We start from the raw sequence: 100,484 nt of genomic DNA on the forward strand, positions 1-100,484 counted from the left end.
GCGGGGCCTTCGCCGAGAAAGTCGTCGTCAGCCACCGGCAGATCGTTCGGATCCCAGAAACCCTGCCCAAAGACCTCGCCAGCCTGTTGTCCTGTGGTGTGATCACCGGGGTCGGCGCAGCTGTGAACGCCGCAGGTTTGCGCCCCGGGCAAGACGTGGTGGTGATCGGCGCAGGCGGAGTAGGCCTTAACGCAATCCAAGGCGCTCGGATCGCTGGCGCGCGCCGTATCGTTGCGGTCGACATGACCGAAGAGAAGATTGAAATCGCCAAAGAGTTCGGTGCCACCCACGGCGTCCTCGCCAGTCTGAAAGAACCTTGGAAAGCAGCCTACAAAGCATTGGGCGGGCGCGGCGCGGATGCAGTTTTGATCACTGTCGGCGCGATCCCCGCCTATGATCAGGCCCCACGCTATCTGGGTTTGGGCGGCAAAGCCGTGATGATCGGCATGCCCCATTCCGGGGACGAAGCCAGCTATGAGCCGGTGATCCTCGCCGCGCTTGGTCAGGGTCTGGTGGGGTCAAAGATGGGCGACGTGGTTATCCAGCGAGACATCCCCTGGATGATCGACCTCTATGAGCAGGGGCGGCTGAAGCTGGATGAACTGGTCTCGGGCCGCTGGTCTCTGGATCAGATCAACGAGGCGATTGCCGATACCAAAACCGGATCCGCCAAGCGCAATGTGATCCTGTTTGACAGGTAGGCCGATGCTGCGTTTCCTGACCGATCTCTTCAAACCCGAGGCGGCGAAACCTGCGCCGTCCACCTCAGAGACGTCGATGAATTTCGATCTGGCAGAGGTACCGCCTTTCCTGACCGGCCTCGCCAACAATCCCCGGTTTGGGCTGCCCGAAGCTCTGGTCACCCAGATCGCGGAGAACCTGTCGGATTTGCCCGTGGACCAAAGCAGCCGCTGGCAGATCGAGGGCAGTTTCGACGGCAAACCAGCGCTGATCGAAATTCAGGCCTTTATGGACGATGTCGACGCCCCTGACTTGGCGTTCTTCGGCAGCGCCGAGGTGGTGGCCGAGATTGATCGCGAACTCATTGCCTTTGACCAAGCACGAGAGGGCTAGGATGAAACTGCAAGACCTCGATATTATCGTCACGGCCCCGCCAGCCCCCGGTTGGGGCGGGCGCTATTGGATTTTGGTCAAGCTGACCACGGATACCGGCATCACCGGCTGGGGCGAGTGCTATGCCTCGTCCATCGGACCCGACGCTATACGCCACGTGATCCGGGATGTGTTCGACCGCCACATGCAGGGCGAGAATCCGGAAAACATCGAGTTGATGTTCCGCCGCGCCTATTCCTCGGGCTTTACACAGCGCCCGGACCTGACCGTGATGGGGGCCTTTTCGGGGCTCGAGATCGCATGCTGGGACATTCTGGGCAAAGACCGCGACCGACCGGTCTATGCGCTGTTGGGCGGCAAGATGAATGACCGTATTCGCGCCTATACCTACCTCTACCCCCTGCCCCTGCACAACCTGACCGACTTCTGGACATCGCCCGAACAGGCAGCTGAGGCCGCGGCGGATGCGGTCCGTCGCGGCTATACCGCCGTCAAGTTCGACCCCGCCGGGCCCTATACGATGCGGGGCGGACACATGCCTGCGATGTCCGATATCTCAATGTCCGTTGCGTTTTGCAAAGCGATCCGCGAGGCGGTGGGCGACAAGGCTGATTTGCTGTTTGGCACCCATGGCCAGTTCAACACCGCAGGCGCTATCCGCTTGGGTCAGGCGCTGGAACCATACTCTCCGCTTTGGTTCGAAGAACCCACTCCGCCCGACAATATCGAGGACATGGCCCGCGTCGCCCGCAACGTCCGCATACCTGTCGCGACCGGAGAACGCATGACCACCAAAGCCGAATTTGGCGCGGTTCTGCGCGCAGGCGCGGCGGAGATTTTGCAACCGGCTTTGGGGCGTGCAGGCGGTATTTGGGAAATGAAGAAAGTCGCTGCGATGGCCGAAGTGTTCAACGCGCAAATGGCCCCGCATCTTTATGCCGGGCCGGTTGAGTGGGCTGCGAATATCCATCTGGCGGCCTCTATCCCGAACCTGTTGCTACTGGAAACCATTGAAACGCCATTCCATGACCAGTTGATCAAGGGCTCAATCCGGGTTGAGCACGGGTTCGTGCCCCCTCCAACCACCGCCGGACTTGGGATTGAAGTGGACGAAAATCTGGCTCGCGCGCATCCTTACAAAGGCGACGGGCTTCACCTTCAGATGCAGGAAGAACCGTGCGACTATGCCAATGGTAACGCCTTTCAGGGTGGGGCTCCCGTATCTGAGGGGTGACATTATAACGTTTCTTAGGGCATAGTGTCAGAAGACTTAGTTGAAGAACGGTTGACCGGTGACACTGAAAGACAGCACCACTCAAGCCCCGGCATCGGACGGATTGGCGGAAATGAAAGACAACGCAGCCCGTGCCGCCGCGTTTCTGAAAACGCTGGCGCATGAGGGCCGCCTGATGATCCTGTGTCACCTCGGAGACGGCGAGAAGTCGGTGGGAGAGCTGGAGGCGCTTTTGCAAATTCGGCAAGCCGCCGTCAGCCAGATGCTGGCCCGTCTGCGTGAGGACGGTTTGGTCTCGACCCGACGCGCGGGGAAAACGGTGTTTTATTCTCTTGAGGATGGCAACACAAAACAAGTGATCGAACTGCTCTATCAACTGTTCTGCAAGCCGAAAGACTGACAGAGGAGCGTTCCGGGGTTAACTCGAAACGGCCCTAGTTCGAGACATATCCCGCAACCACCTGCAGCAACTTGAACGCCGTCGCCGCGTCGTTTTCGACCACGGCCAGGAATTCCTCTTCCCCGATGCGCAAGCAGGAAAGATCGGTTTCGGCCACCATGCTCAACGCGCGGGGCTCCTTACGGATCAGGCCCAGCTCTCCTACCAATGCCCCGGGGCCGACGCGTAGGATCAGCTCATCCGGCGTGCCCGTTTTAGGCAGATACAACCCCGCTTCGCCTTCGAGGACGACGTATGCACCATCCGTGGGTTGGTCATCTTTGAGGAAGATCACCTGCCCGGCAGAGGCATCAAACCACCGCGCACCAAAGGCCAGCAGGCGCAACTGTCGCCGATCAAGGCCCGAAAACAGCGGCGTCTGCTCTAGGGCGCGCAGCTTGCGGGCCAAGTCGGCCGAGGCGGCACTATCCTCTTCCACATCCCCCGGTCCTTCGTCCGTGACAACCCGACCTTGCCGGATCTCGACATACATGTCGAAGACATCCGGGTTTTGGAATTGGTCGTTCAGATAGATGACAGTGGTCTCGGGCAGCAGCGCGCGCAGGTTTTTGTAGACCGCGACCTGCGTCTGCATGTCATAGCTGGCCAGCGCGTTTTCTAGGATCAGGATGTCGGGTTTCTTGATCGTCGCACGGGTGAACGCCAGGGGTTCGGCAAAGACTGCGGGCAGGTTCTGGCCGCCCAGCGCGACCGGCACATCATAGATCAGCTCAACCACCAACGGACGCGCGCCGTGTTCGGCCAGAACATCAACAATCAGCTTGCGCACCTCGTCCGAGCGCGCGCCACCGATCTCGCTGACCTTGCCAAACAGCGCGTTCTCCATCACGGTCAGACCTGGCGCGATGGCCTCCGGGTCCAGCGGCACGAACACGTCCATCAACGGCCGCATCAGTTTTTCCGAGTGGCTGTGGCGCAGTTCCAGAATGCGATCCTTCAACTCATCCGAAAAGGCCGGGCCAATCTGTTCGGCCGAGACGACCAGAGGCACTGCCAGCAAGGTGGCCAGTTGTTCGTCGTCCAACCCCTCAGCGCCTTCCTTTCGGGTGCGCTCGACCAGTTCGACGGCTGTTTCATAGGTCTGCGCCTCAAGTCCCAACTTGCGGAACAGCGGGTGATCTGTTCCGTCCAGACCGAAGATCTGGCGCAACATGTCGATCACATCACGGGTCAGGGCGATCAGAGTCTCGTCCAACCCCAGTTCGCGTAACTGACCCAGAAAAACCCTCTGTTGTGCCAACAGAGCTTGCGTAACTGGTACGCGGGGCGTGGCAAACAACAGGTTCTCGGCCACGGGCAAGGCCGTGTTATAGGTGGACTTGTCGAAGATCAGCGCCTGCTGCTCAAGCCCTGCCTTCTTCACCGCCTGCTGCACCAACGGTCGCAGCTTGACCAGTTTCTGCGCAAGTTCCGGATGCAGTGCAGCGTCGAAAACCTGCTCGGCCCCGCGCTGGAACAAGGCCGCGCCTGAACCCATTCCATCAATCAGTTGCAGCCACCAATCTCGCAGGGCATCCGCCGATTCCAGCCCAGCGAGAGACGGGTCCAGCCATTCGGCCTTGAAGGGGTCGGCGCTGTTGCCCGCCCGCAAGGTTTCGGCAAATCCGGGATCGTCGCCCCCCTCCGACAGGGGCTTGTAGCGCATCGGCATCATCACATTATCGCCCAGCGTTCCCTGAAACATCACCGGCCGTGATGACGCATAGCCGATCCGCGCGGCGACGACGCCCTGATGCAGTTCGGCCAGATTCTGCTCGCCAATGCGGACACGCCCAGCGCTCGGCAGGATTTCACGGGTCAGCAGCTCGGCAATGGCGCGGCGGTCTTCTTCGCTAGGCGCGGCGATGCCGATTGTCTTTCCATGCGGGAAGGTCAGGTTAAGATCGTCCAGGATCTGGTTTCCGTCCATATCGCGCACCGACACCCGATCCAGAGCGATGTCGCCATCAAGATGCGGGCGGGTCTTTGGCTCACCCTCAAACAGCGCCTCATCCTGCATTCCAGCCGGCGCAAACCGTTCGATCACCACATCCCAACGCAACGACATATCCTGCGTCTGGTTGTAGTAGGTCAGCAGTTCCTTCCACGGAGAGCTGAGATCTTTATACGCAGCCAACGCCGCCACCAGCGCGCCCAGCGAGACCGAGCCTTGGAGGACCAGCAGGCCGCCCACCAGATAAAACATGAACGGTGTCAGCTGTGAGATGAAGTTGTTTATGAACTTCATAAAGAACTTCTTCTGGTAGATCTCGAACCGGATCCCGAAGAGCCGCCCCAATTGATCCGAGATCATGGCCCTGCGATACCGCCAGCCCCCATTTGCGCGCAGGGTCGAGGCCCCAGCCGCGTTCTCGCCGATCTGGGCGGCAAGGATACGCACCTCCTGGATGCGCTTTTTGTTGAGAAGGTTGATCTGGCGCTGCAGCTTGGGAATCAGCCAGGCCTGCACGGGGATCAGCGCCACTGCCGCAAGGCCGAACCAGACGCTTTGCAGAAACAGAAACGACAGGATGGTGATCATCTGCCCCGCCTGCAGAACTGGCTGGCTGATCGCATCCCCCATCAACCCGCCCATCGGCTCGCTTTCAGCGGTGATCATCGAGACCATCTCACCCTGGCTGACCCGCTCGAAATAGGGTTGGGGAAAACGCAGGGCGCGGCTGATCAACTGATAGCGAAACCGGCGCAACATACGCTCGCTCAGGACACCTTTCATTGTGTTGATGCGCATTTTCATCAGGCCGTGGGCCAGCACCGCCGCCAAAAACGCAAAGCACAGAATGATCAGAAAATTCGTCTGCTGCAGGCTATAGCCCCAAATCTGAACCACGCTGCTCGAGGCACCGATCGCGTCATTAATAATGCGTTTGGGCAGCTCAAGCGTCAGGTAAAGCAGCGGAAACAACGTCGAGGTCACGGCCAGCAGGATCAACTGGTCGCGCTTGGAGTATTTCCAGATGAAGCGGAAAATCGTGCGTTCTATGGAACCTGTCCCTGCTTTTGATCAATGATCCGGTTTCGAAACGATGCACGGAAAATTAACAGTCTGAATTTACAGTAATCTTGCTTTGCTAGGCAAATAGTTTCCGACAAAGTGCCAATCTTTGCGCATGTGTGAACTAGTTCATTTGCCTACTCGCATTTTAGCGCCTAGAGTTCCCTTTAGGACGATATCGGGAGGATACGTTTGCCCGAAAGCTATGGTGCCGTGTTGCTGTTGCTCTGCTTGTTGCAGATCAAACATATGTTCGCGGACTTCTATCTACAGACGCCCAAGATGCTGACCGGGCGTGGCGAGTATTTTCATTTGGGACGCGCGCAACATGCAGGGGTGCATGTTGTGGGCTCGGCCCTTATTTTTTTGCTGTTTGGCGCGCCGATCAGCTTTATCCTGATCATCTCGGCCCTGGAATGGATCATCCATTTCAACATAGATTTTGCCAAGGCCAGCTATTCCGACAAGAAAAAGCTACAGCCCAATCAGGCCGCATTCTGGCGGGCAACTGGTCTGGACCAGCTGATGCACAGCCTGACCTATATTGCGATGGTTTGGGCCTGGATCACTTTCGCCGTCTAAACCCTTAGGCAACGCGGTCCATTTGCGCGATCTGGTAGGCGGACACCCAAAGGCGGTCGACTGCATCCAACTCGTCCGGATCAAACTGTTGCTCAGACTCCCAATACCGCCCGGATGGCACATAGTAGCCGAGGCGCGCTTCGGCCTCTAACGCGTCCTGCGCGCCAACGGTCGACGGCATCGGTGCGTCTTCGATCCGTGACGCGCGAAGCGATGGATAGACCAGCCTGCTTTCACTCTCCGACAAACGCACCATGCGACAGCCCTGCGCGGCGGCAAACACGCCCAATCTGGCCGATTTCGCCTCAAGCGACCGCAATGATATGTCGGCACGCAGCGGATCAGCGGTTCCGTTGCCATAAAAGTGCGTCTTACCCGATCCGGGATAGACCATATCGCAGCCGAAATAGGCAATCACGGACGGAGCGAGGGCAGACAGCGCCCAATAACCAGCGGTAAACGCCATGGTACCGCCCGCATAGACAAAACCACCATAAGCGTTTTGCCGAGGCACATAGTCTTCGGCTGTCACGATCCTTTGGTCTTTTGTTAGGGCTGTGGGTCGGTTTTCCGGCGGAAAATCCTCAGGGTGGATCAGGATGTCCCAATCCGGACGAATGCGCCATGCGTTGTTGATGGCCACGATATGCGTGAACGGTGTCCGGTCCCAATCCCGGGCGGCTACCGCTGACGGCGCACTGCCAAGGATCAGGACTTTGTTTGGCGTCTGAGGCATCACATATCCGCTCCTTTTCGAATTTACGTGATGTTAGGGCCAATTGTCGGGCTGACTACCCCAGGACCGAAAAACTGCTTTCTTCGTTGATCGGGCGGTTGCGCGAATAGAATCCCACATCAATCACGCGTTTGATGTAAGGCAGTTCGAACTGCAGCGGTTCGGCATCGTGGTCTGCACCGCCCTCGCAATAGTCGATCAGAGCAGTCATCATCTTGCCCGCAATCGGCGCGTTCTTGTATTGGTTCCCGCTGGTGCCGCAGGCCATGTAGAATCCCGGCAGGCTGGATTTATCGTAGATCGGAATCCAGTCAGTCGACGCATCATAGAGGTCAACCACACCCCGCGTTTTGGACGGAATACCAAGGCTTGGCACCCGCTGCGCATAGCGCATCGCCTGCGTCGTCCACTGGTCTGTGAAATCGCGGTTATATGTCTTGTCATCCTCGCACCATTGATGCGGATCGCATTCGGGATCCTCGGACCCCACGAGTATATGATTCCCATGCTCAGGGCGGCAGTAGCAGGCGATGTCACTATCCGAAACGATGGTACCGTTGTTTTCGAAATCGAACCCCTCAGGCGCGGGAACATGGACCACTTCCTGCCGCAGAGGACGGGTTTCGATGGTCATGTCGTCCAGAACGCCAGCCATGCCGTTGACAATGGCCGATCCCGGCCCGGCCACGTTTACCACGACCTTGGCACGAATTTCTTCGCCCGTAGCCAGTTTGACACCCGCCACGCGCCCGTCCTCAATGAGGATCTCAACAACCTCGGCCCCGGTGCGCAGCTCAGCCCCGTTCTGGATTGCCGCATCCATCAGGTTCTGCGCCGAAAGCGCCGGGTCTGTGACATAGCCTGCCTGAGGCCAGAACACACCGCCCTGCATCTTGCGCCCATTCGGTTGTCCGAACTCCGGGTCGTCCATTCGGCGCGCAGGGGCGAAGCTTTCCAAAGAATAGACCGGTAGGCGTTCCGTGACAGTCTCAGGCGACCATTCCTCGAAGGGGCAGTCCAGATCCGCGCTGTTTTGCATATGCTTTTCCAGCATCCCATTGGCGTCTGTTTTCATCACCAGGCAACCGGTCTCGCGGAACTGCGCCAGATTGGCATCTGCGGGCAGGCCCAGATACGCGGCCCAATCGCGCCAATAATGGTAGCCCTCCCACGCGAAAGCCGTGCCATCGAACGTTGAATAGTGCATGCGGATGATCGCGCAGGACCCCGCGGTCGAGCCATGGCCGACCTGCGTATTGCGGTCCAGAGAAAGGGTTTTCCATCCGGCCTTGGACATCTCGAACGCGATGGCCGCGCCAATGACGCCTGTCCCGATTATGATTGCATCTGGTTGGCTCATTCTGTCTTTCCTTCCCAATAGCGCTTGGAATAAGCGCGAAATTCTTCAATTTCCTCGGCCCGAGGCTGAACCCCTGTGAAAGCATGCAGGTAGTGGGGCACCAACGAAAGCCGCGTTTCCATCGGCTCGTTTAGCTGCGCCAGATCATACCCGATTTGCATGTAGTAAAGGACGCGCGCCCGGGTTTCGGCTTCAATGTCCGAATAGCCAAAACGCGCAAACATCGCGTGCAGCGCCTTGAGGCGCCGCGCGTCGGACTGATCCAGCGCATTGCGCACCTTGCCCGATTTGCGGGCCCAGTCCCGGATGGCAAAATCAAGCGCCGTGTCGAACAGATCCGTGTTCACGACGCATCGCTGCACGTTGCAGACCGCACTGGTAATTGTTTCGGCTGGGGCCTCGGACTGCGCGATCAACGCCGCCGTATTGGTCGCCTGCCACCGCGCCAGCAAAGCATCAAGAAGTTCCTGCCGCGATTTGAAGTACCAATAGAAAGACGAGCGGGACACGGCCATGCGCTCGGCCAGGTTCATGACCTTAATCTGATCCACCCCGTCCGAGATCAGCACGTCCATCGCCACATTCAGCCAGTCATCTCGCGTGACTTTGATATTGCCGACCAGAGGCTCGGCCTTGGGGTCATCGCGGTGCAAGATCGGTTTGGTGCTCATTCAACTCTCCGGCGGCGCGCCGCCTTCGGCAGTTCGCTTAGCGATGAAATCGTGCAAGGCGCCCAGACGATCACTATCACCTACGGGCGGTTTGAAATCATTCAGGATGCCTTTCCAAACACCCGTTGCACGTTGATTGGCGTCGACAGATCCACGCTCGGCCCAGGTGCCGAAATTGGCGTAGTCATGGACATGCGGCTGGTAGAATTCGGTATTGTAGCGCTCCATTGTCTGGGACGAGGCAAAGAAATGCCCGCTGGGGTCAACCTCACTCAGCGCGGTGTCAAAGCCGATTTCAGCCTGTCCGGCCTGCGCACCGGCACACAGTTCAGCTACCATGTTTAACACTTCGGCGTCGCAGATCATTTTCTCAAACGACACGCTCAGCCCGCCTTCGAGCCAGCCTGCCGAGTGGATGATCACCGTAGCCCCGGCCATCAAACAGCCCCAAAGGCCAAACTGGTTCTCATTCGCGGCCTGTACATCGTTGATGTTCGAGGCCGACCCGGCCGCCGACCGCCATGGCAGGCCCAGGAACCGTGCCAGTTGGCCCGCAGCCAAAGACGCCTGGAAATGCGAGGGCGTCCCAAAGGCCGGAGCGCCGGATTTCATATCGACATTGCTGGTGAAGGTTCCATAGCAGACCGGCGCGCCCGGGTTCGTCAATTGCGTCAGGGTCACGGCCGCCAGAGCCTCGGCATGGGAAAGCGTGATGGCCCCCGCGACCGTGATCGGGGCCATCGCCCCCATCAGGGTGAATGGCGTGACGATCGACATCTGACCATGGCGCGCAAAATCGATCAGCCCTTGCGCCATCGGGATATCCAGTGTTCGCGGACTGTTGGTGTTGATGATCGTATAGCAATGCGCGTCACCTCGGAATTCATCATCTGAAAGCCCTCGTGCGATAGAAAGCATCTCAAAGCTGTCCAACACCTGAGGGGTGCCGCGCGAGAAGAAGAAGGGGAACTTGTCCGTCAACTCCATCTGCGCCTGCGTTGTGAAATAGTGGCGCAGATGGGTCGGCACATCCTGTGGCTCGACCTGAGGCGAAATCATCTGGAAGACATTGAAGTGATGCGTCAGCTTCAGAAACTCGATGTAGTCCTGACCCGACGCCGGTCGCCTGCCCCGTTCCAGATCGGTTGCGTTCGGCGCACCTGCACCCGGTTGAAATACAAGCGAACCCAGTTCCAGCGTAAAATCGCGGTCCCGCGCCCCGGCATGACACGCGATGGATTTGGGGGCCGAGGCCACGGCGGCCTCAACCAAATCACGCCCGATAAAGACCATTTGAGTGTCCTCATCCACACGCGCACCTGCCTTGGCAAAGATGCGGCGGGCTTCGGGCAGCAGGACTTTCACCCCAAGTTCCTGCAACACACGCAGCGCCGTTTCGTGCATGTCCGCGATCTGATCTTTGGGGAAAACCTCCATCTGCGGGAACGGGTTGCGCAGCTGGCGGTAGTTCACATCGCGCGAAGGCGGTGGGGCGGCATCTGCACCCCGCCCGCGCCGTCGCCGACCACGCTCGGATGTCTGCGAGATAACCATCAGCCCCTCATCGCCTTGCCCTGCGGATCGTAGGGAGAGGGCGGAACCACGCGCGCAGGCCGTTCCACACCAACCACATGCACGGTCAGTTCCGTCCCCGGCTCGGCCTTGTCACGATTGATCAGTGCCATCGCCAGAGACTTGCCCGTGTAGTGGCCGTAGCCGCCCGAGGTGACAAAGCCGACGCGTTCGCCATTGGACCAGATCGGCTCATACCCGCTGGCGTCGGCATCCACGGCATCGACCTCAAGCGTCACCTGAAGCTGCGCCGGGCCATTGCCGTCACGTTCGGCCAAGGCGGCGTCTTTCCCGACGAAATCCTTGTCCCAGTCGATCCAACGATCCATTCCGGTCATGCCCGGCGTGTAGGCTTGGGTGAATTCAGCGGACCAAATGCCGAAACTCTTCTCCAACCGGGTTGAGAGCATGGCGTTGAACCCGCATTCGCGGATGCCTTCGTCAGCCCCGGCGTCCAACAGCATCCGGCGCAGTTTGATGTGATCGCCGTAACGGCAGTTGATCTCATACCCCTTTTCACCGGTCACCGACATGCGGGCGACGCGGGCGCGGACCAGACCGATATCGAAATCTCCACAACCCATGAATCTCAGGTCCGAGATATCCTGTTCCGCCAGCTTCTCGATCACGGCCTGCGATTTCGGGCCGACCACGGCAAAGCCGCAATACTCCTCGCCCAGATCACGGACAGTCACACCCTCCATCATGTGATCGTCGAACCAGCGCATGTGCCACGCACGAAGGTAGTAACTGCCCATGATCCACCATGTTCCGTCACCCCAGTTCAGCACGGTCAAGTCCCCTTTGAGCCGCCCCGTCTCACCCAGCATCGGCGCCAGCTTGGCGCGCCCCGGTCCCGGCAGTTTCGAGGCCATGACCTTGTCCAGCCAGGCCTGCGCATTCGGACCCGCCACCTCGAACCGGGAGAAACCCGAGATGTCCAACAGGCCAACACCTTCGCGGAGCGTCTTACATTCCTCCGCCACGATGTCATGGGCGTTCGACCGCTTGAGCGTCGGCGTTTCCTCGAACCCTTTCGGCGCGAAATAGAGCGGCACCTCCAGATCCCAGCTGACGCCCCATTTGCACCCGGCCTCAGTCATCGCATCATGCGCCGGGGCCATCTTCAGCGGACGACCGGCGGGCAATTGCTCATTCGGGTAAGTCATCACGAAACGGCGCGAGTAGAACTGACCGGTCGTTTCGCGAATGTAGCGTTTGTTCTGCGCGAAATCGCCATAGCGGGCGACGTCCATCGGCCACGCGTCGGCCTCGGGCTCGCCATGGATCATCCACTCGGCCAGAGTTTTGCCAACGCCGCCGCCCTGCAGGAACCCGGCCATCACGGCGCAGGCCGACCAGTAGCCGCGTTTGCCCGGAACCGGACCCACCAGAGGATTGCCGTCGGGTGAGAAGGTAAAGGCGCCATTGACCCATGTCTTGATGCCGACATTCTGGATCGAGGGGTAGCGCTCAAAGCCCAGCGTCAGCTCGTTCTCGATGCGGTCGAGCTGTTCCTGAAACAGTTCCTCACCATAGTTCCAGGGCGCCCCATCCATGGCCCAGTGTTCATGGTCGACCTCGTAGATCCCGACCAGAACGCCCTTCTGATCCTGCCGCATGTAAGTGAAGCCTTCGAGGTCGACAGTCATCGGCATCTCAAATTCGGCCTCGGCAACTTCGGGGACCGTGTCGGTGATCAGGTAATGGTGTTTTAGCGGAGAGACCGGCAGTTCCACTCCGGCCATACGCCCCACCTGCTTGGCCCAAAGGCCCGCCGCGTTCACCACATGCTCGCAAGTGATCGTACCCTTGTCGGTCACGACCTGCCAACCATCTGCGGTCTGCATCAGGCTTTCGACCTTGGTTTCCTCATAATATTCCGCGCCACGCTTTTTTGCCGCCGTCGCGTAGGCCTGCACAGTGCCGGTTGTGTCGATATAGCCTTCGCGATCCGCCCACATCGCGCCCAAAACGCCATCGGTGGACATGATCGGACAACGTCTCTGTGCCTCTTCCGGGGACAGAAGTTCGCAATCATCGATGCCGATGGATTGGAAGATGCGGTAGTTTGCCTGCAGCCATTCCCAGCGTTCCGGGGTGCCAGCCAGCGTCAAGCCACCGGTCATGTGCAGGCCGATATTCTGGCCGGATTCCTTTTCGATCTCGCTCAGCAAGTCGATGGTGTAGGCCTGCAAGGACGCCATATTCGGGTCTGCGTTCAGCGCGTGAATACCACCTGCTGCGTGCCAGGATGACCCCGAGGCCAGCCTCCGCCGCTCCAACATGACGACGTCCGACCAGCCGAACTTGGCCAGATGATACAGGACCGAGGCCCCAACGACACCGCCCCCGATGACCACAACGCGATACTGAGATTTCATCCTGCCCTCCGCTGCACGACTCGGGTGAAACGCTAGAGGCACTGTTCACTTCTGTCTAGACATTTCTGTACAGTGTCGAGCGCAAGCTGAAGCCGGCCAAATCAGGCGCGTTTTAGAGGCTGGCGCTGGGCCGGGATTTAATCCTGTCGAACCAGGCTTGAGTCGCGGTATTTGCTTCCGGGATACGCATTTTGATCACGCGGGCGAAATCGACAAAGACGAACCCGGTTATATCGGCGAGGGTAAAGTCCTCGCCCGCCATAAACGGGCTGTCCTGCAAATGGTCTTCGAGCAAAGCGAAGAACGCCCCCACCCTGTCGCGACCCCGTTGCGCAAGCTCGGGGATCTGCGGATAGTTCTCAGGTCCCGGAATGGGGCGGTCCTTGAAGGCTGGGTGACCGTTGCGTAGGGCCTCAGCAATCGGCATGCCGCCTTGCTGCTCGGCGATTGCGTTCCACATCAGAACACGGCCCTTTTCATCCGGCGTCTTGCCCATCAACGGGGGTTCCGGGCTCTGCGCCTCGAGATAGGCAGCAATCCCAAGGTTCTCGGTCAGAACCGTGCCTTCATCAGTCACCAGCACAGGGATCGTGGCCCGAGGGTTAACGGCGCGAAAAGCATCGCTCAACTGCTCTCCCTCCGCGATCGAGATTTGCCGAGTTTCGATCTCCAAGCCTTTTTCGGCAATGAACATACGCGCGCGGCGCGGGTTCGGAGCGGTGGCGCAGTCGTAAAAGATCATCCGTTTTCCCTCTGTCGTGTTTAGCTCAAAGCCTTGCCGACCGCCCGCGCGATCACCCGTTCTTCGTCGGTCGGGATCACGAGCACGGGTATACCGCCATCTGATATCACCGTCGCATTTTGGGCGTTGGCCTCGGCGTCCAGATGGATGTTGAGAAATCCCATCCCATCCAGCACGCTCTGGCGAATAGGCGCAGCGTTCTCACCAATGCCGCCGCAGAACACCACCGCATCCACGCCACCCAAAACAGCCGCCATCGCACCCAGCTCCCGCCTGATCCGGAAGACATAATAGTTTATCGCCTCACGCGCGCGGGGATCATCGCTTTCCAGCAATGTGCGCATATCGTGGCTGATCTCGCTGAGGCCTAGCAGGCCACTTTTCTTGTAGAGGATATGCGTTATCGCCTCGGCAGAGTGACCTTGCTCCATCAGATAGAGCAACACGCCGGGATCAAGCTGACCGCAACGGGTCCCCATAGGCAGCCCGTCAAGCGCGGAAAAACCCATGGTTGAGCCGATACTCTTTCCGTTGGCCACAGCGCACATCGACGCCCCGTTGCCCAGATGCGCGATAACCACCCGGCCTACGGCCAGATCCGGGAAATCCTCAGCCATCTTGCCGGTAATGTAGTCGTAGGACAGGCCGTGGAACCCATAGCGCCGAACGCCTTTCTCATAAAAGCGGCGCGGAATGGCAAAGGCATCGTTTACAAACGGATGGCCTACGTGAAAGGAGGTGTCAAAACACCCAATCTGTTGCGCACCCGGGAAAGCCGTTCGTGCAGCGCGGACGGCCGCCAGATTGTGGGGCTGATGCAACGGGGCCAGTGACGAGAGCGTTTCAAGTTGGGCCAGCACGTGATCATCCAGAACCGTTGGCCCTTCGAAGGTTTGTCCGCCGTGGACAATGCGGTGGCCTACACCGACGATTAGATCCGATTGAAGCAAAGGCTCGATGTTCTGCAAGATCGCCGCGACCCCGGCCACGTGGTCAGCAGGCCCGATCTCACGTGTCTCATGAAACCCGTCGCCGTTGATTTGCAATTGGGCGACCGGCCCCAGATTGTCCACCTGCCCGTGCCACAGCAATTCGGGTTCAGCGTCGGCGCGGTAAACTCCGAATTTGATGGTCGAACTTCCCGCGTTCAGCGTCAGGATGGCCTGCATTGCGTTCCTCCGGTTTGCTTAGCCTTTTGGTGGATCCGGACGCGCCTAAGGCGTCACCGCCGGTAGATAAAACAGCGCCCCTCGACCGCGCCCTCGGGCAAAGGCAATTCAGTCAGCGCATTGAAATACATTCGATCACTGGAAACCACCAGGCCACCCGGCGCCAGAAGCGGTTCAATCAAAGGCGAAACAAACCGCGCGAAGGCGTCGTTCTTTTCGCGGTTGTGCCCACCCAGATCCGCATGAATCAGGCTGGCCGTCGCGCCGAACCGGTCCACCGAGGCTGGCAGAGTGTCCCGCACATCGCCCAAAATCACCCGATCCTCGGGCGGGGTGGAATCGGGATGTGAAGCCACAGCGCGTTCGAAAACAAAAACCGAGCGGTTCTGAATGTACTGGATCATGTGGTGGTAGGTTCGACCGTTGCCCAAGCCCAGCTCGAACACTGGCCCGGACATGCCTTTTGTCTGCTCGATTGCAAAATCAAGGCAGGCGCGTTGCGACACCATGCGGTCAATAAACAGATCCAGTCGGCTTTGGTTTTCGGACACGGGAGATTCTCTCTTTGATACTCAACACCAGCTTAAATGGTGCTGGTCACGAACTTGATGGCAAAAACTCAACTGTTTGTGTAGTTGTAGAGGCGAAAGTTTCACATTCCCGCGACATTTCAGCCTAAGAACGGGTTTGACGAGTCGGGTGAAACCGCGCGACAGTAAGTCAAAAAACGGGGAGAATAAAAAGCCGATGCTCATCTACGGCCAAACGGGTGGAAAACCCGAATGACTGCGTTGTTGTCTGTCAGAGATCTCAGCATCGGTTTCGGCACGGCGGATTCAGTCGTGCGAGACGTGAATTTCGATGTGGAGGCTGGACAGACACTTGCATTGGTGGGTGAGTCTGGCTCGGGCAAAACAATCTCCTGCCGTGCCGTGTTGCGTATCTTGCCGCGCGTGGCGCAGATTCGCAGCGGCTCGATTATTCTGAACGATTCCAAGGGCAAGGCCGACCTGACGCGAATCAACGAGCGGGAGATGCGCAGCATTCGCGGCAACCGCGTCTCGATGATCTTTCAGGAGCCGATGCGATCTTTGTCGCCACTTCACAAGATCGGCAATCAGGTCAGCGAGGTCCTCTGGCTGCATCGCGGCGCGTCCGAGGCGCAGGCCCGCAAAGAAGTCCTGACCCAGTTTGAACGCGTGGGCTTTCCAGACCCTCAGCGGGCTTATGACTCCTATCCGTTCGAGCTGTCGGGCGGTATGCGCCAGCGCGCCATGATCGCCATGGCGATGGTCTCCAAGCCCGAGCTGCTTATTGCAGACGAGCCTACTACTGCGCTGGATGTGACCACGCAGGCTCAGGTTCTGGGGCTGATCAAGGAACTTCAGCGCGAAACCGGGATGGCGCTGATCCTTGTTACGCACGATCTAGGCGTAGTGGCGAATATGGCTGAACAAGTCGTCGTCATGCACAAGGGCCGCGTGATGGAGGCAGGCCCCGCCGCCCCCATCCTCACCGCCCCCGCGCATCCCTATACCAAGCAGCTGTTCGACGCGGCCCCGGCCATTCCGGATCAGGACGCCGTCGGCATTCCGATGCCCGACGAGGACCTGATCCTGCATATGAAAGGCGTTTCAAAGACCTACACGATGCGCTCCAGCAAGGGTTGGCAGGCCGATAAACAGATCCATGCCTGTCGCGGCGTCGACCTGAAGCTTGCACGTGGCAAGACACTGGCGATTGTCGGCGAAAGCGGCTCTGGCAAGACCACCGCTGCCCGGATTGCCCTTGGCGCCGAACTGCCCGATCCTGGCGGAGAGGTTCTGTTCTGCACCGCCCGAGGCGAAGACCCCATCCCGGTCCACCATATGACCCGCGCCCAACGCACTGCGTTTCAACGCAAGGCCCAGATGGTTTTTCAGGACCCTTATAGCTCACTTAGTCCACGGATGCGCATTCAGGATGCGATGACCGAACCGCTGGAAATCCACCGCATCGGTTCGATCTCGGAACAACGCGACAAGGCGGCCGAGATGTTGCAGCGCGTAGGGCTGAACTCGGACATGCTGAAACGCTATCCGCATGCGTTTTCCGGCGGGCAGAGGCAGCGCCTTTCTATCGCGCGCGCCATGATGCTGGATCCACAGTTGATTGTCTGTGATGAGCCAACCTCAGCGCTGGATGTCTCGGTTCAGGAACAAATCCTGACTTTGTTGGAGAACCTGCAGGACAGTCTGAATCTGTCCTATTTCTTCATCTCTCACGACTTGGCCGTAGTCGCCCGCATCGCTGACGAAGTCGCCGTGATGCGTCGGGGGCTGATTGTCGAACAAGCCCCGCCCGAAACACTCTTCTACAATCCGCGCCACCCTTACACCAAGGCGTTGATTGCCGCTCAACCAGAACCCGACATCAACCGCCCGATTGACCTGCAAATGGTCTCTCTGGGTGCCGGCGCGCCGGACAGTTGGGATGAGGCCTTTCGTTTCTCGGACACCGTGATACCTTCGCTGGTGGAATTGGAACCGGGCCATAAGGTACGTTGCCATGTTTAAGACCACTCGCCCTCTGATCCTGGCCGCCACTCTGGCCTTTGGCTGGACGCTGCCTGCACTTGCCGATGTGCCGGTTCCGCAAGAGAGCAGCTTTTGGTCGGCTGAGGTGAATGCCGGCGATCTGCCGCCGGTTTCGGACCGCCTCCCCAAAGACCCTCTGGTAGTGGATCTGGCCGCGAAGGGCCGTGAATTCGGCACCCCCGGCGGCACAATGCGGACCATGGTGACTCGGTCCAAGGATATCCGCCAGATGGTCGTCTACGGTTACGCCCGGTTGGTTGGGTTTGACGGAAATTACAATATCGTGCCCGACATTTTGGCCTCGTTCGAAAATGACGGGAACCGCAAGTTCACGCTGCATTTACGCGAAGGACATAAGTGGTCAGATGGCTCACCGTTTACGTCCGAAGATTTCCGGTACTGGTGGGAAGATGTCGCTAACAACGAATTGCTCAGCCCCTCCGGACCACCTGATTTTCTGATCGTCGAGGGCAAGGCCCCAACCGTCTCTTTTCCGGATGAGACGACCGTGATCTACGAATGGGATGATCCGAACCCGGATTTCCTGCAGACGCTGGCACAGGCCCGCCCGCCCTTCATATACCGCCCATCCGCTTTTCTGAAACAGTATCACGAAAACTACGTCGATCCTGAGGATCTGGCCGCGCAGGTCGATGATGCGCGCGTCAAAAGCTGGGCGGCCCTGCACAACAAACTCGACAACCTCTACAAGTTCGACAACCACAAGCTGCCCACGCTTCAGCCCTGGCTGAACGCAAGCTCGGGCAAGAAAATCCGCCACAACTTCGTCCGCAATCCGTACTACCACCGTATCGACTCCAAAGGGGTGCAACTGCCCTATATCGACGTGGTCGAGATGGAGATTGTGGCACCGGGACTGGTGGCCGCAAAGACCAATGCGGGTGAGACCGACCTGCAGGGGCGTGGTCTGGCCTTCCGGGATGCCTCGATCCTGAAAAAGGGTGAGGCGGTTGGTAACTATAAGACATTGCTCTGGAAAACCGGCGTGGCCTCGCAGATCGCGATCTATCCGAACCTGAACTACGCGGATGAGGTTTGGCGGGATGTGATGCGAGACGTGCGCGTGCGCCGCGCCCTGTCTTTGGGGATTGATCGCAAGACGATCAACCAGGCGCTCTATTTCAAACTGGCAAAACCGGGCGCGATGGCGGTTCTACCGGCCTCACCCTTCTACAGCGAAGAAAACGCCCAGGCCTGGGCTCAGTACGATCCCGATCTGGCGAACGCCCTGCTGGACGAGGCTGGGCTGAACGAGCGCGACAAGAACGGCATTCGGCTGCTGCCCGACGGCCGCCCGATGGAGTTGATCATCGAAACCGCTGGTGAGCGGCAGGAGGTTGAAAACGCCCTGCAGATCGTCACCGACACATGGCGCGAGATTGGCGTCGATCTGGTTATGCGCCCGCTGGATCGCGATATCCTGCGCAACCGGGTTTTTGCAGGCAACACGATGGCTTCGGTCTGGTTCGGCTGGGATGACGGGCTGCCCCAAATCCACACCTCGCCTGCCTATCTTGCGCCGACGGATCAGGTGTTTCTCGCCTGGCCGAAATGGGGACAGTATTATCAGACCGGCGGCGAAGTGGGTGAGGCCCCCGACATGCCCGAGGCTGAGCGCCTGATGACTTTGGTTCATGACTGGGAGACCGCCACAACGGATGAACAGCGCGCTGCCGTCTGGACCGAGATGTTGGAAATCCACGCCGACCAGCTATACGCGATCGGCATTCTCAACGGCGCGCCGCAGCCCATTGTCGTGTCGAACCGTTTGCGCAATGTCCCCGAGCAGGCCATGTGGGCGTGGGAACCCGGCGCGCACTTCGGCGTCCATCGCCCGGATGAGTTCTTTTTGGTCGACTGAGCAGGAGCAGCTAAATGATCATGCTGCGCTATGCGGTCTATCGCTTCTTCACGATGCTGCTGACACTGTTGGTGGTCTCGGTTCTGATATTCGTCATCATCAACCTGCCGCCCGGAGACTATCTGAGCAATCAGATCGCCGAGCTTCAGGCCTCAGGCCAATCCGCCGGTGTCGCCAAGGCCGAGTTTCTGCGGACAGAATACGCCTTGGATCGTCCCATGTGGGAGCAATACCTGATCTGGATGGGCTTCTGGCCCGGCCCCCACGGCTTCGAAGGTCTGCTGCAAGGTAATTACGGCTGGTCGTTTGAGTTCGACCGACCCGTCTCTGACATCGTGGGCGATACGCTTTGGCTGACGGTTGTTGTCAATCTTGCCGCGATCTTGTTCGTCTACGCCGTCGCCCTACCCTTGGGTGTGATCGCTGCCGCGCGATCGCGCACGTGGATCGATTATACCTCGGCGTTTGTCGGCTATCTGGGTCTGGCCACGCCGAACTTTTTGCTGGCGTTGATCCTGTTCTACTACGGTCATCAGTATTTCAACCTGCCCATCGGCGGCTTGATGGATCCCAAATTCGAAGGCGAACCGATGAGTTGGGACAAGCTGAAATCCATCCTTGTCCACCTGATCGTGCCGACCTTTGTCATCGGCACCTCGGGCGCGTCGGCGATGATGCAGCGCCTGCGCGCGAACATGCTGGACGAGCTGGGCAAGCCCTATGTTGAGACAGCCGTTGCCAAGGGCATGGCCCCATCGCGGATGCTGACCAAATATCCGTTGCGTGTGGCCTTCAACCCGTTCGTCGCCGACATCGGGAACCTGCTGCCCTCGATGGTGTCCGGCTCAGTTCTCGTATCGGTCGTGTTGGGCCTGCAAACCATTGGCCCGACCTTGCTGACGGCGCTGAAAACGCAGGACCAGTTCCTGTCGGCGTTCATCTTGATGTTCGTGGCCCTGCTGACCCTGATCGGCACCATGATCTCGGACATCCTGCTGGTCATGCTCGACCCGCGCATTCGGTATGAGGGGCGCGACGCATGACCCAACGACCCGATGACCGCTATGTCGATGACGCACCGTTCGACCCGCAGGCCTCGGTCCAACAGCTCGAGCGCGCCGATCTGGACGCTCCAAATTGGGTGCTGGTGTGGCGAAAGTTCCGCACGCACAAGCTGGGCCTGATCTCGGGCGTCTTTCTGCTGCTGTGTTACCTGATGCTGCCCTTTGCAGGCTTCATCGCCCCCTACGGCCCCAATGACCGGAACGGAGAGCACCTCTACGCCCCGCCCCAGTCGATCAACTGGTTCCACGAGGGCGAGTTCATCGGGCCCTATGTTTACCCTATCACAGCTGAAGCGGATCTTGAGACCTTCCAGTGGAAGTTCATTCCAGACACCGAGGATCCTCGTCCGATCAAGTTCTTCTGTGAAGGGTCCGAGTATCGCTTGGCCGGGTTCATCCCTTCTGACACGCATCTGTTCTGTGCCCCTGATGGCGCGACGCTGTTCCTATGGGGCTCGGACCGGCTCGGCCGCGATATCTTCAGCCGCATTCTCTATGGCGCACAGCTGTCGCTGACCGTCGGCCTGATCGGCATTTCGGTGTCGTTCTTCCTTGGTATCCTTTTCGGGTCGATGGCCGGGTATTTCGGAGGGCGCATCGACTGGACAATTAACCGTGTGATCGAAGTCCTGCGGTCCCTACCCGAACTGCCGCTATGGCTCGCCTTGTCCGCCGCCGTGCCCTCGAACTGGAGCCCCGTTGCAGTCTTCTTCATCATCTCGATCATCCTCGGCATTCTCGATTGGCCCGGCCTCGCCCGATCCGTTCGCGCCAAGTTCCTGTCCCTGAGAGAGGAAGAATACGTCCGCGCGGCAGAGATGATGGGCGCAAGTTCTGGCCGGGTGATCCGCAAGCACCTGTTGCCGAACTTCATGTCTCACCTGATCGCGTCGGCCACACTGTCGATTCCCGCAATGATCCTGGGTGAAACCGCACTGTCCTTCCTCGGCCTCGGCCTGCGTGCGCCTGCGGTCAGTTGGGGCGTGATGTTGAACGACGCGCAGAACCTCGCCTCGATCGAGATATACCCGTGGACGGCCATTCCGATGCTGCCCATCATCGTCGTCGTTCTGGCCTTCAACTTCCTTGGAGACGGGTTGCGCGACAGTCTGGACCCCTATCAGCAATGAGCCTGCTGTCCTCTCTTCCGGCGGCCAACAGCTATCGCACCACCGGCGAGGGAACCCTGCCCAGCGCCTTCGCCGTCTCCGAACTGGCAACCGCCAGCTTCGCAGCGGTCGGTCAGGAGCTAGCCCGGTACATGGCCGCCGCAAACTTGTCACCAACCGCGCCAGAGATCACGGTAGATCACCGCCTCGCTTCGCTCTGGTATCGCTATTCCTTCAAACCCGATAGTTGGGAGATGCCCAGCCTGTGGGACGCCATCGCAGGCGACTACCGCGCTTCTGACGGCTGGATCAGGCTGCACACCAACCTGCCCCACCACCGCGCTGCCGCCCTGAAAGTTCTGGGCACACAAGCCGACCGGGAAGCGGTGTCACAGGTCCTGCGTAGCTGGGCTATCGCTGACCTCGAAAGCGCTATTGTGGCCGAGGGCGGCGTCGCCGCCGCCATGCGCAGCCGCGCCGAATGGTTGGACCATCCCCAAGGCCGCGCCGTCAGCCGTGACCCACTGATCAGTTGGCAGAATCCACGTCGGATCACTCTGCGAGATCGTCCGGCTGCAACAGCCGAACACCCGCTTGCGGACCTACGCGTCCTAGACCTGACCCGCGTTCTGGCGGGTCCCGTCTCAACCCGCACATTGGCCGGGTTCGGCGCGGATGTGCTGCGCGTCGACCCTCCGGGCTGGGATGAGCCGGGCGTTATTCCCGACATCTCACTGGGCAAACGCTGCGCCTATCTGGACTTGAAGTCGACCGAGGGCCTGACCCACCTGCAAGACCTGTTGTCACAGGCAGATGTACTCATCCACGGGTACCGCCCTGGCGCGCTTGAGGCTCTGGGGCTTAGTAAAGCAAAGCGTGACGAACTGGCCCCCAACCGGGTCGAGGTCACTCTGGACGCCTATGGCTGGCAGGGCCCTTGGGCCACACGCAGAGGGTTCGACAGCCTGGTTCAGATGAGCGCAGGTATTGCCCATGCCGGGATGGAATGGGCGAATGCTGACAAACCCACCCCGCTGCCAGTTCAGGCCCTGGACCATGCGACCGGATACCTGATGGCAGCCGCAGTTCTTTCTGCACTGGCCGAGGCAGCCTCGGGAAATTCAATCATGCACGCCCATCTATCTTTGGCGCGCACCGCCGAGTTGCTGGCCATTCTTGGCAAAACCGATACAGGGCAAGACGCGATCACGGCCAACCAATCCGACTATTGCGAAGTAACCGAACAGTCCGGATGGGGCCCCGGCCACCGGCTAAAACCCGCACTGACCATTGGTCGGACGGTGATGAGGTGGGACCTGCCCGCCCCACAACTAGGCACCTCCAACCCAACCTGGCCTTGATGCGTCAAACGCCGCGCGGCACGCGCGGCCTGGCCCAACGCTTTGGACGGCGTCTCGTCAGAGACGCAGCCCAAAGGGGCGGGAGGACCGTCTTAGCGGTCGTCACCGCCCGGTCCGATGTCGTCCAAATAGTCCTCGTCAATCGCGGCCTGCACGGCTCCAGTAACTGCATCGCGCTGTTTCGGGGTCAGATCTTCCGCCTCTTTGCCATCAGCCAGACGAACGGTCACCTCACGATGCGCAAACTTGATGCCTTCGCGCGCAAACAGCTCTCGGATGTCCTGATACACTTTCTTGCGCACCAGCCACTGATCGCCCGGCTTGGTCATGAACTTGACCCGGATGATCATCGCCGAATCCTGCATCTCGATCACGCCCTGCGACTTCAAGGGCTGGATGAAGTTGTCGCCGATCACCGGGTCGCTCAGCAACTCCTGACCCAGTTTCTTGATCAGTTTCCGCACCTTCTCGACATCCGTGTCATAGGTCACGCGCAGAGGCAGCTTCATGATCACCCAATCACGCGAATAGTTGGTCAGAACCTTGATCTCCCCAAAGGGAATAGTGTTCAGCGCCCCCAGATGGTGGCGCAGTTGGAACGAGCGGACCGAGATTTTCTCGACCGTTCCCTTCACATCCCCAATGTCGATGTATTCCCCTTTGCGGAACGCATCGTCCAACAGAAAGAACGCGCCCGAAAAGATATCGCGCACCAAGGTCTGCGATCCGAACCCGACGGCCAGACCCACCACACCAGCACCAGCGAACAGAGGGCTGACGTTGATGCCAAGCTCCATCAAAACGATCAACACAATCGTCACGACAACGACCGCCAGGATCGCCCCGCGGAACAAGGGCAGCAAGGTGGCCAAGCGGCTCTGACCGCCTTCACCGCCTTCATCGCCCAGCTCGGCCTCGGAGCCGTCATCGGATTCCTCGGCGATCTTGCTGTCGATCCAGATGCGGAAGAAATTGAACAGGATGTAGCCGATAAACAGGATCACCATAACGTCCAACGCGCGCCCGATCGGCAGATCCTCGCTCCAGCTGGCGTCAGGGTTCCAGATCACCACCAGCGCGTAGCTGCCCACGACAAAGGCCAGAATGCCCGCTACTCGGCGGGCCAGATCCTCATAGGTCAGAATGGCGTGTTTGCGCTGTACAGCCTCGGGCGAGGGCGCCTCTGCCTCGATCTCTGCCTCGGCGTTGATCTGTTCGATCTTGCGGTTGCGATCGAAATAGCGCTCCAGCAGGTAGTTCATCGCGCCATAGGCCACTACAACCGACATGAAGATCGCATAGCTGCTGGCAACAATCGGGACCGAGTTTTCATTCTCAAGCACCAGATCCACGGCCAGCTTCGACCAGCTGAACACGATGTACAGGATCAGCACCGGAGCCCAAGCAAATGAGATGAAGCGCAGAATCCACGAGACTTGAGACGGTGCCCGCCCGCCCCGGATCGCATTTGAAATGGCCCCGGCGTTGAACAGGATCATCAGAATATTCAAGAAGGCCCCGAACAGGGTCAGGCACCCATAGACCAAAGCGTAGACGTTATAGTTCAGACCAAAATCCGCCACCCAGGTCGAAAACAGAACGACCGACACGTCATACGTCGCCACCGCCGATGCCCAGATATACAGCCGCTTTGCGTGGCGGTCGGAAAAGGGCGGCAAGCGATACTGGCTCAGGTAAGGTGACAGCACCATTCGCCACAGGTCCGAGATCGTGCGGGACAGGAAAAAGGCCGTGAAGATCGCGGTCACGGTAAACTGGATCGAGATATCTTCGGCCTCGCCAAAAAACAGATAGCCCACGATCAATGCCATCAACATGGCAAAGATCGTGCCGCCGATCCCCATCACGAAGCGGTACACGAGAAACGGCATCTTCTCGCGATAGCCCTGCGGGTTCTCCTTGATCCGCGCCACGACCCAGCGCTTGGCGATCCGTTTGCCATAGATCTCGGTTGAGAGCCACCGCCCCAACAGCAGGAAGAGGATGTTCCAGCCCAGAACCTCGACATAGGTCTGGATACGGCCATCTGGGCTGGTCTGACGCAGGATATACTCCACTTCGAACACCGAATAGGGCAGTGCCTCAAGGCGTGATTGGACCGATTCACGGAACTTGGTGAATCGCGCCTGTGTCCGCATCAGTTGCGAGGCCTCCGCCATGGGGTCAGCCTCAGCCGATTCCGCTTCGGGCTGCTCACCCGCGGTGGAGACCAGATTGCCCGAACTATCGATGACGATGACGCTGGCACCTGCCTCGGTGGCGGTACGGATCGCGTCGGCGAGATCACTCTCGTTGGTTGCAGTCTCTTCCGTTGCGGAACCCGAGCCATAGCCCGGTATCAGCGCGGTCTGCGCTGCCACACTGGCTGGAAACGCCAACAACAAAGCCCAAAATGCAAAAAGCGTCGCGGCCAGAAAGTTCGGTTTCATAGGGTCTTGCATCCAATTTCTTCACTGGCGCACACCGTACAGAACCTGTTGGACGTGTTCAAATCCTCCCGCCCGCCTGTTTTCGCGCTTTGATCGAAACGGCAACGACTGGTGCAAATTGAACCCATATCCTCAATATCCTGTTGCCAAATCGCCATGTTTGGCACATTTGCAGGCGGGCGATTTCCCCTTTGGCAAGCGCAGCATAAGGATATACGGTAACGCTTGCATACGCGCGGATGTAGTACCCAGACCAATAAGACGGGCGACCCTATGAGCCTAGGCAAAAAACAAGACAATCCGGACCGCGCGCCGCGCCTGCTATTTTACAGCCACGATACCTTTGGGTTAGGCCACTTGCGCCGTTCGCGTGCGCTGGCGGCAGCGATGACCGAAGCCGACCCAAGCGCATCCGCGCTGATCCTGACCGGATCGCCTGTGGCCGGGCGTTTCACCTTTCCCCGCCGCGTCGACCATGTGCGCTTGCCGGGGGTCACCAAACGCTCGGACGGATCTTACGCGGCCCGCACGATTGGCATGGGCATTGATGAGGTGACCGAACTTCGCTCGAGCCTGATCAAGACAGCCGTTCAGCAATTCGACCCCGACGTCCTGATCGTTGACAAGGAACCCACGGGCTTTCGCGGCGAGCTGCTGCCAACGCTGGAATTCCTCGAACAGTCCTGCGACACCAAGCTGGTTTTGGGCCTGCGCGATGTTCTTGACGAGCCGGAGGTTCTGGCCGCCGAATGGGATCGCAAGGACGCGATCGCTGCTACCGAGCGGTTCTATCATGAAATCTGGGTCTATGGGTTGCATTCGATCTACGACCCGACCGAGGGCCTACCGCTCAGCGCCGCGGCCCGGTCACGCCTGCACTGGACCGGCTATCTGCGCCGCGACCTCGGCCCGGTCGGAGAGCCCCCGGAACAGCCTTATATCCTGATCACGCCCGGTGGCGGCGGCGATGGTAAGGCGATGGTCAACCTGGTCCTCTCGGCCTACGAACAGGACCCGACCCTGTCGCCCCGCGCGGTGCTGGTCTATGGGCCCTTCCTGTCGGGCGAGTCGCGCGATGAGTTTGAAACCCGCGTGGCCGCGCTGAACGGGCGCGTGACGGCTGTCGGGTTCGAATCCCAGATCGAAACGCTTTTTGCCGGGGCCGCGGGCGTTGTCTGCATGGGTGGCTACAACACGTTTTGTGAGGTGCTATCTTTCGACAAACGCGCCGTCATCGTGCCGCGCACCACGCCTCGATTGGAACAATGGATACGCGCCTCGCGCGCCGAAAACCTTGGCCTTGTCCGGATGCTGGACGAACAACGCGACGGCTTGACGACCGACGCGATGATCCGCGCCATCCGCGAGCTACCGCGCCAGCCACTACCCTCGCAGGCGATCAGCGACGGCTTGTTGGACGGGCTGGACTACGTAACAGGCCGCATCGATGCGCTGCTGCACCGGGAACAGGAACGAGCGACCGGATGACATCCCAAAACCCGAAACTCGCGGTGCTGGTCAAAGGATGGCCGCGCCTGTCCGAGACGTTTATTGCTCAAGAACTGGTCGCCTTGCAGGAGGCCGGGCATCAGTTTGACATCTGGTCCCTACGTCACCCGACCGACACCAAACGCCACCCCTTGCATGACCGGTTCAAGGGGCAGGTGCACTATCTGCCTGAATACCTCTATCAGGAACCACAGCGCGTCTGGGCCGCACGGGCCATCGCCAAGCGCCTGCCGGGCTATGCCGAGGCCTACCGCGTTTGGCGGCAGGATCTGCGCCGCGACCCGACCCACAACCGTATTCGCCGCTTTGGACAGGCCTGCGTTTTGGTGGCTGAGCTACCGGATGCAACGCAGGCGCTCTATGCCCATTTCATGCACACGCCCTCATCCGTGGCGCGCTATGCCGCTATCATGCGCGGTGTACCGTGGAGTTTTTCTGCCCACGCCAAGGATATCTGGACATCGCCCGATTGGGAAAAGCGCGAAAAGCTGCAAGCGGTGACCCATGGGGCCGCTTTTGGGGCTACCTGCACCGCTATAGGCGCCGCCCATCTGCGGGAGCTGGCCGATGACCCCGCACGCGTTGACCTGATTTACCACGGGTTGGACCTTGCCCGCTTCCCAAGCCCGCCAAATCGGAAACTACGTACAGCGAATGGGCCGTTTCACATGATCTCGGTCGGGCGCCTGGTTGAGAAAAAGGGCTTCGATCGGCTGATTGATGCCTTGGCCTTGCTGCCCGAGACGCTGGACTGGCATTGGACCCATATCGGCGGCGGCGCTTTGGGGGACGTACTGCGCGACCGCGCCACGGCAGCCGGCATCGCCGACCGGATCAGCTGGAAAGGCGCTTGTGATCAGCCCGAAGTGATTGAGGCCATGCGCTCTGCCGACCTCTTCGTCCTGCCCAGCCGCATTGCCGAGGATGGTGACCGCGATGGGTTGCCAAATGTGTTGATGGAGGCTGCCTCGCAACTCCTGCCGATCCTGTCGACGCCGGTGTCCGCGATTCCTGAGTTTATCTCCTCAGGCACACACGGCATCTTGACGGATGACGACCCAAAGGCGCTGGCCGACGCGATGCTAGCACTGGCGAGCGATCCCACCGCCACCGCCGAAATGGCCCGGGCCGCCTATGACCGTTTGCTGGCCGAATTCCAGATGGACCCCGGCATTGCGCGGCTTTCGGATCGGCTGAACGCTTTGTGCGTGGAAACGGTCTGATGACTCGCGTGGCTTTTTACGCCCCCATGAAGTCGCCACATAGCCCGACCCCTTCGGGCGACCGCGAAATGGCGCGAAACCTGATCACCGCTATTGCCGCCGAAGGAGACCAAGTAGATCTAGTCTCCGAGCTGCGGATCTATGACAAGCACGGAGATACCGCCAAACAACACGTCTTGCGCGCGGCGGCCGAAGCCGAAACCCATCGCCTGATCGCCGCGTTGCCGCAAGACACTCAGCTTTGGGTGACCTACCATAACTACTACAAAGCCCCGGATCTGATTGGCCCGCAGGTCTGCGCGGCGCGGCGAATCCCCTATGTTCAAATGGAAAGCACACGGGCCGGCAGCCGCCTGAAGGGGCCTTGGGCAGGATTCGCGCAATCCGCCCACGAGGCCTGCGATGCGGCCGAGGTGATTTTCTACCACACCGCAAATGACCTGATCACGTTGGAGCGCGACCGCTTTGGCACTCAGGCTCTGGTCGAGTTGCCACCGTTTCTGCCGATCAGGGATTTGCCACCTCAGGCCGCTGCCGAAGGTCCGATGCTGGCCGTCGGCATGATGCGATACGGGGACAAGCTGGCCTCATATAAGCTGCTGGCCGAAGCTCTGACATATCTCACCGGCGATTGGCAGTTGCAGATCGCGGGCGACGGACCGGCCCGAGGCGAAGTTGAAGCACTCATGGCCCCGTTCGGCGAAAAGGTCACGTTCCTTGGCCAACTGGACCAAGAGAACTTGGGCCAACTCTATCAGAACTCGGGGTTTCTAGTCTGGCCCGGCGTCAACGAAGCCTACGGTATGATCTATCTTGAGGCTCAGGCCGCAGGCCTGCCTGTGGTCGCGCAAAACCGCCCAGGTGTGCGTGACGTGCTTTCGCCTTCGGACTACCCCAGTGTCGAACAAGCGGCGCAAGGCCTGGCCCAACGCATGCAGACCCTGTTGCAGATGGGCGAAGAGCGGCAACGCTTGGGGATCGAGGCCCGCCGATACGTCGCCGAACGCCACATGATGCCCGGTGCAACGCGACGGTTCTGGCATACCATCCGCCCCATGCTGGAGGTTTCCGCATGACCAGATTGGCCTTGCTGCGACACGGACATACGCCGTGGAACCGCGCCGGACGCATTCAGGGGCGTAGCGACATCGCGCTCGACCCTGAGGCACGTGCTGAACTGTCTGGATACGCCTTGCCCGCCTCTTGGGAGCATGCCCAGATCTGGGCCAGCCCGTTGCAGCGCGCGTTTGAGACAGCGCAGATCGTTTCGGGCCGCGTCCCGATGACCAGCGATGCGCTGATCGAGATGAATTGGGGCGATTGGGAAGGCTTGCGCGGTGTAGACCTGATTGCAGCCTCTTCCAGCGGCTACAGGCATATCGAGGATTGGGGTTGGGACTATCGCCCGCCAAATGGCGAAAGCCCGTCTGAGGTTGCAGATCGTCTCGCGCCTTGGCTGGCAGAACTCCGGCAAGACGCGCTTGCTGTGTGCCACATCGGCATCATGCGGGTCATTCTGGCGCGCGCCTGGGGATGGGATTTTGAAGGCCCCGCCCCTTTCAAAATCAAGCGCAACAGGCTCTACGTCATCGACATGAAAACGATGACGCCCGAAGCGGAGCCGGTCCGCCTGATCAAGCGCGAGGCCACGACATGAAAGTAATGCTTGTCGTCACCCACCTGTTGGGAACCGGGCACCTAAGCCGAGCCTTGACGCTGGGGCGTGCCTTTGCGGGTGCAGGCCATGAGGTGATGGTTGTTTCTGGTGGCATGCCTGCGCCCCAACTCGACAGCACGTGCCTGACGCTGTTTGGCCTGCCGCCGCTGCGCTCGGATGGGACTAATTTTACCCGGTTGTTGGCTGAGGACGGCAAAGAGGCCGATGAAACCTATCGCAACGGGCGGACCGTGGCGTTGGTTGAGGCTGTCCGCTCGTTCCAGCCGGACGTACTGATCACCGAGCTTTTCCCGTTTGGCCGCCGCGTATTGGCTGATGAGTTCGAGGCTGCTCTGACCGTCGCGCGGGCACTGCCGCACCGCCCCGTCATCCTCAGCTCAATCCGCGATATTCTGGCACCGCCGTCCAAACCCTCCAAGGCCGATCGGGCCGACGAGACTATTGACGCATTTTATGACGGTGTTCTGGTTCACGCAGATAAGCGTATCACGCCGCTGACTGTCAGCTGGCCCGTCTCGGAGCGGCTGGCCGGGTATTTGCACTATACCGGCTTTGTCGCGCCGGTTGCGCCGCAGCCCCATCCGGACGGTGTTGGTGAGGGAGAGATTCTGGTCAGCGCGGGCGGTGGATCGGTGGGCCAACCGATCTTTCACGCGGCCATCGAGGCCGCCCGAAAGATGCCCAACAGGCGCTGGCGCCTGTTGGTGGGTGGGCGTGATGCCAAGGCGCGCATTTCTGAACTGTCCCAACTGGCCGAAGGCGCACCTGTTGTCATCGAACCCGTGCGCCCCGATTTTCGACAAATGCTCCCCCATGCGGCAGCGTCGGTGAGTATGTGCGGCTACAACACCGCGATGGACCTGTTACAATCGGGGACTCCGGCGGTGATGGTGCCGTTTGATGACGGGAATGAAGTGGAACAAAGCCTGCGCGGGCAAAGCCTGTCTGCGCTTTCGGCGATGGAGGTTCTGCCTAGCAAAGACCTTGAAGCGGCCCACCTTTGCGAGGCCCTGGAGCGGGTCATTTCTGACGTACCCCGTTCGACGCAGGGCTTTGGCTTCGACGGAGCGCAGCGCAGCGTTGAGATCGCTCAGAGGCTCTGGGACGCGCGCAGATGATGGTAGACTGGCACATATTGGACGAAGAACTGGCCATTTGGCGCGAACAAGGGCTGTCTTTTCCGCTGTGGTGGCGGGACGACGATGCGATTGCCCCAACCCCTCAGCTGAACCAACTCTCCGCCTTGTCGGAACGGCTTGGGATTTCGGTTCACCTGGCGATCATCCCGCGTGAAGCAACGAGCGAACTGGCGTCTTACATGGCGCAACGGCCGAACCTGATACCGGTTGTCCACGGCTGGGCGCATGAAAACCACGCTCCGCCAGAGGAAAAGAAATCCGAATTTCGCCTGCACCGTCCCATGGAGACGATCTTGCAGGACGCCGAGGCCGGTATGACGCGCCTGCGGTATCTGTTTCAGGATAGTTTGCGTCCCATGTTCGTTCCCCCGTGGAACCGTATCGCGCCGGAGATTGCCGCGCGTCTGCCTGAACTCGGGTATGAAATCCACTCGACCGCAACCCCTCGGGCATCGGCACAGGCAGCGCCGGGGTTGGAGCAGGTGAACACCCATATCGACCCGATCGACTGGCGCGGCAGCCGGAGCTTGGTGGATCCTGACACGCTTGTCCAGAAAACCACCGCGCTGCTGCGTGACCGCCGGGAGGGGCGCGCCGACAACAGCGAACCGCTTGGCGTATTGACCCATCATCTGGTCCATGATCAAGACATCTGGGCCTTTACCGAAGCTTTGCTGAAACACCTGCTGGACGGGCCGTCGACCCTCTGGACCGCCCCCAGACACGGAAACGGAGACCCCGAATGAGCCGACTGGATTCCATGCTGCGCCGCCTGACCGCGCAACGCGACGGGCTGAACTGGGCCGCTGCGAAGATCGCTGATCAGAAAGGCGATGTGCTGGACATGGGGCTCGGCAATGGGCGCACCTATGACCACCTGCGTGAAATCCTGCCCGAGCGTCGCATCTGGGTGATGGATCGCGTTCTGCAATGCCACCCCGACAGCACTCCGCCAGAACAGGACTTCCTGCAAGGCGAGGCCGAACCTATGCTGCAAAAGCTTGCCAGCGAAGGCCACAAGATGGCGATGGCGCATTATGATTTTGGACGAGGGATCAAGGCGAATGACGTGGCCGAGGCGGCGCGCCTCAGCCCTCTGATCGCGCAGGTGATGCAGCCCGGAGGGTTGCTGATCTCGGGCCAGCCGCTAGTCGGGTTCGATCAGATCGAGGGGCCCGAAACCATCGCTCCGGACCGCTACCTGTTCTACATGGCCTGATCAGGCGACCCGCCGCCCACGCGACCAGACCGCATTCAGGGCGGGAACGCCTGCCCGCATGCGGAATCGGATCAGGTCAGCACGGGCGCCGGTGCGCAACACGCCTCGGTCGTCTAGCCCCACGGCCTGTGCCGGGGTCTGGGTCACAGTCCTCAGCCCACGCGCCATGTCGCCCCACATCAGCCCCAGCCTCACAGCCGACAGCAGCAGCGCTGAGGGCACGTAGTCGGACGAGATGATGTCCAGATGGCCCAGTTCGGCCAGTTCCTGCGCTGCGACATTACCCGAATGCGACCCGCCCCGGATGATGTTCGGCGCGCCCATCATCACCTTGATCTCGTGCGTGTGGCAGGCTCGAGCAGCTTCGACCGTAGTCGGGAACTCGGCCAGACGAATACCGTGGCCTGCGGAGACCTGAACCTGCTCTTCCGTCGTATCATCGTGGCTGGCCAAAACCGCACCAAAGCGGTTGGCGGCCTTGACGGTCTCGACCTCATGCTTCTCGCCGTTGCGATCGCGCAGCCCTTTCAGATGGGCGACGTGTTGCATGAACGTATCATCGTCCATGGCGTATTTGCCTTTCATATAGGCCTCAAGCTTCGAGAGATCGCGAAACTGCCTCTGACCCGGCGTGTGATCCATGATCGAGACAAGACCAACGCGGTCCTCGGGGCCAAACTCGTCCAACTCCTCGACCAGTGTTTCAGAACACACCTCGGCTCTGAGATGTAGGAAGTGGCTGATCTTCAGCGCATCCTGTTCACGCAGATCCCAGAGCTCCTGCGACAGCCCGCGCGCGTATTTCAGATACCGGGCCGAGCCCGAGGGGATGGACCCGATCCGCATCGCGTCAAACACGGTAGTAATCCCGGTGCTTGCCAGCTCGGCATCATGGGCGAGGATCGCGGCGGCGTGGGGCCAGTCGACCTTGGGGCGTGGCTGAATGTGACGCTCAAGGTTGTCCGTGTGCAGCTCGACCAGACCCGGGCTGATATAGTCGCCTTCACAATCAACCGCACCCGCAGGAACCGAAGCGCCTGTGTCGATATCCGCAATGCAGTCGCCTACGACTCGAACACGCCCCGTAACGGTTTCGTCCGGCAACACGAGCGTGGCATTGGCAAGGATCATTTCTTCTGTCATCTGAACTTCACACAGTTTGAGCTATTGAACGGGCCACGCAATAGGAGGCCAATGTGACATTCACGCGATACGCGATCTACTATGCCCCCCCTGCCGATGCAGAGTGGACGCAATTTGCAACCAGCTGGCTGGGCTGGGACATGGAGACCGGAGCATCGGTGGCGCATCCCGCCGTGGATGGCATCGACGTTGCATCCGTCACCGAAGTGCCCCGCAAATACGGGTTGCACGCGACGATGAAACCTCCGTTCCGGCTGCGGGATGGGCAGACAGTTGGGGCGCTTTACGACGCCTGTGCCACGCTGGCCGCGCGCCATTCGCCGGTCTCGCTGGACGGGCTTGAAATCGCGCGACTGGGCCGGTTTCTGGCCTTGCGTCCGATCAGAGAGACCCATGCCCTGAACGCCCTCGCCGCGGCCTGTGTGCAAGAGCTTGATGCGTTCCGCGCGCCTGCGTCCGAGGCCGAACTGGCCCTCCGTCGGGCGGCAAACCTGACCCCGGAACAGGACGTCAATCTGGTGCAATGGGGCTACCCTTACGTGTTGGAGGCCTTCCGCTTCCACATCACGCTGAGCGGAAAACTGGCCAAACCCGAACTGGCAGAGGTTGAAGCGGCTTTGGTTACGCATCTGGCCCCAAAACTGCCCGCGCCCTTCCGGATCGACGATCTGGCTCTGATGGGTGAGGCCGAGGATGGACGTTTTCACCTGATCCATCGCTACGCTCTTTCCGGCTGAAGTCGCTCAAGGATCGCGTTGACGGTATCGTCTAGTGCGCCCGAGTTGTCGATCTCGATCACCCGGCACAACCCTTCGGGCAGCGGCGCTTTGGCGCGTCCAAGGCGCTTGGCCTGTTCTTCTGTGGTTTCGCGCCCCCGCGCTGCAATGCGTTGTTCCAGAATCTTCGCATCGGCGGTCAGCGAAATCACGATGAGGTCTCCGAACACCTCCTGCGCTTGCAACAGAACCGCACGGGAGAAATTGACCAGAACAGCCTGACATTGCGTGCGCTGTTCCGCGATCTGCACTGGCACACCGTAATGCAGCCCATGCGCCTGCCAGTGCATCGAGAAGGCACCGTCCAGCACCATCTGCTCAAACACTTCGACCGAGACCCGGTCGAAATCCTCGCCCTCTTCCCCCTCGGGTCGCGTGATCACGCGGCGCAAGCGCTGGATTCCCGAAGCGCGGGCCTCTAGTGCAGACATGACACTGTCCTTGCCCACGCCTGACGGGCCAACAACCGCTATGACCGGAGCAAGGCTCATGCGGCCCGCCCCGGCGTGAACACGGAAACATCCACCTCGCGGTCACAAACACGTTGGCGCGCGTCAATATCGTGGAAAATGCCAACAATTGCGGCGCCGCAAGCCTTGGCCTCTTCGATCAGCGACAAAACCGTTTCCCGGTTCTGTGCGTCCAGACTGGCCGTCGGCTCGTCCAGCAGCATCGCCGGGTAGTCATGCGCAAAACCGCGTGCAATGTTCACACGCTGCTGCTCACCCCCCGAAAACGTGGTCGGGCTGAGCGACCAGAGCCGTTCGGGAATGTTCAACCGCGCCAGCAACCCCGCCGCCTTGTCCAAAGCAGCTTGCCGGTCACAGCCCAGCGCCAAAAGCGGCTCGGCCACGACCTCAAGCGTGGGGACCCGAGGGACAACCCGCAGGAACTGACTGACATAGCCCAGCGTATCACGCCGCAGCGCCAGAATCTCGCGCGGTTGGGCTTTGGCCACGTCCAATCCGCCGACCAGCACCGCGCCAGAGGCCGCGAGGTAGTTTCCATAGATTACTCGCATCAAGGTGGATTTGCCCGCACCCGAGGCCCCGGTCAGGGCAACGCATTCACCGGGGGCCACCTTCAGCGAGGCACCCTCCATCACCGGAATGACCGCGCTGCCCTGATTGTGCAGGGTAAAGCTCTTGCTGACGTCTGTAAGCTCAATCATCGCTTCATCTTTTCCCAAATATTCAAACCTGCAGAACGCTGGACACAAGCAGCTGCGTATAGGCGTGCTGCGGATCGTCCAGCACCTGATCGGTCAGACCGGTTTCAACGACATGCCCGTCTTTCATCACCATCAACCGGTCCGCCAACAGGCGCACAACGGCCAGATCATGGGTGACGATGATCGCACTCAGCCCCATCTCACGCACCAATCCGCGCAACAGGTCCAGAAGCCGCGCCTGAACCGAAACATCCAGCCCTCCGGTCGGTTCATCCATGAACACCAGCCGAGGCCCCGTCACCAGATTGCGCGCGATCTGCAGGCGCTGCTGCATCCCCCCCGAGAACGCAGTGGGGCGATCATCGACCCGAGCCTCGCTGATCTCAACCCGGCCCAACCAGTCGATTGCCTTGTCGCGAATGTCACCGTAATGACGATCGCCGACGGCCATAAGGCGCTCGCCGATATTGCCGCCAGCACTGACCGACATGCGCAGCCCATCACGGGCGTGTTGATGAACAAAGGCCCAGTCCGTGCGGCTGAGCATCCGCCGCTCGGGCTCGGACATGGTGACCGTATCCACCGGACCGTCTGCACGGGTGTCAAAGATCACCTGCCCCGCATCGGGTTCTAGGTGACCTGCCAGACAATTCAGCAACGTCGATTTGCCCGACCCGCTTTCGCCAACGATCCCCATCACCTCACCCGGATAGAGATCAAAACTGACATCCGTACATCCGATCCGGGCACCGTAGCTTTTTTCGATGTCCTTAACTTGCAACAGCGGAGTCATGCCGCGTCCTCTCTGGTCATAGGGCCTTGGTGGCCCGCCTCACGGCGCGACCGGCAATAATCCGTGTCCGAGCAGACGAACATCCGATTGCCCGCGTCATCCATGATGACTTCGTCCAGATAGCTGTCCTCGGCCCCGCACAGGTCGCAGGGGTGATCCGCTTTGGAGGCCTCAAACGGGTAGTCCTCAAAATCGAGGCTGACGACTTTGGTATGGGGCGGCACCGCGTAGATCCGCTGTTCGCGCCCCGCGCCGAACAGTTGGATCGCGTCCATCTCCAGCTTCGGGTTGTCGAATTTCGGAATCGGCGACGGGTCCATCACATAGCGGTCCGACACTTTGACCGGGTACGCATATGAGGTCGAAATCGCGCCGTGTTGGCTGATATCTTCATAAAGCTTCACATGCATCAGCCCGTATTCCTCAAGGCTGTGCATCTTTCGCGTCTCGGTCTCGCGCGGTTCGAGAAAACGCAGAGGCTCAGGGATCGGGACCTGATAGACAAGGATCTGATCCTCGGTCAGCTTTGCCTCGGGGATGCGGTGGCGGGTCTGGATGACGGTCGCCTTCTCGGTCTCTTCCGTAGTCGCAACACCGGCAGTGTTCTCAAAGAACTTGCGGATCGACACCGCGTTGGTCGTGTCATCCGCCCCCTGATCAATCACCTTGAACGTATCGTCAGGCGTCAGCGTTGCTGCCGAGACCTGAACACCGCCAGTGCCCCAGCCATAGGGCATCGGCATCTCGCGGCTGGCAAAGGGTACCTGATATCCCGGAACCGCCAACCCTTTGAGGATGGCCCGGCGGATCATCCGCTTGGTCTGTTCATCCAGATAGGCGAAGTTGTACTCGTTCATAGCAAACCTCTTTCAGTCAAAGCGGCATCCAAAGCCTGCGGCGACGTGAAGTGAATGGCGTCCATGCCCACTGCCTGTGCACCTTTGACATTGTGCAGGCCGTCGTCGATGAATACGCAGTCTTCGGGCGCGTGGCCGGAACGTTCGCACAGGATCTCGAAAATCCGAGCATCAGGCTTCATCACACCCTCCTGCCCCGACACGACCAGCGTGCCAAAGACCTCACCCAACCGTGGTTGCACCTTCAGCCCCTCGGGCCAGGTTTCCGCCGACCAGTTGGTGATGGCGTGGACCGGCGTGCCTTGCGTCTTCAAGCGGTCCAGAACGTCCCATGTGCCGTGGATCGGTGTCTCGACCGTGCGGGCGTAGAGGTCGACATAGGCTGCGAACAGCTCCTGATCGCGCGGGTCCGAAAGCTCCTGCGCCATATCGGCGAAGCGCTCTCCGTTGTCGCCCCTTGCGTTGCGTGCCAGGAAATCTGTCCTTTCGATGAAGGCGTGTGCGGCGTCTTCCGACCCCAGCGCCTCGACCCAGGCCAGATGGGGTTGCCAATCGACAAGCACGCCACCGATATCAAAAACCACCGCTTTCATTCTGCAGCCTCCTTGGGTGCTATGCGTTCTTCCGCCTCAAGGCGCAGCTTGCGCACGAGTTCCAGTTCGGATTGGAAATCCACGTAATGCGGCAGCTTGATGTGTTCGAGAAACCCGGTGGCCTGAATATTGTCCGCATGGCTGAGGACGAATTCCTCATCCTGCGCGGCAGCCCCCAGATAGTCTTCGCCCAGCTCTTTCCACCGCAATGCCCGGTCGACCAGAGCCATCGAGATCGCTTTGCGCTCGGACTGCCCAAAGACCAGACCATAGCCACGAGTGAACTGAGGCGGTTCCGTCTTGGAGCCCTGGAACTGGTTGACAGTTTCACATTCGGTCAGCTCGACCTCGCCGATCTCAATGGCGAAACCCAGCTCGGGGATGTCCATCTCGACCGCTACTTTTCCGATCCGCAATTCGCCGACAAACGCGTGATTGCGGGCGTAGCCGCGCTGGGTTGAGTAGGCCATGCCGAGAACGAACCCCTCATCCCCGCGGGTCAGGGCCTGCAAGCGCAGAGGACGGTTCGAGGGAAACTCCATCGGCTCCCGTGTCAGGTCGCCCGGTGCGTCCTCGCTGAGCGGCTCGTCCTGAATAACACCCTCACCCTGTAGGAAGCTGGTGATATGCGGCGTCGGTTCCTGCCGGGCGTCGCCTTCGGGCGCGGGGGCAATTTCGCCATCGGCGGCCAGTTTGAAATCCAGCAGGCGGTGGGTGTAGTCGAATGTCGGCCCAAGCACCTGCCCGCCCGGCGCGTCCTTGAACGTGGCTGAGACGCGACGGTCACAGGCCATTTCCCCCGTCTTGACCGGATTGGAATAGCCAAACCGGGGCAGCGTGGTGCGATAGGCACGGATCAGAAAGATCGCCTCGATCAGATCCCCGCGCGCCTGCTTGATCGCCAGCGCCGCGAGGTCCGGGTCGTACAGGGACCCCTCGGCAATGACGCGATTGACGGCAAGACTTAGCTGTTGACGGATTTGCGCGATGCTCAGATCGGCGATGTTGGTATCGCCCCGACGCTCCTCAGCTAGCCAGGCATGGGCGTTTTCGATGGCTTTTTCACCACCTTTGACGGCTACATACATCGATTATCCCTCAGCCTTGATCTGCGTGCTACGCGGCAAGGCCGCGACCTGATCCCCGCAAGTGAAGAAGAAGTCGCAACCCAACGGATAGAGCATCGCGTTGCCCTGCAGCGACGCGATATCCGGCAGTGACAGACGTGCCGTGGTCTTGATCCCAGGCCCGCTCAGAACCGCACCCTTCGGTGCGAGCACATCCCTCTCAACAATCAAAGTGGTTGAGCGATCGGGGTATTCGGACGTGCCGATCCTGTAGTCGCTCAGAGGCATCAGATCAGACCAGCGGCCCACGGCGAAATCCGCTTTCGACGCCTCGACGATTGGCGCGCCGGTATGAAACCCGAGCCATTTACGCATTTCCGGCGTATCTGCCGCGCCAGCCAGATAAACCCTTGTGTCCGCATCGCACAGAGTCAGCAACAGGGTGCCTGCCGCGACCGATAGCGGTGCCGGAGGTTCCGCCCCGACCAGCGTTCTGATCTCACTCGGGCGCGCCATCACGGTCATCGCTGCCCGAAACGCGTGCGCAGCATCGCGCGGGGCGTCCTGAAATCCACCTGAAAAATGCGATTGTGCGTTCATCAATCTTCTCCCCGGACCAACGTGAAGAACTCGACCTTGGTGGCCGCCGCTTTTGCCGCACGCGCGTTGCGGGTATCCTGCATCTGGGTCTTGAGCGGCGTGATCACCAGTTCGGTCAGACGATCCGCGGCCTCGGTCTGCATCAGAGCATCAATCAGTGCGGCAGCCTCGGCCTTGGGCTTGGAGCGGCCCTGGATATAGCCATGGCCCACGGTGCCATCCTCCAAAGCCAGTGAGCAGCGCGTGACCGTCATTTCACCCAGGTTGAACGGAGCGCCGATGGCGCCGGCACGACCGCGCACCATCACACCGCCAATCTCAGGGCTGCGCAGCCATTTGAACGATGGACGATCCGCCACCCTGCCCCAAAGCGGCATCATCGCATGCTCGGGCGCGCGTGCCAGCAGGCTCATCCACTCCTGACGCGTGATCCCGTTGCTTTTCATCTGTTCTGTCATCGAAAGCCCTTGTCGTGGTTGTCTACTAGAACTATACAACTAGACAAATATTAACCTGCATCCGCCTTCCAGGCAATCCATGAGACCGTGAAGTTTTGATGACATGAGCAAAACACCGATCTGGAAAAGCATCGCACTCAGCCTGACCTCGGATATCGCCGAGGGGCGCTTTGGCACCGGTGACCGGCTGCCGACCGAGGCGCAGCTGGCGGCAACCCACGGAGTCAATCGCCATACAGTCAGGCGCGCGTTAGCCGAGCTGGCAGAGCAAGGTTTGGTTCAGCCTCGGCGCGGGGCGGGTGTCTTTGTCACCGCACGACCAACGGATTACCCGATTGGCAAACGAGTTCGATATCACAAGAGCATTTCCGCCAGCGGCAAGATACCGGGCAAGCGCATCCTGTCTCTGACCACCCGCGCTGCGGATGAGGCCGAAGCCGAAGCACTGGCTTTGCAGCCCGGTGATCCAGTTCATGTTTATGACGGCTTGTCTTTGGCGGATGGTCAACCCATCGCGCTGTTTCAAAGCGTCTTTCCGGCGCTCAGACTGCCCGACATTCTCACCCACCTTACCGAAACCCAATCCGTCACAAATGCGCTTCAGCTATGCGGGATCGAGGATTTCATACGGAAGTCCACACGGTTGACGGCCCGCGCAGCAACAGCGACGCAGGCGCTGCACCTGAACCTCAACGAAGGTGCGCCGATCCTGCACTCACTTGGGATCAATGCGGCCCCAGATGGGCAACCGGTCGAATATGGAAAAACCGTCTTCGCTGGTGAGCGCGTGACCCTGACGTTGAATGAGGCCTGACCCAGGGTGCTCCCGCCCGTCTTCAGCCTCCTGCCGGAGGCCTCATCCCGTTGGGGGTCGCGCCGCGCAAAGCGCGGCGCTGTGCCCTAGGCCGCCAATGGGTATCAGCGTAGCCGATGCACATGCGGGCGCGGGAGGGTTACTCGTATTTCTCCAGAAACGCGTCAATGTGCAATGCGCGGAAATCCGGCAGCACGTCGCGCAATCTGTCGTGGCTCCAATCCCACCACGCCAGGGCCAGCAGTCTCTCCGACACCTGTTCGGAAAAGCGGCGGCGGATCGGTTGCGCGGTCACCCCGGCAACGATCGTGTAGGGGGCGACATCCTTGGTGACGATCGCACCGGACGCCACAACCGCCCCGTGCCCAATCGTCACCTCGGGCTTGATGATCGCCGCGTGACCGATCCACGTGTCATGGCCAATTGACGCCTGTCGCCCAGCGCGATGCGCAAACCATTCTGCATCGTCTTCCGCACCCTCCCAATAATCCGCTGAGCGATACAGGAAATGATGCAAGGAGGCTTTCTCCATCGGGTGATCCGTCGCGCCGATCCGGGTGAAGCTGGCGATATTGGCGAATTTGCCGATCTCGGCATTGGCAATGTCACAGGTTCGGTCGCAATAGGAGTAGTCGCCGAACCGCGCATTGGCGACCCGCGTCCCGGCGCCGATCTCGACATAGGCGCCAAAGCTGCTGCCCGATATCTGGCAGTCGGGATGAATGAAAGGCTGATCAGAGCGCAGGCGCGTCATCGTATTCCCCATACGCTCAGGACTGCAGCTTGGCCGCACCGCGCGGCTTGCGCTTTTTACCGGCGTCGCCCTGAATCAGACGCTTGCGCAACCAGCCCGAGAACCAATCCATCAGCATCACCATCAGAATGATGAGAACGATGTAATAGGCGACTTCTTCCCAGTCTTTCTGCGTGATGATCGCCTGCGTCAGCAACAGACCAATCCCGCCACCGGTGATCGCGCCAATCACTGTCGCGCTGCGGGTGTTGGATTCGAGGAAATAAAGAAGCTGGCTGAGCAGAACCGGAGTGATCTGCGGGATCACCCCAAAGCGGTAGCGTTGCGGCGCATTGGCCCCGGTCGACTGGACACCTTCGATCTGCTTGCTGTCGACATTCTCCAGCGCCTCCGAGAAAATCTTGCCGAAGGTTCCGGTATCGGTCACCAGAATGGCCAGGGCCCCAGTCAGCGGTCCCGGGCCAAAAGCACGCGCCAGCACCACGGTCCAGATCAACGCATCCACGCCTCGTACAAAGTCAAACACGCGCCGCGTTGCAAAGCGGACCGAGCGCAGCGGGTTGAAGTTCCGCGTCGCGAGGAAGGCCAAGGGCAGAGCAATCATACCCGCGCCCAGCGTGCCGAGGAACGCCATCAGGATCGTCTCGAAAATCGCCCAAGCCACGTCCTGGTGCCGCCACATCTTGTTGGTCCAGAAGTCATTCAGGATCGCACCTGCCTCACCAGATGCCGCAAGGCTCACAAGCTCGGGGAAGGACTTGCCGTAGTAGGGGCTGTCGAGCGTGAACCAGAACAGCTCCCACCCGGTGAAGTAACGGAACACCTCGGACCGGTTGCGGGTGACGGTCAGTCGGCCTGCATCGGTTTTGATGGCCAGACGGTTCTTGGAGACATTGATCCAGTCCGGAACCTCTCCGGCAGGAAGTTCGGCCTGAACACCGGCTGACCGGCTGGGGGTTGCGCGCACGGTGCCATAGCCGGGGATGTCGTATTCAACCGTCTCGGGCCCGAAACGCACCACATGACCGTCTTCCAGATCAATCACCGTGGTCGCACCCAGCGCGACCCAATCGGGCGCGGTGCCGTCGGGATAGCTCCCCTTCCGCTCACCCTCGATCGCGGCGGAGACCTCACCCGTGCGGTTATCGCGTTCGATATGGGTCTTGTAGCTGTAGCTATCCGCCACCAGCGTCTTGCCGTTTTCCCAGTTCGCCCGCTCGGTCAGGCCCGGCACGTCGAAGGCGAAGAAGACGTAGATCAGGTAGACGGCAACCAGCCCCGGCAGCCCGAAATTCACAATGCGTTTGCGGCTGAAAAGACGATCTGCTTCGGCCTTCAGGTCATCAATCGACAAATCGGTGGCAAAGGTACTCATGCCGAGGCTCCTTTTTCCGACCCGTGGGTCAGACGGTCGCGCAGATAGCCAGAGATCTGATCAACGACCACAATAGTAACGAAGAGAAGGATGAAGATGGCCGCGGCCTCATCGTAGCGCCCCTGCCCCCAGGACATGGCGTTGCGCAGCTCATAGCCCAGACCTCCGGCACCGACGAAACCTAAGATGGCCGAGGCGCGGATATTGATCTCGAACCGCAGCAGAGCGTAGCTGACATAGTTCGGGCCGACCTGAGGGATCACGCCCAGATACATGCGCTGGGACCAGTTGGCCCCGACCGACTGCAACCCCTCGACGGGTTTGAGCGAGGCATTTTCGTTCACCTCAGAGAACAGCTTGCCCAAAGCACCTGCCGTGTGGATGGCAATGGCGATCATCGCGGGCACTGGCCCGCCGCCCAGAATGAAGATCAGAACCAGAGCAATCACGATTTCCGGGATCGCGCGGCAGATATCCGAGATCCGTCGGAACAGCGGGATCAAAGAGGGCCAGAGCGCCATACCCCGCGTCGCCATCAGGGCCAGAAACGTGCCCGCAATCGTCCCGATCAGGGTCGAGGCGGCGGCAATGTTGATCGTCTCGATCAGGGCCGGGAAGAACTCGACCAGATTGGCCGGCATCTCGGCGATCTTTTCCCACGCCTCGGACAGAACCTCGGACGGGTAGTCCAGAATCCGGTGCCAGCCGTCTGTGAAACTGCCTGCATTGCGGTCATCTGCCGTTCGGAAACCCGCTGCCATCAAGGCAACGAACAGGATCAGGAGGATACCACCATAGACCCGTTTGCGCCGCGTCATCGCGGTATAGTCGTCGCGGATCTGATCGACGCTATAGGACCCTGCCGAAAGGTCTGTCATGGAATGCTCCTGAGTGGAAAACGGGGTCCGGCATTTAACCGGACCCCGCGAATAGAAGAGACAGGCTTAGTTGGACTTCAGCTTGCGCGCTTCGATGATGATTTCGTAGGCGTCATGGGTGATCGGATCAAAGCTTTTGGCTTCGCCCGCAGCCACACCGTAGAAGCAATCCCGGTCTTTCTCCGACAGCGTGTCCCACAGCTCGGTCACTTTGGCTTTGACATCGGCAGGCAGGGCCTTGCGGACAACAACCGGGCCTTCCGGGATCGGCTCGGATTTCCAGATTTGCACCAGATCGTTCATGTCGATCAGACCGGCGTCCACCGCGCGGCGCAGAGCACCCGACTGGTAGCCGTCTTCCCATTCGCCCAGACCGTCGGCCCAGGTCACACCGCCATCAACGTCGCCGTTGTTCACGGCAACGATGGTCTGCTCGTGACCGCCGGTGAACTTCACTTCACCGAAATAGTCGCCCGAATCCATGGTCGCGCCCGTTGCGGCAGGGATTTCAATCGACGGGATCAGGTAGCCCGAGGTCGAATTGGGATCGCCGAAGCCAAAGGTCTTGCCCTTCATGTCTTCCAGCGAGGTGATGCCGCTGTCTTTGCGGGCAAACCCGATCGAGTGATAGCCGTAGCCGCCATCGGTGTTGACCTTGACCAAAACCGGCTCAACCGCTTCGGGGTCGGAAAGGTAGGTTTTCGCGTAACCCGACGCGCCCAGCCAGGCTACGTCAATGGTGCCGCCCAGCAGACCCTGGATCACACCGTTATAGTCGGCAGGGGCAAACAGCTTGGCCGGAACACCCAGAGCCTCTTCGGTGTAGACGCGCAGGCACTCGTTGTTGTTCAGACGGTCCTGAGCGTTCTCACCGCCCAGAATGCCGATACGCAGCTCGGAAATCTCCTGAGCCATTGCAGGCGCGGCCATGGCAGTGGTCGCAACAAGGGCAGCAACTAGTTTTTTCATCTGTCTCTCTCCAGTTTGATGTTCCCGACCTCTCATCGGGCCGGGCGATGAAAGGGTTTGGGGTGGCTCAGACGGTCGCTTCGGCTTCCATCAGGGCCTTTTGTGTGGTGTCCAGCGTTTCGATCTCGGTCGAAGTCGCCTCTTCCGAGAAGCTGGCATCGGCACCGTAAATCTCGCGGGCGACACCGGTGGTCAGTTGCTCGGGCAGGCCGTCAAAGACGATACGTCCGTCGCGCATGCCCACCACGCGGTCGCAATAGCGGCGCGCAGTATCCAGCGTGTGCAGGTTGGCAATGACGGTGCGGCCGTCCTCTTCGTGGATGCGGCGCAGGGTCTGCATCACCACCTGCGCGTTCATCGGGTCCAGCGAGGCAATCGGTTCATCGGCAAGAATGATCTTGGGGTCCTGCATCAGGGCGCGGGCAATGGCCACGCGCTGCTGCTGACCACCCGAAAGCGCCTCAGCCCTCTTGGGCGCATGTTCCGCGATGCCCAGACGATCGAGGATGTCGATAGCGCGGTGAACCTCTTCCATCGGGAACAGATTGAACATCGTAGCCAGGGTCGAGTGGCGGTTCAGCGTCCCGTGCAACACGTTCGACACCACGTCCAGACGGGGCACGAGGTTGAACTGCTGGAAGATCATCGCACAATCGGCCTGCCAGGCGCGCTTGTCGCGACCCTTCAACAGGGTCACGTCACGGCCTTGGAACAGGATCTCGCCAACGCTGGCATCCGTAAGCCGGTTGATCATGCGCAACAGCGTCGATTTACCCGCACCCGATCGACCGATGATCCCGATCATGCAGGGCTTGTCCACGTCCAGCGTTGCGGTATCCACCGCCACATTCTCACCGAAGCGTTTGGTCAGTTTTTTGATGTGCAGCACGTGCCACCCCCAATTCGTGTTGACGGGTAGCTACGGATTGCAATCAACGGATATGTGTCGGTTCAGTGAAAGTTTTGTAAACACCGCAGCCCGTACCATAGGGCCTACCCTTTAGGCTCATTCCCCGTTATACGCGCCCGCAACCCCAGTTTCCTGCATGAGGCCCGCTATGAGCTTTGACCGTTCCATCAAGATCGCTCCGTCGATCCTGTCCGCCGATTTCGCCAATTTTGGAGCCGAAATTCAGGCCATCGAGGCGCAGGGTGCCGATTGGGTCCATGTCGATGTCATGGATGGCCATTTCGTGCCAAACCTGACCTTCGGCCCGCCGGCGGTCAAAGCGTTCCGTCCCCATGTGAAAACGGTGATGGATGTGCATCTGATGATCTCGCCGGTCGATCCTTACATCCAAGCCTATGCCGATGCAGGCGCCGATATCCTGACCGCGCATGTCGAGGCCGGCCCACACACACATCGCACCCTGCAAGCCATCCGCGCCGCAGGCATGAAAGCCGGTGTTGCCTTGAACCCTGGCACTCCTGCCGAGGCGGTCGAGCATCTGCTAGACCTCACCGATCTGGTCTGCGTCATGACCGTGAACCCGGGCTTCGGAGGCCAAAAGTTCATCGACATGACCACCAAAGTCCGCAAGCTCCGCGAGATGATCGGAGACCGCCCGGTGCATATCGAGATTGACGGCGGTGTTGACCCAAACACAGCCCCGCTGGTCGCAGCAGCAGGCGCGGATGTGCTGGTCGCGGGATCGGCCGTGTTCAAGGGCGGGTCTGTCGACAAGCCTGAGGTCTATGGTGCGAATATCGCTTCGGTTCGGGCGGCTGCGGAATCTGCATTGAAATAATGTTACTGGCCGCCGCTGTATCTCAGCCGCAAAAGGTCAGAACGAGATCTTGAAACTCAATGATCCAACAACCTGCCCTTCAGGTTGTTGGTTGAATTCTTCACTTAGATAGGTCGCGCCGTAGAACAGAGTTCCGTATTTGGCCTCCCAGTTCAGACCAAGGCGCGCACGATACCGTTCGTGCTTGAGGCTGACTATCCCGGAATTCGGGATATATGCACTGTCGGCCACATAGGCTGCATCAAACCCGAACACACCGCTGACACCCTTTGGCCCTGTCCGCATGGAGCGATAGCGCTGCCCGGTGATCTTGTCGCGGATCAGTAGCTCTGACCGTCCCACTTGTCCAAAGGTCACATCCACTCCAACGCGAGCGAGAGTCTCGTCTCCGGCCCGCACAGAGGCAAACGGGCGGAGGCGCGTGTTTCGGCCCCAATCCCACTCTCGCCCGAATTCCGCGACAACGGTGGGATAAAAATCATTGGAAATCTGCTCATCCAGGACCGCCCGCGACGGTGGCGTGCTTCCGATCAGCTTGTGAAATTCGGTCTGCAGGCTGTCCACGCCCGTTTGCGGCCCTACGGCCACCAATTCAGCGCCAACAGTGAACTGCGCACTACGTCTTTGAAAATGCGTATACGCACCAAGCGACAGGATCCCGGCATACTGTCTGTCCTGCGGGTTTGGCGTAACCAGGTCCTCGGGAGATATCATCTGCGTGTACGCCCGAATCTCGATCACGTCCCCAAAGGTTTCTGGCAGTTCCCCGCTCCAGCCCCGCGCCAGAATCCACGACAAGTTCAGAGACGATGTCTGCCAACGGTCATGATCATCACCAATCAGATCATCCGTGAACATCCAGCCGAAGCCGATCAACTCTCGCTTTGATGGCTCTGTTTGTTGGGGCGTGGGAGACAAGGATTGCGCGAGCAGAAACTGCGGAACACACAGGAAGACAAGTGCCCAGAAAATCTTCATTGCCGTCCCCTTCCCTCTTCACGCTCAGCCGTTCATCAGGCGCGATATGTTTTAAAGGACCGTAAGAAAAGGTTTTGATTTCAACAATATTTTCGTGCGCGAGCGCAATCAGCCGCGACCAAAAAGCAACATCTCAGACGCCCTGAGAGACATCCGGATCATGGCTCAAACGAAAAAGGGCGTCCCTCGGGACGCCCTTTCCGTCTGATCATTCGCTTGCGCGACTTACTCAGTGATTTTCGACACGACGCCGGCACCGACGGTGCGGCCGCCTTCGCGGATCGCGAAGCGCAGGCCCTGCTCCATCGCGATCGGTGCGATCAGCTCAACGCCGAACGACACGTTGTCGCCGGGCATGACCATCTCGGTGCCTTCCGCCAGGGTCACGGTGCCGGTCACGTCAGTGGTCCGGAAGTAGAACTGAGGACGGTAGTTCGCGAAGAACGGAGTGTGACGACCGCCTTCTTCCTTGGTCAGGATGTAGGCTTCGGCTTCGAACTTGGTGTGCGGTGTAACCGAACCCGGCTTACACAGAACCTGGCCACGCTCAACGCCGTCACGGTCAACACCACGCAGCAGCGCGCCGATGTTGTCGCCCGCTTCACCGCGGTCCAGCAGCTTGCGGAACATTTCAACGCCGGTGCAGGTGGTTTTCGAAGTGTCGCGGATGCCGACGATTTCAATCTCGTCACCAACGTTGATCACGCCACGCTCAACACGGCCGGTCACAACGGTACCACGACCCGAGATCGAGAACACGTCTTCGATCGGCATCAGGAACGGCTGGTCAACAGCACGCTCAGGGGTGTCGATGTACTCATCAACAGCCGCCATCAGTTCCTTGATTTTCTCTTCACCGATCTCAGGCTTATTGCCTTCCATCGCGGCCAGAGCCGAACCTGCGATGATCGGAATATCGTCGCCGGGGTATTCGTAGCTGGACAGCAGTTCGCGAACTTCCATCTCAACCAGTTCCAGCAGCTCTTCGTCGTCAACCTGGTCAACTTTGTTCAGGAACACGACCATCTTCGGGATGCCAACCTGGCGGCCCAGCAGGATGTGCTCGCGGGTCTGCGGCATCGGGCCGTCAGCGGCGTTCACAACCAGGATCGCGCCGTCCATCTGAGCAGCACCGGTGATCATGTTCTTGACGTAGTCGGCGTGGCCGGGGCAGTCAACGTGCGCGTAGTGGCGGTTCTCGGTCTCGTATTCCACGTGGGCGGTCGAGATGGTGATGCCGCGCGCTTTCTCTTCCGGCGCACCGTCAATTTGGTCATACGCTTTGAAGTCACCAAAATATTTGGTGATCGCTGCCGTCAGCGTCGTCTTACCATGGTCAACGTGCCCAATCGTGCCGATGTTGACGTGCGGTTTTGTACGCTCAAACTTTTCCTTTGCCATGATGGCCTCCTTTTTCGGTAATGAAGGGAGCGTGATACCCACGCTCCCTCAAATCTTTGGTTATGCGTATTTCGCCTGGATCTCGTCCGAGATGTTCTGCGGAACCGGATCGTAGTGGTCGAACTGCATGGTGAACTGGGCACGGCCCGACGACATCGAACGCAGAGTGTTGATGTAGCCGAACATGTTCGCCAGCGGAACGAACGCGTCGATCGCGATCGCGTTGCCGCGCGGTTCCTGACCAGACACCTGGCCACGACGCGAGGTCAGGTCGCCGATGATACCGCCGGTGTATTCTTCCGGGGTGATCACTTCGACCTTCATGATCGGTTCCAGCAGTTTCGCGCCAGCTTTGCGCATGCCTTCACGCATACACATACGGGCCGCGATTTCGAACGCCAGAACGCTCGAGTCAACGTCGTGGAACTTACCGTCCAGCAGGGCAACCTTGAAGTCGATCACGGGGAAGCCAGCCAGAGGACCGCTGTCCATAACCGACTGGATGCCTTTTTCGACACCCGGGATGTATTCCTTCGGAACGGCACCACCAACGATGCGGCTTTCGAACGAATAACCTTCGCCCGGCTCGGTCGGAGTGATCTCGAGTTTAACCTCACCGAACTGACCCGAACCACCCGACTGTTTCTTGTGGGTGTAGGTGTGCTCGACCGGCATTGAGATGGTTTCGCGATAGGCCACCTGAGGAGCACCGATGTTCGCTTCAACCTTGAACTCACGCTTCAGACGGTCAACCAGGATGTCCAGGTGAAGTTCACCCATGCCCTTCATGATGGTCTGACCCGATTCCAGGTCGGTTTCCACACGGAAGGACGGGTCTTCGGCGGCCAGACGGGCCAGACCCTGGGACATCTTCTCTTGGTCGCCCTTGGTTTTGGGCTCAACCGCGATTTCGATCACCGGATCGGGGAAGGTCATGGTTTCAAGAACCACCGGATCCTTCGCGTCACACAGGGTGTCACCGGTGGTGGTGTCTTTCAGACCCGCCAGCGCGATGATGTCGCCTGCAAACGCTTCTTCGATCTCTTCCCGGTTGTTCGAGTGCATCATCATCATACGACCGATGCGCTCTTTCTTACCTTTGGTCGAGTTCAAGATCGAGTCACCCTTGTTCATGGTGCCCGAGTAGATCCGAGTGAAGGTCAACGAGCCAACAAAGGGGTCGTTCATGATTTTGAACGCCAGGCCCGAGAAGGCCATTTCGTCGTCTGCACGACGTGCGATGTCACGAACTTCTTCTTCGTCGCCGGGTTTGAAGCCCATGTAATCAACAACGTCCAGCGGGCTGGGCAGATAGTCGATCACAGCGTTGAGCAGCGGCTGAACGCCTTTGTTCTTGAACGCCGAACCACCCAGAACCGGAACGAACGCGATGTCCAGAGTACCTTTGCGCAGCAGGGCGCGCAGGGTCGGAACGTCGGGCTCATTGCCTTCCAGGTATTCCATCATCGCGTCGTCGTCCATTTCGACGGCCGCTTCGATCATCTTACCGCGCCATTCGTCAGCCATGTCTTTCAGGCTGTCGCGGATCGGAGCTTTGATCCAGCTTGCGCCCAGATCTTCGCCCTGCCACAGCCACTCTTCCATGGTGACCAGGTCGATCAGACCTTCCAGCTCGGACTCGGCGCCGATCGGAATACCAACCGGAACAGCGCGTGCGCCGGTGCGGTCTTCGATCATGCGAACACAGTTGAAGAAGTCTGCGCCGATCTTGTCCATCTTGTTGACGAAAACCATACGCGGAACTTTGTAGCGGTCAGCCTGACGCCACACGGTTTCGGTCTGGGGCTCAACACCTGCGTTTGCGTCCAGAACGCAGACGGCACCGTCGAGAACCGCCAACGAACGCTCAACCTCGATAGTGAAGTCAACGTGGCCGGGGGTGTCGATGATGTTCAGGCGGTGCTTGGGGGTATCGGCGGTCTGACCGTCCTCGGTGCGCTCCCAGAAAGTGGTGGTCGCAGCCGAAGTGATGGTGATGCCGCGTTCCTGCTCCTGCTCCATCCAGTCCATGGTGGCTGCACCATCGTGCACCTCACCGATGTTGTGGGATTTACCAGTGTAATACAGGATACGCTCCGAGCAGGTGGTCTTACCTGCGTCAATGTGCGCCATGATACCGAAGTTACGGTATAGTTCGAGCGGATATTCGCGTGCCATTTTTGATAAGCCTCTGAATTACCAACGGTAGTGGCTGAAGGCTTTGTTCGCCTCGGCCATCTTGTGGGTGTCTTCGCGCTTCTTCACGGCGGTACCGCGGGACTGTACAGCGTCCAGCAGTTCGCCGGCGAGGCGTTCTTCCATGGTGTTTTCGTTGCGGCCACGCGCAGCAGTGATCAGCCAACGGATGGCCAGTGCTTCGCGGCGCTCGGGGCGCACTTCGACCGGAACCTGATAGGTTGCACCACCAACCCGGCGCGAGCGAACCTCGACCGACGGTTTGATGTTGTCGAGCGCTTCGTGGAACACTTCAACAGGTGCGCGCTTGATTTTGTTCTCAACGCGGTCAAACGCGTTGTAAACGATGCGCTCTGCGACCGACTTTTTGCCGTCGATCATCAGGTTGTTCATGAATTTTGTCAGAACCTTGTCGCCAAATTTGGCGTCAGGCAGGACTTCGCGTTTTTCGGCGGCGTGACGACGTGACATATCAGCCTCTCCTTCTTACTTGGGACGCTTCGCGCCGTATTTCGAACGACGTTGCTTACGATCTTTGACGCCCTGAGTATCCAGAACACCGCGCAGGATGTGGTAACGCACACCGGGAAGGTCTTTTACACGGCCGCCACGGATCAGAACAACCGAGTGCTCCTGCAGGTTGTGGCTTTCACCGGGGATGTACGAGATGACCTCGAACCCGTTGGTCAGGCGCACCTTGGCAACCTTACGCATAGCCGAGTTCGGCTTCTTCGGTGTGGTTGTATATACACGTGTGCAGACGCCGCGTTTCTGCGGGCACTGCTCCAGGTGCATGGACTTCGAGCGTTTTACTTTGGGCTGCCGCGGTTTGCGGATCAGCTGTTGAATAGTTGGCATTCCGGTTTCTTCCCCGTTTTGCAACACACATGACATGCACGCGCATTGCGTGCGGTTAAATTTGCTGCACTTATGCGTCCACAAGCGCAAAACCCGCGAGCGTTCCCATTCCGAGGTGAACGTCGCGGTTGGTTATCAGAGGACGCGAACTGCAAAATTGTCCGGGTCTTGACCAGTTCATTACTGAAATCGGTTTTGGGGCGGCCCCCGGTACCGAGATGACGCGCGTAATAGGGGGAGTCGGCCCAAGTGTCAACAGCACTTACCCCAGTGCGCAAAACTGGCCGGATTGCGCTGTAATATCAACGATTGCGGGTGCCAGCCAGCCTCTTCTGGCGTTGCGGGTGCAGGCATAGCCCGTCATAGTGCGCGCAGAACCGTTTTGCGATGGATGACAGATGCAGGTTATCGGCCTTTGCCGCTTTTCCTTTCCAGCCCTTGGCAGCTTTCAGACCGAACATGAAACCCTGGATGATCGGCGTCGTCACCTCTACAGCCCTGCCCGTCTGGAAGAGAGGTTCCGACTGTTTGAGTCCTCGACCCTGCCCTGTTTTCGCGAACACACCGACGAGGATTTCGAGCTGCTGGTGGTGATCGGAGACTGCCTGCCGAAAGACGCCTATGACCGGCTACACGACCTGACAGCAGATGTGAAACAGGTCCGGATCGTCGAGGAGTCGCCTCGGGCCGACAAATCGCATCGCCATATCATGAAGGATATTCTGAACGCAGCCCGCAAAGACCCGGCTCAGCCTTGCATCCAATTCCGCCACGACGATGACGACGCGGTATCCGTGGATTTCGTTGAACGTCTGCGCGAATCCGCCCGCGACAGCAAGGGCCTGATGGAACGCAACACCATTGTCGGCATTGATTTCAATCAGGGCTTCTTTGCCCGTCTCAACGCCGATGGGATCACGGCGAAACCGACGCATAAACCGCTTTTGGGCGTGGGTCTTGGAATGCATATCGCAGGTGGTTGCAAACAGACGATCATCAGCTTTACCCATCATCGCATGGGCCGCTTCATGCCCATCGTCAGCTATACCGATGCACCAATGTGGGTGCGTTCGCTCAACGGGTTCAACGACTCACGCGGGGCGCGCAACTATGACCGCGAACTCTCGGCCCTCACCCCCGAGCTTGAGGGAGAGTTCATCGCCCGTTTTGCCATTGATCAGAGCATCGTCCGGCAGGTTCACGGCGCGCCCTGAGTGGTCCTTTCGCGGAACAGGGTAAACAAGCCAGCCGCGACAACCAGCCCGGCGCCGAACAAGGTCACCGCATCGGGCCATTCGCCAAACACAACCCAGCCCAGCCCCAAGGCCCAAATCAGGCTGGAGTATCGGAAAGGGGCGATAAACCCAACCTCGCCTTCTCGCATCACCATCACGCTGCATAGATATCCGATCAGGACAAATACAGCCGCCGAGGCCACCAGAACAGCATTGCCGCCGGACAGGTTGACCCAGCCCTCAAACGTCGACACCAGCCCTGCGGCAACAGAGATCGACAGAGAGGTGGCCAGGGTCACCACCAGTGATGGAACTTGCGGCGACATGCGCCGGGTGATCAGGTCTCGGATCGTCACCGAGACCACAGCCAGCAACGCATAGATCGCATAGACGCTGAACCCGTCCGGCCCGGGCCGTACGATCAGCAACATGCCCATGAACCCGACGACAATCGCCATAATGCGCCGCCAGCCGATATGTTCCGAGAAGAACAGGACCGCCCCCAGCGTCACGGTCAGCGGCAACACCTGAAGAACCGCAGTCACATTCGCTAACGGCATGTTCTTGAGCGCAGTCAGAAAGAAAAACGTCGCGGACAGTTCGGCAACACAGCGAATTGAGACCAACAATTTGTCATGCCGCGAAAAATTCAGGTGTAACGCCCCAAGATGGCGCGCCAACCCGTAAACAAGCAGAGTCGCCAAAGCCCCCCGGATCGCAACCAACTGAAACAAGGGCAATTCTCGCAGCGCGATTTTGACCAGCGTGTCATTCACTGTAAATGCGGCCATGCTGGCCATCATCAGCAGTGCGCCTTTAACATTTGGACTCATTCAAACAATACTCGGCCTTCAAACAATGGCGGTATTCACGCTTCAATCTAACGCAAAGTCAATTCGCGCGTCTCAATCCTAAAATTTTTTCACGAAGAGCAACTGTAACCGGTTGTTTTCCAGTCGCTTCAGTCCGTCATCTGAGCCGATGGCGTCGATTTAGAGATCGCGATCTCCTCATCCGTCATCTCTTCCTCCACCCCTTCGAACAACGGGGTCGAGAGATACCGTTCACCGGTATCTGGAAGCATCACCAGCATCACCGATCCGTCCGGCGCGGTCTCAGCCAGTTTCATCGCCACCGCAAATGTGGATCCACCCGATATGCCGGTGAAAATCCCCTCTTCCGCAGCCAGACGGCGCGACCAGGCAATCCCGTCTGCGCCGGGCACGGGGATCAACTCATCATAAAAGCCGTTGTCTATGGCCTCCTGCAAGACCCAAGGAATGAAATCAGGCGTCCAACCCTGAATCGGATGCGGCTCGAAGTTCGGATGGCTTTCGGTCGGCTGATGCGTGTCGTTGCGGGTATTCACATAGCCTGACGAGACAATCGCCGCATTCGCAGGTTCCGTCAGGATAATCATCGTCTCAGGGCGTTCTTTCCTCAGAACCCGCGCAACGCCCGAGACGGTTCCGCCAGTGCCATAACCCGTCACCCAATAGTCAAGCTTCTGCCCGTCGAAATCCGCCAGAATCTCCTGCGCGGTGGTGTTTTCATGAATGTCGGCATTGGCCGCGGTTTCAAACTGACTTGCGAGGAACCAGCCATTCTGCTCGGCCAGTTCCTTGGCTTTGGTATACATGCCGAACCCTTTTTGGGCGCGTGGGGTCAGGACAACTTTGGCCCCCAGAAACCGCATCAGCTTGCGCCGCTCCACCGAAAAACTGTCGGCCATGGTCACAACCAGAGGATAGCCCTTGGCCGCGCAGACCATCGCCAATCCGATCCCGGTATTGCCCGAGGTCGCCTCGACCACCGTCTGACCCGGTTTCAACCGACCGTCCCGCTCGGCCGCTTCGATGATGTTCAACGCCAGGCGGTCCTTCACTGAACTGGCCGGGTTGAACGCTTCGAACTTCACGTAAACCGTCACGTTTGAGGGCGCGATTCTGTTGATGCGCACGCAGGGCGTGTCTCCGACAGTGTCCAGAATGCTGTCATACAGGCGCTTGCGCCCTTGCGTTTGCCGGGTTGTCATGGCGGCCCCCTCCTCTGCTTTGCGCAACCATGCCACAAACCGGGTCACATTGATAATTTTCTTTGCGAAAGCGCACTTCGGGGGGCGCAAACAAAAAGGCCCCGCGAAACCGCAGGGCCTTTTCTGTCTCTCAGAAACGAGGGTTACTCGCGGCTTTCCGGTGTTTCCACCAGAACGTCCAACTCATCCCCTACCATGTCGTCGTCAAAGCTAGGCGCGGCCAGAGCAGCAGCTGCTTCGGCCTCTTCCCGGCGGGCTTCAATGACCACGTTGTCACGCGACTGCGCGATGTGGCGGACGGCCTGCGTGGCCCCACCGGTACCGGCGGGGATCAGACGACCAACGATGACGTTCTCTTTCAGGCCAACCAGCTTGTCTTTCTTGCCCTGAACCGAAGCTTCGGTCAGCACGCGCGTGGTTTCCTGGAACGACGCCGCCGAGATGAACGAACGCGTTTGCAGCGAGGCTTTGGTGATCCCCAGAAGGATCGGCTCGCCCTGTGCCGGACGACCACCGCGGGCGATGGTCTTCTCGTTGGCCGCGTCGAACTCCTGCTTGTCGACATGTTCGCCTTTCAGCAGGGTGGTGTCGCCTGAATCCAGGATCTCCCACTTCTGCAGCATCTGGCGCACGATGACCTCGATGTGCTTGTCGTTGATCTTCACGCCCTGCAGACGATACACGTCCTGCACCTCGTCGATCATGTAATCCGCCAGCGCTTCGACACCCATGATGGACAGGATGTCATGCGGAGCCGGGTTACCGTCCATCAGGTATTCACCCTTCTGGATGAAGTCCCCTTCGGCGACCGGGATGTGCTTGCCCTTGGGCACCATGTACTCAATGGTCTCCATGGACTCGTCCGCCGGTTCGATGCTGATGCGGCGCTTGTTCTTGTAGTCGCGACCGAAGCGCACGTAACCATCGGCTTCTGCGATGATCGCGTGATCTTTCGGACGACGCGCTTCGAACAGTTCGGCCACACGCGGCAGACCACCGGTGATGTCCTTGGTCTTGGCACCTTCGCGCGGGATACGCGCAACGACGTCACCGGCTTCGACCTGCTGACCGTCTTCGACCGACAGGATCGCATCCACCGACATCGGGTAGTGAACCGGGTTGCCCGCATCGTTGCGGACCGGTTCGCCATCTTCGCCGACCAGAATGATCTCGGGCTTGAGGTCGCTGCCTTTTGGGGCCGCGCGCCAGTCGATCACGATCTTCTGGGTCATGCCGGTTGCTTCGTCGGTCTCATCACGGACGGCGAGGCCCGAAACAAGGTCAACATATTTCGCAGTACCGGCTTTCTCGGCGATGATCGGCAGGGTGTAGGGATCCCACTCGAACAGCTTGTCGCCACGGGCCACTTTGGTGCCGTCCTTGACGAACAGCTTGGAGCCATAGCCCAGCTTGAAGCTGGCCCGCTCTTCGCCGTGCTCGTCCTTGATCACCAGCTTCATGTTGCGGCCCATGACCAGGCTTTCGCCTGCCGCATTGACCAGAATCTGCGGGTTCTCGAAGGAAACGACACCTTCCTGGCTGGCTTCCTGGAACGACTGCTGACCACCTTGCGCAACACCACCGATGTGGAAGGTCCGCATGGTCAGCTGTGTACCGGGTTCACCGATCGACTGAGCGGCGATGATGCCGACAGCTTCACCTGTGTTTACCATGGTGCCGCGTGCAAGGTCACGACCGTAGCAGGTGGCACAAACGCCTTCCTCGGACTCACAGGTCAGAGGCGAGCGGATGCGCATCGACGCAACGCCGGCCTCATCAATCGTGTCAGCCATGCGTTCGTCGATCAACTGACCTGCGGCGACCAGAACCTCGTCCGTACCCGGACGCAGAACGTCATCGGCAGAGACACGGCCCAGCACACGTTCGGCCAGCGAGGCGACAACCTCGCCGTCGTTCACTGCGGCTTCGGCCGTGATCGCACGCTCGGTGCCACAGTCGATCTCACGAACGATGCAGTCCTGCGCCACGTCCACCAGACGACGGGTCAGGTAACCCGAGTTCGCCGTCTTCAGAGCGGTATCCGACAGACCCTTACGGGCACCGTGGGTCGAGTTGAAGTACTCGAGAACGGTCAGACCTTCTTTAAAGTTCGAGATGATCGGCGTCTCGATGATGTCACCGTTCGGCTTGGCCATCAGGCCGCGCATACCGCCCAGCTGTTTCATCTGAGTGACCGAGCCACGCGCACCCGAGTGGGCCATCATGTAGACCGAGTTTGGTTCCTGCTCGGACCCGTCCTCTGCCCGATCCGACGACGAGATCGTGCTCATCATCGCCTCGGTGACGCGGTCGTTACACTTCGACCAGGCATCGACAACTTTGTTGTACTTTTCGCCCTGAGTGATCAGGCCGTCCATGTACTGCTGTTCAAAGTCCTTCACCTGACCGCGGGTGTCATCGACGATGCCCCACTTGTCGTCGGGGATCACCATGTCGTCCTTACCGAACGAGATGCCCGCCTTGAACGCTTCTTTGAAGCCCATCGACATGATCTGGTCACAGAAGATGACCGACTCTTTCTGACCGCAATAGCGGTAGACAGTGTCGATCACCTGCTGCACTTCTTTCTTCCGTAGCAGGCGGTTGACCAGTTCGAACGGCGCTTTGTTGTTCATCGGCAGCAACGCACCCAGACGCAGACGGCCCGGAGTGGTTTCATAGCGCTTCTGAACTTCGTTGCCTTCGTCGTCGATCTGCGTGATCCGCGCGGTGATCTTGGTGTGCAGATGCACCTCACCGGCGTCCAGCGCGTGCTGAACTTCTTCGATCGAGCCAAACACCTTGCCTTCGCCCGGCATGCCTTCGCGTTCCAGGGTCACATAGTACAGACCCAGGATCATATCCTGCGACGGAACGATGATCGGCGCGCCGTTGGCAGGCGACAGAACGTTGTTCGTCGACATCATCAGAACACGCGCTTCCAGCTGCGCCTCAAGGCTCAGCGGGACGTGAACGGCCATCTGGTCCCCGTCGAAGTCGGCGTTAAAGGCCGAACAGACCAGCGGGTGCAGCTGGATGGCTTTACCTTCGATCAGAACCGGCTCGAACGCCTGAATGCCCAAACGGTGCAGCGTCGGCGCACGGTTCAGCATGACCGGGTGTTCGCGGATCACCTCGTCGAGGATATCCCACACTTCGGGACGCTCTTTCTCGACCAGTTTCTTCGCCTGTTTCACGGTCGAAGACAGACCCTTGGCTTCAAGGCGCGAGTAGATGAACGGCTTGAACAGCTCCAGCGCCATCTTCTTGGGCAGACCACACTGGTGCAGCTTCAACTCCGGACCGGTCACAATGACCGAACGGCCCGAGAAGTCGACGCGTTTCCCCAGAAGGTTCTGACGGAAGCGGCCCTGCTTGCCTTTCAGCATGTCCGACAGCGATTTCAGCGGACGCTTGTTGGCACCGGTGATCACGCGACCACGACGGCCGTTGTCGAACAGAGCATCCACGGATTCCTGCAGCATCCGCTTTTCGTTGCGGACGATGATGTCAGGCGCGCGCAGTTCGATCAGACGCTTCAGACGGTTGTTCCGGTTGATGACGCGGCGATACAGATCGTTCAGATCCGACGTCGCGAAACGGCCACCATCCAGCGGAACCAGCGGACGCAGTTCCGGCGGGATGACCGGGATCACGGTCATCACCATCCATTCGGGGCGGTTGCCCGACTCGAGGAAGGATTCAACAACTTTCAGACGCTTGATGATCTTCTTGGGCTTCAACTCGCCAGTCGCTTCGGCCAGATCAGCGCGCAGCTGCTCGGCTTCGGCTTCCAGATCAATCTGGGCCAGCATCTCGCGGATGGCTTCGGCACCGATATTCGCGGTGAACGCGTCCATGCCATAGGCATCCTGCGCGTCCATGTACTCTTCTTCGGTCAGCATCTGGCCGTAGGTCAGGTCGGTCAGACCCGGCTCGATGACGACGTAGTTTTCAAAGTACAGAACGCGTTCCAGATCACGCAGCGTCATGTCCAGCATCAGACCGATGCGGGACGGCAGCGATTTCAGGAACCAGATATGCGCAACAGGCGCGGCCAGTTCGATGTGACCCATACGCTCGCGGCGGACTTTCTGCAGGGTGACTTCCACGCCGCATTTCTCGCAGACAACGCCGCGATACTTCATCCGCTTATATTTGCCACACAGACATTCGTAGTCTTTGATCGGGCCAAAGATACGCGCGCAGAACAGACCGTCACGTTCGGGCTTGAACGTCCGGTAGTTGATGGTTTCGGGTTTCTTGATCTCGCCATAGGACCAAGACAGGATCCGCTCGGGCGACGCCAGCGAGACCTTGATCTCGTCAAAGACCTTCGGGGGCGTCAGCGGGTTGAACGGGTTGTTGGTGATTTCCTGGTTCATTTGTTACCTCAAATCTTGCGGAAGGGGGGACGGGAGAAAGGGCAGCGCCCTTACTCCTCAACCTCCGCATCCAGGAGTTCCATATTCAGGCCGAGGCCACGGACTTCTTTAACCAGAACGTTGAACGATTCCGGTACGCCCGCTTCAAAGTTATCCTCGCCCTTGACGATCGACTCATAGACCTTGGTCCGGCCGGCGACGTCATCCGATTTAACGGTGAGCATCTCCTGCAGGGTGTAAGCGGCGCCGTAAGCTTCCAGAGCCCAGACCTCCATCTCACCAAAGCGCTGACCACCGAACTGCGCCTTACCACCCAGCGGCTGCTGGGTCACCAGGCTGTACGGCCCGGTCGAACGCGCGTGGATCTTGTCGTCCACCAGGTGGTGCAGTTTCAGCAGGTACTTGATGCCCACGGTCACCGGACGTGCGAATTGCTCACCGGTACGACCGTCGAACAGAACCGACTGACCGCTTTCCGAGAAACCCGCACGCACCAGCGCGTCGTTGACGTCAGCCTCTTTGGCACCGTCAAAGACCGGGGTTGCGATCGGAACACCGCGGGTCACGTTGCCCGCAGCCTCGATCAGGCCATCCTCGTCCATACCGGTGATGCCTTCTTCGTAGACATTCTCGCCATAGGCCAGCTTCATCGCTTCGCGAACAGGGGTCAGATCGCCAGAACGGCGATATTCACCCAGAGCGTCGTCGATGTTCAGACCCAGACCGCGTGCGGCCCAACCCATGTGGGTTTCAAGGATCTGACCAACGTTCATTCGCGAAGGCACGCCCAGAGGGTTCAAACAGAAGTCAACCGGCGTACCATCAGCAAGGAACGGCATGTCTTCCATCGGAACAACCTTGGAGATCACACCTTTGTTCCCGTGACGACCGGCCATCTTGTCGCCCGGCTGCAGCTTGCGCTTCACGGCGATGAAGACTTTGACCATCTTCATCACGCCCGGCGGCAGGTCGTCGCCACGGCGGACTTTCTCGACCTTGTCCTCGAAACGGGCGTCCAGAGCACGCTTTTGCACTTCGTACTGCTCGTTCAGAGCCTCAACGATCTGTGCGTCCTGCTCGCCTTCCAGCGCCAGTTGCCACCACTGACCACGGGTCAGGGTTTCCAGCAGGTCCTCGGTGATCACCGACCCCGCCTTGACGCCTTTCGGGCCTTTGACAGCGGTTTTGCCCAGGATCAGGCCCTGCAGACGCGCATAGATGTTGCGGTCTAGAATCGCCAGCTCGTCGTCCCGGTCACGGGCCAGACGTTCGACTTCCTCACGCTCGATCTGCAGCGCACGCTCGTCTTTCTCGACGCCGTGACGGTTGAAGACGCGGACTTCGACGACAGTACCGTAATCGCCCGGCTTCACGCGCAGCGAGGTGTCGCGCACGTCAGATGCTTTTTCACCAAAGATGGCGCGCAGCAGCTTTTCTTCCGGGGTCATCGGGCTTTCGCCCTTCGGAGTGATCTTGCCGACCAGAATATCGCCCGGCTCAACATCCGCACCGATGTAAACGATGCCCGCCTCGTCGAGGTTGCGCAGCGCTTCTTCACCGACGTTCGGGATGTCGCGGGTGATCTCTTCCGGGCCCAGCTTGGTGTCACGGGCGGCGACTTCGAATTCCTCGATATGGACCGAGGTGAAGACGTCATCACGCGCGATACGTTCCGAGATCAGGATCGAGTCTTCGTAGTTGTAACCGTTCCACGGCATGAACGCGACGACCACGTTCTTACCAAGGGCCAGTTCACCCATATCGGTCGACGGACCATCGGCAATGACCTCGCCCTTCTGGACGGTGTCACCCACCTTGATCAGCGGACGCTGGTTGATGCAGGTGTTCTGGTTAGACCGCTGGAATTTGCGCAGACGATAGATGTCAACGCCAGCGTCGCCCAGTTCCAGATCCTCAGTCGCGCGGATAACGATACGCTGGGCATCGACCTGGTCGATGATACCGGCGCGCTTCGCCTGAATCGCAGCACCCGAGTCGATCGCAACCTTTTCCTCGATCCCGGTACCGACCAACGGCGCTTCGGCGCGCAGCAGCGGAACCGCCTGACGTTGCATGTTCGAGCCCATCAGAGCGCGGTTGGCGTCGTCATTTTCAAGGAACGGGATCAGCGATGCAGCGACCGAGACCAGCTGTTTCGGCGACACGTCGATCAGGTCCACATTTTCGCGCGGAGCGAGGGTGTAGTCACCGGCCTGACGGGTCGACACCAGGTCGTTGATGAACTTGCCATCCGCATCCAGCGTCGCGTTCGCCTGCGCCACGGTGTGACGCATTTCCTCGGTCGCGGACATGTAGTGAACCTCATCGGTCACCTCAGCGTCTTTGACAACGCGGTAAGGTGTTTCGATGAAGCCATACTTGTTCACGCGGGCAAAGGTGGCCAGCGAGTTGATCAGACCGATGTTCGGACCTTCCGGCGTTTCAATCGGGCACATCCGGCCATAGTGGGTCGGGTGTACGTCGCGCACCTCAAAGCCCGCACGCTCACGTGTCAGACCACCGGGGCCAAGCGCCGAGAGGCGGCGTTTGTGGGTGACTTCCGACAGCGGGTTGGTCTGGTCCATGAACTGCGACAGCTGCGACGAGCCGAAGAATTCGCGAACAGCAGCCGCAGCGGGTTTCGCGTTGATCAGGTCCTGAGGCATGACGGTGTCGATTTCGACCGACGACATACGCTCTTTGATGGCGCGCTCCATGCGCAGCAGGCCAACGCGGTACTGGTTTTCCATCAGTTCGCCGACCGAACGCACACGACGGTTGCCGAGGTGGTCGATATCGTCGATGTCACCTTTACCGTCACGAAGTTCCACCAGCGCCTTGATGCAGGCCACGATGTCTTCGCGGCGCAGCGTGCGCAGAGTGTCGGGCGCATCCAGAGCCAGACGCATGTTCATCTTCACGCGGCCAACGGCGGACAGGTCATAACGCTCGCTGTCGAAGAACAGGGTGTCGAACAGGGCCGACGCGGCTTCGACGGTGGGCGGCTCGCCCGGGCGCATGACGCGGTAGATGTCCATGAGCGCGCTTTCGCGGTTCATGTTCTTGTCCTGCGCCATGGTGTTGCGCATGTACGGACCAACATTGACGTTGTCGATGTCCAGAACCGGAATGTCGGTGATACCCGCGTCGATCAACTCTTTAGCGGTGCCGCCGATCAGATCGCCGTCCTTGTCATATTCCAGCGTCAGCTCATCACCGGCTTCGACATAGATCGCACCGGTTTCTTCGTTGATGATGTCCTTGGCGACATATTTGCCAACGATGTGATCGAACGGAACCAGCAGGTCGGTAACGGTGCCCTCGTCGATCAGCTTCTTGACCGCGCGCGGAGTGACTTTCTTGCCCGCTTCGGCAATCACTTCACCGGATTTGGCGTCAACCAGATCATAGGTCGGACGGGTGCCGCGTACACGCTCGGGGAAGAACGGCGTGACCCAGCCCTTCTTCTTGTCCAGCTTGTAGGACACGGTGTTGTAATATGCGTCCATGATCGCTTCCTGATCCAGACCCAGCGCGTATAGCAGGGTTGTCACAGGCAGTTTGCGGCGACGGTCGATACGGGCGAAAACGATGTCTTTGGCGTCGAACTCAAAGTCCAACCAGCTGCCGCGATACGGGATGATGCGGCAGGCAAAAAGCAACTTGCCCGAGGAATGGGTTTTGCCCTTGTCGTGGTCAAAGAACACACCGGGCGAGCGGTGCATCTGGGACACGATCACACGCTCGGTGCCGTTCACGATGAACGTCCCGTTCGGTGTCATCAGGGGCATATCGCCCATGAACACGTCCTGTTCTTTGATGTCTTTGACCGATTTCGCGCCGGTGTCCTCATCGACATCAAACACTATCAGACGCAGAGTGACCTTCAGCGGTGCGCTGTAGGTCATGTCGCGCTGCATGCACTCTTCGACGTCGTATTTCGGTTTTTCCAGATCGTATTTCACGAACTCCAGAACGGAGGTTTCGTTGAAATCCTTGATCGGAAAAACCGACTGGAACACGCCGTTGATGCCTTCGCCGTCTGTGGGCTGTTCTGCATCGCCGGAGCGCAGGAAAAGATCATAAGAAGATTTCTGTACCTCAATGAGGTTCGGCATCTCCAGCACTTCGCGGATTTTGCCGTAATATTTACGAAGACGTTTCTGGCCAAGGAACGTTTGAGCCATGTCAGATGTCACCTTTCGATGTTCTCAGCGGGCAAAGACACCGTCGGGCCCCGGCATCTTGCACATTCGAGACGACACGCCCGGATCAATTCGTGGCCACCGTCCCGAAGGCGGCCTCCCGATCCGAAAACCGTGTCTTAGAAAACGCCCCACGAATTGAGGCCCTTTCTAAGACAGGTTCGGCTGGACCCGGATTTCTCCGGACCCAGCCAAATTTTTCGGCACATCAGCGATGCGCCAGAGACTAAGCTTAGGCCAGTTCGACTTCGGCGCCAGCTGCTTCCAGCTTGGCTTTGACGTCTTCTGCTTCTGCTTTGTCCACGCCTTCTTTGATCTTGCCGCCGGCTTCGACCAGTTCCTTGGCTTCTTTCAGGCCCAGGCCGGTGATGCCGCGAACTTCTTTGATGACGTTGATTTTCGATGCGCCGGCGTTCTTCAGAACGACGTCGAATTCGGTTTTTTCTTCCTCAGCTGCACCGCCGGCGTCGCCACCAGCAGCCATGACAACTGCGCCGCCTGCTGCGGGCTCGATGCCGTATTCGTCTTTGAGGATGGTTTTCAGTTCTTGTGCTTCCAGCAGGGTCAGACCCACGATGCTTTCTGCGAGTGCTTTCAGATCAGCCATTTTATCAGCTCTTTCCGTTTACAGTGTGTGTTCCAACGTCAGGGGGTATCCCCTACGCAGATCATTCAGTGCCAACCGCTTACGCAGCTTCCGCCTTCTCTTCGATGGTGGAAAGGATGCTTGCGATGTTGCTTGCAGGTGCGCCAATTGCACCGGCGATGTTCGAAGCAGGCGCGCCAAGCATACCGGCGATCGTAGCAATAAGCTCTTCACGCGACGGCATTTTCGACACGGCTGTAACACCAGCCCGGTCCAGAGCGTTCTCGCCCATTGCACCGCCAAGGATTTCGAACTTTTGGTTCTCTTTGGCGAAGTCCTCGGCCACCTTGGCTGCTGCCACGGGGTCCTCGGAATAGGTCAGAACGGTCATCCCTGTCAGCAGGTCGGCCATGCTTTCACACGGCTTACCCTCAAGGGCGATTTTGGCGAGCCTGTTCTTGGCAACACGCACGGAGCCGCCCGCGTCACGAGCACGTGCGCGAAGGTCCTGCATCTCGGCAACTGTCAGACCGGCGTAGTGAGCAACCACTACGACGCCAGAGCTTTCGAAGATTTGGCCGAGTTCCTCGACCACTTTCTCTTTCTGGGCTCTATCCACAGTTCTCTCCAAGTTTGGGGCGATCACTCACCCCGGCTCATATTTGCCGAGGGGTTAACCCCGGCGTTCAGGTCCGTTGTTACGGGATTGGCCAAAATGCGCCCGAGGGTGGGACCCTCAGAATTCTTTGGTCTTACCCGTCTCAGGCAGGGAATTAAGGGGCCATATGGCACCACCCACCGTCTTGGACGAAACGAAATAAAGCGCACGACGAATCGCACGCTTTGCTCCGCAGCTCTACTTAGGGCAGATGGCGGGGGTTTCCAAGGGGTAAATTGCCCCTATTTGCACTTGCGGCATCAAGGCGGAATACACCCTTTGTATGAGGGACGATCTGCCCATGGGTCAATAGACGCCAGCAATATCATTGACAGTGGGTTTCAGCTACGGTCACCTCCGATATGAATGCCCGAAAACACTCCGGGCTTGAGGCAAAATGACAGCGGTTACTCTGGAAGAATTCGACAAGGCCAGCACCTGTGCCGATGAGTTGGCACAGGCCTGTTCGGACATGCCCATCACACGGATCCGATTCCATTGCCGATCCCATGCCTTTCCCGATACACGTCTGGTGTGGAAGGTCGAAACATCGAACCGTTCCTACGCGTTGAAACTTGATACCTTGTCACCGGAAACGGGACGCCTCCGCAAAGAGTTCGACCTGCTGGTGCAACTGACCGAACACTTCAAGACGTCCCAAAACAACCGGGTCGTTCGTCCCGTCTACATGTCGCCAAGCGGCGTGTTCATGGTGACTGAGTTTGTCGAGCGTCCAACCGCGACGGACATCATCTACAACAGCGAAGACGACGCCCAGGTGGCGCAAGTCTATCGCCGTGCGGGGTCGTGGCTGCATGACCTGCACGGGGTTCAAAACGCCACGGACTACGCATTTCGGCCGCGTTGGATGATCGACAGCATACGCGAGCAGTCCACCCAAGTTCCCTCGCACGTCTCGGACATCAGCCAGCCCTTGGTCGAGGAATTTCTGGCCGAAGCTGCATCCTTGAAAAACCGCCCCGACCTGCGCGTGTTTTCCCATGGGGATTTTCACGGCCTGAACCTGATCATGGGCCAAGGCACCGCCATCGGGCTGGATTTCACCGAGGCCCGCGACAAGCTGGCCGCCTACGATATCGTCGACTTTCTGAAAGCGGATATCTTCCGAGACGGGGCGGACAAAGACGTCGACCGAAGCGGCGCTCTGACCCGCAACAAAGAGATGTTCTTCCGCCAGTATCGCCACCCGATCGACACACAGATTCTCGATTGCTGCCTGCGGGGCCGATTGCTGAAGGACTGGCTGCGCCTCTGGCAACCCGAAATCACCTGCAGCGAGTTTGAACTGCGCAAACGAGAGCGGCTGCAAGCACGACTGAAACAGGCCTTTCGCTAGCGCATCAAAAAACCCGAGCAGCTTGCGCTACTCGGGATTCATGGATTGCTACGTCTGCGTTAAGGCTTATTCGCCTGCTGCAGCCGCCACGTCCAGTGTCACACCCGGGCCCATGGTCGAGCTGAGTGCAATTTTCTTCATGTAGGTGCCTTTGGCGCCCGACGGCTTGGCTTTCGCAACAGCCGAGATGAAGGCACGGACGTTTTCAGCCAGCTTGGCTTCGTCGAAGGACGCTTTGCCCACGCCTGCGTGCACAACGCCACCTTTTTCAGCTTTGAACTGAACTTCACCACCTTTGGCTGCTTCCACGGCCGCTTTCACGTCCATGGTCACGGTGCCAACTTTGGGGTTCGGCATCAGGTTGCGCGGGCCCAGAACTTTACCCAGACGACCAACGATCGGCATCATGTCCGGGGTGGCGATGCAGCGATCGAATTCGATGGTGCCGCCCTGGATGGTTTCCATCAGGTCTTCTGCGCCAACGATATCTGCGCCAGCTTCTTTCGCTTCGTCCGCCTTGGGGCCGCGAGCGAAAACAGCAACGCGCATCGCTTTACCGGTGCCGTTCGGCAGGCCGACTACGCCACGAACCATCTGGTCCGCGTGACGGGTGTCAACACCCAGGTTCATCGCGATTTCGATGGTCTCGTCGAATTTCGAGGTCGCGTTGCCTTTTACAAGGGCAACTGCTTCTTCAACCGACAGGTTTTCCTTGCCGGCGACAGCTTCGCGCGCAGCGCGGGTACGTTTACCGAGTTTTGCCATCTTACTTCACCTCGATGCCCATGGAGCGGGCCGAGCCCAGGATGATCTGCATTGCGCCTTCGACGTCGTTGGCATTCAGATCTTTCATTTTGGCTTCGGCGATTTCGCGAACCTGCTTGGTGGTCACGGTGGCCACGGTCTCACGACCGGGGTTTTCCGCGCCACGAGGACGGTTGCGCTTGCCGACCGGCTTCAGACCAGCTGCTTTTTTCAGGTAATAAGACGCGGGCGGCGTCTTGATGTCCATGGTGAAGGACTTGTCCTGATAATAGGTGATCACGGTCGGGCAAGGAGCACCTTGCTCCATGTCTGCGGTCTTGGCGTTGAACGCCTTGCAGAATTCCATGATGTTGATGCCGCGCTGACCCAGCGCCGGACCAACTGGAGGCGACGGGTTCGCCTGACCTGCAGGAACCTGCAGTTTCATCGTACCAGCAAGCTTCTTAGCCATTTGGTTTTCCTTTCAACGTAGGTGAAACGCGTTCCACCCGGTTTATGTTGCGTGGTCCGATCCGGGATCGCGATCCCTGAAACCTCCCACGAGAGAATCTCGCCTGAAGACGATAGAGGCGGCGTTTATAGGGGATTGGTGGGGTTGGCAAGTGGCTGGCTATGCAATTTGGAACGACCAGTTATGGTCCACTCTGGTCGCTACAACCCACCACAAGATCGTCGAGTACAGGCCAATTAAAGACAAATCTGCTTATCGAGGTGCAGGCCTGATTTTCTGCCGCAGTAGTTTCAACCAACCCACCAAGTCTGTTTGGACGGTCGGGAGCGGTCCAGACATTCCAACATTCACGGGAGGCAATTCTCCATTCACCGACGCCCTCGCCAACTGATTGGAAGAGTTAAGAAACTCCTTGAAGTCACCGCCATGCCGAGGGTCAGTAAACCGGATTTGTACTTTGTCGCAAACGCGGTCTACAAACGGCCCTGAGTTTTTTGCCTTTGTTGCCTCAGCCACGATCCCGAGAGAAAAAATTTGTCGCTTCTCGAGTGTACGCATATTGAGTTGAGCAAAGCTGCATCGGCTTTGCGTACTATAGCAGACATCTACATCTCTATAGCTTCTCTTCTCGAGAGGATTATCCGTATTGTCGTCATACGGATCGTAGATGTTTATCTGCTTTAGTCGCCACCCGCGGGGGAAAATGGCAGCGAAGTAGCCATGGAAAACAGGAATATGAAAATGATCATATTGAATGAATAGATTGCCGTTGGAGCCGAGGGAGATGTTTCTAATCGAAGAAGCCGCGTAATTAACCTTGAAGTCATCGTTTTCGTAGACCCTCAGCGGACCTATATCTTCGATAACAGATGAGTCTCTAAAGGACTCATCAATGTTCTCAAGGAGATCCGCGAGAATTGTGTCTCCTTCTTTTTGGGGGCGAAGCTGTATCGTTTGAAGCGCCCCATTGGACCCAATCTTGTCAATTACAACAGCATCTAACCACATAATGAGTTTCCTATCGCTCAAACATTTTTTAAGCAGTTTATCATTTTAGCAAGTTGACACGATCATTCTTCGTAAATTCTCAGATGAGTACGTTGCCCCGCAAGGGTAGCGCACATAAAACGCCGCGCCGCCAGTGGCAACGCGGCGTCCAAAATTCTGATAGAAGCGACTCAGCCCTGCTTGGTCACCTGCGTAAAGTCCAGTTCCACAGGCGTCTCGCGGCCAAAGATCGAAACCGAAACTTTCAGCTTCTGGTTCTCGTCGTCTACGCCCTCGACCATGCCGTCGAAATCCTCGAACGGGCCGTCGTTGACCTTGACCTTCTCGCCGACCTCGAAGGTGATCATCAGCTTCGGCGCTTCTTCACCTTCCTGAACGCGGTTCAGGATCTGGTTCACTTCGGCGTCGCGCATCGGCATCGGGCGGCCTTGGGGACCAAGGAAGCCGGTGACGCGGTTGATCGAGTTGATCAGGTGATAGCCCTGATCCGACATTTCCATATGCACCAGAACGTAACCGGGCATAAAGCGGCGTTCGGTGGTGACTTTCTTGCCGCGACGGACTTCGATCACCTCTTCGGTGGGGACCAGTACTTCGTCGATATCGTCCTCAAGGCCCTGTTCAGCCACCGACGTGCGGATCTGCTCTGCGATCTTCTTTTCGAAATTCGAAAGAACGCTGACCGAGTACCACCGTTTCGCCATGAGCCTGTCGTCCTTGTTTGTCTTGGGCCAAGCCCCGCATTGCGGGTTCGCCCTGTATTGAAATCCTGTCGCGGCCTGTCCGCGTGTTCCGGAATAAAAAGCGGCGCGCAGCCCGAATCGCCACACGCCCATTCCGAATAGTCCCGTGTGAACTACTCTGAGATTCCGCGCTGTGCAAGGGGGGCTGCGGTGTTTCCGCGCCCAAGGGCGGTTAGCTGAACGCGCCCAGGATCAGTTGCAAGCCGCCACGAATGCCCAGATCGACCAAGGCAAAGAATACAGCGGTCAAAGCAGCCATGATGAACACCATGACCGTGGTCAACAGCACCTCGCGCCGGGTCGGCCAGACGACCTTGGAAACTTCGGCTCGAACTTGCTGAATGAACTGGATCGGGTTGGTGGTGGCCATTTGGCGGGGTCTCTCTGCTAGCGGATAGGCCGGACATAGCCGGGCATTGCGGCAATTTCAAGGGCGGTTGGGATCAACTGTGATTTTGCATCCTCAGCCAGCTACTGCTTGGGTTTGTCATCCCATTCATCGCTAAGGATACGGCGCGCATCGCCCTCGGGGTCTTCGTATTGGTTCGAGCGGACCGTGTAAACAAAAGCAACCAAGCCAATTCCGCCCATAAACAGGGAAATCGGGATCAGATAGGCGAGCACTTCCATGACAGTTACCTCAGCCGCAGGGCGTTCAAAGATACGGTAATCGACGAGGTCGACATCGCCAAAGCCGCGATCAAAGGCGTGGCAAGCCCGATCACCGCCAGCGGCACCGCAATCACGTTATAGACGGTGGCAATACGGAAGTTCTCGCGAATCCGTTTCGTAGCTTTGACGGCTGTATCGCAGGCATCCGCGATGGGGGACAGGTCCGTCCCCAGAAGAACGATGTCAGACGCAACCCGCGCCGCATCCAAAGCCGAGGCAGGTGAGATGGACACATGGGCCGCTGCAAGGGCAGCCGTATCGTTCAGGCCATCGCCCACCATCAGGACCTTGTGGCCCTGTTTGCTGAGGTCCTGAATGCGCTGCGCCTTGTCCTGAGGCAGCGCTTCGGCAATCCAATTCTCGATCCCCAGCTTCTCGGCCAAAGCTTTCACGGCCCCCGTCGAATCGCCCGAAATCAGGATCACCTGCTTTCCGGTTTTAGCGAAGCCCGAGACAGCCTCGGCCGCGCCCGGTCGCAAGGCATCGGTAAACCGGAAGGCCACCGGCGTGTTCGATCCAACCGATAGCCATGCGGAGGTCTCGACCCCTTGTTCCGCACCAACCCAAGCCGCGCGTCCCAGACGCACGCGCTGGTTTCGATACAGGGCCTCCGTGCCATAGCCCGGAACCTCGGTGATGTCGCGCAGCTTGGCGGGTTTGATCCCGGCCTCACGCGCGGCTTTGGCCAAAGGGACCGACAAGGGATGTGCCGATGCCTCGGCCAGAGCCAGTGCGATTGCAAGGTCGGCAGTGGCGTGATCGCCCAGATTGGTCACCTCGGGCGCGCCGGAGGTCAGAGTGCCGGTCTTGTCGAAGACGACCGTGTCGACCTCGGCAAGTCGCTCCAGCGCGGTGGCGTGTTTGATCAGCATCCCCTTGCGGAACAACCGGCCCGAGGCCGCGGTGGTCACCGCAGGAACCGCCAGCCCCAGCGCGCAGGGGCAAGTGATGATCAGCACCGCTGCCGCGATGTTCAAAGCCGTGCGCAGGTCGCCGGAATAGATGTACCAGCCCACAAAGCTGAGCGCCGACAGGATGTGGACGCCGGGGGCATATAGCTTGGCCGCCTTGTCCGCCAGAGAGGTGTATCGAGACCGGCCGGATTCGGCGATGGCGACCAGATCGGCCATACGATGCAGGGATGTGTCTTCGCCGACCGCCTTGGCGCGGATGGTCAGAGGGCCGGTCAAGTTGACCTCGCCCGCGCTGACGATCTGGCCTGCCTCGGCAAACACCGGCAGGGTCTCACCCGTCAGCAGGGAGCGGTCCAATTCCGACCGCCCCGAGACGATCTGGCCGTCCACCGGCATCCGCCCACCTGGTCGTACAAGGATCAGGTCACCAACGGCCAAAGCAGATACGGCGACCTCTTCTTCGGTGCCGTCGATCAACCGAAGGGCACGAGGGACCTCCAGCGCTGTCAGCTCCTCAGCCGCGGACCGAGCAGCGGCGCGGGTGCGGTAGTCCAGGTACCGACCCGCCAGCAAGAAGAAGGTCAGCGTCAGGGCGGCGTCGAAATAGGCGTGTTCGCCGCTGAGTGCTGTTTCCCAAAGCGATGTCACAAGCGCCAGCAGGATCGCCAGAACGATCGGCACATCCATGTTCAGCCGACGCACACGCAAAGCGGACCATGCATTGGCAAAGAAGGGCTGGGCCGAGAAAGCAATCGCAGGCAGGGCGATCGCAGCAGAGATCCAGTGGAACATGTCCCGCGTCGCGTCCGTCGCCCCCGACCAGACCGATACCGACAGCAGCATCACGTTCATCGAGGCAAACCCGGCCACCGCCAAGCGCATCAGCAGGTCGCGCCCCGCCTTGTCCGCACTGGTGGCCGACAGGGCGCCGGCGTCCAGTTCATGCGCCTCATAACCCGCGTGCTCCAACACCGGTATCAGATCAGCAGCGCGCATTTCAGGCGCGGCTTTAATCATCGCACGTTTCAGGGTCAGGTTGACGCGCGCGTCCTCGACCCCCGGATGGGCGTTCAAAGCCCGCTCGACATTGGCGATACAAGCCGAGCAATGGATGCCGGGCAGAGACAACACGATCTGAACATCCTCAGGGATCGGCCGCGCAGCTTCCGCCGGGGCGGCGATACACCCCGGACAAGCCGCCGTACCTGAGGATAGCTGAACCGTCACCGCCCTACCCTTTCACGTACAAAGGAACCCGCTGAGCGAACTCAGCCCCCGAATGATCGCGGGCGACCAAACGGATGTTCCAGTTCCCCTTGCCCAGCGTCGCAGGCGTTGCATAGGCAAGCCCGTCAAAGGTGAAGTCGGGCGAGAAATCGTCGCGCACATGCGTGGCTCGACCCACAACAGCCTGCAATTCGGCCACTTGCACTGGCGCGCCGGTGGCGTCGGTGATGTGCAGGATCAGCAGACCGCCCGTGTTTTCTGCGCGTACTTCCCAACCCAGCGCCTGATGTTCCTTGAGGCGGTCATTGAACTCCTGACTGGCGACATAGGAGTTTTTGACCTCCAGCCCCGGGAAGGTTTTGACCGCGCTATAGGCCAGGATCAGGTTCACCGTGATGATCACACCAAAGGCACATACGAACACCGCAAGGGCGTGTTTACCGGTGAATTTCCGCTCGGACATGATCAGTTCCCTCGTCCGTTGAAGCTTGTGTCTTTATAGGCGCGTTCACCGCTGTCGAGGTCTTCGACCCAAATCCGCACGGCAGACGTATCTGTACGCGCAGGCCCCGTGTCAGGCGCCGCCGTAATGTAGACCCGCACCAGTTGCGCGGTATCAGGGGCCACAGTAACAGTTTGCCCGTCAACGCCTTCGATTTCCAGTAGCATGGCCGGATCGCCGGTCAGAGACAGATTGAACGGACGTTCTTCGCCATGTTTGTTGCGCAGGCGCACATCATAGGTGTTGCGGATCGTGCCATCCGACATCGTCACAAAGGTCGGATTGCGTACAGGCGCGACCGTCAGGTCGATATCGGACCGGATGAACAGGGCAAACAGCAGCGCGAAACCGACTAGAGACCACAAAGCAGTATACATGATCGTGCGCGGACGCAGAATGTGCTTCCAGATATTCTTAGGGGGCTGACCTGCGCGTTCATGCGCCTCATCACTCAGCGCCATATAGTCGATCAAACCCCGAGGTTTACCGATCTTGGCCATCATGTCGTCGCAGGCGTCGATGCACAGGGCGCACGTGATGCACTCCAACTGCTGACCATCACGAATGTCGATACCAACGGGGCAGACATTTACGCAGGCCATGCAGTCGATGCAATCACCCAACTCGGAATCTGCCGTGCGCTTACCTTTGCCGCGCGGCTCGCCGCGCCATTCACGGTAGCCGACGACCAGAGTATCCTCGTCCATCATCGCCGCCTGAATGCGTGGCCACGGGCAGGCATAGATGCAGATCTGTTCGCGCGCGAAGCCGCCAAACAAGAAAGTGGTGCCGGTCAGGATCAACATGGTCGTGTAGGCAACCGGGTGTGCGTTGCCGGTCACCAAATCACGTAGAAGGGTTGGCGCATCGGCAAAGTAGAAGACCCAGGCTCCGCCGGTTGCGAGGCCGATCAGGAACCATGCGGTCCATTTCGTCAAACGCAAACGGGCCTTGCGGAGGTCCATCTTCTCTTGCCGGTGCAGGCGCAAGCGGGCGTTGCGATCACCCTCGATCCAGCGTTCGACCAGAATGAACAGGTCGGTCCAGACAGTCTGCGGGCAGGCATATCCGCACCACACCCGGCCCAAGGCCGATGTGAACAGGAAAAGCCCAAGACCGGCCATGATCAGAAGGCCCGCAACAAAGTAGAATTCGTGCGGCCAGATCTCGATCCAGAAGAAATAGAAGCGGCGGTTGGCCAGGTCCAGCAACACAGCCTGATCCGGCAGGCTGGGCCCTCGGTCCCATCTGATCCATGGGGTGACGTAGTAGATCCCCAAGGTCACAATCAGGATAATCCATTTCAGGTTCCGGAAAGGACCTGAGACACGCCGAGGAAAGATAGGTTCTCGGGCGGCATACAAGCTGGGGGCGGGATCGGAATCGCTCACTGGCTGGCTCCAAGGATGGGTCTTATGGAAGTGTGTTCTTCCAGATCATGGACGCGCAAACATTGACATGGGTCAAAACGCGCATCGGACAATCATCTTTTACCGCGCGTCACCCGCCTGCCGCCTCAGCCAGCTGACAAAGGTCTTTACCGCCGGTCTAAGAGGCGTTTTGGCCGTCAAAACGTGGTATCCGCTGCTTTCCGGCTCAGTATGGAGCTCGACAAGGCGGCCCGCCTTGATGTCCTGCTCGACGAAATGTCGCACCGTAGCTGTGACACCCTGCCCTGCCCGCAGCCCTTCAAGCAGCAAGGTCCCCGGCAGCGAGATGCGCCTCCCCTGAGGCGGATGATCCACCCCGCGTCTGGCCAGCCAGGTCGAGGCCTCGGTGGTGCCAAACTCTTCCAGCCAAGGCAGCTGGCTCAACTCCTCCGGCGTCCAACCCAATCGACCGCCCAGCAGGCTGGGGGCCGCAACGACAACAAAAGGGGTTTCAAGCAGCATTTCGCAATCCACACCGAGCCACCCTCCGGAGCCGTATCTGATCGCAACATCGACGCCGCCCGGCGTCAATTCCACCAGATGCGGAGAAGGGTCGATCGTCAGGCTGATTTCAGGGTATTTGGCCTGAAATTCCGGCAGTCGCGGCATCAACCACGAGGCGGCGAAGGTTGGTGTCAGCGACACGTGAACCGGACGGGCGCCACCCGCGCTCATCACCTCTTCCACGGCAGCGCCGATTGAGCCGAACCCAAGCTGCACGGCACGGGCCAGATGCGCGCCTTCGGGTGACAGGGAAAGCGACTTTCCATCGCGCCGGACCAGAGCCACACCCATGTGCTTCTCCAGCACGCGCAACTGCTGGCTTATGGCAGCATGGCTCACATTCAGCGCCGCTCCGGCCTGCACCACACCACCCTTCTCAGCAAAAGCCGAAAAAGCGCGAAGGGACGAGAGAGGAGGCAGTTTCAACCAGTTCATATGTAATCCCAGCTTACATATAGAAATAGCAATTGGCTCGCATCCTGTACAGGGAAACATCATCCTAGGCGCATACAGAAAACGCGAAAGGAAAGCCCCATGCTGAGTGTTTTTGCGAAATCGTTCATGACCGCGACACGGATCAACGAGCCCCATCTCAGGGACGCACCAAAACTAGCCCGCAACAAAGCGCGCTGGTTGCCCGAGCATCATTGGTGGAGGAAACACCCGCGCACGGTCGATCTTGAAGACCTTTGAAACGCGGTCTGTTCTGGATTGGCCAATGGCCCTATGATGGTTTTGGAAATAGGCACCGGCTGTTCAGGAAACGCGCGAACAGATGGAACAGCCGGTGCCGGGACCTAGGGGCGGCAAGCCGCCCCAAGGTATTCTTTTAGCCTTACTGACCGCCACCCAGTTGGTGGACATAGGCGGTCACGGCGCGGATCTGCGCCTCGGTCAGGCGGGTATCCCACGGGGGCATCACGCCAAAACGGCTGTAGGTCACCGTTTCAGTCAGGGCCTCTTCGCTGCCGCCATAGAGCCAGATAGCATCCGTCAGGTTCGGCGCGCCTTGGAAGACGTCGCCTTTGCCATCCTCGCCGTGGCAGGCGGCACAATTGTCTTCAAAGACAACCTTACCTGCCTGCGCGGCCGCATCGTCGGTCTGCGCATTGGTCAGCGACATCACGTACTGAACCACCTGGGTGATCTCTTCCCGTTCGAGGATCTCGCCGAAGGCCGGCATCTCGGAATAGCGCGCATCATCGCTTTCCTCGTTCCGGATCCCATAGCTGACGGTGAAATGGATATCCTCCATCGTGCCGCCCCACAGCCATGCGTCGTCCAGCAAGTTCGGGAAGCCCGCCGCGCCTTGTGCGCCCGAGCCGTGACACTGCGCACACCAGGTGCGGAACACGGAGCTGCCTGCGTTGACGGCATATTGCTGCAACTCAGGATCAGCGGAGATCTCCTCCAGCGGGGTGTCCACCAGTTTGGCATTCCACGGGGCGTTGGCCTCTTCGAACGAGACCAGCTCTTGCTGGACTTCGGCCCGAGATGACCAACCCATGACGCCTGCCGTTGCCGACTGAACCAGTGGCCATGCGGGATACATGATCGTGTAAATCACACCCCAGAAGATCGTGGCGTAGAAGGTCCACAGCCACCAGCGGGGCATCGGGTTGTCAAATTCTTCGATGCCGTCCCAGCTGTGACCGGTTGTATTCGGGTCACCCGGCTGTTTTTCAGGTGTCTTAGTCATTTCCGCGCCTCCTCAGATGTGGCGGGTTGGTCTTGCTGTGGTGCGGGTGCATCAACGTGCCGGAAAGGGATGTTGGCGGTGTCGCTATATTCCTTGCTGGCGCCTGGGCGGAACACCCAGACAATAATGCCAACAAAGAAGGCGAACAGCAGAAGCAACATCCAGCTATCTGCGAACTGCCTCAGGAGCGTATATTCTTCCATTGCACCCTCCCTCAGCGGTTAGCGTCAGGCGTGAAGGTCGAGAAGTCGACCAGCGTGCCCAGCATCTGCAGATAGGCGATCAGCGCGTCAGCCTCGGTCAGGTCAGATTGACCATCGAAGTTGCGCACGTTGACCTTGTCACCGTAGCGCTCCAGCAGCCCGTCATAGTCACTGTCGGGATCGGCCTGAGCGCGGAAGTCGGCTTGCGCGTTCTCCAGCATCTCGTCGGTGTAGGGTGTACCGACTACCGCGTTTGCTGCCATGATATCGCCGATATACTTGCCGTCGATCTTGCGGTTTTCGAGGAAGCCATATTTCGGCATCACCGATTCCGGTACCACCGATTGCGCATCGCGCAGGTGGCGTACATGCCAATCGTCCGAGTAACGACCGCCGACACGTGCCAGATCAGGCCCGGTCCGCTTGGACCCCCACTGGAACGGGTGGTCATACATCGACTCGGCCGCCAGCGAGTAATGGCCATAGCGTTCTACCTCGTCCCGCATGGGGCGGATCATCTGGCTGTGGCAGACATAGCAGCCTTCGCGGATGTAGATCTCACGGCCCGCCATCTCGAGAGGAGTGTAGGGGCGCATGCCCTCCACCTTCTCGATGGTGTTCTCAAGATAGAACAGCGGGGTGATCTGAACGATGCCACCGATGGTCACGACCAGAAAGCTGAAGATCAGCAAAAGGGTCGCGTTGGTCTCAAGCACTTTGTGTTTGTCAAGAATTGCCATTGCTCCGGCCTCCTTTATTCAGCCGGGACTGCGACGGTCAGGCTGGCCTCTTTGGCCGGTGCCTTACGCACAGTCATCCACAGGTTGTAGCACATGATCACTGAGCCAGCGAGGAACAGAACCCCACCCAGACCGCGGACCACATACATCGGGAACTTGGCGGCAACGGTGTCAGCGAACGAGTTCACCAGGAAGCCGTTGGCATCCACTTCGCGCCACATCAGGCCTTCCATGATACCAGTGACCCACATCGACGCGGCATAGAGAACGATGCCAATCGTGGCGAGCCAGAAGTGCCAGCTGACCATCTGCAAGGAGTACAGACGCTCACGCTTCCACAGGACAGGCACCAGATAGTACAGCGCACCAAAGGTGATCATGCCGTTCCAGCCCAGCGCGCCCGAATGTACGTGACCAATGGTCCAGTCGGTGTAATGGCTGAGCGAGTTCACCGCACGGATCGACATCATCGGACCCTCAAAGGTGGACATGCCATAGAAGCCAACCGAGATGACCATCATACGGATGATCGGGTCGGTGCGCAGCTTATCCCATGCGCCCGACAAGGTCATCAGACCGTTGATCATACCACCCCAGGACGGCATCCACAGTACGATCGAGAACACCATGCCCAGCGTCGAGGCCCAATCCGGCAACGCAGTATAGTGCAGGTGGTGCGGACCGGCCCAGATATACAGGAAGATCAGTGCCCAGAAGTGGATGATCGATAGCTTGTAGGAGAATACTGGACGTTCGGCCTGTTTCGGGATGAAGTAGTACATCATGCCCAGGAAGCCCGCAGTCAGGAAGAAGCCCACAGCGTTGTGGCCATACCACCACTGGATCATAGCATCCTGTACGCCCGACCAGACGATAACCGATTTCGAACCCCAGATACTGACCGGGATGGTCATGTTGTTGACCAAGTGCAGCATCGCAACGGTCACGATAAAGGCCAGGTAGAACCAGTTGGCCACATAGATATGCGGCTCTTTCCGTTTGATGATCGTACCCAGATAGACAGCCAGATAGGCGACCCAGACGATGGTCAGCCACAGGTCCACATACCATTCAGGCTCGGCATATTCCTTGGACTGCGTGCCACCCAGAACATATCCGGTCGCTGCCAGAACGATGAACAGCTGATAGCCCCAGAACACGAACCAGGCCAGGTTTCCGCCCCAAAGGCGCGCCGCGCTGGTGCGTTGGACCACGTAGAACGAGGTCGCGATCAGAGCGTTACCGCCAAAGGCAAAAATCACCGCAGAGGTGTGCAGCGGACGCAACCGCCCAAAGTTCAGATAGCCTTGCGCCCATTCGAAGTTGAGCGTCGGAAATGCCAGCTGGAACGCAATAAAAGTTCCCGCCAGGAACCCGACCACGCCCCAGAAGGCAGTTGCGATCACGCCGTAGCGGATCACGCCGTCCATGTACTCGCCGGAGCGATCGACAAGAATATCTGGCTCATCCGTGTTTCGAAGCGTCCAGATGAACAGACCACCGGCGATGATCATCACCAGTATCGCATGCACCTGATACGCCAAATCGCGTGCATAATTGGACCCGATCGCGGCAAACAGCACGACCAGACCAAGCACGATCAGCTTGATGTAATTCGACATATTGCGTCCCTTTACCCTGCCCTGCGCGATTTACGTGCCGCACAGAACCTTTTTGACTGTCCACCGTAATGTAGAAGAACACCCTCTGCCGCTTTGATCTGAGTCAAGACAATCCGTTGTTTTCTGTGACACCCATAGTCAAGTGGAGGGGCGCTGGTCGCATTGGATCGGCTGCTCGAAAGACGAGGTCGATATGGCTTACAAATCAATTCTCACAATCATGACGGAAACTACGAATGCGCAGGCAGCGTTGTCTCAGGCAGCGGCATTGGCCGAAGCGCAGGATGGTCATGCCGAGGCCCTGTGCCTGGGCGTAGATCGCAGTCAGACAGGGTATTACTACGCCGGGGCGAACGCACTTATCCTTCAGGAAACCCTCAGCCGGGCCAATGCCGAGGCCGATGAACTGCTAAGCTATGCCGAGGATTTTCTGGGAAAAACCGGTGTGCGGTGGTCGGCCGAAAACGGAGTCGCCCAGATAGCGGACATTGGACGCCACGTTGCCCATCGGGCACGGTTCTCGGATTTGGTTGTCCTACCGCACCCCTATGGCGAAGGGCGCGGTGCCGAAGCGGAACCGATTGTCGAAGCCGCCATGTTCGAAGGTCACGCTCCGGTCATGGTCGTCCCGAACGCGGGGCAACCTGTTTCGAAGCCTAAAAACATCATGATCGCGTGGAACGAAAGCGTCGAGGCTATGCGCGCGGTGCGCTGCGCCCTGCCATTTCTGAAAGATGCCGATCTGGCACGTATCGTGGTGATCGACCCGCCACGGCATGGGCCCGACCGCTCTGACCCAGGTGGCATGCTGTCCCAGATGCTCGCGCGGCACGGTGTCCGGTGCGATATCGAAGTCCTCAGCAAAACCATGACGCGGGTGTCTGACATTCTGAACCGCCACGCTACGGATACGGAATCAGATATGATTGTCATGGGCGCCTACGGCCATTCCCGCTTTCGCGAAGCGATCCTTGGCGGTGCTACGCGCAACATGCTGGAACAATCCGCTGTACCGGTCTTCATGGCACACTGATCGCGTCCTGAACCAAAAAAAGCCGCCCTGCCGGGCGGCTCGATCGCTTTGGTATGTGACTGGCGGGTGGCGTCTAAACCAAGAAACCTCCGTCCGAGTCATCTCCGGCCTCTTCCATAAGGCGACCCAGATCGGGGATGGTCACGTGGCGTTTGCCTTCCAACACGATAACCCCGTCCTTTTTCAAGGCCGATATCTGTCGGCTCACCGTTTCAAGCGTCAGACCGAGGTAGTCCGCCATCGCCTCACGCGTCAGCGGCAAGTCGAATACGAGTGGGCCTGACAGCCCTTTCTGCGTGATCGAGGCATCCCGGCGCGCGATGATAGAAAGCAGGCTGGCGATCTTCTCCCGCGCCGTCTTGCGACCCAGAACAAGCATCCATTCCCGCGCTGCGTCCAACTCGTCCAGAGTCATCTGCAAAAGCCGATGCGCGATATGAGGGGTCTCACTCAACAACCCTTCGAACGGCTTCTTGCGAAAGCAGCACATCACCACATCCGTGGTGGCCTGAACGTCATATGGCGCAGAATCACGCCCCGGACGCCCAACGAAATCACTGGGCAGCAACAGACCCACCATCTGGGTCCGCCCGTCCTCCATCGTCTGGGTTAGGGACGCGATACCCGACACGACCGAGCCGACAAAGTTCATCTGATCGCCGGACCAGATGATCGTCTGACCCGCTTCGAAACTTCGATAATATTTAATCTCTTCAAGGGACTGCAGCTCGTCCGCATCGCACCGGGCGCAGACGGCCCGATGACGAATCGGGCATTCGTCACAGTTGGAATGATCAAACTTTATCTCTACTGACATTCGCTTTCCTACTTGATCTCTATCAAAGCAACCAAGACTTGGGTCCCTTAAAGGTATCTCCATGATAGATAAATCACAATTGGCAAGGCTTGGACTTTTTGACGCGAAGGTGCCTCGCTACACCAGCTACCCGACCGCCCCCCATTTCAGCAATGACGTGGGGGCTGATCTATTTGGTGACTGGATCGCCCGGATTAAACCCGGCAGCGCCATTTCGCTTTATGTCCATGTCCCCTTCTGTCGGCGTCTATGCTGGTTCTGCGCCTGCCGCACGCAAGGCACGCAAACCGACAGCCCCGTGGTCGCCTATGTCGACGTGCTGAAGGCTGAGCTGGACCTATTGGCCGCGCGCCTGCCCGAGGGGGTGGTTCTATCCCGCCTGCATTGGGGCGGCGGCACCCCAACCCTGCTGAATGCCGACCTGATGCGCGATCTGGCGCGCTACATTCTGGATATCGTGCCGCTAGGACCGGATGCCGAGTTCTCGGTCGAGATTGACCCGAATGAGATTGACGAAGCGCGTCTGGATGTCCTCGCAGACGCGGGCATGAACCGCGCCTCGATCGGAGTGCAAGACTTCGATGATGAGATCCAGAAAACCATCGGGCGCATCCAAAGCTACGATACCACGCGGGATGCGGTGGATATGATCCGCGCGCGCGGGATCACCAGCCTGAATGCCGATATCCTGTTTGGCCTGCCGCATCAGACCAAGGCGCGGATGACTGAAAGCGTGCAGAAGCTTTTGTCGCTCAGCCCGGATCGCGTCGCGCTATACGGCTATGCCCATGTGCCGTGGATGGCGAAACGGCAGCAACTGATCCCGTCCGAGGCTCTGCCAACGCCCGAGCAGCGTCTGGATCTTTTCGACACCGCCCGCCGCCTGTTCATGTGGGACAACTACGCCGAGATCGGAATCGACCACTTCGCAACGCAAGAAGACGGGCTGACCAAAGCATTGAAAGCGGGCCAACTAAAACGCAACTTCCAGGGCTATACCGATGATCAGGCCGAAGTTCTGATCGGCATCGGTGCAAGCTCGATATCGCGCTTTCCTCAGGGCTACGCGCAGAACAACCCCGCGACCTCGGCCCATACCAAGGCAATTCGCGACGGTCAGTTCTCGACCTCGCGTGGGCATGCGTTCAAGGGACAGGACGTGCTGCGTGCCCGCTTAATCGAAGCGTTGATGTGCGATTTTCGGGTCGACTCGGCCGAGATCCTGCGCGGTTATGATGTATCCAGCGCCGAGCTGAACAAGATGTACGCCGAGGTGAACGCGAGATTCGACGGTCTTTTGCGTGTCACCGAAGACGGGCTGTTCATCCCGCCCGAGGCGCGTGCCCTGACCCGAATGATCGCACGTAGCTTCGATGCCTATGACCTGAGCAAAGCCGGACATAGCTCTGCGATCTGACCTTGGGTTTCAGGGTCGGGTTTCGGCACCTCCAAGCCGATCCCGAACTGGGGCTTGACGCAAGGCTGGTGTTTTCTCCACACTCGGGGCGTGGGTCTTCGATCAGATCCACAGCCCGAGGCAGGCAAATCCGCAGACAAACCATGCCAACGCATTTGCGCAAGGCAGCCCCTTTCGTGCAGCCACTCTGCAACCTGAAAGAGGGACAGCACATATGCGCGTTTTTACCGTCCTAGGCCCCAGTCAATCGGGCAAATCCACTCTGGTCGAGGCCATCAGCCGCCTCGACGGGCGCCCGACAACATTCGACATCTCCGGAACCGTGCATTTGCACGGTTTTTCTTTTTTGGACGAACCGTGGTGCGCGGTTGACGTGGATGGCGGCGGCGATGCGCTGGCCTATGTGGGACCAGCCATGGCGATCTCGGATGCCGCCGTGGTCGTCGTCCCGCCAGACCCCGATGCCGCCGTGCTATGCGCGCCATACCTGCGGCTGGTGGAAGAGGCAGGCATTCCCTGCTTCCTGTTCATCAACCGAATGGACAACCCCAATGGCCGTATCCGCGACATCATCGCGGCCCTGCAGACCTATTGCACGCATCACATCGCGTTGCGGCAGATCCCGATCCGCGACGGCGATACAATCATAGGCGCGGTTGATCTGATCTCGGAACGCGCTTGGAAGTATCAGGAGGGCCAGCCCTCGGCCTTGATCGAAGTGCCTCAATCCGTCGAGGACCGTGAGCAGGAAGCCCGCACTGAATTGCTGGAAACGCTTTCGGATTTCGATGACCATCTGCTGGAGCAGCTTATAGAAGACAAGCAGCCCCCCAGCGCCGAGGTTTATGATCTGGCTGCTCAGGTCCTGCAAAATCACCAATTGATTCCGGCCTGCCTTGGGGCCGCGCAACATGGCAATGGACTCACCCGCTTGATGAAAGCCTTGCGGCACGAAGCGCCCGAGTTCGATATCGCCGCTGGGCGGGATGAGGCCGCCGACAATGCGCGGGCAATTGCGGGCTTTGCCGATGTGAAGAAACATATCGGCAAGATCACCGTGCTGCGTGGGTTAGGCGATGGCGTCAAAGCGCATGAGGCTTTGGGAGGCGAAACAGTTGGCAATTTGACAAGCCTGGACGCCAAAACACAGATCGGCGCGTTGGAGGCCGGGCAAATCGGTCTTGCGGTCAAATCTGATCACCTGAACCCCGGATACATCTATGACAGCCGGTCGGCCACGCCGCTTCCGGACTGGGCGTCTTCGCATCCGGTTGCGCACCGGCAGGTCGTCTCACCCGCGCATGAGCGCGACGACGTGCGCTTGTCAAATGCCCTGAGCCGCTTAGTTGAGATCGACCCAGGGCTGCATATGGAACAAGACGAGCTAAGCGGTCATTCCGTACTGGGTTCGCAGGGTCCGCAGCATATGCGGCGGGTGACGGCAAAACTGTTGGAGGATTTCGGGATCGAAATCGAAACCGACGCCGTGGAAACCGCCTATCGCGAAACCATCCGTACGCTGGTCGAACATCGCCACCGTCATCGCAAGCAATCGGGCGGCGCCGGACAATTCGCCGACGTTGTGATCTCGGTCGCGCCTCTACCCCGTGGCTCGGGCTTTCAATTCGAAGAGGTTGTGAAGGGCGGTGCGGTGCCGAAGAACTACATCCCATCCGTGGAGCACGGGGCCAAAGACGCTTTGGTACAAGGCCCCGAAGGCTTCCCGGTCGTGGATGTCAAAATCACCCTCAGCGACGGCAAACACCACAATGTCGATAGTTCGGACTACGCGTTCCGGACGGCGGGCAAGAACGCAGTGCGTGAGGCACTGCCGCAGGCCAAGCCCGTGGTACTGCAGCCGATTCTCACGGCCGAGATTCATCTGCCGTCAGATTTCGTCGGAGATCTGGTTCCCACGATCAGTTCGCTTCAAGGGCAGGTTTTGGGGTTTGAGGGCAATCCGGATGCCTCAGGTTGGGAAATCTTCAACGCCCAACTGCCCGCTGTCGCGCAAGATGAGTTGCACCGAACCCTCGCCAGTGCCACGCGGGGAACGGGGTGGGTCAATCTGAGCTTCGATCACTATGAAGAGTTGCGCGGACCTGTCCCAAAACCCGCCGATCGCGAGAAAGCTAGCGCTTGAGGGAAACGCGAGGCGGGCCTTAGCCCGCCGCCGCAATCAGTTCACGGGTGTAATCTGTTTGCGCATTTTCAAACAGATCCTCGGATGCGCCCATCTCTATCACGTCGCCGTTGCGCATGACGATGACCTTGTGGGACATCGCCCGCACAACTTTCAGGTCGTGGCTGATGAACAGATACGCAAGCCCGTATTTCCGCTGCAGATCGCGCAGGAGATCAACGATCTGAACCTGCACCGTCATGTCCAACGCGCTTGTCGGTTCATCCAGAACCAGTAGTTTCGGGCGCAGCACCATGGCCCGCGCAATCGCAATCCGCTGACGCTGTCCGCCCGAAAACTCATGCGGGTAGCGGTCCATTGAGGCCGGGTCCAAGCCCACCTCCGTCATCACCTCGGCCACCAGCTCGCGCGGGGCGCGATGCGGGTCGACGTTGTGAATAGAGAGTCCCTCGGAGATGATCTGCTGGCATGTCATACGTGGGCTCAGGCTGCCGAACGGGTCCTGAAACACGATCTGCATGTCCTTGCGCAGGCGCCGCAGCTCTCGCGTGGACCAGCGGCGCACATCCTGATCGCGGAAGGTGATCCCACCCTCGGACGCGATCAAGCGCATGATGGCCAGCGCCATCGTCGTCTTGCCCGAGCCACTTTCGCCGACAATGCCAAGGGTTTCCCCGGCCCGAACGCTGAACGTTGCATCGTTGACGGCTTTCACATAGCCGACCGTGCGTTTCAGAAAACCGCGCTGGATCGGGAACCAGACCTTCAGGTGGTCGGTCCGGGCGACCTCTTCCGCGTCCGCGGCGACGGGGTCGGGATGTCCCGAAGGCTCGGCCTCCAGCAATTTACGCGTATAGGGATGCTGAGGGTTGGCGAAAATCTCGGCCGTGATTCCAGTTTCTACAATCTCACCGTCTTTCATCACACAGACCCGATCGGCGATCCGACGCACAATCCCAAGGTCATGGGTAATGAACAGCATCCCCATGTTCTCGGATTTCTGCAGCTCAGCCAGCAGTTCGAGGATCTGCGCCTGAATGGTCACATCTAGGGCGGTCGTCGGTTCATCCGCAATCAGAACATCCGGTTTGTTCGCCAACGCCATTGCGATCATCACACGCTGCCGCTGCCCGCCCGACAGCTGGTGCGGATAGCTGTCCAGGCGATCCTCAGGGTCGCGAATGCCAACCTTGTTCAGCAACTCCAAAATTCTGTCGCGCGCGGCATCCCCGGCCAAGCCCTGATGCAGAGCCAGCGATTCCGCCATCTGTTTCTGGATCGTGTGCAGCGGGTTGAGAGAGGTCATCGGCTCCTGAAAGATGAAGCTGATATCGTTGCCGCGCACCTCCATCAGCTTATCTTCCGACGCGCCGATCATCTCGACCCCGTCATATTTGACGGAACCTTCGACCATGGCGCTGTCGCCCAGCAGCGACACTGTCGACAATGCCGTCACAGACTTGCCCGAACCGGACTCACCCACCAGCGCAACTGTCTCCCCCCGATCCACGGTGAAGGAGACGCCTTTAACCGCAGCCGATACCTCTCCGTCCTGGCGGAACGAGACCTTGAGGTTGTTTACATCCAAAAGGCTCATGAGAAGGTCTTTCTGGGATCAAACGCATCGCGGACGCCTTCGAAAATGAAGACCAGCAGCGACAGCATGATGGCGAAGGTGAAAAAGGCGGTGAAGGCCAACCAAGGGGCCTGAAGGTTCTGTTTGGCCTGCAAGGTCAGTTCCCCTAGCGACGGGGCCGAGGATGGCAAGCCGAAGCCAAGAAAATCCAAAGAGGCCAGCCCGCCAATCGTGCCAGTCACGATGAAGGGCATGAAGGTCAGCGTCGCAACCATCGCATTGGGCAGCATGTGGCGGAACATGATCGTCATGTTACCCACGCCCAGCGCCCGCGCGGCACGGACATATTCCAAATTGCGCGCCCGCAGGAACTCGGCCCTCACAACGCTGACCAATCCGGTCCAGCTGAACAGGATCATCAGGATCACCAGAAGCCAGAAACTTCGGCCCAGAATGGCGAACATGATGATGATGACGTAAAGAGACGGGGTCGCGGACCATATCTCGATGACCCGCTGAAAAATCAGGTCGAGCCAGCCACCAAAGAAGCCTTGAATGGCCCCAGCGAAAATACCGATTAGGCTGGCCACGCCTGTCACCATCAAAGTGAACAGGATCGACAGGCGAAAGCCGTAAATCACCCGCGCCAGCACGTCCCGTTTGGTATCATCCGTTCCCAGCAGGTTCTGACCATTCGGCGGCAAGGGGGCTGCACCGGGGCGATCAACGCTGGTGTTGTAGGAATAGGGGATCAGCGGCCAGATGGCCCAACCTCGCTCGAACCCTTCGGCTTGAAATGTCCCCGCCTCGATCTGCTCGACGATACCTTCGGGGTCGTCGAAACAGTCCTCAAGCCCGCCACTGTCGATCAGGCAGCGGACCTCGGGGTCGCGATAGATCGCCTCGGTCTGGAAATCGCCGCCAAATTCAGTTTCGGGATAGAAGTTAAAAATCGGCGTGTAGAATTGACCACGGTATTGCACTAGGATCGGTTTATCATTGGCAATGAACTCGGCGAATAGGGACAGGCCGAACAGCACCGAGAAGATGATCAGCGACCAGAAAGCCCGGCCATTGCGTCGGAAATTGCGCCAACGCCGTTGATTGAGAGGGGAAAGCGCCATTTACCCCTCCCTCTTCTCAAAATCGATGCGTGGGTCGACCAGCACATACATCAGGTCGCTGATGATACCTACAACCAGCCCCATCAGACCAAAGATGAACAGAGTGCCAAAGATCACCGGATAGTCCCGCGCCACGGCGGCCTCGAACCCGAGGCGACCCAGACCATCCAGAGAGAAGATCGTCTCGATAATAATTGACCCGCCGAAGAAGACACCGATGAAAACTGCCGGAAAGCCCGCAATCACGATCAGCATAGCGTTGCGGAAGACGTGACCATAGAGGACCCTACGTTCCCCCAATCCCTTGGCACGGGCAGTCATGACATATTGCTTCTTGATCTCATCCAGAAACGAGTTCTTGGTCAGCAGCGTCAGCGTCGCAAAGGCCGAAATGGTCAAGGCAATGATCGGCAGCGCGATATGCCAGAAATAGTCGGCGATCTTGCCCAAAAGGCTGAGGCTGTCCCAATTGTCCGAGGTCAGCCCTCGCAGCGGGAAGATCTGCCAGTAGGATCCACCGGCAAACAGCACCAGCAGCAGGATGGCAAATAGGAAACCGGGGATCGCGTAGGCCACGATAATAGCGCCGCTCGTCACCGTATCGAACCGCGACCCGTCCTTTACGGCTTTGCGGATGCCCAACGGGATAGAGACCAGATAGGCGATCAAGGTCGACCACAGACCAAGCGAGATGGACACAGGCATCTTTTCCAACACCAAATCAATCACGCTGATCGACCGGAAATAGCTCTCGCCAAAATCGAGCGTTAGGTAGTTGCCCATCATTCCAAGAAAACGCTCAAGCGGCGGCTTGTCGAAACCAAATTCCTTTTCCAATTCGGCAATGAACTCCGGAGGTAGGCCGCGCGCACCCACATATTTGTCGTCGAATACACCGCCTGCAGGCTCGGACCCTGCACCGGCGTCTCCGCCCCCAGCGAAGCCCGCGAAGACATCGCCCTGTCCTTCGATCTGAGCGATGATTTGTTCAACGGGTCCACCCGGAACAAACTGCACAAGCGTGAAGTTGACGACCATTATGCCCAGCAAGGTCGGAATGACCAAAAGCAGGCGTCTTAGAATATAGGCGCCCATTTTACCGCAGCGCGCCTTTTGCCTTCAAATCGGCTTCTTTCTCGGGGTTGATCCACCAAAGGTCCAAATGACCCAATGAATAGGGTGGCAGGTTTTCAGGGTATTCGTACATGTCGTAGTAGGCTGTCCAGTAGTCCGCGATGTATCCCACGGGGATCACGAAAAACTCATACCTCAGGGCACGATCCAAAGCCATAAGTGCTGCGTCCTGATCAGCCTGATTGTCGGTTTCAAAAGACGCTTCAATAATCGCGTCGACCAACGGGCTTGCCAGGCCAGCGGGATTAAACAGGCTAAAGGCTGCCTCTTCGGACCCATACATCTGGCTCAATCCGCCGCCGGTCGACAGGAACGAACCATACCGCGTGGAATAGACCATGTCGTAGTCGCGCTCTCGGCTACGCAATGTATATTGTGCCGGATCAACCTTTTCAGCAGATGCATCTACACCCAGTGCCTGAAGATTCTGAACATAGGTTTCGATCATCGTCGCCGTCGATGTCGGCAAGTTCGAAGGGTATGGGATATTCACCTTCAGTGTTTGCCCTTCGGTATTGCGACGCACGTTGCCTTCGCCCACGGGCCAGCCCGCCTCGTCCAGCATCTTCGACGCTTTGCGCAGGTTGCGCCGGTCGTTCAGGCGCGCTGGGTTGGATTCATGCGCGACGACGACATCCTCGGATATAAAATCGGCTGGGACGACATCGCCAAGCGTTTCCAAGAAGGCCAGCTCTGGGCCCGCTGGGGCGCCCTGCGCTTCAAGCGGTGTGCCTTGCACAAAAGAGTTGCGAGGCGAATTCAATCCAAACAACAGGGATTCGTTTGCCCATTCGAAGTTGAATGCCAGTGCCAACGCCTTGCGGACGTTCTTATCTGCGAATTGGGGCTTGCCGAGATTGAACACAAAACCAGACGGCGTCGGCGGGCTGCCATCCATGATTTCGTCGCGCACAACCGAACCCTCTGTCAGCTTGGGGAAGTCATAGCTTGTCGCCCAGAGCTTGGGATCGCTCTCGATCCGCATCGTATATTCGCCCGCCTTGAAACCTTCGAACGCGGCAGTCTGGTCAGCAAAATATTCGACGCGAATAGTGTCAAAGTTGTTGCGGCCTACGTTGAATGGCAGGTCTTTGCCCCAATAGTCGTCGCGGCGCTTGTAGACGATACGGCGGTTGATATCGTAACTGTCCAGTTTGTATGGGCCCGAACCGACTGCCACTTCCAGACGAGGTTCATCCAGGCGGCGCGACTCGTCGGCTTCAAACCACGCTTTCGAGAAGACGGGCGTCGATCCTACGGTTTCGATCAAGCTACGGCGCGTGACCTCTGGGTTGAACGTGAACCTCACAGTGTGATCGTCTAGCGCCTCGGCCCCTGTGACCATGCGCCCGACAGCCTGCGCGTAAGACGGCAGGCCCTGCTCGATGAACAAACGATGGCTGTAAACAACGTCCTCAGCCGTGACCGGTGTTCCATCCCAGAACATGGCCTCAGGGCGTAAGTTGAAGATCACGTAGTTGCGGCCTTCGTCGTACTCGAGGCTTTCCGCCAGAACACCATAGTACTGACCGACGCTGTCATCCGCACTTTCGAACAGGCGGTCATATTGGATTGTGGTTAACGCTCCGCTCCGACCCTTTCGTGAGTAAGGGTTCAGCGAGTCAAAGGTTCCAGACGCTGCCAGTGACATCTCACCGCCTTTGGGAGCGTCGGGATTCACGTAATTCAGATGCGGATAGTCGGCCGGGTAGTCTAGATTTCCAAAATAGGAGTACCCGTGGCTGGTTGTAACGTTTTCATCATTCGCTTGGGCAACCCCAGCTGATCCGAGCGTTACGGCGACCAACCCTAAGACCACCCCCCAATGCCGAATACTCATATCGCGCGCAGCAGGCAGGAGGGGTTTCATATGGCTCATCCTCTGGATCGTTGTCGTCATCTATGTCGGTCCCGCCAGCTAAATCGCCAGTCCTGGCTGATTCAAGTTTAGAATGCGTGAACGCTTTGTGAAGATTTTCGACATAAAAAAAGCCGCTGCACAAGGCAGCGGCTTTGGGTTTTTTCGCAAACGTGATGGCAATCAGTTGCCGATGGTTTGCAGATAGGCAATCAGGTCCGCGCGGTCTTGCGGCTTTTTCAGGCCGGCAAAGCTCATGGATGTGCCCGAGATATAGGCGCTGGGTCTTTCAACGAAGGCATCAAGCGCTTCGGGGGTCCAGTTGCCGCCATGCGCCTGCATCGCCGCCGAATAGCCGGTGAAGCCTTTTGCCGACGCAACGGGCCGATCTACAATGCCGTACAGGTAGGGTCCGGTGCCGTTCGCACCGTCTTCCAGTTTGTGGCACGCAGTACATTTGCGGAAAACTCTGGCGCCCTTTTCAGGGTCCGCGGCGGCCAGCAGGTCTTCAAAGACCACCTCTTCGCCATCGGCGCTTTCACCCGAGCTTTCGGTCTCGATGATGTAGGCAGCCTGTGCATCCCCATGGCCCCCATGCGAATGGTACAGGATGTCACCACCCCATTTGGCAAGAAGCAGCACAAGGAACGTGCCGAACAGGCCCGCAGCGGCCTTTGTAACTGTCATCGTGTCGAACATTGATCGCTAGTCCATTTCAGCTGTCTGAAAAGGTGTCTAAGGCTTCCCCTTGCGAGAGGCAAGGTATAGACACCGCGACGAAACGCCCAATTTTGTAACTTGTTGCACGGGACCGACCAAATGACCAAACGCATTGCCTTTCAAGGCGAACCCGGCGCCTATAGCCACGAGGCCTGCCGCAACGCGCGACCCGATATGGAGGCGCTGCCCTGCCGTACTTTCGAGGATGTGATCGAATCGGTTCGGTCCGGCGCGGCTGATCTGGCGATGCTGCCGGTCGAAAACACGACCTATGGGCGGGTGGCCGATATCCACCGGCTGTTGCCGCATAGTGGTCTGCAAATCATTGATGAGGCCTTCGTGCGTGTCCACATCAACCTGCTGGCCGTGCCCGGTGCGACGCTGGACGACATCACCGAGGCGCATTCCCATTTGGTGCTGCTGCCCCAATGCGCGGGCTTCCTGCGCCAGCACGGTATTCATGGGCGGGTCAGCCCCGACAACGCCCGCGCCGCGCGTGAGGTGTCCGAGGCGGGTGAAATCCATTCCGCCGCTCTGGCTAGTGAACTGGCCGGAGAGATCTACGGCCTGAACGTCTTGGCCCGCCATATCGAGGATCATGGCGACAACACCACGCGTTTTCTGGTCATGTCACCCGAGGCCGACCTGTCGCGTCGGGGCGAGCACGGCATGATCACCAGCTTTGTCTTTCAGGTCCGCAACATTCCAGCGGCGCTCTATAAGGCGATGGGTGGGTTTGCGACCAACGGGATCAACATGACCAAGCTGGAAAGCTACATGGTCGATGGCTCGTTCACGGCGACCCAGTTCTATGCCGATATCGTCGGGCATCCGGAAGACCGGAACGTGCAACTGGCCATGGACGAGCTTGAGCATTTCACCACCAATGTGGAAATACTTGGCGTCTACCCGGCGGCCCAGACACGCGGCTAGGCCCGCGCTTCAGGTAAATGTGAGCTTAGGCGCCATGCCGGTGGCGCTGCTCCAGTTCTCGGGCGAATTCCGCCAGGCGCATTTGGAAGCGTTTGCGAAACCGTGCCTGTCCCAGCTTCATCGACTGCAGCAGCAACCGCGCGGGCAGGGACTTGGCGCTGAGTGACAGGTCCACACTCAAGCGGGTCCGACGCTGAGACAGGGCCATAAAGTCAACCACTGTAACCCCGGTCATGCCCTTGCCTGTCGCCTCGAATCGCATTTGCGAGGGGTGGTCGCAATCGGTCAGCAACACAGACATCTGGCGGGGTTTGCCGCGCAGCTTGAATTCGGTCTCCCACGCCATGCCTGCAGCAGGTTCGACCCCGCCGGTGGTACGGCGCACGTCAACGCCACGGCGCATCGCCAAGCGTTCGAACCGATCGAAATCGGCAACCATGTCAAAAACCGAGTGGATGGGAGCCTCGATATCTTCGCGCGCTGAAAACTGCATGTGGGCCTTCGCTGCTCGTTCTTTCCGTTTAGTGTTTCTTTAGTCCAGCGTATCTGCAAGCCAGTTCTGCAGCAGGAAATGCGCAATCGCGCCTTTGCGTGCGGGCAGCAGGTGCGGATGCTCCCCCGCGAAGGCCTGCATCATCTCGGATTTGCTGACCCACATTGCCTCTTCGATCTCAACCGGGTCGATCTGGATGTCCCGAGACAGAGCCTCGCCAGCGCAGCCGAACATCAGCGACGCGGGAAACGGCCAGGGCTGGCTGGACAGATAGGACACTGCGCCGACGGGAACGCCCGCCTCTTCCATCACCTCGCGTCGCACTGCGGACTCGAGTGTCTCGCCCGGCTCGACGAAGCCTGCCAACAACGAGAACATACCCTCGGGCCATCCCGGCGAGCGCCCCATCAGCACGCTGTCGCCATGGGTGATCAACATGATCACAACCGGGTCGGTGCGTGGGAAGTGTTGACCGCCACAGGACGGGCAACTGCGCTGCCATCCGGCTTGCGATACGTCGCTTGGCGCGCCGCAGCGGGCACAGAAGCGGTGCGTCTCGTGCCAGCCGATAACCGCCTTGGCTGTCGCCGCAAGCTCGGCATCGCGGGCGGATAGGCGCGTCATGATCCGACGCAGCTCGGCAAACACATGGCCCTCAGGCAGATCGGGATGTTGTTGCTCGGACGGGTCGATGAAATTGCCCAAGCTCGACAGATCCAGCCCCTCGGCCTGCCATTCAGAGATATCTGCGGCAAACATCGCCGCCCCGTCATCGGAGCAGCCAAGCAAGATCGGAGCCTCAACCACTCCACCTAGGCCATTCGCGACCAGAGGATGCGCCATGTTGACCAGACCCAACCGATCCAGAGCCTCGCCCTGCACCAGCACTTTTCCACGCCACAGCAACAGGCAGCGGGCGTTTGGATCTTGGGCCGCTTCGGTAAGCTTGTCCGCGTCTCCCCGCAGATGGGCCGCTCGTTCAAGGCCTGAACTGCCGAATGTCACGTTTTCTGCGTTTTTCATTGGAGTCCCCTCGGCCTTTTGCGCCTAGGGCTGCCACGTCCGCGCAGGTGTTGCAATGTCAATTCACTACTGCGGCATATCAACAGGTGCCACCGAAACACCGCATGACCGCCTCGGATTTTTCACTTATTTGTCCTCTTGGTAAATTTTCTTAACTCTCATAGCGCAAAAGTAGACAACCGAACGTGACCGCAATTACCCCGCGCATGAAAGACGCGCAGGACGCCGAGGTGCATATCCGCATTCTGGCAACCACCGATCTGCACATGACCCTGACCGGGTTCGACTATTATGCGGACAAAACGGACCCGACCATCGGGCTGACGCGTACGGCGTCGGCGATCCGAAACGCCCGTCAACAGGTCGAGGACGGTTTGACCCTTTTGTTCGACAATGGCGACGCGCTGCAAGGGACGCCGATTGGGGACTGGGCGGTGGAAAACGAGGGCCCGCACCCGATGATGCAGGCCTTCAAGGCGCTAGAATATGACGCGATCGGCTTGGGCAATCATGATTTGGGGTTCGGACTGGATGTGCTTGAACGCGTCATAGGCCAAGCCCCTTGCCCCGTGATTTGCAGCAATCTGACCCATGTGGACGACCGGCAGACCTGGCTGCGCAGTGTCGCTCTGACCCGGTCCATTGCGCAGGAAGAAACGATCCGAATCGGCGTATTTTCAGTGCTTCCGCCTCAAACCACGATGTGGGAGGCGCATCACCTGAAAGACACGTTCGTTGCCGAGGATATCCTGACCGCCGCCCGAAGAACGGTTGCAGCGTTACGCACGCAGGGCTGTGATCTGGTCATCGCGCTGGCGCATTCGGGCTTAGAACAATCGACGACTCAGCCGAGGCTTGAGAATGCGGTGATTCCCCTCGCCGAGATTGAGGGCATTGACGCGATTGTTGCCGGTCACACGCACCTGACACTGCCGGGCGCGGGGCATCACGGGCTTGACGGCGTTGATGCCGAAAATGGTTTGGTCCATGGCACGCCTGTGGTCATGGCCGGGTCCGCTGGGTCTTATCTGGGGGTCATAGATCTGCACATGACCAAGGCACCCGAGGGCCGCTGGCAGATCACAGGTCGCAACTGCAGCCTGGTCGCCACAGCCGATGAGGTGGAAGACAAGGACCTGAGCGACCTGTTCAAGCGCGCTCACTTAGCCACGCGCAAGATGATGGCCGAACCTGTCAGCCATACCAAGCAGAGCCTGCACAGCTATTTCAGCTTCTGCGCGCCAGATAGAGGGCTGGCCCTGGTGGCGGCGGCACAAGCGGCGGGTTTGCGCCCGTTCCTGCACGGCACCGCCTTCTCTGGAGCGCAACTTCTGTCCGCAGTGTCTCCGTACAAATTCGGCGGCCGCGCTGGGCCAAGGAACTATACGGACGTCCCTGTAGGTAAGATTTGCCTGCGTCACGTCGCTGACCTGCATGTCTTTCCCAACGAGTTGCGGGCCGTCGAAATCACCGGCGGGCAACTGCGGGATTGGCTTGAGATGTCGGCGGGTGTTTTCAACCAGATCCACCCAGACACCCAAACCGAGCTAACCGATTCCCGCCGGGCGGGGCATAATTTTGACGTCGTGTTTGGCGTCACATATCAGATCGACCTGTCCAGCCCGGCGCGGTTCGATAGCAACGGTGCCTTGACCGATCCAACTGCCCAGCGCATCCGCGACCTGTGCTTTGACAGGCAAACAGTCCGCGACGACCAGAGCTTTGTCGTCGCCCTAAACAACTATCGCGCCAGCGGCGGTGGGCATTTCGCTTTCGTTGACAAGGCCCGGACCATTCCGCTGCCGTCCAGAGATATCAAAGAGATACTGCGTGACTACCTGTCAGATCGGCTGCCCGCAGACCCTCTGGATCAGGCTCCTTACCCGTTCTCCTTAACCCCATTGAATGGTGCCAAAACGATCCTCAGAACCGGCAGCGGAGCGTTGAAGTATTTGCCTGAGCTCTGCGCGTACTCCCCTGAATTGCTGGGTCCCGATGCCGAGGGCTTCGAAAGGATACGACTGACCTTGTAACGGGTTGTCATTTTTACATCCCTTCCCTATATCAGGCCCTGAGAGGTTGGCGCGGGCGAGCGCCTCGCCAACTTGGTCAGGTCCGGAAGGAAGCAGCCACAACGAGCCCCGCTTGGGTCGATGTCCAACCTCTCACTTTATAGAAACCATCAGCCGCAGGAGGGCTTTATGATTGTGGCAAACACCCTTCGGGCAGATCGGTTCTAAACCCAACTCTCCGATTGCCTGAACACATCGCCAACGGATGCGCGTCTGCCATCCGATGGGATTGCTATATCTGAACACAGGCAAACCAATGTCTTTAACTCTTTCGGACCTGGGATGGTCCTCTCACTTCGCTGCACAGCACGCGGCGCACGCGCAGCTCACGCCTTTTCGTATCACCGCCGTTCACCGGGACCGTCTGGTCGGGATGAACGAGACCGGTGAAATGTCTCTGTTGGCCCCTGGTCATTCCACTGGCGATTTTGCGGTTGGCGATTGGGTGCTGGCCGATGACAAGAATCGCGTTCAGCATCTGCTTGACCGGCGCAGCCTGTTGCAACGCCGTGCTGCCGGAACCGGGGCCGAGGCGCAGTTGATCGCAGCCAATGTTGACGTGCTGTTCATCGTCAGCTCGTGCAATGCGGATTTCAATGTGCCCCGGCTCGAACGGTATCTGGCGCTGGCGCATCAGACGGGGTGCTTTCCTGTCGTGGTCCTGACCAAAACAGATAGCTGCTCTGATCCGACGGCATATGCAAAAAAGGCTGAAGCGCTTGCGCCATTTTTGACAGTCCTGACGGTCAACGCGCATGACGCGTTAGACCTGCAGCAGGTTCTGGCTTGGTGTCCGGCGGGTCAGACAGCAGCTTTGGTCGGGTCATCTGGGGTTGGCAAAACAACGCTCGCCAACGGAATGACCGGTCAGGATCAGGCAACAGCCGCAATCCGCGAGGATGACGCACGAGGCCGTCATACCACGACGTCTCGCGCCTTACGTCCGATGCAAAATGGCGGTTGGCTGGTCGACACCCCCGGCATGCGCGCCCTGCGTCTGCTCGATGCCCAGGACGGGGTGGACGAAGTCTTTTCGGACATTCTGGAGCTGGCCCAAACCTGCCGGTTCTCGGATTGCCAGCATGAGGCCGAGCCCGGTTGCGCTGTGCAGGCGGCGATTGAAGCACACACACTGGATGCAGATCGGCTGGAACGCTGGCGCAAGCTGAGGCGCGAGGATCAGCGCAACTCTGAGACCGTGGCCGAAGCGCGGGCACGCGACAAAGCCTTCGGCAAGATGGTCCGATCCGCGATGCACGGAAAATCCGCGCGGCGCAGCGATTGAAACAAGGGCGCCGGTCCGCCGGCGCCCCCCATCAAGCGATCAATCGTGGCCAGAGCACCGCATTTCGGCGGGCAAACACACCGATATGGCCGATTTCCCGAACGCCAAACTCTTCCGGTGACAACAGGTGACGGCGTGCTTTCGGACCATAAAGCTCGGCCAACCGCCAAACGGCAGCTTCTGGGACCATCTCATCATCTGTGAAGGCAAATAGGTCGACGGGAACGTCAGCATCCTGCCACGTAGCTTGCGGCAGTGTGTCTCCGATCTCGGGCAGATAGCTTTGCGGCGCGGTGCACCATTTGCGCCATTGCCAATAGACCTTAGGCGGTAGGTCTGTTCCAAACCCAAGTGCCTTGCCCGGCAAATACCCTAGGCCGCTCACGACCAGAGGCACATGCCCATACCAGAACAACCCGGCCAGAGCGCGGTACGGCCAAGGATGATCGCCCAATTTCACAAGGCCAGAACAGACGCAGATCATGCGATCAATCTTGTCGATATCCGGCTGCACTGGCCCCAGCATCCCTCCAAGCGAATGACCAACTGACCATTGCTGCGCCAGCGGGAACCGTCGGCGCATCTCGGCCCGCGCGGCGGGCATGTCCTGCAACGCCCAATCCGCCATCGAGATCTTCGACCGACGCTGTGGCCCCGATTTCGAATGACCGAATTCCCGGTAGTCATAGATCAGACAGGCGATATCCCGATCCGACGCCAACCACTGTGCGAAATGCTTGTAGTAGTCACGCGGAACTCCCGTCGCGCTGTTGACCACCACTACGGTTTCGGGCTGCGCCACGGGCCGGTAAATCCGCCCGGACAGGGCGCCATCCCCCACCGGGATCTGAACATCTTCGATCAGCACTGTTTGGTTTGAATCCAACATGGGTATCCTCGGTGGAAAACTGAACTGATGAGTTCATATTGCAACTTGACCCCAGACAGCCCATGCAAGTCAACTGCGATCCCGCTTGACCACGCGTCCACTTCGCGGATCGGCTTTCCGCAACGCAGAAAGTTCAACTTGACTCAGAATGGTTATGAACGCTAGCGATAGTGCGATGGTTCCCGGCTTTCGCAAGAGGTCGGGATGAAAAGGGAACACGGTGCGGTTTTACCCGGCTCGCTCGGGATGAACCAAATCCGCGACTGCCCCCGCAACTGTAAGCGGTGAGCGATGTCGAGGAGCCACTGGCCGAAAGGCCGGGAAGGTCGGCAAAGCGATGACCCGCAAGTCAGGAGACCTGCCATTGTCAACATAACCCAAACTCGGGCGGGGTGTCCGGGCAGGCCGTGACAGACCCTATCTGCCCCACCTGATCCCAGCCCCTGTCCACCGCGCGGAGGGCGCAGGATGATCTGGAAGACGAAGACACATAGGTTCTCAGCAACCATCTGCCAACATACGGGCAAGACTTGCCCTGCATTGGCACGGCTGGCGCGTTCGATGGTTGACGCGCTGGACCAAGCCGGTCCGGCGACCACATCGGATTTCGAAATCGAAGGCAGCAGCGACCTGACCCATTGCACGGACGGCTGCCACGCCCGGTTTCGGGCCAGCCAGTCTCGGGTGCGGGTCTATTGCGGAGCGGATCCTAATGCCGACAGCGAGACCCTCGATCGCTACGCCGACCTTATGTTCGGTACCGAAACGAACAGCCTGCCTAGCGCAGCGATGACATCCCTGCCCTGCGCTATGCTCGAGGCATCAGTGATTGCGCCGCGCAAAACGACCCCGGCGGAACTGCAATTGTCGGCTTAGGAGTCTGCCAAAGCTCGGGCGGGCAAGGTGGCCCAGTGCTTCTGTGCATCGGTTTCGACCGCGCAGGGGCGTAGCTTGCGCAACCGATCCAGCGCTTGGGTTGGAGCCTCGCCGCATTCGATCATCAACCTCAGCACCACCATGCCAGAGCGACCACATCCGCCCTGACAATGGACAAGCACGCGCCCTCCACCAGACAAAGCCTGCCGCGCCGCGGCACTAACATCGGGCCATTGCGCATCAACCTCTGACGGTGGCACGCCGAAATCCTGAATCGGCAGATGCACCCAGCGGCTGGCGCGCCCCTGAACGTCGCGGCCAAAATCGCGGGCTCCAAACTGGACCAGCTCGGCCTCGGTTGTCATCGAAAGCACGAGCCCCGGCCTCCAATCTCCAATCGTTTCAAGGTCGCCTGCATAGTCGCCGCCCTTTCCCGGCATCGACGTTAGGGCAAGTGTGCCCCCGCCCACTTGCAAAGCATGAATGACCAAATTCGTCATGACAGCATCCCCCCGGAAGCGTTGATCCTGACTTTAGGCTTGATTCACAATCCGAAGATTGTACCCCTGACGCGCCAGTTTCCAAAACAAAATCGTTCTTCAACTCATGTGGACGCGGGCGGCGCGGGCCTCTACGCTGCGGTGACGTTCCGAATCCGCCAGAGCAGACATGACCGACTCAGACAGCCCCGCCTATCAGGTTCTCGCCCGAAAATACCGCCCGGAAACCTTTGCCGATCTGGTGGGTCAGGATGCGATGGTCCGCACGCTGAAAAACGCGTTCGAGGCGGATCGTATCGCGCAAGCCTTTGTCATGACAGGCATTCGTGGAACCGGCAAAACGACGACCGCACGGATCATTGCGAAAGGCATGAACTGTATCGGACCGGACGGAAATGGCGGACCCACGACCGAGCCCTGCGGTCAATGTGAGCACTGCGTTGCCATCATGGAAGGTCGTCATGTCGACGTCATGGAGATGGACGCAGCCAGCCGCACCGGCGTGAATGATATTCGCGAGATTATCGACAGTGTTCGCTACCGTGCAGCCTCGGCCCGCTACAAGATCTACATCATCGATGAAGTCCACATGCTGTCGACCAGCGCCTTCAACGCGCTGCTCAAGACGCTTGAGGAGCCGCCGGCGCATGTGAAGTTCATCTTCGCCACAACTGAGATTCGCAAGGTTCCCGTCACGGTTCTGTCGCGCTGCCAACGCTTCGACCTACGTAGGATCGAGCCCGAGGATATGATCGGCCTGCTGCGCAAGATCGCCTCAGCTGAGAGCGCAGAGATTGCCGAGGATGCGCTGGCGCTGATCACCCGTGCTGCCGAGGGATCTGCTCGCGACGCGACCTCATTGCTGGATCAGGCGATCTCGCACGGGGCCGGAGAGACGACGGCAGATCAAGTACGCGCGATGCTGGGCCTGGCGGATCGTGGCCGGGTTCTGGATCTCATGGACATGATCCTGCGGGGCGATGCAGCTGGGGCGCTGACCGAGCTTGGTGGCCAATACGCCGAAGGGGCTGATCCACTGGCCGTGCTGCGTGATCTGGCTGAGATCACGCATTGGGTCTCGGTCGTGAAGATCACCCCGGACGCAGCCGAAGACCCCACTGTTTCCCCGGATGAACGCGCCCGTGGCCAGCAGATGGCTGAGGCCCTCCCCATGCGGGTACTGACTCGGATGTGGCAGATGCTGTTGAAAGCGCTTGAGGAAGTTTCAGCCGCCCCCAACGCCATGATGGCTGCCGAAATGGCTGTGATCCGACTGACTCATGTGGCCGACCTGCCCAGCCCGGAAGAACTGATCAAACGGCTGCAGGATACGCCTCCTCCCCCTGGAGGCGGGCCTGGCGGTGGGATGCCCATTCAAAGCAACGGCGCGGCCCCGGTCGAAGCCCGCGCCACTACAAGCTACGCCCCTGCGCCACGCGGGTCCGGCGGCGCACCAGTCGCCGCCTTGGCGCAAGATACACAGACGGCACTGGCGCGATACCCAAGTTTCGAACATGTGGTCGAGCTGATCCGGAACAACCGAGACGTCAAGCTTCTGGTCGAGGTCGAAAACGGCGTGCGGCTGGTCTCTTACCAGCCAGGACGGATCGAATTCACCCCATCGTCGCAAGCTCCGACCGATCTTGCACCACGGCTGGGATCGGCCCTGCAACGTTGGACTGGCAACAGATGGGCGGTGTCCATTGTATCGGATGGCGACGCTCCGACGATCGCCGAAATCCGCGATAAAGCGGAACTGGATCTGAAAGAAGAGGCCTCGGCGCATCCGCTGGTTCAGGCCGTTCTGGCAAGTTTTCCCAAGGCCAAAATCACCCGGATCGAAACACCGGAACAACGCGCCGCCCAAGTCGAGACCGAAGCCCTGCCCGAGGTCGAAGATGAATGGGATCCTTTCGAAGAAGACTGACCTCTATACAAAACCAAACCCTCCCGCGCCCGCCACGGGCAATCGGCTGACGCCGATCACCCTGAGCGGCCTTGGGCCCGGCAGCGCTCGGGCTTTGCCCGAGCG

The 100,484-nt window shown here is 59.2% G+C and carries 90 protein-coding genes, 1 other RNA gene and 1 riboswitch (1 of these 92 only partly in view); of the genes, 32 read left to right on the plus strand and 59 right to left on the minus strand.

The window, feature by feature from the left end; genetic code table 11:
• The 4 genes from ACR0B5_RS09730 to ACR0B5_RS09745 form a co-directional block, all read left to right on the plus strand.
• On the plus strand, window positions 1-701 hold the 3' portion of the coding sequence (locus ACR0B5_RS09730; protein WP_425083952.1) for a Zn-dependent alcohol dehydrogenase. Its footprint begins 391 nt before the window's first position; 701 of the gene's 1,092 nt are visible here — the last part of the coding sequence; its start codon lies off the left edge, out of view; its stop codon occupies window positions 699-701.
• 4 nt (window positions 702-705) lie between these two features.
• Window positions 706-1,074 carry a hypothetical protein gene (locus ACR0B5_RS09735; protein ID WP_480540163.1) on the plus strand — a complete coding sequence of 123 codons (369 nt, stop codon included), beginning with the start codon at window positions 706-708 and terminating at the stop codon, window positions 1,072-1,074.
• Between the two features lies 1 nt (window position 1,075).
• Window positions 1,076-2,308, plus strand: coding sequence for a mandelate racemase/muconate lactonizing enzyme family protein (locus ACR0B5_RS09740; protein WP_480540164.1), 1,233 nt, complete (start codon window positions 1,076-1,078; stop codon window positions 2,306-2,308).
• Between the two features lie 112 nt (window positions 2,309-2,420).
• A complete protein-coding gene (locus ACR0B5_RS09745) occupies window positions 2,421-2,708 on the plus strand; it encodes an ArsR/SmtB family transcription factor (protein ID WP_170555798.1) in 288 nt (95 codons plus the stop codon).
• A gap of 34 nt (window positions 2,709-2,742) precedes the next feature.
• Here ACR0B5_RS09745 and ACR0B5_RS09750 read toward each other — a convergent pair whose 3' ends face one another.
• Window positions 2,743-5,739 (minus strand): ABC transporter transmembrane domain-containing protein, encoded by a 2,997-nt coding sequence (locus ACR0B5_RS09750; RefSeq protein ID WP_480540222.1) that lies wholly within the window; start codon window positions 5,737-5,739, stop codon window positions 2,743-2,745.
• Window positions 5,740-5,955: 216 nt separating this feature from the next.
• Between ACR0B5_RS09750 and ACR0B5_RS09755 the strand changes: the two genes are divergently transcribed.
• A complete protein-coding gene (locus ACR0B5_RS09755; protein ID WP_170472196.1) occupies window positions 5,956-6,345 on the plus strand; it encodes a DUF3307 domain-containing protein in 390 nt (129 codons plus the stop codon).
• 4 nt (window positions 6,346-6,349) lie between these two features.
• Here ACR0B5_RS09755 and ACR0B5_RS09760 read toward each other — a convergent pair whose 3' ends face one another.
• From ACR0B5_RS09760 to ACR0B5_RS09795, 8 genes are all read right to left on the minus strand, one after another.
• Window positions 6,350-7,081 carry a hypothetical protein gene (locus tag ACR0B5_RS09760; protein WP_480540165.1) on the minus strand — a complete coding sequence of 244 codons (732 nt, stop codon included), beginning with the start codon at window positions 7,079-7,081 and terminating at the stop codon, window positions 6,350-6,352.
• Between the two features lie 55 nt (window positions 7,082-7,136).
• On the minus strand, window positions 7,137-8,441 hold the full coding sequence (locus tag ACR0B5_RS09765; protein ID WP_480540166.1) for an NAD(P)/FAD-dependent oxidoreductase: 1,305 nt from the start codon (window positions 8,439-8,441) through the stop codon (window positions 7,137-7,139).
• Window positions 8,438-9,112 carry a TetR/AcrR family transcriptional regulator gene (locus ACR0B5_RS09770; RefSeq protein WP_480540167.1) on the minus strand — a complete coding sequence of 225 codons (675 nt, stop codon included), beginning with the start codon at window positions 9,110-9,112 and terminating at the stop codon, window positions 8,438-8,440. Before ACR0B5_RS09770 ends, ACR0B5_RS09765 begins: the two co-directional genes overlap by 4 nt.
• Entirely contained in the window at window positions 9,113-10,666 is a 1,554-nt protein-coding gene (locus ACR0B5_RS09775) for a trimethylamine methyltransferase family protein (protein WP_480540168.1), read from the minus strand.
• Window positions 10,666-13,068: a GcvT family protein gene (locus ACR0B5_RS09780; protein WP_480540169.1), complete on the minus strand. Its 2,403-nt coding sequence runs from the start codon at window positions 13,066-13,068 to the stop codon at window positions 10,666-10,668. The genes ACR0B5_RS09775 and ACR0B5_RS09780 overlap by 1 nt, the downstream gene beginning before the upstream one ends.
• Window positions 13,069-13,180: 112 nt before the next feature.
• A complete protein-coding gene (locus tag ACR0B5_RS09785) occupies window positions 13,181-13,810 on the minus strand; it encodes a glutathione S-transferase family protein (protein ID WP_480540170.1) in 630 nt (209 codons plus the stop codon).
• A gap of 20 nt (window positions 13,811-13,830) precedes the next feature.
• Window positions 13,831-14,979: an acetate/propionate family kinase gene (locus ACR0B5_RS09790; protein WP_480540171.1), complete on the minus strand. Its 1,149-nt coding sequence runs from the start codon at window positions 14,977-14,979 to the stop codon at window positions 13,831-13,833.
• 53 nt (window positions 14,980-15,032) lie between these two features.
• Window positions 15,033-15,530, minus strand: coding sequence for a class I SAM-dependent methyltransferase (locus tag ACR0B5_RS09795; protein WP_480540172.1), 498 nt, complete (start codon window positions 15,528-15,530; stop codon window positions 15,033-15,035).
• 231 nt (window positions 15,531-15,761) lie between these two features.
• Between ACR0B5_RS09795 and ACR0B5_RS09800 the strand changes: the two genes are divergently transcribed.
• The 5 genes from ACR0B5_RS09800 to ACR0B5_RS09820 are packed head-to-tail and all read left to right on the plus strand — an operon-like array spanning window position 15,762 to window position 22,971.
• Window positions 15,762-17,534, plus strand: coding sequence for an ABC transporter ATP-binding protein (locus ACR0B5_RS09800; RefSeq protein WP_480540173.1), 1,773 nt, complete (start codon window positions 15,762-15,764; stop codon window positions 17,532-17,534).
• Window positions 17,527-19,437, plus strand: coding sequence for an ABC transporter substrate-binding protein (locus ACR0B5_RS09805; RefSeq protein ID WP_480540174.1), 1,911 nt, complete (start codon window positions 17,527-17,529; stop codon window positions 19,435-19,437). Before ACR0B5_RS09800 ends, ACR0B5_RS09805 begins: the two co-directional genes overlap by 8 nt.
• A gap of 14 nt (window positions 19,438-19,451) precedes the next feature.
• On the plus strand, window positions 19,452-20,480 hold the full coding sequence (locus ACR0B5_RS09810; RefSeq protein WP_480540175.1) for an ABC transporter permease: 1,029 nt from the start codon (window positions 19,452-19,454) through the stop codon (window positions 20,478-20,480).
• Window positions 20,477-21,631, plus strand: coding sequence for an ABC transporter permease (locus ACR0B5_RS09815; RefSeq protein WP_170659814.1), 1,155 nt, complete (start codon window positions 20,477-20,479; stop codon window positions 21,629-21,631). Before ACR0B5_RS09810 ends, ACR0B5_RS09815 begins: the two co-directional genes overlap by 4 nt.
• A complete protein-coding gene (locus ACR0B5_RS09820; RefSeq protein ID WP_480540176.1) occupies window positions 21,628-22,971 on the plus strand; it encodes a CoA transferase in 1,344 nt (447 codons plus the stop codon). Before ACR0B5_RS09815 ends, ACR0B5_RS09820 begins: the two co-directional genes overlap by 4 nt.
• Before the next feature lie 92 nt (window positions 22,972-23,063).
• Here ACR0B5_RS09820 and ACR0B5_RS09825 read toward each other — a convergent pair whose 3' ends face one another.
• Window positions 23,064-25,421, minus strand: coding sequence for a mechanosensitive ion channel domain-containing protein (locus ACR0B5_RS09825; protein WP_480540223.1), 2,358 nt, complete (start codon window positions 25,419-25,421; stop codon window positions 23,064-23,066).
• Between the two features lie 273 nt (window positions 25,422-25,694).
• Between ACR0B5_RS09825 and ACR0B5_RS09830 the strand changes: the two genes are divergently transcribed.
• Genes ACR0B5_RS09830 through ACR0B5_RS09860 form a run of 7 tightly spaced genes read left to right on the plus strand, consistent with a single transcriptional unit; the run spans window position 25,695 to window position 32,189 of the window.
• On the plus strand, window positions 25,695-26,909 hold the full coding sequence (locus tag ACR0B5_RS09830; RefSeq protein WP_170377555.1) for a glycosyltransferase: 1,215 nt from the start codon (window positions 25,695-25,697) through the stop codon (window positions 26,907-26,909).
• Window positions 26,906-28,153 (plus strand): glycosyltransferase, encoded by a 1,248-nt coding sequence (locus ACR0B5_RS09835; RefSeq protein ID WP_480540177.1) that lies wholly within the window; start codon window positions 26,906-26,908, stop codon window positions 28,151-28,153. The genes ACR0B5_RS09830 and ACR0B5_RS09835 overlap by 4 nt, the downstream gene beginning before the upstream one ends.
• Window positions 28,153-29,229, plus strand: a complete 1,077-nt coding sequence (locus tag ACR0B5_RS09840; RefSeq protein ID WP_480540178.1) for a glycosyltransferase family 4 protein — start codon at window positions 28,153-28,155, stop codon at window positions 29,227-29,229. The genes ACR0B5_RS09835 and ACR0B5_RS09840 overlap by 1 nt, the downstream gene beginning before the upstream one ends.
• Entirely contained in the window at window positions 29,226-29,810 is a 585-nt protein-coding gene (locus ACR0B5_RS09845; RefSeq protein WP_480540179.1) for a histidine phosphatase family protein, read from the plus strand. Before ACR0B5_RS09840 ends, ACR0B5_RS09845 begins: the two co-directional genes overlap by 4 nt.
• Complete coding sequence (locus tag ACR0B5_RS09850; RefSeq protein ID WP_480540180.1) at window positions 29,807-30,949, plus strand: glycosyltransferase family protein; 1,143 nt, start codon at window positions 29,807-29,809, stop codon at window positions 30,947-30,949. The genes ACR0B5_RS09845 and ACR0B5_RS09850 overlap by 4 nt, the downstream gene beginning before the upstream one ends.
• Window positions 30,946-31,716, plus strand: coding sequence for a polysaccharide deacetylase family protein (locus ACR0B5_RS09855; protein ID WP_480540181.1), 771 nt, complete (start codon window positions 30,946-30,948; stop codon window positions 31,714-31,716). The genes ACR0B5_RS09850 and ACR0B5_RS09855 overlap by 4 nt, the downstream gene beginning before the upstream one ends.
• The gene (locus ACR0B5_RS09860; protein ID WP_480540182.1) at window positions 31,713-32,189 is read left to right on the plus strand and encodes a class I SAM-dependent methyltransferase; all 477 of its coding nucleotides are present in this window, start codon (window positions 31,713-31,715) and stop codon (window positions 32,187-32,189) included. Before ACR0B5_RS09855 ends, ACR0B5_RS09860 begins: the two co-directional genes overlap by 4 nt.
• Here ACR0B5_RS09860 and ACR0B5_RS09865 read toward each other — a convergent pair whose 3' ends face one another.
• The gene (locus tag ACR0B5_RS09865) at window positions 32,190-33,332 is read right to left on the minus strand and encodes an alpha-D-ribose 1-methylphosphonate 5-triphosphate diphosphatase (RefSeq protein ID WP_480540183.1); all 1,143 of its coding nucleotides are present in this window, start codon (window positions 33,330-33,332) and stop codon (window positions 32,190-32,192) included. It lies immediately after the preceding gene.
• 53 nt (window positions 33,333-33,385) lie between these two features.
• Here ACR0B5_RS09865 and ACR0B5_RS09870 point away from each other — a divergent pair, with 53 nt between their 5' ends.
• Window positions 33,386-34,069: a DUF1045 domain-containing protein gene (locus ACR0B5_RS09870; protein ID WP_480540184.1), complete on the plus strand. Its 684-nt coding sequence runs from the start codon at window positions 33,386-33,388 to the stop codon at window positions 34,067-34,069.
• Here ACR0B5_RS09870 and ACR0B5_RS09875 read toward each other — a convergent pair.
• From ACR0B5_RS09875 to phnG, 8 genes are read right to left on the minus strand one after another with little or no spacing between them, the layout of a single operon-like run.
• The gene (locus ACR0B5_RS09875) at window positions 34,051-34,599 is read right to left on the minus strand and encodes a phosphonate metabolism protein/1,5-bisphosphokinase (PRPP-forming) PhnN (RefSeq protein WP_480540185.1); all 549 of its coding nucleotides are present in this window, start codon (window positions 34,597-34,599) and stop codon (window positions 34,051-34,053) included. The genes ACR0B5_RS09870 and ACR0B5_RS09875 overlap by 19 nt on opposite strands.
• Entirely contained in the window at window positions 34,596-35,279 is a 684-nt protein-coding gene (gene phnL, locus ACR0B5_RS09880) for a phosphonate C-P lyase system protein PhnL (RefSeq protein WP_480525467.1), read from the minus strand. The genes ACR0B5_RS09875 and phnL overlap by 4 nt, the downstream gene beginning before the upstream one ends.
• Window positions 35,280-35,301: 22 nt before the next feature.
• Complete coding sequence (gene phnK, locus ACR0B5_RS09885; RefSeq protein ID WP_170377532.1) at window positions 35,302-36,072, minus strand: phosphonate C-P lyase system protein PhnK; 771 nt, start codon at window positions 36,070-36,072, stop codon at window positions 35,302-35,304.
• Window positions 36,069-36,929, minus strand: coding sequence for an alpha-D-ribose 1-methylphosphonate 5-phosphate C-P-lyase PhnJ (locus ACR0B5_RS09890; protein ID WP_170690974.1), 861 nt, complete (start codon window positions 36,927-36,929; stop codon window positions 36,069-36,071). The genes phnK and ACR0B5_RS09890 overlap by 4 nt, the downstream gene beginning before the upstream one ends.
• Entirely contained in the window at window positions 36,926-37,522 is a 597-nt protein-coding gene (locus tag ACR0B5_RS09895) for an HAD family hydrolase (RefSeq protein ID WP_170640656.1), read from the minus strand. The genes ACR0B5_RS09890 and ACR0B5_RS09895 overlap by 4 nt, the downstream gene beginning before the upstream one ends.
• A complete protein-coding gene (locus tag ACR0B5_RS09900; protein ID WP_480540186.1) occupies window positions 37,519-38,610 on the minus strand; it encodes a carbon-phosphorus lyase complex subunit in 1,092 nt (363 codons plus the stop codon). Before ACR0B5_RS09900 ends, ACR0B5_RS09895 begins: the two co-directional genes overlap by 4 nt.
• Window positions 38,611-38,613: 3 nt before the next feature.
• On the minus strand, window positions 38,614-39,189 hold the full coding sequence (gene phnH, locus ACR0B5_RS09905; protein ID WP_480540187.1) for a phosphonate C-P lyase system protein PhnH: 576 nt from the start codon (window positions 39,187-39,189) through the stop codon (window positions 38,614-38,616).
• Window positions 39,189-39,647 carry a phosphonate C-P lyase system protein PhnG gene (gene phnG, locus ACR0B5_RS09910; protein ID WP_480540188.1) on the minus strand — a complete coding sequence of 153 codons (459 nt, stop codon included), beginning with the start codon at window positions 39,645-39,647 and terminating at the stop codon, window positions 39,189-39,191. The genes phnH and phnG overlap by 1 nt, the downstream gene beginning before the upstream one ends.
• A 103-nt stretch (window positions 39,648-39,750) precedes the next feature.
• Here phnG and phnF point away from each other — a divergent pair, with 103 nt between their 5' ends.
• A complete protein-coding gene (gene phnF / locus ACR0B5_RS09915; RefSeq protein ID WP_480540189.1) occupies window positions 39,751-40,461 on the plus strand; it encodes a phosphonate metabolism transcriptional regulator PhnF in 711 nt (236 codons plus the stop codon).
• 139 nt (window positions 40,462-40,600) lie between these two features.
• Here phnF and ACR0B5_RS09920 read toward each other — a convergent pair whose 3' ends face one another.
• From ACR0B5_RS09920 to phnC, 5 genes are all read right to left on the minus strand, one after another.
• Window positions 40,601-41,215 carry an LbetaH domain-containing protein gene (locus ACR0B5_RS09920; RefSeq protein WP_170472252.1) on the minus strand — a complete coding sequence of 205 codons (615 nt, stop codon included), beginning with the start codon at window positions 41,213-41,215 and terminating at the stop codon, window positions 40,601-40,603.
• Window positions 41,216-41,231: 16 nt separating this feature from the next.
• Window positions 41,232-42,590, minus strand: coding sequence for a phosphonate ABC transporter, permease protein PhnE (phnE, locus tag ACR0B5_RS09925; protein ID WP_480540190.1), 1,359 nt, complete (start codon window positions 42,588-42,590; stop codon window positions 41,232-41,234).
• Window positions 42,587-43,468: a phosphonate ABC transporter, permease protein PhnE gene (gene phnE, locus ACR0B5_RS09930; RefSeq protein ID WP_480540191.1), complete on the minus strand. Its 882-nt coding sequence runs from the start codon at window positions 43,466-43,468 to the stop codon at window positions 42,587-42,589. Before phnE (ACR0B5_RS09930) ends, phnE (ACR0B5_RS09925) begins: the two co-directional genes overlap by 4 nt.
• A 66-nt stretch (window positions 43,469-43,534) precedes the next feature.
• Window positions 43,535-44,437, minus strand: coding sequence for a phosphonate ABC transporter substrate-binding protein (gene phnD / locus ACR0B5_RS09935; RefSeq protein ID WP_170527473.1), 903 nt, complete (start codon window positions 44,435-44,437; stop codon window positions 43,535-43,537).
• Between the two features lie 67 nt (window positions 44,438-44,504).
• Complete coding sequence (phnC, locus tag ACR0B5_RS09940) at window positions 44,505-45,326, minus strand: phosphonate ABC transporter ATP-binding protein (protein WP_480540192.1); 822 nt, start codon at window positions 45,324-45,326, stop codon at window positions 44,505-44,507.
• 169 nt (window positions 45,327-45,495) lie between these two features.
• Between phnC and rpe the strand changes: the two genes are divergently transcribed.
• The gene (gene rpe, locus ACR0B5_RS09945; RefSeq protein ID WP_480540193.1) at window positions 45,496-46,185 is read left to right on the plus strand and encodes a ribulose-phosphate 3-epimerase; all 690 of its coding nucleotides are present in this window, start codon (window positions 45,496-45,498) and stop codon (window positions 46,183-46,185) included.
• Between the two features lie 36 nt (window positions 46,186-46,221).
• Here the strand turns inward: rpe and ACR0B5_RS09950 are convergent, their stop codons facing one another.
• From ACR0B5_RS09950 to rpsL, 5 genes are all read right to left on the minus strand, one after another.
• Entirely contained in the window at window positions 46,222-47,163 is a 942-nt protein-coding gene (locus ACR0B5_RS09950) for a lipid A-modifier LpxR family protein (protein WP_480540194.1), read from the minus strand.
• A gap of 225 nt (window positions 47,164-47,388) precedes the next feature.
• Complete coding sequence (gene tuf / locus ACR0B5_RS09955; protein WP_170381019.1) at window positions 47,389-48,564, minus strand: elongation factor Tu; 1,176 nt, start codon at window positions 48,562-48,564, stop codon at window positions 47,389-47,391.
• Between the two features lie 60 nt (window positions 48,565-48,624).
• Window positions 48,625-50,742 carry an elongation factor G gene (gene fusA / locus ACR0B5_RS09960; RefSeq protein ID WP_170375372.1) on the minus strand — a complete coding sequence of 706 codons (2,118 nt, stop codon included), beginning with the start codon at window positions 50,740-50,742 and terminating at the stop codon, window positions 48,625-48,627.
• Between the two features lie 18 nt (window positions 50,743-50,760).
• Window positions 50,761-51,231: a 30S ribosomal protein S7 gene (gene rpsG / locus ACR0B5_RS09965; RefSeq protein WP_039529242.1), complete on the minus strand. Its 471-nt coding sequence runs from the start codon at window positions 51,229-51,231 to the stop codon at window positions 50,761-50,763.
• Between the two features lie 15 nt (window positions 51,232-51,246).
• Window positions 51,247-51,618 (minus strand): 30S ribosomal protein S12, encoded by a 372-nt coding sequence (gene rpsL / locus ACR0B5_RS09970; protein ID WP_005621086.1) that lies wholly within the window; start codon window positions 51,616-51,618, stop codon window positions 51,247-51,249.
• Window positions 51,619-52,016: 398 nt separating this feature from the next.
• Here rpsL and ACR0B5_RS09975 point away from each other — a divergent pair, with 398 nt between their 5' ends.
• Window positions 52,017-52,832, plus strand: a complete 816-nt coding sequence (locus ACR0B5_RS09975) for a putative rhamnosyl transferase (protein WP_480540195.1) — start codon at window positions 52,017-52,019, stop codon at window positions 52,830-52,832.
• Here the strand turns inward: ACR0B5_RS09975 and ACR0B5_RS09980 are convergent.
• The 6 genes from ACR0B5_RS09980 to rplJ form a co-directional block, all read right to left on the minus strand.
• The gene (locus tag ACR0B5_RS09980) at window positions 52,817-53,686 is read right to left on the minus strand and encodes a DMT family transporter (protein WP_480540196.1); all 870 of its coding nucleotides are present in this window, start codon (window positions 53,684-53,686) and stop codon (window positions 52,817-52,819) included. The two genes, ACR0B5_RS09975 and ACR0B5_RS09980, sit on opposite strands and share 16 nt — an antisense overlap.
• Before the next feature lie 128 nt (window positions 53,687-53,814).
• A complete protein-coding gene (gene cysK, locus ACR0B5_RS09985; protein WP_480540197.1) occupies window positions 53,815-54,888 on the minus strand; it encodes a cysteine synthase A in 1,074 nt (357 codons plus the stop codon).
• A 143-nt stretch (window positions 54,889-55,031) separates the two neighbouring features.
• Complete coding sequence (gene rpoC / locus ACR0B5_RS09990; protein ID WP_480540198.1) at window positions 55,032-59,273, minus strand: DNA-directed RNA polymerase subunit beta'; 4,242 nt, start codon at window positions 59,271-59,273, stop codon at window positions 55,032-55,034.
• Window positions 59,274-59,323: 50 nt separating this feature from the next.
• Window positions 59,324-63,460, minus strand: coding sequence for a DNA-directed RNA polymerase subunit beta (gene rpoB, locus ACR0B5_RS09995; RefSeq protein WP_480540199.1), 4,137 nt, complete (start codon window positions 63,458-63,460; stop codon window positions 59,324-59,326).
• A 250-nt stretch (window positions 63,461-63,710) separates the two neighbouring features.
• A complete protein-coding gene (gene rplL, locus ACR0B5_RS10000) occupies window positions 63,711-64,085 on the minus strand; it encodes a 50S ribosomal protein L7/L12 (protein WP_008204003.1) in 375 nt (124 codons plus the stop codon).
• A 79-nt stretch (window positions 64,086-64,164) separates the two neighbouring features.
• On the minus strand, window positions 64,165-64,683 hold the full coding sequence (rplJ, locus tag ACR0B5_RS10005) for a 50S ribosomal protein L10 (RefSeq protein WP_170375385.1): 519 nt from the start codon (window positions 64,681-64,683) through the stop codon (window positions 64,165-64,167).
• A 436-nt stretch (window positions 64,684-65,119) separates the two neighbouring features.
• Between rplJ and ACR0B5_RS10010 the strand changes: the two genes are divergently transcribed.
• Window positions 65,120-66,079: an aminoglycoside phosphotransferase family protein gene (locus ACR0B5_RS10010; RefSeq protein ID WP_480540200.1), complete on the plus strand. Its 960-nt coding sequence runs from the start codon at window positions 65,120-65,122 to the stop codon at window positions 66,077-66,079.
• A 66-nt stretch (window positions 66,080-66,145) separates the two neighbouring features.
• Here the strand turns inward: ACR0B5_RS10010 and rplA are convergent, their stop codons facing one another.
• The 10 genes from rplA to ACR0B5_RS10060 all read right to left on the minus strand — a co-directional run bounded on the left by rplA (window position 66,146) and on the right by ACR0B5_RS10060 (window position 74,730).
• Window positions 66,146-66,844: a 50S ribosomal protein L1 gene (rplA, locus tag ACR0B5_RS10015; RefSeq protein ID WP_170375389.1), complete on the minus strand. Its 699-nt coding sequence runs from the start codon at window positions 66,842-66,844 to the stop codon at window positions 66,146-66,148.
• Between the two features lies 1 nt (window position 66,845).
• Window positions 66,846-67,295 carry a 50S ribosomal protein L11 gene (gene rplK / locus ACR0B5_RS10020; RefSeq protein WP_113791694.1) on the minus strand — a complete coding sequence of 150 codons (450 nt, stop codon included), beginning with the start codon at window positions 67,293-67,295 and terminating at the stop codon, window positions 66,846-66,848.
• Window positions 67,296-67,547: 252 nt separating this feature from the next.
• Window positions 67,548-68,303: a hypothetical protein gene (locus ACR0B5_RS10025; protein WP_475220373.1), complete on the minus strand. Its 756-nt coding sequence runs from the start codon at window positions 68,301-68,303 to the stop codon at window positions 67,548-67,550.
• Window positions 68,304-68,473: 170 nt separating this feature from the next.
• Window positions 68,474-69,007: a transcription termination/antitermination protein NusG gene (gene nusG, locus ACR0B5_RS10030; RefSeq protein WP_170427716.1), complete on the minus strand. Its 534-nt coding sequence runs from the start codon at window positions 69,005-69,007 to the stop codon at window positions 68,474-68,476.
• A 211-nt stretch (window positions 69,008-69,218) separates the two neighbouring features.
• Window positions 69,219-69,416, minus strand: a complete 198-nt coding sequence (gene secE, locus ACR0B5_RS10035; RefSeq protein ID WP_050605011.1) for a preprotein translocase subunit SecE — start codon at window positions 69,414-69,416, stop codon at window positions 69,219-69,221.
• Between the two features lie 101 nt (window positions 69,417-69,517).
• Entirely contained in the window at window positions 69,518-69,676 is a 159-nt protein-coding gene (gene ccoS, locus ACR0B5_RS10040) for a cbb3-type cytochrome oxidase assembly protein CcoS (protein ID WP_480540201.1), read from the minus strand.
• Between the two features lie 5 nt (window positions 69,677-69,681).
• Window positions 69,682-71,859 carry a heavy metal translocating P-type ATPase gene (locus ACR0B5_RS10045; RefSeq protein ID WP_480540202.1) on the minus strand — a complete coding sequence of 726 codons (2,178 nt, stop codon included), beginning with the start codon at window positions 71,857-71,859 and terminating at the stop codon, window positions 69,682-69,684.
• 4 nt (window positions 71,860-71,863) lie between these two features.
• Entirely contained in the window at window positions 71,864-72,322 is a 459-nt protein-coding gene (locus tag ACR0B5_RS10050) for a FixH family protein (RefSeq protein WP_170460237.1), read from the minus strand.
• 2 nt (window positions 72,323-72,324) lie between these two features.
• Entirely contained in the window at window positions 72,325-73,752 is a 1,428-nt protein-coding gene (ccoG, locus tag ACR0B5_RS10055) for a cytochrome c oxidase accessory protein CcoG (protein ID WP_480540203.1), read from the minus strand.
• A gap of 99 nt (window positions 73,753-73,851) precedes the next feature.
• Entirely contained in the window at window positions 73,852-74,730 is an 879-nt protein-coding gene (locus ACR0B5_RS10060; RefSeq protein ID WP_480540204.1) for a LysR family transcriptional regulator, read from the minus strand.
• Window positions 74,731-74,829: 99 nt separating this feature from the next.
• Between ACR0B5_RS10060 and ACR0B5_RS10065 the strand changes: the two genes are divergently transcribed.
• The gene (locus tag ACR0B5_RS10065) at window positions 74,830-74,988 is read left to right on the plus strand and encodes a hypothetical protein (RefSeq protein WP_475220378.1); all 159 of its coding nucleotides are present in this window, start codon (window positions 74,830-74,832) and stop codon (window positions 74,986-74,988) included.
• Between the two features lie 142 nt (window positions 74,989-75,130).
• Here ACR0B5_RS10065 and ccoP read toward each other — a convergent pair whose 3' ends face one another.
• From ccoP to ccoN, 4 genes are read right to left on the minus strand one after another with little or no spacing between them, the layout of a single operon-like run.
• On the minus strand, window positions 75,131-75,994 hold the full coding sequence (gene ccoP / locus ACR0B5_RS10070; RefSeq protein WP_480540205.1) for a cytochrome-c oxidase, cbb3-type subunit III: 864 nt from the start codon (window positions 75,992-75,994) through the stop codon (window positions 75,131-75,133).
• Entirely contained in the window at window positions 75,991-76,197 is a 207-nt protein-coding gene (locus ACR0B5_RS10075) for a cbb3-type cytochrome c oxidase subunit 3 (RefSeq protein ID WP_170375409.1), read from the minus strand. The genes ccoP and ACR0B5_RS10075 overlap by 4 nt, the downstream gene beginning before the upstream one ends.
• 11 nt (window positions 76,198-76,208) lie before the next feature.
• Window positions 76,209-76,937, minus strand: coding sequence for a cytochrome-c oxidase, cbb3-type subunit II (gene ccoO / locus ACR0B5_RS10080; protein ID WP_170375411.1), 729 nt, complete (start codon window positions 76,935-76,937; stop codon window positions 76,209-76,211).
• Between the two features lie 14 nt (window positions 76,938-76,951).
• Window positions 76,952-78,559, minus strand: coding sequence for a cytochrome-c oxidase, cbb3-type subunit I (gene ccoN, locus ACR0B5_RS10085; RefSeq protein WP_170375413.1), 1,608 nt, complete (start codon window positions 78,557-78,559; stop codon window positions 76,952-76,954).
• A gap of 193 nt (window positions 78,560-78,752) precedes the next feature.
• Here ccoN and ACR0B5_RS10090 point away from each other — a divergent pair, with 193 nt between their 5' ends.
• On the plus strand, window positions 78,753-79,592 hold the full coding sequence (locus tag ACR0B5_RS10090) for a universal stress protein (protein ID WP_170690606.1): 840 nt from the start codon (window positions 78,753-78,755) through the stop codon (window positions 79,590-79,592).
• A 73-nt stretch (window positions 79,593-79,665) separates the two neighbouring features.
• Here the strand turns inward: ACR0B5_RS10090 and fnrL are convergent, their stop codons facing one another.
• Entirely contained in the window at window positions 79,666-80,409 is a 744-nt protein-coding gene (gene fnrL, locus ACR0B5_RS10095; protein ID WP_170375417.1) for a transcriptional regulator FnrL, read from the minus strand.
• A 61-nt stretch (window positions 80,410-80,470) separates the two neighbouring features.
• Here fnrL and hemN point away from each other — a divergent pair, with 61 nt between their 5' ends.
• Both hemN and ACR0B5_RS10105 read left to right on the plus strand, forming a co-directional pair.
• Entirely contained in the window at window positions 80,471-81,826 is a 1,356-nt protein-coding gene (gene hemN, locus ACR0B5_RS10100; protein WP_480540206.1) for an oxygen-independent coproporphyrinogen III oxidase, read from the plus strand.
• 214 nt (window positions 81,827-82,040) lie between these two features.
• A complete protein-coding gene (locus ACR0B5_RS10105) occupies window positions 82,041-83,969 on the plus strand; it encodes an elongation factor G (RefSeq protein ID WP_480540207.1) in 1,929 nt (642 codons plus the stop codon).
• Between the two features lie 19 nt (window positions 83,970-83,988).
• Here the strand turns inward: ACR0B5_RS10105 and ACR0B5_RS10110 are convergent, their stop codons facing one another.
• From ACR0B5_RS10110 to ACR0B5_RS10130, 5 genes are all read right to left on the minus strand, one after another.
• On the minus strand, window positions 83,989-85,566 hold the full coding sequence (locus tag ACR0B5_RS10110) for an ABC transporter ATP-binding protein (RefSeq protein WP_480540208.1): 1,578 nt from the start codon (window positions 85,564-85,566) through the stop codon (window positions 83,989-83,991).
• On the minus strand, window positions 85,563-86,669 hold the full coding sequence (locus ACR0B5_RS10115) for an ABC transporter permease (protein ID WP_170375425.1): 1,107 nt from the start codon (window positions 86,667-86,669) through the stop codon (window positions 85,563-85,565). The genes ACR0B5_RS10110 and ACR0B5_RS10115 overlap by 4 nt, the downstream gene beginning before the upstream one ends.
• Window positions 86,670-87,764, minus strand: a complete 1,095-nt coding sequence (locus ACR0B5_RS10120) for a microcin C ABC transporter permease YejB (protein ID WP_170375427.1) — start codon at window positions 87,762-87,764, stop codon at window positions 86,670-86,672.
• Window position 87,765: 1 nt separating this feature from the next.
• The gene (locus ACR0B5_RS10125; protein ID WP_480540209.1) at window positions 87,766-89,673 is read right to left on the minus strand and encodes an extracellular solute-binding protein; all 1,908 of its coding nucleotides are present in this window, start codon (window positions 89,671-89,673) and stop codon (window positions 87,766-87,768) included.
• Between the two features lie 171 nt (window positions 89,674-89,844).
• A complete protein-coding gene (locus ACR0B5_RS10130) occupies window positions 89,845-90,360 on the minus strand; it encodes a c-type cytochrome (protein ID WP_480540210.1) in 516 nt (171 codons plus the stop codon).
• A gap of 120 nt (window positions 90,361-90,480) precedes the next feature.
• On the opposite strand from ACR0B5_RS10130, the gene ACR0B5_RS10135 reads away from it, so the two are divergent.
• Window positions 90,481-91,314 carry a prephenate dehydratase gene (locus ACR0B5_RS10135; RefSeq protein ID WP_480540211.1) on the plus strand — a complete coding sequence of 278 codons (834 nt, stop codon included), beginning with the start codon at window positions 90,481-90,483 and terminating at the stop codon, window positions 91,312-91,314.
• Window positions 91,315-91,339: 25 nt separating this feature from the next.
• Here the strand turns inward: ACR0B5_RS10135 and ACR0B5_RS10140 are convergent, their stop codons facing one another.
• The gene (locus ACR0B5_RS10140; RefSeq protein ID WP_480540212.1) at window positions 91,340-91,807 is read right to left on the minus strand and encodes an SRPBCC family protein; all 468 of its coding nucleotides are present in this window, start codon (window positions 91,805-91,807) and stop codon (window positions 91,340-91,342) included.
• Window positions 91,808-91,846: 39 nt separating this feature from the next.
• Complete coding sequence (gene nudC / locus ACR0B5_RS10145; RefSeq protein ID WP_480540213.1) at window positions 91,847-92,830, minus strand: NAD(+) diphosphatase; 984 nt, start codon at window positions 92,828-92,830, stop codon at window positions 91,847-91,849.
• 185 nt (window positions 92,831-93,015) lie between these two features.
• Between nudC and ACR0B5_RS10150 the strand changes: the two genes are divergently transcribed.
• From ACR0B5_RS10150 to rsgA, 3 genes are all read left to right on the plus strand, one after another.
• Complete coding sequence (locus tag ACR0B5_RS10150) at window positions 93,016-94,863, plus strand: bifunctional 2',3'-cyclic-nucleotide 2'-phosphodiesterase/3'-nucleotidase (protein WP_480540214.1); 1,848 nt, start codon at window positions 93,016-93,018, stop codon at window positions 94,861-94,863.
• Window positions 94,864-94,902: 39 nt separating this feature from the next.
• Window positions 94,903-95,001, plus strand: an RNA gene (gene ffs / locus ACR0B5_RS10155) — signal recognition particle sRNA small type.
• 157 nt (window positions 95,002-95,158) lie between these two features.
• Complete coding sequence (gene rsgA, locus ACR0B5_RS10160) at window positions 95,159-96,187, plus strand: ribosome small subunit-dependent GTPase A (RefSeq protein ID WP_480540215.1); 1,029 nt, start codon at window positions 95,159-95,161, stop codon at window positions 96,185-96,187.
• A gap of 31 nt (window positions 96,188-96,218) precedes the next feature.
• Here rsgA and ACR0B5_RS10165 read toward each other — a convergent pair whose 3' ends face one another.
• Window positions 96,219-97,076, minus strand: coding sequence for an alpha/beta hydrolase family protein (locus ACR0B5_RS10165; protein ID WP_480540216.1), 858 nt, complete (start codon window positions 97,074-97,076; stop codon window positions 96,219-96,221).
• A gap of 159 nt (window positions 97,077-97,235) precedes the next feature.
• A riboswitch (cobalamin riboswitch) is annotated at window positions 97,236-97,456 on the plus strand.
• 88 nt (window positions 97,457-97,544) lie between these two features.
• Here ACR0B5_RS10165 and ACR0B5_RS10170 point away from each other — a divergent pair.
• Window positions 97,545-97,952 carry a hypothetical protein gene (locus tag ACR0B5_RS10170; protein WP_480540217.1) on the plus strand — a complete coding sequence of 136 codons (408 nt, stop codon included), beginning with the start codon at window positions 97,545-97,547 and terminating at the stop codon, window positions 97,950-97,952.
• On the opposite strand, the gene ACR0B5_RS10175 is transcribed toward ACR0B5_RS10170, so the two are convergent.
• On the minus strand, window positions 97,949-98,452 hold the full coding sequence (locus ACR0B5_RS10175) for a phosphatase domain-containing protein (protein ID WP_170642670.1): 504 nt from the start codon (window positions 98,450-98,452) through the stop codon (window positions 97,949-97,951). The two genes, ACR0B5_RS10170 and ACR0B5_RS10175, sit on opposite strands and share 4 nt — an antisense overlap.
• Before the next feature lie 169 nt (window positions 98,453-98,621).
• Here ACR0B5_RS10175 and ACR0B5_RS10180 point away from each other — a divergent pair, with 169 nt between their 5' ends.
• A complete protein-coding gene (locus ACR0B5_RS10180; RefSeq protein WP_480540218.1) occupies window positions 98,622-100,379 on the plus strand; it encodes a DNA polymerase III subunit gamma/tau in 1,758 nt (585 codons plus the stop codon).
• Window positions 100,380-100,484 lie beyond the last annotated feature (105 nt).

The organism is Ruegeria sp. AG1 (assembly GCF_056541705.1).

Bases quoted from the DNA above. Each gene is read 5' to 3' on its own strand.
- ACR0B5_RS09735 (WP_480540163.1), top strand. From the start codon at position 706: ATGCTGCGTTTCCTGACCGATCTCTTCAAACCCGAGGCGGCGAAACCT.
- ACR0B5_RS09740 (WP_480540164.1), top strand. From the start codon at position 1,076: ATGAAACTGCAAGACCTCGATATTATCGTCACGGCCCCGCCAGCCCCC.
- ACR0B5_RS09745 (WP_170555798.1), top strand. From the start codon at position 2,421: ATGAAAGACAACGCAGCCCGTGCCGCCGCGTTTCTGAAAACGCTGGCG.
- ACR0B5_RS09760 (WP_480540165.1), bottom strand. From the start codon at position 7,081: ATGCCTCAGACGCCAAACAAAGTCCTGATCCTTGGCAGTGCGCCGTCA.
- ACR0B5_RS09765 (WP_480540166.1), bottom strand. From the start codon at position 8,441: ATGAGCCAACCAGATGCAATCATAATCGGGACAGGCGTCATTGGCGCG.
- ACR0B5_RS09770 (WP_480540167.1), bottom strand. From the start codon at position 9,112: ATGAGCACCAAACCGATCTTGCACCGCGATGACCCCAAGGCCGAGCCT.
- ACR0B5_RS09775 (WP_480540168.1), bottom strand. From the start codon at position 10,666: ATGGTTATCTCGCAGACATCCGAGCGTGGTCGGCGACGGCGCGGGCGG.
- ACR0B5_RS09780 (WP_480540169.1), bottom strand. From the start codon at position 13,068: ATGAAATCTCAGTATCGCGTTGTGGTCATCGGGGGCGGTGTCGTTGGG.
- ACR0B5_RS09785 (WP_480540170.1), bottom strand. From the start codon at position 13,810: ATGATCTTTTACGACTGCGCCACCGCTCCGAACCCGCGCCGCGCGCGT.
- ACR0B5_RS09790 (WP_480540171.1), bottom strand. From the start codon at position 14,979: ATGCAGGCCATCCTGACGCTGAACGCGGGAAGTTCGACCATCAAATTC.
- ACR0B5_RS09800 (WP_480540173.1), top strand. From the start codon at position 15,762: ATGACTGCGTTGTTGTCTGTCAGAGATCTCAGCATCGGTTTCGGCACG.
- ACR0B5_RS09805 (WP_480540174.1), top strand. From the start codon at position 17,527: ATGTTTAAGACCACTCGCCCTCTGATCCTGGCCGCCACTCTGGCCTTT.
- ACR0B5_RS09810 (WP_480540175.1), top strand. From the start codon at position 19,452: ATGATCATGCTGCGCTATGCGGTCTATCGCTTCTTCACGATGCTGCTG.
- ACR0B5_RS09815 (WP_170659814.1), top strand. From the start codon at position 20,477: ATGACCCAACGACCCGATGACCGCTATGTCGATGACGCACCGTTCGAC.
- ACR0B5_RS09820 (WP_480540176.1), top strand. From the start codon at position 21,628: ATGAGCCTGCTGTCCTCTCTTCCGGCGGCCAACAGCTATCGCACCACC.
- ACR0B5_RS09825 (WP_480540223.1), bottom strand. From the start codon at position 25,421: ATGAAACCGAACTTTCTGGCCGCGACGCTTTTTGCATTTTGGGCTTTG.
- ACR0B5_RS09830 (WP_170377555.1), top strand. From the start codon at position 25,695: ATGAGCCTAGGCAAAAAACAAGACAATCCGGACCGCGCGCCGCGCCTG.
- ACR0B5_RS09835 (WP_480540177.1), top strand. From the start codon at position 26,906: ATGACATCCCAAAACCCGAAACTCGCGGTGCTGGTCAAAGGATGGCCG.
- ACR0B5_RS09840 (WP_480540178.1), top strand. From the start codon at position 28,153: ATGACTCGCGTGGCTTTTTACGCCCCCATGAAGTCGCCACATAGCCCG.
- ACR0B5_RS09845 (WP_480540179.1), top strand. From the start codon at position 29,226: ATGACCAGATTGGCCTTGCTGCGACACGGACATACGCCGTGGAACCGC.
- ACR0B5_RS09850 (WP_480540180.1), top strand. From the start codon at position 29,807: ATGAAAGTAATGCTTGTCGTCACCCACCTGTTGGGAACCGGGCACCTA.
- ACR0B5_RS09855 (WP_480540181.1), top strand. From the start codon at position 30,946: ATGATGGTAGACTGGCACATATTGGACGAAGAACTGGCCATTTGGCGC.
- ACR0B5_RS09860 (WP_480540182.1), top strand. From the start codon at position 31,713: ATGAGCCGACTGGATTCCATGCTGCGCCGCCTGACCGCGCAACGCGAC.
- ACR0B5_RS09865 (WP_480540183.1), bottom strand. From the start codon at position 33,332: ATGACAGAAGAAATGATCCTTGCCAATGCCACGCTCGTGTTGCCGGAC.
- ACR0B5_RS09875 (WP_480540185.1), bottom strand. From the start codon at position 34,599: ATGAGCCTTGCTCCGGTCATAGCGGTTGTTGGCCCGTCAGGCGTGGGC.
- phnL (WP_480525467.1), bottom strand. From the start codon at position 35,279: ATGATTGAGCTTACAGACGTCAGCAAGAGCTTTACCCTGCACAATCAG.
- phnK (WP_170377532.1), bottom strand. From the start codon at position 36,072: ATGACTCCGCTGTTGCAAGTTAAGGACATCGAAAAAAGCTACGGTGCC.
- ACR0B5_RS09890 (WP_170690974.1), bottom strand. From the start codon at position 36,929: ATGAACGAGTACAACTTCGCCTATCTGGATGAACAGACCAAGCGGATG.
- ACR0B5_RS09895 (WP_170640656.1), bottom strand. From the start codon at position 37,522: ATGAAAGCGGTGGTTTTTGATATCGGTGGCGTGCTTGTCGATTGGCAA.
- ACR0B5_RS09900 (WP_480540186.1), bottom strand. From the start codon at position 38,610: ATGTATGTAGCCGTCAAAGGTGGTGAAAAAGCCATCGAAAACGCCCAT.
- phnH (WP_480540187.1), bottom strand. From the start codon at position 39,189: ATGAACGCACAATCGCATTTTTCAGGTGGATTTCAGGACGCCCCGCGC.
- phnG (WP_480540188.1), bottom strand. From the start codon at position 39,647: ATGACAGAACAGATGAAAAGCAACGGGATCACGCGTCAGGAGTGGATG.
- phnF (WP_480540189.1), top strand. From the start codon at position 39,751: ATGAGCAAAACACCGATCTGGAAAAGCATCGCACTCAGCCTGACCTCG.
- ACR0B5_RS09920 (WP_170472252.1), bottom strand. From the start codon at position 41,215: ATGACGCGCCTGCGCTCTGATCAGCCTTTCATTCATCCCGACTGCCAG.
- phnE (WP_480540190.1), bottom strand. From the start codon at position 42,590: ATGAGTACCTTTGCCACCGATTTGTCGATTGATGACCTGAAGGCCGAA.
- phnE (WP_480540191.1), bottom strand. From the start codon at position 43,468: ATGACAGACCTTTCGGCAGGGTCCTATAGCGTCGATCAGATCCGCGAC.
- phnD (WP_170527473.1), bottom strand. From the start codon at position 44,437: ATGAAAAAACTAGTTGCTGCCCTTGTTGCGACCACTGCCATGGCCGCG.
- rpe (WP_480540193.1), top strand. From the start codon at position 45,496: ATGAGCTTTGACCGTTCCATCAAGATCGCTCCGTCGATCCTGTCCGCC.
- ACR0B5_RS09950 (WP_480540194.1), bottom strand. From the start codon at position 47,163: ATGAAGATTTTCTGGGCACTTGTCTTCCTGTGTGTTCCGCAGTTTCTG.
- tuf (WP_170381019.1), bottom strand. From the start codon at position 48,564: ATGGCAAAGGAAAAGTTTGAGCGTACAAAACCGCACGTCAACATCGGC.
- fusA (WP_170375372.1), bottom strand. From the start codon at position 50,742: ATGGCACGCGAATATCCGCTCGAACTATACCGTAACTTCGGTATCATG.
- rpsG (WP_039529242.1), bottom strand. From the start codon at position 51,231: ATGTCACGTCGTCACGCCGCCGAAAAACGCGAAGTCCTGCCTGACGCC.
- rpsL (WP_005621086.1), bottom strand. From the start codon at position 51,618: ATGCCAACTATTCAACAGCTGATCCGCAAACCGCGGCAGCCCAAAGTA.
- ACR0B5_RS09975 (WP_480540195.1), top strand. From the start codon at position 52,017: ATGCAGGTTATCGGCCTTTGCCGCTTTTCCTTTCCAGCCCTTGGCAGC.
- ACR0B5_RS09980 (WP_480540196.1), bottom strand. From the start codon at position 53,686: ATGAGTCCAAATGTTAAAGGCGCACTGCTGATGATGGCCAGCATGGCC.
- cysK (WP_480540197.1), bottom strand. From the start codon at position 54,888: ATGACAACCCGGCAAACGCAAGGGCGCAAGCGCCTGTATGACAGCATT.
- rpoC (WP_480540198.1), bottom strand. From the start codon at position 59,273: ATGAACCAGGAAATCACCAACAACCCGTTCAACCCGCTGACGCCCCCG.
- rpoB (WP_480540199.1), bottom strand. From the start codon at position 63,460: ATGGCTCAAACGTTCCTTGGCCAGAAACGTCTTCGTAAATATTACGGC.
- rplL (WP_008204003.1), bottom strand. From the start codon at position 64,085: ATGGCTGATCTGAAAGCACTCGCAGAAAGCATCGTGGGTCTGACCCTG.
- ACR0B5_RS10010 (WP_480540200.1), top strand. From the start codon at position 65,120: ATGACAGCGGTTACTCTGGAAGAATTCGACAAGGCCAGCACCTGTGCC.
- rplA (WP_170375389.1), bottom strand. From the start codon at position 66,844: ATGGCAAAACTCGGTAAACGTACCCGCGCTGCGCGCGAAGCTGTCGCC.
- rplK (WP_113791694.1), bottom strand. From the start codon at position 67,295: ATGGCTAAGAAGCTTGCTGGTACGATGAAACTGCAGGTTCCTGCAGGT.
- ACR0B5_RS10025 (WP_475220373.1), bottom strand. From the start codon at position 68,303: ATGTGGTTAGATGCTGTTGTAATTGACAAGATTGGGTCCAATGGGGCG.
- nusG (WP_170427716.1), bottom strand. From the start codon at position 69,007: ATGGCGAAACGGTGGTACTCGGTCAGCGTTCTTTCGAATTTCGAAAAG.
- secE (WP_050605011.1), bottom strand. From the start codon at position 69,416: ATGGCCACCACCAACCCGATCCAGTTCATTCAGCAAGTTCGAGCCGAA.
- ccoS (WP_480540201.1), bottom strand. From the start codon at position 69,676: ATGGAAGTGCTCGCCTATCTGATCCCGATTTCCCTGTTTATGGGCGGA.
- ACR0B5_RS10050 (WP_170460237.1), bottom strand. From the start codon at position 72,322: ATGTCCGAGCGGAAATTCACCGGTAAACACGCCCTTGCGGTGTTCGTA.
- ACR0B5_RS10060 (WP_480540204.1), bottom strand. From the start codon at position 74,730: ATGAACTGGTTGAAACTGCCTCCTCTCTCGTCCCTTCGCGCTTTTTCG.
- ACR0B5_RS10065 (WP_475220378.1), top strand. From the start codon at position 74,830: ATGCTGAGTGTTTTTGCGAAATCGTTCATGACCGCGACACGGATCAAC.
- ccoP (WP_480540205.1), bottom strand. From the start codon at position 75,994: ATGACTAAGACACCTGAAAAACAGCCGGGTGACCCGAATACAACCGGT.
- ACR0B5_RS10075 (WP_170375409.1), bottom strand. From the start codon at position 76,197: ATGGAAGAATATACGCTCCTGAGGCAGTTCGCAGATAGCTGGATGTTG.
- ccoO (WP_170375411.1), bottom strand. From the start codon at position 76,937: ATGGCAATTCTTGACAAACACAAAGTGCTTGAGACCAACGCGACCCTT.
- ccoN (WP_170375413.1), bottom strand. From the start codon at position 78,559: ATGTCGAATTACATCAAGCTGATCGTGCTTGGTCTGGTCGTGCTGTTT.
- ACR0B5_RS10090 (WP_170690606.1), top strand. From the start codon at position 78,753: ATGGCTTACAAATCAATTCTCACAATCATGACGGAAACTACGAATGCG.
- fnrL (WP_170375417.1), bottom strand. From the start codon at position 80,409: ATGTCAGTAGAGATAAAGTTTGATCATTCCAACTGTGACGAATGCCCG.
- hemN (WP_480540206.1), top strand. From the start codon at position 80,471: ATGATAGATAAATCACAATTGGCAAGGCTTGGACTTTTTGACGCGAAG.
- ACR0B5_RS10105 (WP_480540207.1), top strand. From the start codon at position 82,041: ATGCGCGTTTTTACCGTCCTAGGCCCCAGTCAATCGGGCAAATCCACT.
- ACR0B5_RS10110 (WP_480540208.1), bottom strand. From the start codon at position 85,566: ATGAGCCTTTTGGATGTAAACAACCTCAAGGTCTCGTTCCGCCAGGAC.
- ACR0B5_RS10115 (WP_170375425.1), bottom strand. From the start codon at position 86,669: ATGGCGCTTTCCCCTCTCAATCAACGGCGTTGGCGCAATTTCCGACGC.
- ACR0B5_RS10120 (WP_170375427.1), bottom strand. From the start codon at position 87,764: ATGGGCGCCTATATTCTAAGACGCCTGCTTTTGGTCATTCCGACCTTG.
- ACR0B5_RS10125 (WP_480540209.1), bottom strand. From the start codon at position 89,673: ATGAAACCCCTCCTGCCTGCTGCGCGCGATATGAGTATTCGGCATTGG.
- ACR0B5_RS10130 (WP_480540210.1), bottom strand. From the start codon at position 90,360: ATGTTCGACACGATGACAGTTACAAAGGCCGCTGCGGGCCTGTTCGGC.
- ACR0B5_RS10135 (WP_480540211.1), top strand. From the start codon at position 90,481: ATGACCAAACGCATTGCCTTTCAAGGCGAACCCGGCGCCTATAGCCAC.
- ACR0B5_RS10140 (WP_480540212.1), bottom strand. From the start codon at position 91,807: ATGCAGTTTTCAGCGCGCGAAGATATCGAGGCTCCCATCCACTCGGTT.
- nudC (WP_480540213.1), bottom strand. From the start codon at position 92,830: ATGAAAAACGCAGAAAACGTGACATTCGGCAGTTCAGGCCTTGAACGA.
- rsgA (WP_480540215.1), top strand. From the start codon at position 95,159: ATGTCTTTAACTCTTTCGGACCTGGGATGGTCCTCTCACTTCGCTGCA.
- ACR0B5_RS10165 (WP_480540216.1), bottom strand. From the start codon at position 97,076: ATGTTGGATTCAAACCAAACAGTGCTGATCGAAGATGTTCAGATCCCG.
- ACR0B5_RS10170 (WP_480540217.1), top strand. From the start codon at position 97,545: ATGATCTGGAAGACGAAGACACATAGGTTCTCAGCAACCATCTGCCAA.
- ACR0B5_RS10175 (WP_170642670.1), bottom strand. From the start codon at position 98,452: ATGACGAATTTGGTCATTCATGCTTTGCAAGTGGGCGGGGGCACACTT.
- ACR0B5_RS10180 (WP_480540218.1), top strand. From the start codon at position 98,622: ATGACCGACTCAGACAGCCCCGCCTATCAGGTTCTCGCCCGAAAATAC.